This window comes from Bacillus sp. F2HM, from assembly GCF_019266135.1.
Lineage (GTDB): Bacteria > Bacillota > Bacilli > Bacillales > Bacillaceae > Bacillus > Bacillus safensis.
Genome location: NZ_LRMO01000002.1, coordinates 1 through 115,343, shown reverse-complemented (window position 1 = coordinate 115,343; position 115,343 = coordinate 1). Strand labels below are relative to the sequence as shown.

The window sequence follows — 115,343 nt, the reverse complement described above, 5'->3', positions numbered from 1 at the left end:
AAGAGCCAGCGTCTTCGTCATCATATTCATTCCGCCTTTTGAAGTGGAATAATGAACATTGAACGGGCGCGGAATTTCCTGATGGACACTGGAAATATTTAAAATAGACCCTTTGATGTCATGCTCCATCATATAGGCGAGCGCAGCCTTTGCGCCTAAAAATGCACCTGTTATGTTCACATCGATGACGTTTTGCCATTGCTCCAGCGTCATCTCATGCGGCAGCGCTTCTTCGCCGTTGAAGCCTGAATTATTGACGAATACATCTACTGTACCGAAATGCTCCAGTGCTGTATCCATGATGGCTTGGATGCCTTCCTCTTTGGAGACATCTGCGTGTACTTTCACCGCCCCACCTCCATGCTTCTGAATGGCTTGTACGGTCTCTTCAGCTCCATCTTCATCGCCTTTATAGTTCACAACCACATTCATTTCCTCTTGTCCAAACCGCAATGCGATCGCTTGTCCAATTCCTTTTGAAGAGCCTGTGACAATGGCTGTTTTCCCTTTTAAATCTTGATACATCTTCATTTCCTCCATTCACGTGCTTCATCTTGCTGATACACAATGGTTACCCATTTTGGAAAAAACAAAAACACAACCCTCTGCATTCGTACTCTAAGAGGGTTGTGCGTTTCATCAAGCTAAAAGGTGTTATAAACATTTTCACACGTTTCGGCGGTTGGCTGATAAAAGCAATGCGACTTATACCTTGCCACAAACGGCTGATTGTACCAAGTCGCCGGACAATCGCCAGGCGGTTTAAAATACCAAAGACTGAATTTTGCCGGCCAAAAACGTTCTCCGTTAATATTTCTCCGCGCAAGTGTTTTTTCCGTTTCTCGTGCTCGTTGATAAAAGTAACCATGCGTGACCGCTTCGAATGCATGCTCCTGATAAATCATTTGTGGAATCGTACGCAGCCCTTTAAAGTCAGAGCAGTTGGCACGCAAACGATTGATGCCCACGTTTCCTACGAGCAGCATCCCTCGCCTCCCTTCACCTTCTGCCTCCGCTCTCAGCAGTCTGGCCATTAAATCAATATCAGAGCTTGTCGCTCTTACCACTGCCATACATCCACCTCCAGTTCGTTTCTCTTTTATTTTATGTAGCGTTTCTGTGTAGATGACTGCCATTTTGACATGAAAAAGCACGTTCAGTGTCGGCAGCCTGTCTAAATTTGCTGGACATGTGTCTCGCTGCCAACAACACTCAAACCAAGTGACCATATACATAACAGGAAGAAATATTCATTACTATATACTCATTTACAAGTCATAAAAATCCTTCTAATTGCGACATCATCTTCAAAAACAGTCATTTGAACCTATTCAATAATCCGACTCAAAACCTTAAAATATAAAATGTTGAGTTTCTACAGGAGATATCAAATAATAAATTACAAGTTTCTCCTCTCAACTTAGTGTCATTTTTACTACTTGAAGCCAATCAACCTCGGAAACGCACTGAGGTATTGACAGTACTTTCGCTTCATTCTACAGTAAAAAACATACAGTATTTTTCTTTTTGTGCAAAAAGAATGATATGAACTACAGCTTTTCAATGAAATTCACCATAAACCCGAGGAGGAAAACACGCCATGTTTAAAAAGAAATTATCCCTGTTTCTTCTGATCTTGTGTGTAACTGTTGTCGCTGCTGCTTGTAGTGGTGGAAAAGACAAAACAGCTGCGAAAGAAAACGATACCAAAAAATCTCTTGATGCAGCAGAGGTAAAGGTAGAAAGTGCTGAGTACACATTACCACCTCAATACGATACATCTGTACAGGATGATCAGTATGTACTAAAAGTGAATGTATCTGTAAAAAATATCAGCAAAGAGCCTCTCAATGTTGATAAAAGCAACTTCACACTTTACCAAGATGACGCACAGGTATCTACAATCTCTCCAGATGACTACAACGAAGTATTATCATCAAGCTCTTTAAATGCAGACAAAGTGACAAAAGGCGGTCTTTTCTTTGTTGTTGACAAAGACAAGGACTACCAGCTTGTTTACACAGAGCCAGGAAGCGGATCGAAAAAAGATGACAAAACACTAGAATTCGATATTAAAGGAAAAGACTTAATGAAAAAAGCAGATACACTACAAGCATCTGCAAAAGCTCTTTCTTCTTATATTGATGTGATGATTTTTGGTAAGAAAAACGATGATTTCGAAAAACTAACAGGTGATAACAAATCCACTGTTGTGAACGAATTTGATAAATCATTCAAACAAGGTTACATCACTTCATCAGGTATTTCTTCTAGCTCAGCGAAGGACGAAAACCTTGATAAGCTTTTAAAAGCAGTAAAAGAAACATTAGCTGAAAAATCAAAAGTTTCAACAAAAACAAAATCCATCAGTGGTGATAAAGCTGTCGTGACTGTGACTCTGACACCAATCGATGCAAGTCCGCTTGTTGATCGTTTGAAAGAGAAAGCAACTGAGTTCTACAGCAAAAACCGTTCAGCGTCTTACGATGAAGCGCAAAAATACTTACTATCAATTTACCCAGATGAGTTTAAAAAATTAGGACCATCATCTTCTGAAGAAACAGTAGAAGTCAACATGAAGAAAAATGATATCGACCAATGGAAACTTGATTTGAACGACTACAAAACAAGCTCATTAGTTGAGAAATTCATCAAGAACTAAAGAAAAACCCCCGATTCCGGGGGTTTTTTGTTAATTTATTTCGGTTGTTTCCTATATTTGATTCCGAAATACAGACAAGAAAGCAAGAAAATCGCCAGCCACACCCACTGAATGTCCACCATAAATATAGTAATGGCTGCTACTATTAATATAGTGAGATCGAGCTTTTTTCATAACGAGAATATTTCATGAAGAAGAATTCCCCTTTTCAGCTTCATATTCTTTAATGATTTCAATTGGATCAATCACATCTTCCTCTTGTACGTATTCCTCTACATAAGGAGTTGTTAATTTTTCAAACCTTTGCTCATCGTCTACTAAAGCAATATAAACATCATATCCCTCATAATCAGAAGGGAATAACGTTGCAGTAGAACTACCGGTTTCTAAAGCCTTGTCTATTGCATTTTTTAATTCTAATAAACCTACCCTGTTTCCCAAAATAAAGGCTTCAAAATGGTGTGTTTGCTGATCATATATATTACATAGTCCTAACACATCATCGTCATCTGTTTGATAAGACATACCCGAACTTCTTTCTTTGGTAAAATGAGGATAATTATATCATTTCCTCTTCCATCATGCTATCGCAAGCCTCTTTTATATGTATCTCTGAATATAAAAAAACTTGCAGAATATATCTGCAAGTTTTTCTTTATTTTGCAAGCATCCATTTCTCTTTCATAAACAAGCTTCTGACGATGACAAACAGGATAACGACTGCCAAGGCCGAGGAACCGAGTGTCAGGGTGATGGACATTGGATCAATGATCCCAAACATCAGTTGCTTACACAGCGCATGAATATTCAGGAATGGGATGGCAAAGTAATACGTATCTAGCTGCGTAGCACCTGCTCTCATAGTAAAGAACATTGGGAGCACACCGAGTGTAATGATCATGGACATGTACGACTGTGCTTCTTTCACTGAGCCCGATATCACGCTGAGCAGCAGTTCAATCATGGATACCATGAAGGAGAAGATGATTAACGCCGCAAACATGACGCCGATAATGCTCCACATTTGATCACCAAAGTTCAGAGCCTGCTTCAGCTTTTCTGTAAAGAGCAAAGTGGATAGAAGCAGCATGCCGATCGCCACAATCCCACTTAAAATACCGAACATAGAGACAGCGAGCCATTTTCCGATGAGAATCTGTAGTCTGCTGGCCGGTGTCAGGAATAAGGCTTCAATTGATTTTCGGTCTTTTTCACCTGCTACAATATCAAGCGCAGCCGGCAAAGCTCCTGAGATCACGGAGGTTACCAAAATCATCGGAAGGAGAATCGACAACAGCATAGCGGTCACTCCGTTTTCCCCTTCATCACCTTCTTCTACATCAACGGACTGCACTTCAAACGGATGAATAACGGACGTATCGATTTGATCCGCTGCTAAACGCTTCTCGACCACCTGGTTTTGATACTGCTCCAGCAATGATTGCAGCATTTGAACTGTGATCACCGAATCATCATCTGTCGTATATCCGTGAATTTTAATGGCGAATGGCTTTTGATGCTTGAGCATATCGCCAGCCTCTTTCGGCATTTCTAGGTAAGCATTTGCCTCCCCATCCTTGACGGCTTGCTGCGGATCATCAAATGTTTCAAGGTGTAGGTTTTTCACCTCTTTGATCATTTGGTTCATTTCGGCTGGAAGCTGTTCATTGATGGCGACTGTATAGGCTTTATCCCCTGGATCTGCAATCATGCTTTCATAAAAGAACACCAGTCCAAGCATGGTCAAAAGAGGAATCAGTACGGTTAAGAGCAACGTTTTTCGATCCCTTAGCGCATCTGTCATTTCTTTCAAAAAGACGGTTTTCCACATTATGAAATCCCCCTAGCGAGCTTCGACATAAAGATATAGTTCAAGTCTTCACTTTGTTCCTGTGCATATAATTCTGGAAGTGTCCCTTTGTAAACAAGCTCTCCTTGATGAATCATCATGACACTATCACAAAGCTGGCTGACTTCTTCCATGATATGGCTTGAAAAGAGGATCGTTTTATTTTGCTGCTTGAGCTGATGGATAAAATCTCTGAAAATATTACTCGACGTGATATCTAAGCCTGTTGTCGGCTCATCAAATAAAATAATGTCAGGATCATGAATTAACGTTCTGGCAATCGCCACCTTTTGTTTCATTCCTCTTGAGAATCCTTTCACCTTGCGATCCATGTATTGTCTCATCCCAAAACGCTTTGCCAAATCCTCTATTCTTGCTTTGATTTCATGCTGATCTAAGCCATATAATTTGCCAAAGTATTCAAGGTTTTCTCTTGCCGTCAAACGATCGTAAAGCCCCGTCTCTCCGCCAAACAAGACACCAATTCGCTTTTTCACTTCTGTTGCTTCTTTCACTGTATCAAAGCCTGCGACAGTGACTGTTCCGTGTGTAGGCTCTAATAATGTGGCTACGGCGCGCAATAATGTTGTTTTTCCTGCACCATTTTCTCCTAGGATGCCAACGACTTCCCCTTCCTTCACGGAGAACGTCATGTGTTTCATCGCTTTTACGACTTTTTTCTTATCTTTAAACCAGCAGCTGCAATCGCTGAGAGTAATCATTTGGTTCGCCCCTTTCAACTTTCTAAGTCTATGATAGAAAAAATAACGCTTGCCTGATATAAAAATGTCGCGAAACGTCCTTTTTCTGTCTTGAAATGATCTATTTCAAAAAAACAAATGGTAAAATAGACAAATAATAAGAATAGTCATAGGTGATTTTTATGATAAAAGTAGGTCTCGTCGACGATTACCGAGTAGATTTAGAAAAGCTGCACGCCATTGTAGGCAGGATGGAGGCTGTGGACATCGTCTTTGTCACGCAGTCAGCAGAGGATGCATATGAGAAGGTCAAAAAAGGAGACATTGATCTGCTGTTTGCTGACATTGAAATGCCTGGAATGTCCGGCTATGAATTAGCGGACCTCATTCACTCTCACGCACTGAATGTCGATGTGGTCTTTGTGACAGGAAACAGTGGATATGCAGTTCATGCGTTTGATTTGAATGTACATGATTATATTATGAAGCCCTACCAAGCTGATCGAATTGCCAAATGCTTAGAGCGTTATATGTCCACCAAGCAGGAGAAAAGCATTCATGGACGGCTTCTCATTAAACAGCAGTCAGATATTCATGTGCTGCAGAAAAAGGATGTCATTTTTGTTGAGCGAACGGGTCGGTCAACAACTATCGTGACAACGACAGGAGATATCCAGACCTATCAGACATTAAATGAGCTAAAGGGCGATCTGGCTGAAAAGGATTTTATCCGCTCCCACCGATCGTTTATCATTAATATTCATTACATTAAGAATTTCTCGGCGTATGCTAAAAATTCGTATATCGTGTCTTTTGAAGGTACAGATAAAAAAGCCATGATGACCAAGCAGCAATTAGAATTCTTTAAGAAATACTATTTTTAAGGAGAACGAACGTGAACGCTTTCTATCTTGGATTTCGCATTTATGCCCTCATATGGTTAGGTCTTGCGTTTCATGCGGCTGCTGAAGCCCTTCTGCCGCTATCATCCATTGTGTTGTGGCTTCTTACCTTTTGCGCGGTGTGTGTTTATACATTTTTCATGTACAAAAGATTTTTGCCTCATACGAGCGGTTATGTGATATTAGGCGCTTTTATACTCATCACCTGCACAGGCCTTTTGCTGTTTCTAACGCAACAGAATGGGCTGAGCTGTCTTTTGGCGCTCATCATGATGGTGACAGTCGACATCCTCTCATTGAAGGTCATGCAGACAGAGAAACAGTTAAATGGGCGGCTTCAAGAGCTCATAAAAGCAGAATCAAGAACCAACGAATTACTTCTTGAGCTGCGCAGTAAACATCATGAAACAGCCAGACATTTAAATGCCTTTTCCGCGTCGAAAGACGAGCATGAGATCAAAGATTTGATTCAGCAATACGTCAAACATTTCCCATGGATGAAAGGAGAAAATGCATATTTAGCCTCAACCCTACATCCCTTTTTGGAGCGGGCTGAGAAAGAGGACATTGCACTTTCACTAGACCTTCAAGCACCCTTTTCATCGCTTCCTTTTTCAAAGGCGGATCAGGTTAGTTTTACTGGCAACCTGCTTGATAATGCTCTAGATGCAGCGATTGAAGCGAAGCAAGCCGGAAAAGAGGGCAGCATTTCGGTCACGACCTCTATTCGGAGCGGACTATTTTTAATCCATTGTGAAAACAGCACAAAAGGTATGGAAAAACACGTGTTAGATCATTTATTCAAAACTTTTGGCCGTTCGACAAAAGGCGGCGATCATCAAGGCATGGGGACGTATATCATTCAACAGCTTGTTCAAAAGGCAGACGGTACACTTGATTTCACTTACCGTTCTCCAAATTTGCGGCTCGTCATCAAAATCCCTCTCACCATGTCATAAAAAAAAGGTGCATAGCTGCACCTTTTTTTAGTGTTACGAGAAGATTTTATCGATTTGATTGATTTCCTCTTCTGTTAGTTGAACATCGTTTGTTTTTAGGTTTTGCAGCACTTGGTCTGCTCGTTTGGCCCCTGGAATAATAGCATCAATGCCATCCTGCGCTAAGAGCCATGCGAGTGCGACGTGTGCTGTTTCTGCATTCTTTGATTGAGCAATGGCTTTCAGCTTGTCTACTTTTTCGAGATTTGAAAGGAATGCATCGCCTTGGAAAAGGGGGTCCTTTGCTCGAATATCATCAAATGTCGCATCTTTTGTAAATTTCCCGGTCAACAAGCCTGATGCCAATGGGAAATAAGGAATAAAGGAGATCCCATGCTCGACGCAGTATGGAAGAAGATCCTGCTCTGCCTGACGTTTCAGCAGAGAATACTCCGATTGAAGCACGTCTAAGTAGCCATCTCGGTTAAAGGCTTGAAGCTGTTCAAAATCAAGGTTTGATGCACCGATTGCCCTGATTTTCCCTTCATCCTTCAATTCCTTTAATGTGCCTGCTACTTCTTCGAGCGGCGTGTGTCCATCCGGGAAATGCATATAGTACAAGTCAATATAATCAGTTTGCAGTCGTTTCAGGCTATTTTCGACCTGCCCTCTTAAGAAATCACGGCTGTTATCAAGTTCAATTTGGCCATTTACTTCCTTATGAGCTCCTTTTGTCGCAAGGACAAGCTTTTCTCTGCCGCCTCTTTTGGCAATGATCTCACCGATTAATTCCTCTGAACGGCCCAGCCCATAAATAAAAGCAGAATCTAAGAAATTGACACCTTGATCAAGAGCCGTCTCCACAAGCTCCCGTCCAGCATCCTCACTAAGATTCGGGAATAAATTATGCCCACCTACTGCATTCGTACCAAGCCCTATCGGATTTACCTGCAAATCAGTTCGTCCAAGCGTTACCTTTTTCAAAAGCTCATCTCCCTTATCTACATAATCATCCTTATTTTCCCACGAATCATTTCCAACATTCAAGTATACCGCTCTCTAAAATCAACCTGCAGGTGGACGCCGCGAAAATAGAAGATGCGTATGATGAAGATAGACTAAAACGAAAAGGAGATCTTGTCATGACCATTCAAATTGTCATCATTATGATTATTCTGCTTTTAAGAACAGGCAAGGAAAAAGAAATCCGCCCCATCAGGCTTCTCATAGGACCGCTCATTTTATTAGGCACTCTCTCTTATTCCTTGACCCAGCATATTGAAATCACGGCGATGAGCCTGCTTGCAATGATGGTCTTTGCACTCGCAGGTTTTGCAATCGGGCTATGGAGAGGTAAACTATACAAAGTAACATATGATCAACAGTCGGGACGTATCACCGCCGCCAGCTCACTCTATGGAACACTTTTTTTCATCGGAATCATCCTTATCCGGATGACAGTAGGCTCAATTGTACAGGATGGCGGTCATTCCTTGATCATTTTCGCAAATGGCCTGACATTCCTTCCAATCGGCAGTATGATCGGCTTACGTTTTATTCTTTTAAAAAGATATATGAACATCAAGGCATCTGCTGCTATTAACTGACAGACAGGAGTTTTTGATATGAACCTTCAGCAGCCACTCAAGCTTTTAGGTCAAATAAGGCGAAAATTCGTATTAGGCCTTGTATTGACCTATATGTATATTCAAATGTATGAGTCCCTTTCAATAGGCGAATTGGTGTTTCGCACCTTCGTCTATTTGGTGTTTCTCCTTTGTCTTTTTCCAAAAAGCAAGCTGTCACCTAAAAAGCAATTTTCTATGCTCCTCTTGATGTGGATTCTGACACATCTCTTGTGGCTAGTGACAGGTCAGATTCAAGACAGTATTGGACTGACCTTTTTTATGATCGGATTTATCGCTTTTCGTTTTTCAGAGGCGCATCATCCCTATCTATTTGCTATCATCTTTTTCACCAGTGGGGTCAGCTATTATATAAACAATTTTTCTTGGAACATGGTGATCACTCTCCCGCTATTCCAGCTGCTTGTGTATACACTTGTTTTGATTTCTAGAATGCGTCGGCGTGAACAGGAATTAAAGGAAGAACACTTCGGAGAACTGCAATTGGTTCACAAGGAATTATCAGAAGCCCATGAACAATTGAAAAAGGCGCATATGGAGCTTGAAGAAGCGACCGTTCAGTCACTCCAATTTGCAGTGCTGGAGGAACGAAGCAGAATTGCACGTGACCTGCATGACAGTATCGGTCACCAATTAACCTCAATGATTGTCCAGCTGCAGTCTTTGCCCTACCGTTTAAAGCAGGAAGAACCAGAGCAGATGGCGCAGACGTTTCAGGAGCTGATCCATATTTCTAAAAATTGTCTCACCGAAGTTCGTTCTGTGGTTCATCATATGGCGTCAGATGATGCAGGTCTCGGACTTGCCGGACTTCGCAGCCTCATCAAGCAAGGAGAGATATCGGGTGAGCTTGACATTCACTTTCATACAGAGCAGCTTACGTATAAAAAATGGCCGCTCTCCGTATCTGAACTTCTTTACCGCATTTTACAAGAAGCCATCACCAATACAATTCGCCATGCCAAGGCGACCGCGATGACCATTACACTATCTAACGACCAGCATGAGCTGATGATGAACATTGAAGACGATGGATATTTGACCAGCGAAAAAGATATTTCATTTGGCTTTGGGCTGTCAGGCATGAAGGCACGGTGTGACGCAGCAGGCGGTTCCCTCAAGACGTCTATACGCGAGCCGCACGGCTTCTGTATTCATATTCAAATTCCTATCAAGGAGGACTTCAAGGCATGACAAACCCTATTAAGATTGGCATTATTGATGATCAGCCGCTGATCCGCCAAGGATTTCGTTATATTGCAAGCGCCCAAGAGGATATTGACGTCATATGGGAGGCGTCAGACGGTCAGGAGGCGGTTGACCTTTGCTCGATCAACACACCAGACGTACTGCTGATGGATGTACAAATGCCTGGAATGGATGGCATCACAGCAACAGAGCACATTTTAAAAAAGCATTCAGATGTAAAAGTTGTGATTCTCACGACCTTTGATACGGAAGAATACGTCTTTGACGGAATTCGTGCAGGGGCAGTCGGTTATTTGCTGAAGGATACAATGCCCGAGGAATTAATTGAGGCCATCCGCACCGCCTTTGCTGGTGAATCTGTCTTTCGAACGGCAGCCTCTGAGCACATGATGGCACGAGCTCTTCAGCAAGCAAGTGATACACATCACACTCATCTGCTTCACGAATCATTCACAGAACGTGAACGCGATGTATTACAGCAAATGGCCTATGGCTTAAAGAATGAAGACATTGCTGATCAATTATTTATCAGCAAAAGTACGGTAAAAACGCATGTGCACCGTATTTTACAAAAGCTCAATGCACAAGACCGTACACAGGCTGTCGTCTTCGCCATCCGGCACCGCCTCGTGAAATAAAAACTACCTTCACTTCAAGATTTTTATACAAAAAACATTTAAAACCTAAAACAAATCTATAAATTAAAACTTTTTAACTAGTATATTGTGCTTATTTAATTCCTTATTTTATAGGTGATTGTGTTAAAAACTATCAAAAATAGGGACTAAAACCTATTCCTCATCATGAATGAATTTCGATAGAATGAATAGTGCAAATCGTCATTAGGATATTTTCCCCTTTAACACCCGAATATACCAATCTATCTGTTTCTTTTTTCATAGTCAGATAGCGGGAAAGAAATGACGAAAGAAAAGCAAAGGAGCTTCAACTGTGAATCTTAAAAAAATAAGTGCACTCCTCATGATTTCATTCGTGATGATCATCTCTGCAGCCTGCCAGAGCTCAGCCAAATCAACCGACGCTGATCAAAAGTCAACAAAAACAGCAGAGGTAAAAGTCAATAGCTACGAATATACGTTACCAGAAGACTCAACAACTACCCTAAGAGACAATGAATTGGTACTAAAAGTCAACCTGACGATCACAAACAAAGGTGACAAAGCCCTTTCATTATATAACTCTGACTTCTCCCTTTATCAGGACGATGCCAAAGTATCTGATTTAAAATTCTACGGCAGCAAAGACCGTCTTGACCTTGGTTCATTGAACAAAGGCAAGTCACTTTCAGGAGCTCTTTATTTCCTAGTAGACAAAGGGAAAAAATATCAGTTCGTCTATCAGGACAGCATCAAGAAAAACAGTGATTCCATCCAAATCGACCTAGATGGAAACAAAATACTCGATTCAGCAAAAAAGCTGGATAACCCAGCAAAAGCGTTATCCGCTTATACCGATATTATTGTTTTTGATAAAAAGAACGATGAATTCGCAGATTTAACGGGTGACAACCAATCGGATGTCGTCAATAAATACCATGAGATGTTTGTAAAAGACTTCAAAAGAAGTGCAGGAATATACGGAAATGAAGTGAGTGACCGAGATATTCTGTCGATGTACAAACGCATTCAAAACACCATGAAGGATAAAGCGAAAGTAGAAACAAGTGTGAAAACCATCTCTGATGACGAAGCAAAGGTTGTCGCTCAAGTAACAGGCATTGATGCTTCTAACTTAAAAGACAAGCTAGACAAGCAAAGAGACGAGTTTTACAACGGGAAAATCCGTTCTAAAGAAGAATTGTATAAAAAAAGCTTAAACATGTACGCATCTGAATTCGAAAAACTTCCTCCCGTTTCCAGCCCAGCTGAATATGAAGTGAAAATGAAACGTAATGGGGATGGTCAATGGAAAATTGACCTCAATGATTATAATACAGAGCAGTACATGAGCGGTTTTATTAAAACGAGATAATCTAAAAAAAGACGCTGGCCTCTGAAGGAGCCGCGTCTTTTTTTAATTATACTGTCGCCTCTTGCTCTTCTTTCACCGCTTTTTCGATATCTTTAAAACGGCTCGATACAGTAGACGCACTAATGCCATACTTTTTCGCTACTTGTGATTGAGAAAGCGGGGCATCGCTTGCAAGTGAATGAATATAGTATTCGATTCCCGCAGCAAATGACGCTGCTTTACGGATCACAGGTGATTTCTGATCACAGTAGGCTTTCCAAACCGTTAAAGCACCATCTGTCAGGCTCTGGTCACCGTGCTCCTTCATTCCGTCTTCAATCAGCTTAGCTGTTTCCAGCTGAACGTCACTTGCCCAGTCCATACGATCTGCTGATAGACCTGCAACGCCTTCTGTTTGAGCAGGTGTTTCTGATTCTTCTACTTCTTGCTTCGCAAACATACACTTCAGCACATCAGGGAATGATTCTCTCATAAATGTGCTGCGCGCCTCTCCATTTGCTTCATATGCGTCAACAAGCTGGCGAACTTGAAGAAGAAGAGTATCTGTAAACTCTTTCGCAAACATCGTATATTGAATGAAAAACTCTGCCTTTTCTTCAAATTGAACAGGAAAACCAAGCACGAGACTTCCCTTTTCAGGCAGTACCGTTTGATCAGGTTTTACATCTACTTCAACCTTCTCCGCTGTTATCATATTCTCAAAATAAAGAGACTCGTCCGTTTTTTCATTTAATAAAAGCAAAGATGGTTCCATGTCTGTCCAAGATTGGACTACTTGTCTTGTTTTCGGACGGGTAATATCCTCTGCTTTCTTTGTCAGGAATTCTTGGAAAATGGTCTCTTTCTGATCAGTTAATGGACGGAAGAAGATGCCCCATACACTCAAATGGAAAACTGAGATTTGTTGCGTTTCTTTATCCATATCTGCAAGGAAAGAAAACTCATTAATGAATTGGTTGATCGCTCTCTGATGCTTAGAAAAAGCATAATTCATTAAATCCTTTTGAACTTGTACAGCTTCCTTAAACACAAGCTCAGACGTTTGTTCTCCGCCTGATTTTTGACCACAGCAATGTTTATATTTTTTTCCGCTTCCGCATGGGCAGAGCGCATTTCGTTTAATTTTTCCCAAAATAAAACCTCCGACATTCTAGTCTAACCTCACTATTTTAACAAACGATTGCACAGGAGGGTTTTATTTTCAAGAAAAAAGAAAAATCTGAATGATCAGTTAAATTATAAAAACACCTGAAAATCACGATAGATCATAGGAAAGACAGACTTTCTCTGTTTATTTTCTCCAATCATACCAACAGATTTTCCTCAGCTCATTCCTTCGAATAACTGCTTTGCCTCAAAATAAAAGATTTGAACGAATTTCTTCGTATTGACTCTGCCTGTCGATCCTGAGGGAGAAGATGTCTTCTGCATTTCTTTCATTCTTTGGCTGACATCGGTAAAATCGAAAAACTTCGACGCGTAGTGCTCAAACTTAGGATTTGAGAAATCTGTTAATCCTAGTGAGGCAAAATGATTCAAGGAATGATGAATAGCTCGTCTAATCCGCTGCTCCGCCGCTTTCACTTCCCGCATCACCTCTACATCGGTTGCACCATGATCCAGTTTTCTTTCTGCTGTTTTGATAAACAGCTGCTTTAGCGGCGGGAAATTGACCTCATGAGAATTGGCTGACTGTGTTTCATGTAAGTAGATGAGTATCTCCAGTAAATCCTTAGAGCCGCTCTCGCCGACAATTCCAAGCTCAGATAAGAGAAATTCCCCAGCCTCTTTCATCGTTCTTCTCTTCGCCCCAACGCCCGCACCTTGAGAAATCACCGGCTCTAATGGCAGCACGTGACGAAGAGAGGCTTGTATATCGTAAATCGATTTTTCCAGCTTGATACGCTCCATGACTTTTCGAATCACACTGACGATTTCAATGCGATTGACAGGCTTATGGATATAATATTCAATCCCTAGTTCATAGGCTTCTGCCATCATCTCTTTCGCTTCTACTTGGGAAATCATAATGACCTTGCCTTTGAATTCAGGGTGGATATGGCGAATGGTTTGAATGCCATCTCTAGCAGGCATTAAAAGATCAATCAAAAGGATGTCTACTTTCTTGAGGTTCAGGGAATGTGCCTCTAATCCAACTCCGTCACCCGCTTCATCTACGACCTCTCCCAAATCCTCATCCTCTATGATTTGACCTAAAATCGAGCGTATTGCACGATCATCATCTGCAATGAAGAATCGCATACACTCACCCTCTCTGTATTAAATTTTGTATAGGAAGTACAAGCAGAAAAGCTGCACCTTTTGTTTCTTTTGGTTCGATTTGAATATGACCGCCAAGCTCTTGAACCAGCTCTCTCACATAGGATAAGCCAATCCCTGTAGACGGTGTTCCAAATGCATCAAATTTGGAGGTATACCCTGGATCAAACACAATCTCTCTCATTTTTTTAGGAATCCCTGGTCCGTCATCTTCAATCCGAATCTCTATTTTATCATGACTTCCTTTCAATTCGAGTGAGATCATCCCGGTATCTTTTATTGCTTCGACTGCATTGGCCATTAAATTATTAATCAGCGATAAGAAAATAAACACATGATAATCATGCAGATGAATGCCCCTTATATCAGATGTAAAGGAGATGTTTTTCCCAAGAGATAAAGCATACTTCTCTTGAATGCGGATCACAATTTGTACAAGCTCTTCCGCCTTCATATAGTCTTGCATATTTTCCTTCGAAATCAGCTTTGAAAGCCCAGCATAAATACGCTGATTATCCTTTTTCACTTCATGAATTTCTCCTGCGAGCTTTAACAGCTCCTGACTCACTTTTTTCCCTGCTTCGTGTTCATGCAGCAAACGATAAAGCCGGTATGATTCCTGCGTAATATGCTCTGTATGTTTTAACGTTTTCTTTAAATGCACCGTTTCTTCATATAAATTCGAAATGACCATCATCATATGCTCATTTTGTTTCATGATCTGCTTTTCTCTTGATTGAGCCTCATACAGCTTCATCATATTAAAAAAACTGATCACCACAAAGCTGTGAGCAAACGCAATGAAGAACATATCGCTCAGCTTTGATAAGGTCATCGTTGTATCAAACACTAAGAATTGTACAAACAGCTCGACAAAATCAGCAACTAATTCGATCATCAGACCGATGATCCCAATGAAAATGGAGCGCTGTTTAAAGCGTCCCGTACGGACGGCAAAAAACAGGAAAGCATAAGTGAAATAGAAAAAGAAGCTTGGGAATTGCTGATAAAATGATGAAGCCAGATCAGCATTCTGCTGAATCAAATCTAAGCCTACCCGAAAAAGCACAATGGCTGCGCCTGTTAAAAATCCCGGCAATAGCGGTCTAGATTTTCTTAAGAGTAATAAGCAAAAGAAAAACGCAGGTGCGCCAAAGCTGATGCGAAACGTCTCATTCACAGGATAAAACTTCAGCTCTCCTGCAAGCGGCACAATGACCATCATAAAAATTAAAATGAATGCGTCCTTTTTGACAAGCTGATTTAAACTCAAATGACTGACATCCCTTCCCCTGTTTGCATAGCCACAGTATACAAGGAGACTCTTTTCTCCACAATGTACAAAAAAATAATTTTCACTGCTCCTTTTATCCTCAAAATCCTTTTTTATGACTATTCTCCGGGGCAGCAAGGTGACCTTTCAGCTATTCAGTGTTTTGATCATTGACGACAATAATAGGAATTGTTTAGACAATCATCGACAGACTGATTTTTATTTGTAAGTTTTTCTGTAGATTTACGTCAGATTGTGTAGTTTCCAAGATAAATTGAATGAACAATTTTAGTGAAACTATATGTAAGCGTTTTCTGAATTTTCACTAAAAACCCTTTTTGTTTTTCCGCCGACAATGCCTTCATTTGTACATATATTTAGGTGTAAAGGAGTGGTGCAAGCAGCGCATGACAAGTTCTTTGAAGATGTGTAACATGTTTTCGTGCCTATTTGATCGCATTTTTTGTCATCCGCCAATTCAATAGGGTACTTTTTGATTTTTGATTGGAGGAATCGTATGAAAACAGCAATTTCTAAAAATACACAACACGCATGCCAGTCTTCTGTTGATCAATGGGCAGAAGAAATACGTCCGTATTACACAAATGGGCAGAATGCTGGCTACATTCCAGCACTTGGAAAAGTGAATTCCTCTCAACTTGGTATCAGCGTGATAGGCCCAGATGGATCATCTGTACGATATGGTGATTGGGACGTTCCCTTTACCCTGCAAAGTATCTCAAAAGTCATCAGCTTTATAGCTGCCTGTTTAGGAAGAGGCGTACCTTACGTCTTGGATCGGGTAGATGTAGAGCCAACTGGTGATGCATTTAATTCCATCTACCGTCTTGAGATGCATAAACCAGGGAAGCCCTTTAATCCAATGATTAATGCTGGAGCTATTACCGTATCCTCCATCCTTCCCGGAAAGACTTCTACAGAAAAGCTAGCATATATTTTCGATTTAATCGAAAACTTAATAGGTAAGCGTCCTTCTGTTAATGAAGAGGTTTATCAATCAGAATGGGCAACTGCGCACCGCAACCGTGCTCTTGCTTATTACTTAAAAGAAACCAATTATTTAGAATCAGATGTCGAAGAGACATTAGAAGTGTACCTAAAGCAATGTTCCATCGAGGTCACAACTGAGGACATCGCCTTGATTGGACTAATTATTTCAAGTGATGGCTACCATCCCTTTAAACAAGTCCAAGTCATCCCAAAAGATATCGCAAGACTAACAAAGGCATTGATGCTGACATGCGGCATGTATAATGCATCTGGTAATTTTGCTGCTTTCGTAGGCGTACCAGCGAAGAGTGGTGTGTCTGGAGGAATTATGGCTTGCGTTCCGCCAAGCGCAAGAAGAGAATTTCCGTTTCAGACAGGCTGTGGAATCGGTATTTATGGTCCCGCCATTGACGATTGTGGTAATAGCATTACCGGTGTCATGATGCTGAAAAAGCTCGCCAAAGAGTGGGATCTCAGTATTTTTTAAAAAAATAGGATGAATTAGAAGAGGTGATGTTATGAATGATTTATTAACAACAACAAATGGTTATCTATGGTCATATATTATTGTTGCACTATTAATTCTTGTCGGTCTTTATTTCACATTCAGGTCTCGTTTCCTTCAAGTGCGTATGCTTAAGGAAATGGTGATCGTTCTGAAAGAAGGAACAAACAAACAAAAATCTGGCGTATCGCCATTCCAAGCCTTTGCTATTAGTATGGCGGCTCGGGTTGGAACTGGGAACATTACTGGGATTGCGATTGCAATTGCCATGGGTGGTCCGGGTGCTATTTTTTGGATGTGGCTCCTAGCCATTATCGGTTCCGCGTCAAGCTTTGTTGAAAGTACGCTTGCCCAAGTGTATAAAGTAAAAGATGCATCAGGCTTTCGCGGTGGTCCCGCTTACTATATTGAAAAAGGCTTAAAGAAACGCTGGATGGGGATCTTGTTTGCTGTATTAATCACCATTTCTTTCGGTATTGTCTTTAATGCTGTACAGTCGAACACTATTACCATTGCTTTCGAAAATTCATTTGGTACAAATCGTTTGGTCGTAGGCGTCATTATGGCTATCGGATTTAGTATCATCATTTTCGGCGGGGTCAAAACGATTGCCAAGATGGCAGAATACATTGTGGTCTTCTTAGCTGTCGCTTATATTGGTATTGCTCTTTTTGTCATGATTACAAACATTACTGAACTGCCTGGTGTGGTCAAGACTATTATTTCACATGCATTCGGTATTGAGCAGTTTGCAGGAGGTACCATGGGTGCCGTCATTATGGAAGGGATTAAACGGGGTCTATTCTCAAACGAAGCTGGGATGGGTAGCGCACCAAACGCTGCTGCAGCTGCCGTGACGACCCACCCTGTAAAGCAAGGACTGATCCAAGCATTTGGTGTCTTAATTGATACTCTGATTATTTGTACAAGTACTGCCTTTATCGTCCTTTTCTCAAGTGCATATAAAACGACAAAATTAACAGGTATTGAGCTCACTCAAGCATCTTTGAGTGAACACATCGGTCCTTGGGCTTCTGGTGTTCTTGCCATTATGGTTTTCTTATTTGCGTTTAGTACGCTAATCGGGAATTATTACTATGGTGAAACGAACATTGAATTTCTTAAATCAAGCAAAGCATGGTTGATTGGATACCGTATTGCGGTCATTGCCATGGTTTTATTCGGTGCTGTAGCAAGTGTTCCTTTTGTTTGGAATCTTGCCGATCTGTTTATGGGCTTAATGGTCATCGTCAACCTCATTGCCATTACCATGCTATCTAAAGTCGCCTTTGCAGCATTAAAGGATTATTCACGGCAGAAAAAAGAGGGGAAAGATCCAGTCTTTTATAAAAATGCCGTTCCAAACAATGAGAACATTGAATGCTGGGATGATGAACCTGCTCCGTTGAAAAAGAATCATATCGGGTAAATCACAAAAGCTCTGGTCCCCTGACCAGAGCTTTTTTCTTTAGATCAAAAATTCGAGTATGAGTTTGTTCACCACTTCTGGCTTTTCATGATTGATCCAATGAGAAGCATCATCGACAAAAATCAGTTGGCCATTAGGGCAAATCTTTATCGTTTCCTTTGCCAGTTTTCTGCTTAAAAACTTGTCTTCCATCCCCCAGATCATGCGAACAGGTACTAAAATACGTGTAGATATCGGCTTTTCAAAGCCGCCCTTTTTAATGGCACGATACCAATTCAGCATGGAGGTCAAGGCGCCTGGCTGCGTCCAAGCCAGCTTATAGCTTAATATATCTTCTTTCGAGAACAAATGTGGTCTTGCCGTCAGTCCGATGGCTTCATCCAGTTTTTGAAATTGATTTTCTTGGAGTGCTGCCTCTGGCACATTCGGAAGCTGAAAGAAAGCAATATAGGAGCTTTTCTTCCACTGTGGCGGATAAAATGGAAGGACCTTCATCATGACCCGCGGATGCGGCATATTGACAATGATTAATTTCTCGACATATTGAGAACGGGTTGAAGCCAAATGCCAAGCAACAGCTCCGCCCCAGTCATGTCCGCCGACAATCGCCTTTTGGTTCGGGCTCAGCGTCTTGATCAAACCCACAATATCATCTCTCAGTTGATCTAATACGTAGGATTCGACTCCTTCTGGCTTGTCACTTAGATGGTAGCCTCTTTGATCAGGAACGACAACACGATAGCCTGCCTCAGCCAAGGGGATGATTTGATTTTTCCAGCCGTACCAAAACTCAGGAAACCCGTGGAGCAGCACAAGCAGCGGGCCATTTTCCGGTCCAGCCATTGCTGTATGAAGTGTTACACCATTTGTTTGGATTGATTGAAACTCAATTTGTTCCATTCCTTTGCCACCCTTCTCCTTGTCCTTTTATTCTTCCAACATAGCATATTTTCCATTTTTCAGAAAATAAAAACACTCACAAAAAAACCTTCACTATGGTGAAGGCCTTTGTTCTCTTCTCAGCGTGATAGAAAACCTTTGCAGCCCTAGGAAGGGCGAGTACCGGAGCGGAGCGAATTGGGCATTCGTGAGCACCGGCACGCAGACCTGACACAGAATGCGAGGGTTTGTCTACACGCTGAACCTTCACACTGGTGAAGGTCTTCGTCTATTTCATATAATTCAGAACCCAGATCAACCCATTTTTCCGGTCCTGTACTTGTCCGTGAAGTGCGCCAAAGAAGGTATCCTGTAATTCGACCAGTACATCTCCATCAGCTTCCAGCGCTTCATAGACAGCCTTTAGTTCTTCTTCATTGTCAAACTGCATGATCAATCTCAGATTCTCTGGCTTTGGTGTACGTCCAAATGTATCTGAAAAATGAAGCAGTGATTCCCCAAGGTGCAATTCAGCATGCAGGACACGGTCTTGATGTTCATTTAAGATCTGAATATCCCCACCAAAAATCCCTTGATAATATTGAAGAGATTCTTTCACATCTTCTACAACAATATAAGGACTAACACTAATCATACCCCTCATCCTCCTCTTGTTCCGTCCATCATCTCTTTTATAGCTTATCCCAAATCGTATGAAAAAAGGCACAAATCGTCAACGGATTTGCACCTTTTTCTCATGAAGATTTCGCTAATTCACTGTGTTTGTTTGAATACGCTGCGTACATGACGACACCGATTAACAGCCAAACCCCAAAGTAAAGCCATGTCCGGCCTGGTAAGTTGAGCATAAGGAACAAGCAGCAGCCCATTGAGATAATCGGCAAAACCGGCACAAAAGGAACCCTAAAGCCCCTCTCAAGCTGCTGATGTGTCTTTCTCAAAATAAGCACAGATAAACTAACCATGGCAAACGTTAATAATGCACCGATATTCGCTAAGTTGGACAGATCCTTCAAATCAATAAAGCCTGAAATAACAGCTGTCATTCCGCCAATCATCCATATGCTAGCAACAGGCGTATCGCTTTTGTTTGTTTTTGAAAACACTTTAGGCAAAAGTCCGTCTCGGCCCATCGCATAGGCAATTCGAGTTGCTGCATAATTATTGGCGAAAATCACAGCCATCAATCCAATGACCGCACCAACAGAAATAATACCAGCCACGCTATTTTGATGTACACTTTGCAGGACATAGGACATAGCCTCTGTGACATTCAGCTTTGTATAGTGCACCATGCCTGTCATGACCAAACAAACGACAATGTAAATGATCGTACAAATAAGTAATGAACCTATAATCCCAATTGGCAGGTTCCGCTGCGGATTTTTCACCTCTTCTGCTGAAGCAGAAATCGCATCGAACCCTAAAAAGGCAAAAAATACAGCGGCAGCACCGGCAATGACGCCTTCTGCACCAAACGGCATAAAAGGCTGCCAATTGGCTGGCTGTACATAAAAGCCGCCTACTACAATGAAAAGAACAATAATACCGAGTTTCACAAACACCATGATATTATTAAATTTTTTACTTTCCTTCGTTCCTCTAGATAAGATCCACGCAATTAGTAAAGCAATGATAATCGCCGGCAAATTCATATATCCGCCTTGCTCCGGCCCCGCTAAGAATTGATGCGGAATCGAAATTCCAAATCCCTCGAGCAGGCTGTTGAAATAACTCGACCAGCCGCTGGCGACAGCTGAAGCAGTCAGCATATAGACAGATAATAAGGTCCATCCCATTAAATGACCTACAAGCTCGCCCATGGTCGTATATGAATAAATGTATGCACTGCCGAATACAGGAAGCGCTGAAGCCATTTCTGCATAACAAAGTGCTGCCAAACTGCACACAATGGCTGCAATCGCAAAGGAGAAAATGACAGCCGGTCCTGCATCTTTAGCCGCTGTAATACCAGTTAACACCATAACCCCTGTACCAATCACTGCCCCTATACCAAGAAGCGTGAGATCGAGCCCGCCCAGCGTTTTCTTTACCTTTTGCTGTCTGCTCTGTTCCAACAAATCGTGAACGTGTTTCTTACGAAGAATATGTCGCAAACCCTTTCCCTCCAAAACGTTAGAAAAACAAAAAATCATTCAAATTTCATTATAGCAGAATAGGTACTAAGCATTCACAACCAATTCACGTAAATCTTTCTTCATGATTTTACCAAGCTTGTTTTTTGGCAGTTCACTGATGAAATGAATGGATGGCACTTTGTAATCTGCCAAACGTTCCTGACAATAGTTCACCACATCTTCTTCGCAGAAATCGGCGGATTCGTCTTTTACGATATATGCACTTGGCACTTCACCATATAATTCGTCCGGCACCCCGATGACAGCTGATTCAATCACACCTGGAATTTGTTCAATGACTTCTTCTACTTGATCAGGATAGATATTATCTCCGCCGTATAAAATCACATCTTTGTATCTGCCTGTGATAAATAGAAACCCGTCTTCATCTAGATAGCCTGCATCTCCCATATGGAACCAGCCATCTTTGAGCACCTTCGCAGTAGCGTCAGGCTGATGATAATAGCCTAAGAAATAAAATGGGCTTCTCATGACGACTTCGCCAATTTCTCCAGCTGGCAGTGTTTCCTCAGTCTCAGGATGAACGATTTTCACTTCTACATCTGGATCCACTTTACCAGCAGAGCCCATTTTATCCTCGCCCATCGCAGGATGCCACGCACTGACAACCCATGCTTCCGTGCTTCCGTAGCCATGCATCATCTGAATGCCTGCTTCTTTGTAGTCCTTAATCAAACGGACCGGCACCTTCGTACCGCCAGAAATCGCAATTTCAAAGGATGAAAGGTCATACGAACCGCGCTTCATTTCTTCCAGCATGTACGTATAAGCTGATGGGAAAGCCATCATGAACGTTATTCTTTCTTTTTCGATCGTTTCTAAAATGCGCTTCGGTGTTGCATCATGTAAGAAAACAAGTGTATACCCTTCAATGGCAGCAGCGATCAGATGATTAATTGAACTCATATGATAGAGAGGGTGACTCGCCAAGTACCGTTTCCCTTTCAAGTCAAATCCTCGATTCCCGCGTCTTGTTAAAAATTGATAGATTCGTCCATGTCCCACCATACAGCCTTTTGGATTCCCCGTTGTCCCAGAGGTAAATAAGATCATCGCTAGATCCTCTTCTGATACCTCTTCCGCAAGATCACTGCCATCGTTTGAAGCCAATATGTCTTCAAACAGCTGCGTTGTTTTCGCATTTACACCAGATTCCACCATGAGACAGTTGTCTAAAGACACATTCACCGCAGCAATCATGTCACGGAATTCTCGGTCAAAAAATAAAGCCTTTGGCTCTGCTTTTTTCAAAATACCTTCCAGCTCAAAAGAAGTAAGCTGCCAGCTCAGCGGAACTGCGACTGCACCTGCTTTAATGGCTGCCAGCATAATCGTTGAAAAGTGATGATGGTTTTGACAAATAAAGCAAACGCGGTCACCTTTTCGAATTCCTTTTTGATGTAAGTAATGAGCAAGCTGGTCGATGCGTTTTGCATATTCTTCAAATGTATAAGACACCCCTCCGCCAGTTACCGCCTCAATTTGTGAAGAGCGTTCCATTCTGTCGTTTAGTAATGCCTGTAAAGTATTCAATATCTTCATCTCCAAACGTTTGATTTCCAATAGCCAATTTCCAGCGAATTGGGTTGGCAGATTTTATCTCATTCACATTCTAAAATAAAAACAGCTGAAAGTAAAATCATTTCATTTTGGAATTGTTCTTTATATTAATTGATAATATAGGTAATTTTATAGCCGTCTTCCATTTTGGTTTAAATCATGTTGATTATTATGATAAGATAGACCTAGTAATTGATCGGAAATGCGAATGCAATAGGAAAAGAGGTATGGAGAATGCAACATTTCGAGCTAGAGGCAAGTTTGTTAGACCATGCACTGACAAAGTATTTAAAGGCGACGAAACAAATAGATGAAGAAAATATTCCGAAAAACGTCACGAATGTTAAAGGGTTTATTTTACGTATCATCTACCGCCATCAATCATGTACTGTGAAAAATATTCTGCAGGAAGTTTCATTATCTCCCTCTGCAACAACAACCGCTCTCAATCACTTAGAAGACGAAGGGCTGATCATCCGCTCTCGAAATAATAATGACCGCCGTACTGTGTGGATTGAACTCTCTGAATCGGGTGAACAAATTGCTAAACAAATGATCGACAATCGCCAGCTGCTTGTGAATCAATTGTTCAACCACCTTTCAGAGGAAGATAAAAAAACATTTTTTGAATTAATCGAAAAAATGATGGACAAGCACACATTAAAGGCTTAGGAATACTCCTAAGCCTTCTTTTTATGGCTTTAAAACGACCTTTATACAATCATCCTGTTTGTCATTGAAGATGTGGTACGCATGAGCAGCTTCATCTAATGGCAATTTGTGAGTAATAATCGCTCTAGGATCAATTTCACCGCTTGTCACTTTTTGATAGAGCTTTGACATGTATCCTCTCGCCGGGGCTTGGCCCATTTTCAGGGTGACGTTTCTTGCGAAAAAAGCGCCTAATGGAAACATGTTGTACAGGCCGCCGTACACACCCGTCATCTGCACTGTTCCACATTTGCGAACGGCTTTTGTGGCAATTTGAATGGGTCCGATCGTTCCGCCTTGCAACTTGAGCTTTTGCTCAATTTTTTCAAGCGGCGACTTCTTTCCGTCCATTCCCACACAATCAATCACAACATCGGCTCCGCCCTTGGTGAGCTCCTTTAACGTTTCTCCCATGTCGGGATCTTCTGTAAAATCAAAGACTTCCACGCCGTTCATCCGTTTTGCATGCCGCAGGCGGTAATCAATGTAATCGACGGCAATCACACGTTCTGCCCCTTTTTGCCAAGCAAATTGCTGCGCCATTAACCCAACAGGTCCGCAGCCTAGCACGATGACCGTATCGCCTTTTTTCACACCTGCGTGCTCTACACTCCAATAGGCGGTTGGCAGGACATCTGATAAGAAGAGCAATTGTTCATCCTCCAGCTCGCAATCATCTGGGATCTTAAACGGGGTATAGTTGCCAAAAGGTACGCGTAAATACTCTGCCTGTCCTCCGGGGTAATTCCCATATTTCTCACTATAGCCAAAAAGTCCACCCGAATCGTAGTGCGGGTTTGAGTTGTCACATTGACTTTCTAAGTGATGATCGCAATATTGGCATTTACCACATGCAACTGTAAATGGAATGACGACACGGTCTCCCTTTTTTACGGCTGTGACATCCGGGCCAACTTCCTCCACAATCCCCATTGGTTCATGCCCAATCACATAGCCGATTGGAAGCGGGAAATTCCCCTGATACAAATGTAAATCTGATCCACAAATTGCTGTTGATGTAATACGTATGATCACATCTTCCCGATCTTGAATCGACGGTGCATCTACTTTCTTCACTGCAATGCTATTTTTCCCTTGATAAGTAACAGCCCTCACATGCCCTTCCTCCTTTAGCTCAAGTCATTTTTACTTAGCTTCACCTTGAATGAATGGTTCATTCATCAAATGAGAAATTTATGTGGAGGAGGCAAAAAACCAAAAAAAGCCTGTCGATTGTTTCGACAGACTCATGATGTCGTGTAACGCGTTACACAATTATTCCTTTTCAACAAAAAACAAATCATATTGAGTGGAAGTCTCCCGATTGAACATGAAATTCCCTTCTTGAATAAAATAGGGACATATACTTGGGCTTGGGGATTCTTCAAACTGCTCATACACCTGCTCAATTTCTCCTGGAAGCAGCAAAACCAACATTTTATTTGAATGAGACACAAATTCATAAGAGTGAATCGTATCCGGCGGGATATAGGCAAAGTCACCCGGCATCAAGCAAATATCCTCTCCGTTCAAATGAAGGTTCATCTTCCCTTCCACACAATAGATTGCTTCTGTATGAACTTGATGATAATGCGGCGGGAAATATTTCTCCTTCGCTCCTTCAACCACAAAATGACTGAATCCGCCTCCTGTTGTTTCTACTGTTGCAATCAGTTGATGAATCTGACCATCAATGATGTATTGCTTCCCTTCACCAGCCTCTAATACATAAGGCTGTACCTCGTGAGGAAGCTGACTATGAAATAAAACGGAGGGCCTCGTTGTATTAGACAGTTCTCTGATTCCATGCATCAGGATGATATCGCTTTCTTTTTCAGCCTGCTGAAAACTGGATGCATCGAAAGCATGATGAGTCATAGACCATTCATTCTGAAAAAGCCTCTTCCCAATTTGCTGATAGACATCTGTCATTTTTCCGCCCAGCGTATATGAAATAAATCTTGTTTTATGACTATGCATTCTGTAGCCATGAATCGTTTTGGGCGGGATATGAATATAATCAAAGGCTGTGACCATGTATTTTTTACCGTCCAGCATCACTTCAAGCTTTCCTTCCAGCACAAAAATGGTTTCAAATAAGTGCTCATGACAGTGCAACGGGAAATAAGCTCCTTTCCCACCTGTGATTAAGGCAAGCTCAAACAGCTGATTCGTTTGATTTGCTTCTGCCAGCATATGAACAAGCTGATTCTCCAGCCCATACAGCTTTCCGGAACCAGACACGGTATAAAAAAAGGTACCTTCGGATTGCTTCATCGATTGCGGTTGCTCCGACATCCCATCACTCCTCATGACAAATTGACTATCTATATTATATAGACCAATTGATATAATAGATAGACAATATGCGAGAGATTTTACTCTTCTCGCATAAATAAGTGTCTAAGGTAACTTTTTACGTGTTCTAAAGGGGTCGTTTGTTTGAGTGCAGTGGTCATCGATAAACCCCCGATGACCATTGAGTGAAGGAGAGAAGCCAGCTCATCCGCTTTGTTTTCTTCATACCCGCTGTTCATTAGCTTTTCTTTTACAAGCTCCTGCCAGCGGATCATTTCTTGTTTGCATGCAGCATGAAGCTGCGCGTTTTCAGGCTTGGACTCTGCCGCAAGCAAGACAATTGGAATCCCTCTTTCACTTTCTTTCTCCATAAATCCTCGAATGATCTTGGTCATAAAACGATCGATGGCGATATATGGGTCATCCGAATAGGCAAAGCCTTCTTCAATTTGATTGATGACCTTTTGACTAATGTATTCAACAGATGCAATGGCCAGCTCTTCTTTTCCATTTGGAAAGTAATAATAAAGAGAGCCTTTAGGTGTGCCGCTCTCTCTGATAATTTGATTCAATCCTGTCGCATGGTATCCCTGTTTACGTAAAAGAAGTGCTGCCGTTTGAATGATTTTGTCCTTCGTACTCACGTGTGACACTCTTTTCCCTCCATAGACCAAAGTCGCTTATCATGCGTTATCGATTTAATTGACTAGTTCCTTTCCAAATCGAGGATGTCTCCATTTCCGCCGCAAGCCTGAGCAGCCAGTCCTCTTTTCCTTTAGGTGCTGTCACCTGTACCCCTAGAGGCATGCCCGCACTAGTAAGATGAACAGGAACACTCATTGATGGCTGACCTGTTAAGTTGGCAAGCTGTGTAAATGGGGTGTAGGTCAAGCTCTTGAGGAACATGTCATAAATCAGATCCTGCTGTGCTTGCATGGAAAGAGATGACACACGTAAAAGTGCGGCTGTTTCCTGATCTGAATGCATAAGCTCACCTACCTTTGGAGCTGAATAGGCAGTAGCTGGTGTCACATAGAGATCGTAGGTTTGATGAAATGATGCCATTTGTGCAGCAGCCCGATCCCACGCATCAAGACTTTCTGTATAAGCAGCAGCGGTCACATTCTTGCCAGCCTCCGCCAGCACCCATGCCACGATGTCCGTTTCCTCCGGCTTTACTGGACGCCCTAACGAACGAGCCAAGGAAGTGAATAACGCAGACATTTCTCCGCTGTTCATCACGTAATATTGCTGCATGAGATGAATCCCATCAATTTCCGGCTTGGCTTCCTCTACTTGATGACCTTGCTCACTCAGCCATTTCACTGTTTGCTGAACCGCCTGCTTCGCTTCCTCACTGACCTTCGTGCCAACTGGAGATTCTACGCTGTAAGCAATTCGCATAGAAGATGTACGTTTCGCCAGATCCTCTTGGTAACTGCCATCGTATAACGGAGTTTGGAAAGCAGCTTCAGGCTGAATGACTTGAAGAAGATCAAGAAGGGCTGCACTGTCCCGTACTGTTTTTGTAAGTGTAAAGTCGATGGAAGCCCCTTGCCACTGCCTTCCTGCGCCTGGGCCTACTGGCGTTCTTCCCCGCGTAGGCTTAAGGCCGAACAAACCGGTAAAGGATGCTGGAATCCGGATGGAACCACCGCCATCACTTGCTCCGCCAGCAGGTACAATGCCGCTTGCAACAGCTGCTGCTGTCCCGCCGCTTGAGCCTCCCGGAGAATAGTCTGTATTCCAAGGATTTCTCGTTGGACCATGTAACGCAGGCTCCGTCACATTTCTTAAACCGAATTCCGGTGTATTTGTATGTCCGATCATGAGAAAACCAGCCTGCTTCAACCGATCAACAAAGTGCGAATCCGAATTTGCTTTTACATCCTTTAACAGCAAAGCTCCTGCTGTCAGCGGTTCATTTTTTATCCCTTGTGATATATTTTTCAGCACAAACGGAACGCCCGCAAATGGCTGATACTCATGTAACTCCTTGATGTCTTTTAAAACTTGTTCTTGTCTCGTCCGTATCACAGCGTTTAGTTCTGGATTGACCTCATTCAATCTATCAAATGCCGCCTGCATAAGCTCCTCGGGCGTTACCTGCTTATTCCGCACAAGTCCTGCCAAGCCAGTCGCATCATACGTCATATACTCTTTTACGTTCATCAGCATGTCCTTCTTTCTCTTATCATGATGTCTCTATTGTCTACTAGAATTCTATGAATTTCAATTTCAGGTTACTTGTAAAAATAACTTTCTGAACAAGACGACAATTCTACTATCCCATCCCTCTGCTTTCTCCGATATAATAGAGAAAAAAAGACCGAGGTCATCGGATGAGAGGAGCCACGCATTGAAAAAGAAATTACTTATCGTCATTGCGTTTCTTCTTGCGTTGACAACTGCTTTGCCCTTCCATTCGCAGGCAGCTGCACCGCCAAAAGAAACAGATGTCATCATCGTCTATAAAAATCAAAAAGGAAAACAAACAGCTATTGAGGAAAGTGAGAAAGTGAACGCACAGTACATACATCTTCCCGCTGTCGCTGTGACAACAGATGAACAAGCGGTCACCTCACTCAAAAAAGACCCAAACATCGCTTACGTCTCAAAAAACGTAAAGGTCAAACTCGCGGCTTCTACTGTAAAGAAAACAGCCGCTGCAACTAATCAGGATGCATTGGTACAAAAATCTTACAATCTGCAAAAACTAAATATCAAGCAAGCAATAAAAGAAGGCGTCACTGGTAAAAATGTAAAAGTCGCCGTATTAGATACTGGCATTTTCTCACACGAGGATTTAAAGGTAGCCGGCGGTAAATCATTCGTGAACTACACATCCTCTTATAAAGATGATGAAGGACATGGCACACATGTCGCCGGCACGATTGGTGCGCTTAATAACGATTATGGAACAGTCGGCGTCGCTTCCGGTGTGAAGCTGTATGCTGTGAAAGTGTTAGATAAAAAGGGAGAAGGCGACCTGTATAGTTTGCTTCGAGGCATCGATTGGGCGATTACCAACAAGATGGACATTATTAATTTAAGTTTAGGCTTTGAAGACAATATCCCCATCTTGCGTTCAGCAGTAGATGAAGCCTATAAAAAAGGACTGCTTGTAGTCGCTGCAAGCGGAAATGATGGGAAAAAGAATGATATTAGCTATCCTGCCGCTTACAATAGTGTCATTGCCGTTTCTGCAACAACTTCCAAAGACAAACTCGCGTCTATCTCGAATACAGGAAAAGGGATTGAATTTTCTGCCCCTGGCGAGAACGTCATCAGCACTTATTTAAAAAATGAATATTGGTATGCAACGGGGACATCACAAGCCACGCCGCATGTCACAGGAATGCTGGCACTGTTAAAGCAGCTTCATCCGAAGAAAACAAATGCACAGCTTCGCACTTTATTGCGCAGCTATACAGTGGATCTTGGTGCAAAAGGGAAGGATCCGCAATTCGGCTATGGCCGCGTGCAATATGTGCCGCAATCCACCTTTTTAAAGGCTGCGGCCAGTGCTGTCAAAACAGCCGAAACATCTAAAAAGCAGGCAGATGTCAATCAAGCCAAAACAAGAATTGGCCGGCTCACTGCAAGCAAGCAAAAAACAGCACTCACAGAACGGGTGAAGAAAGTCCAAGCAGCCATTGATATCCGCTCGGCACGTGCAAAGGTCAAAACAGCCGAAAAGAACAAAACACAGGGCGCTATTAAAAGTGCTCAAACGGCCATCAAAAAACTAAATAAAGGCAAAGAAAAAACAAGCCTGCAAAACCGGCTTGACAAGGTCAAAAAACAAGTCGCTTATCAAAAGAAAGTGACGGACGCTAAACAAAAGGTCAAAAAAGCGGAAGCCAAACGAACAAAGAAAACAAAAGCAGCGGCTCAAAGCGCTGTCAAACAGCTAAAAGCCTCCAAAACAAAAACCAATTTACAAAAACGATTAAACCGTATTAAGGTCTAACAGAAAAAACGATTCCTTTCAGCGAGGAATCGTTTTTTCTATCTCAACATCGGCTCAAACAAGCTGTGATGATATTTCCCTTCGGCATCTGCCCTCACTTGATCGAGAATTTTTTCTATCGAAGACGTCACGCCTTCTAATGCCCGGCGTACTGCGCCGTTCTCAAAATCCGCTAAACTCTCCGGCAATTCATCTTCATCCAGTACATAGACTTCACCAGTCGGAAGAACGAGAAGATCAATAATGAGGTCTTCAAACATGACAAGCTGGGCGTTGAACTGTGTATCTCCCACAATATTAAAATAAGATCCTAGTTCCTTCCCTTGATCATCTCTCCAGAAATATATGTTATATGGACGATCCTTCCAATAATAAGCGGTCGTATAGCTCCCTTTTGGAATGGTTAGAAAACCAGCACCTGCCCTCATCGTAAACGGGTCTTCAATCTTATGAAACAGCACAACCTGCTGTCCCTGTGCATCTAACAGCTGACAGGTATGTTCCACAACTTTCTGATCGTATTTGATTTTTCTCTCGATGACTTCATCCCAACGATCCACATGCAGCGAAAACAATATGTCACAACTCCCTCTAAACATCTCTTTTCTTTCCAGTATACACCGATTTTTTCTGAAGAAATAAAGGATTGCCTCATTTACTTATGGAAGCCCTATGATGAGGTGAAAGAAATGAACGATTCTTGAAAACTTTACACAGCTTGGACAAATCATCCTCATGATTTGCGGCTATGTCCTTTATTGGCGGCTGGTGAAAACGAAGAAAGAACGAAAGCTGTCTCCTTATGAACGCATGTTAAAACTCTTTGTCATGTTCGGTTTCATCTCGTGGGTGGTATCCTATTGGGCGCTGGCACTGTGGGCGTAAATTGAAAAAAGGAAGAGCTTGTCATGGAGGTAAGCTCTTCCTTTTGCTGCACGTTACACTATGAACCTGCCGGCTGTTCTTTCTTGATCACATATTGATAGCTCTTGACATGTGTCCCATTTTGGTTCACAAATTCTTTATCAAGCGCACGCTCAAAGCCCATTCTTTCATATAGGCGAATGGCGGCCTGCATTTTATCAGATGTATGAAGATACAGGACATTTTCGCCCCATGATTGCGTCAGTTCAATACTTTTACGCAGCAATGATTCTGCAATGCCTTTTCCCCTCACATCGGGATCTACTCCTAAAAACCGGACGATGGCTGATGTAATGCCCATTTCGGGTTTGTCATACGCTTGCTCTGATGACCGGAACATTTGAAGCGTCCCCACGACTTTGCCGTCATGTTCCGCCACAAGCATCAGCTCCATGTTCGGATTATCTACAGCTGCTGCAAGCGCGGCAGAATAATTTTGCCAGCCTTCCTCTGTAAATTGCGGCTCATACTGTGCATAGGATTTGATCAGCACGCGTGTGATGGCCTCATGATCTTCTTTGACTGCTTGACGAATAATCAGCTCTTGCTGCTTCATGTCAGCACCTCCTGCTCTCTATTAGTGGGTATACGTATCATGCAATCACTGCATGCGATCACCTTACTCTTTTCTCTACTCATTCAATGTAAAGAGTCTCATTCGAAAGATCAATCATTTTGCACGGAATCATCTCTGAAAATTTTTCATTGAAAAGGAACGCTTGATTCATTATGCTGTGTTGAGGAAGTATACGAGGAGTGTTGTCATCATATGAGTTCTTTATCCTATCCCCAAGAATCGAAAAAAAATCGATTTCTCCTTGCCGCATTGCTCGGATCTTTAACAGCCCTTGCTCCGCTGGCAATGGATATGTATTTACCTGCTTTACCTAATATCGCCCGTGACTTTGAAGCAAGCACGGCGCTTTCTCAGTTAAGTCTCATGGCTTGTTTGATTGGACTTGCTCTTGGACAGCTGATTGCAGGTCCAATCAGTGATACAGTCGGCAGAAAAAAGCCGCTCATGATTGGATTGATCATTTTTATTGCAGCATCCCTTCTTTGTACAGTGGTCACATCGATTTGGACGTTCATTCTTCTTAGATTGATTCAAGGACTTGCTGGTTCAGCTGGCATTGTCATTGCACGAGCCATCGTACGAGATCATTATGAAGGATCAGAAATGACGAAATTCTTTGCACTGCTGATGTTAGTCAACGGGGTTGCTCCGGCAGCGGCACCTATCGTGGGCGGACAAATGTTACGGTTCACGACGTGGCAGGGTGTGTTTGTTCTTCTAGGAATCCTTGGAGCGCTAATGCTCCTAAGATCAATGTTTTCATTGAAAGAAAGCTTACCTGCGGAACGCAGACAGACTGGGGGCTTCAAACAGATCCTAGGTGCGATGAAAATTCTAGCGAGCGATCGTCTCTTTGTTGGATATGCCCTATCACAAGGTCTTGTCTTCGCAGCAATGTTTGCCTATATTTCTGGTTCACCGTTTGTGCTTCAGGAGATTTTTAACCTTTCTCCACAAGGATTTAGTGCGGCCTTTGCGGTAAATAGTCTTGGGATTATCACGGCTGGACAAGTATTTGCCCGAGTCGCTGCGAAAATCGGTGAAGAGAAAGTTCTTCGTATTGGATTGCTGACAGCTGCATTAGGGGGAGTCACTTTATTTTTCATGATCTCAATTGATGCAGGATTGTACGGTATTCTGATTCCGCTGTTTTTTGTTGTCTCAAGCGTTGGAATTGTCGGCACATCTGCGCCGTCTCTTGCGATGCAGCATCACGGAGCGCATGCAGGAAGTGCAGCTGCACTGATCGGTGTGGCACAAATGCTGCTAGGCGCTTGCATGACCCCTCTTGTCGGACTAGCCGGAAGCCAAACAGCTTTTCCAATGGGTCTAATCATTATGCTTTGTGATCTAGGCGCACTTTGCTGTTATTTCTTCTTTGTGGCCCGAGCGAAAAAAAGACCCGCATGAGCGGGTTTTTTCATTTATTATGGCTTGCTCCAATTGATGGTGCGGAACACGTTACTCTCGTCATTGTTGTGATATGCATCTAAATCAAAGCCTGATATTCCAAAACCAATTGCCATGACAATTCCTCCGGCAACGGTGAAGATGATCCCCCATTTGATGCATTGCTTTTTTAAATCATTCACGTTCATACTCTCACGACCTTCTTTTTAAACATTCCCATGAATGCCTTAGTGGTTTGAATAGTCATTTGCACAAATAGCTTTGTCAAATACGCTGTGGCTATGCCGCTTAATAATCCGACACCTAATAGAAGAATACCAACGCCAACCTGCGTCACCACCACATGCAAACCGTCCTGAAAAATAAATGGAGAACCAATGATGCTCCAAAAACCGCCGAGCAGACCAGTAAGCGTCAATGCACCTGTCACGAGTGGAATGCACCAAATCACCATATACACAGAAAGAATCAGCAGGAAGACTGTTGCTAGAATACTGCCCCATAACGGAAAGCCTAAAATGAGAATGGAGAGTCTCGTCGCCTTTTCTCCAAACGTCGGCACCTGAACGGTTTTTATTCCTTGTTCCTTCATAATCCATTCAGCGATCATAGCAGGCTGCCCGACTTGATGAACCGCTTCCTCTTCACTGTAGCCATCTTCCTGATAATCCTCAATCATTTCATCGTAGTATTCGATAAACCGATCACTATCTTTGTCACCTAGAAGATGCAGATGCTTCTTTAGGCTGCTCAAAAATTCTTTTTTATTCATTGCCCTGTCCTCCAGAAATAAAGTCGTAAATCGCCATCACCTGATCCCATTCCTCTAAAAACTGCGCCATATGCTCCCGCCCGCTTTCTGTCATGCGGTAGTATTTTCTTAATCGACTGTTATGTTCCTGGGAATAGGTCTCCACATAATTGTTTTGCTCTAAACGCTTTAAAATCGGATATAATGTCGATTCTGAAATCTCAATACAATGGGACATATCTTTAATGATTTGATAACCATAGGAATCGCCTTTCTTTAATACCGCCAGTACACAAAATTCCAGTAATCCTTTTTTTAATTGTGCATTCATGTTTACAACTCCTAACTCTTTATACTATACATTACATAGTATTGTGTGACAAGAGGTATAGAGAATAAAAAAAGACCCTTTTTCGGGTCTTTTAGCTCTTTGTCTTCTTTTCAGCGTGATAGAAAACCTTTGCAGCCCTAGGAAGGACGAGCATCGGAGCGGAGCGAATTTACATTCGTGAGCACCAGCGCGCAGGACTGACAAAGAATGCGAGGGTTTGTCTACACGCTGAAAGACCCTTTTTAGGGTCTTCTCATTTTTATATATTTACAAATCCTTCTCCGAACACATCGCGTACGTCATGGACAACAACGAATGCGTCTCGATCTATTTTCTTAATAATTTTCTTAAGGCGCATGAGCTCCTGCTTTTGAATGACCGCGTAAAGAATTTCCTTCGATTCCTTTGAATAATGACCGCGTCCGTTTAAAATCGTTACGCCTCGGTCCAGGGTGTGATTGATTTCTTCCGCAATATCATCTTTGCATGAAGAAATAATCGTCACTGCCTTTTTCGTGTTAAGTCCTTCTATCACGAAGTCCATCACCTTTGTCGCCACGTACAGCATCACAATGGTAAACATTAATTTTTCCGCACCAATAATAAAGTATGAAGCAAATACAACGATCAGATCAAAGAACAAGATGGCATAGCTCACGTTCCAGTCTAAATACTTGTTGGCAATTCTTCCGAGAATGGCAGAACCCGCCGTTGTTCCACCGGCTCTGAGCACAAGACCAATCCCAATTCCGATGATAATTCCTGCAAAAATCGCTCCAATAATCAATTCATGAACATTCACAACCCATGTTGTGGTCAGGTGCAAAAATAGAGAGTTACTTGCAACGGCAACCACCGTATAAATCGTGGTCTTTTTGTCCAAGTATTTATATCCCACAAGTAATAAGATGGCATTCAATACAAGGTTCGTCAGCCACGGTGCTATTTCAAACAAATAATAAAAAATAATGGACAGCCCCGTGACGCCGCCTTCACCAAATTCAAGCGGAATGACAAACATGTTCACTGCTGCGGCAAATAAAAAAGAACCAACTAGAATCATCGCTATATCTTTTACACATTTTTTCAATTTCTTCTTTCCTCCTTTTTTGAGCATATAAAAAACCCTCTTTCTGCACGAAAGAAGACAGTCGTTGGACAACATAAAAATCAAAAGACGGCGCCTTTTGATGAAGCTTTCTGAAATCAATCTTTCCATAATATATATCTCTTTTTAGAGGCTGTCAATGACTTGGTTTTCTATTATTTTGACTGCATTTTTATGCATCAAAACCCGCATGTTTTCAGGGTTTTTCCGCCCTACGATGCTTTTTCCTCTCCTTGACAAAAACACTTTAGTCATTTAAACTACTGCCTCATATCATATCCATCATTTCCGATCTAAAAAGGAGGCTGTTTGATTCCGATGAATCCTATTCAAAGCCGTTTACAGGCTCACGCACCTTTGATTTTAGACGGTGCATTAGCAACAGAGCTTGAACGAAAGGGCTGTAACTTAAACGATCGTTTATGGTCAGCCAAAATACTTATTGAACAGCCACAATTAATTCAGCAAGTACACTTGGACTACTTCCAAGCAGGTGCTGACTGTGCAACAACCGCCAGCTACCAAACAACGATTGAAGGCTTTGCTGAAAAAGGCTATTCAAAAGAAGAAGCGATTGAACTCATGAAACGCTCTGTCACTTTAGCGAAAGAGGCACGTGATCTTTTTTGGCAGGATGAAGCGCGTCGTGAAGGACGGACAAAACCATTTGTTGCTGGATCTGTAGGGCCATTCGGCGCTTATTTATCTGATGGTTCAGAATATAAAGGAAATTACGGACTCTCAGAGCAGGCTCTCATTGATTTTCACAGACCAAGAATTCAGGCATTAGTAGAAGCGGGTGCAGATATTCTTGCATGCGAAACGATTCCTTGTCTGATTGAAGCAACTGCTATTGCAAAGCTGCTGCAAGATGAATTCAGCGGGGTATCTGCTTGGATCACATTCAGCGCAAAGGATGGCCTGCACATTAGTGAAGGTGATTCCATACGAGAATGTGTACAGGCGCTTGAGCCTTATGAACAAATCGCTGCTGTCGGTGTGAACTGTACGTCGCCGCAATTTATCACTTCTCTCATTCAAGAAATGAAAAAGGGAACGAGCAAACCGATTGTGGTATATCCAAACTCAGGTGAAATATATGATCCTGAAGAAAAGGTATGGAACGGAGATACGTCTCATCTTACTTTTGGCGAATGTGCGCATCAATGGTACAAAGACGGCGCGCATATCATCGGCGGCTGCTGCCGCACGACTCCAGAAGATATCAATGACATCTTAAAACGAACCACATCATAGCATCATGAATCATCACACATACTTCTAAGCAAAAGGGCGGGAAGACATGGAACAAGCAAAAGATCAGTCACAACAATATGAACGAAAAATGACGAGCCGGCACCTGTTCATGCTTTCTCTAGGCGGCGTCATTGGAACAGGGCTCTTTTTAAGCTCGGGGTATACCATCAATCAGGCCGGACCTGCGGGAACCATTCTTGCCTATCTTGTCGGGGCTTTAATTGTCTACCTCGTGATGCTTTGTTTAGGCGAGCTGTCTGTCGCAATGCCGGTCACAGGGGCTTTTCATACGTATGCAACAAAATACATTGGACCTGGTACAGGCTATACGGTCGCTTGGCTATACTGGCTGACGTGGACAGTGGCACTCGGTTCGGAATTTACAGCGGCAGGACTATTAATGCAGCGCTGGTTTCCAGACACTTCGGTTTGGATGTGGAGTGGCGTTTTTGCTCTTCTCATCTTTTTACTGAATGCATTTACAGTCAAGTTTTTTGCAGAATCAGAGTTTTGGTTTTCCAGTATTAAAGTGATGGCTATTATTCTCTTTATTATTCTTGGCGGAGCTGCCATGTTTGGTTTGATCCCATTAAAGGGCGGCGAGGCCGCTCCGTTCTTTTCTAATTTCACTGGCGAAGGCGGACTTTTCCCAAACGGCTTTTTACCGATTTTAATGACGATGCTTGCTGTCAATTTTGCTTTTTCAGGTACGGAGTTGATTGGGATTGCTGCGGGTGAAAGCGTCAATCCTGACGAGACCATTCCAAGAGCAATTCGCACAACAGTCCTGCGTCTCGTGCTGTTTTTCGTTGGAACGATCGTTGTGTTGGCTGGCTTGATTCCAGTAGAAGAAGCCGGGGTGATCAAAAGCCCATTTGTCGTGGTATTTGATCGTATCGGGATTCCTTATGCCGCAGATTTCATGAATTTTGTCATCCTGACCGCAATCTTATCTGCCGCAAACTCAGGATTATACGCATCATCTCGTATGCTTTGGTCGCTTTCTGAGGAACGGACACTTCCTAAAAAACTGGCGAAGCTGACGTCAAAAGGCATTCCTTTGAATGCACTCATTTTAAGTATGATCGGTGGTATTCTTTCTTTGCTATCAAGCGTGATCGCACCAGAAACGGTATACCTTGTCCTTGTGTCAATCTCTGGACTGGCCGTTGTGGTTGTATGGATGGGGATTGCTGCCTCACAGTTTATGTTTCGGAAAAGATTTTTACAGGAAGGCGGACAGCTTCATGATTTATCCTTTCGAACACCGCTCTATCCAGTAGTTCCGATTGCAGCCTTCCTCCTATGTCTTGCATCTGTCATCGGCATTGCCTTTGATCCAAATCAGCGGATTGCCCTCATCTGCGGCATTCCTTTCATTGCGCTCTGCTATGCTGCCTATTACGTGACAGCTTGGATTCAGAAAAAACGAGAAAAACCTGGTGTATAAACATCAGGTTTTTTCCATCTGACAAAAAAGGATATCACTAGTAAAAGAAGCACACTTTGGTATATGATAGGAATCTATGATTTTCAGGATGAACCAAGGGAGTTGTCGTGAATATGGAAATGACCATTACAAGAGCATTAAGTGAACTGAAAATGTTAGATAAAAGAATCAACCGAACCGTTGATGAAGCCGTACTTGGTGGATTGATGATCGGGAAACATATACAGCACGGATTTCAGAATCAAGAAGAGATTGAGAAAAAGGCAAAGGCTGATGATCAATCGATTCGATCTTTAATCAAACGCCGGAATGCCATCAAATCAGCCATCGTTGTATCAAATGCGACAACAACGATTGATGTGGCGGGTGTCCGTATGACGGTGGCAGAGGCGATTGAACGAAAGACGTCGATAGACTACGATATTCGTTATTTACGGAAAATGAAACAGGTGTACAAAGAGCTGGTCGACAAAGCTGAACAAACGAATGAAGATGTGAAAATGAGACTTGATCAGCATTTAGAGACCTTGTTTGGGAAAGATGGAAAGACCCAAGCGGCTGCCAACCAAGAGATCGTGAAGTCTTTTCTAGCTGAAAATGAGGCGGTGATCATCGATCCGCTTCGCCTTCGAGTGAAAATTGAACAGCTTTCGAAAGAAATTGAAGATTTTCAAATGGAAGTTGATTTTTCCTTGTCTGAAAGCAATACACTAACGAAAATACAGATCGATTAATTGATTTTGTTAGTGAGCCGAAAATCGATAGGACTAAACACCTCCGAGGGAAAGGTCATTCCCTCCTCATCTGATGATCATCTTAGGATGATCCTTGATAAAAGCTCAAAGCTGAACGTTCAAGGATCAAAGTTCAAGTGTGAAAGTTCTTATCTATCAAAGCTCAAGATGAAAAGTTAAACGCTCGATCGAATCTGGGAATAACGGCTGATGAGTGTTTGTTTATCGACTCTTTCGGTTGCCGCCCAGCAGGTTTGCTAACAAAAAGAAAAGGATGTCACCTGATGACATCCTTTTTTCTATGAGATTAGTAACGTGATGTATATGCCAAATGGTACACACTTGTGACATTTGAAGATAGTTTGATGTCGTTTGACGTGAACGTCACTGGAACGATATCGTAGTAATGTGTTGACCAGCCTGCATTATTGTATGATTGGTAGCCTGCACCTGCAGGAACTTGAAACGTCAGTGAAAACTGTCCATTCTCGTCTGTTGTGCCTGTCGCTGTTTGAGCATATGATTTGATGGCTGCTTCAAAATAAAGCTTGATCGGCTGATTAGGCATGAGGTTTCCGCTTGCATCTTTTAGTGTCCCTTTAAACGTAGCTGGATAATAAGAACCCACGCGATATTTACTGCCATAGCCGTAATTCACTATTCCACTATCGGCTGCTGTGACACTTGTTACTTCTACTGATGCTGGTACTGCCCCTGTTTCTTCAGCATGTGCAAAGCTTGGGAATACGAGAAGCAATGATAGAAAGAAAGCAAACATGATTTTTTTCATCGATAAATCCTCCTTTTTTTTCCTACTATATTACTATCGACATTAATTGGTATATTTCCAGTTAAAAACAAAAAAACATCCCTTTTCTTAGAAAGGGAAGTTCTTCTTTTATTTTTTCACAACCACTTTTACCGCTTTGCTTTCTCTTTTTCTCACATCTGACGCGGTCACATATAAAACCGTTTTGGCTTTCTGCGGTTTGATTTGGGCAGTAAATGCACCCTTGCTATTGGTTTTGACTGTTTTGATGACTTTCTTTGATTTGTTTTTCACTTTAATGGTCAAGCCTGCACCCGCAGTCCCTTTGACCGCTTTACTTTTGACGGTTACTTTGCTCACTTTCGGCTTAGCTGGTGCTTTGCCTTTTTTCACGACGGTTTTGAGCGTCGTAGCGGCCTTTCCTTTTGACATTTTAATGTGAAGGACCTTGTTTTTGTTCTGATGCTTAATCTTCACACTAAAGGTTCCTTTTTTGCCTGCTGTGCCTTTTCCAAGCAGCGTTTTGCCTCTATACACAGAAATAGCAGCGCCAGCTTTTGCTTTACCTGTCACCTTTTGATGCTGATCTTCCACTTTGTTCACTGATGCATTCAATTCGACAGCACTTAATGCAGCAAATGCATTCAGTCTGCCATGTCCTGTCATCCAATCAATTCCTGGGATTTTAGGATCGACAATTGGCTCCTCGTTTTCATCATAGAAAACGTCGTCTTTTCCATCAATAGATTTAAATGAGATGTCATCTGCTGTACTTTGCAAAAGATTTCTCACTTGATTTGGCTTTAAGGATGGATTTTTAGAAAGCAGTAACCCTGCTGCTGCTGCCACATATGGTGTCGCCATTGATGTCCCGCTAAGGTATGAGACATTACCATCAGGCATGAGGCTCGGAATATCCGACCCTGGAGCTGACATGCTCAGTCCTTTGCCATAGCTTGAGAACTCAGCGGCAATATCCATACGGTTGCTTGCGCCAACCGCCATTGCGTATTTTGACGTCGCAGGGTAGCCCATTTCTGGTACGCCATCATTTCCACTTGCCACGACGACTAGTACATTTCTTTGAGCAGCATAATTCATGGCATATTCAATCACTCTGCTGTAGTAGCCGCCAAGGCTCATGTTGATCACCTTTGCGCCTTTGTCCACTGCATGCTTGATCCCAAGTGCAATATGCTCTGTATCGCCAAAGCCATAGGCATCCAGCACCTTCACCGGAATGATGCCCGTATGTTGATTGAGACCTGCCATTGAGTAATGATTATCGGATTTTGCGGCAATGATGCCTGCCACATGCGTACCGTGTCCATTGTCATCAATCGCATCTTTGTTTCGTCCAATGAGATTCGCACCTAAGTCTGTACGAACAGTCCCGTTTAAATCTGTCAAACGGCTGTCTACACCTGTATCCACAACAGCAATTAATGTTTGCTTCATTTTGCTTGTGCCAATCAGTGTATTCATTTGTTCAAATTTGACGTCAGCGCCTTTTTTCCCGCTGTTTTGCGCACTGTTTTTCAGCGGCCACTGATAACCATACTGCGCGTCGTTGCTTAGCGCACGATAGGTTTGAACAGGCTCTGCAAATTCAACATTCGGCATGCTGGAAAGCTTTCTTGCCGTGCTCTTGATCGCCGCTTTGCCTGCTTTTAGTGTCTTTCCAGCGGATTCTTGCCCTGCTGGCACATCATAGACATACATTCCTTTGAATAAAGGACTGACTGACTGTGATGTCACACGGTTTTCTTGGATGCCGTAGCTTTTCATTTTCTTTTTCGCAGATTGAAGTGTTTGGCCATCCTTTAATTTAAAAATGATCTTATTCGTTTTAACCTTCTCTTCTTTTACAAGTTTTTGTTTCTCTAATACATAACCAACTGACTTTCCTTCAAACTGATCGATGCCCATTTTTTGACTGACGGCTTCTAATTCCTTTTTTAAATATGCCGGACTTGCTTCTTTGAGCATATCAAAAAGGGAGCCGATCGCCTGCTGTTCTTTTTCTGTTACGATATGACCGCTAAATGCACCATTTTTCTCTATGTCACTTAGCAGTGTTTTTAATGTGAGCAGATGGTTGTAAACCTTTTGCTGCTCTTTTTGATGTTTGATGAGCTTTGATTTGAGAAACGGCTTTGTCTTTTGGAGCAGACGTGAAAGCTTTTGACCTTCTGCTGTTTCATTGAATCGTTTATCTTCGATTGTACGAATCGATTGAAGAATTTCACGCCCGTACTTTTTCTCAATAATAATGATTTCAGGCTCATCTTCTTCAGGAAAAACAGGTTCAGAAGGCGGAAGATTAGCTCCTTTATATCCGATTGTATATGCCGCATCCTCTTCCTCATCACGGCTGTCTTCCTCTGACCCTAAATAGAGCACTTTGACATAATAGGGACCTGACCATGCATGCGGGAAGTTGATCTCTGTCTCTCCGCTTGCTGTGTCCACGCGATATCTTGAATATGTGTCATCCTTCATCGCTCTGTCCTTGCTTGGATAGACCGATACAGACAGCACTTGTTTACTTTTCACAGAAATTTGCATGTGTGTATGTTTTGCCACCTCTTGTGCAGATGGCGTGATTTGATACCAAGACTCTTCCTTTTCATTCTGTAATGTACCTGAGATGACTTCACCATTTTTTAACCCAATGGCTTCATTGACACTTGTTCCATGACTGGCAGCTGCTGCCTCGTATCCAGGTAATGCTGCCATACATAGAATGATGGCCATGAGTACGATCACACAGGATTTGACCTGCTTTTTGAACATGAAAAGACCCCCTTATCTTTTATGATACCTTGGAAGAATATCACAGAAAGACATTTAGTAGAATCTGTTTTTTATATAATTAAACTCGTTTTAAGCTAGGATTTGAGATATTCAGTCAGCAAGACGGATAGCTTCATAAACTTTTTGCCATTTCAAACGGAAAATGATGCTATTTAACCATGCGGAAAAGTACATTACAATCAACTTGTAAGCGCTTAACAAACAAGAGAGAAGGGATCAGCTTGTTCCAAAAAGATCATGTTTTCACACAAGTAAACGGACGATCAAAGAATGAGATTTTACAATACATTTCCGAGAAAGCTGAAGACCTTCAGATTACAAACGATCAGGCGGGGCTATTAGCAGATTTGTTAACACGCGAAGACGAAGTCTCAACAGGACTTCAGCAAGGCTTCGCCATTCCACATACAAAAAGCTCCGCTGTACAAACGGCTTCACTTCTTTTTTTAGAACTTGAACAACCCATTGAATGGGGAAGCTTCGACGATTTGCCCACAAGCTATTTATTTACACTGCTCGTTCCACTAGAAGAAGCAAATGTCACACATCTGAAATTACTGTCAGGTATTGCGACAAGCCTAATGGAACCTGCTTTTATCGAGAAGATTCAACCAGGTCAAACAGCTGATTACTATTACGAAATCATTGAACAACAATTGAAAGAGGGGATTACACAATGAAAATTGTCGGTGTCACTTCATGTCCAGCAGGGTTAGCTCATACTCCAATGGCAGCCAAAGCGTTAGAAAATGCCGGTAAACAGCTTGGACACGAGATCAAAATCGAACAGCAGGGGATTATGGGGCAGGTGAACGGCATTACAGCAGAAGAAGCGCAGCAGGCAGACCTCTGCATCATTGCCTCAAATCAGCATATCAACGATGCGGAACGCTTCTCAGGCATACCCACTGTACGTGTCGAGATCGGACGTGCCTTAAAAAATGCTGAGCAAATTATCACCAAAGCTGTAGCACTTGTTGAAAAGAAAAAGTCTGAATCTCAATAAACATGAGCAATGCCATATAGAAAGGAGCAAAGCAAAATGAAAGCAAAATTAAAAGTCATTGAAGGCCATCTCATGACCGGTATTTCTTATATTCTTCCTGTAATCATCGGCGCCTCACTTATCGTTGGTTTAGCAAAACTGGTCGGATTAGGGTTTGGTGTTTCAGATTTAAACACCTATAAGGATGCTGGCGGCATACTGCACGGTGCCTATTTAATGGAGCAGGTAGGCTGGACAGGCATTGGCTTAATGAACGTCCTGCTCGCTGGATTTATCGCCTATTCGATTGCGGATAAATCAGGTCTTGCGGCTGGTTTTATCGGCGGGGCCCTTGCCAGCTCAACAAATGCCGGATTTATAGGTGCCGTCATCGCAGGCTTCTTCGCAGGATATGTTGCTCTTTTTGTGAAAAGAAAAATTCAAATTCAAGGCTCTGCAGCTGGGCTCGTCCCTCTGCTCATCCTTCCGCTTATTACCGTTGGCTTAACCGGACTTCTTATGTCAGTTCTGCTGGGCGGCCCATTAGGCGCTTTGAACACGGCATTAATTGAATGGATCAAAGGCATGGTCGCTGATGGAACAAGCACACTCGCGCTCGCTCTCATTTTAGGTGCGATGATTGGCTTCGATCTTGGCGGACCGGTGAATAAATCAGCGTGGATGGCTGGTAACGCCCTCTTCCTATCAGGTGTCTACCTCCCTGCCATTCTCGTCAATATTGCGATTGTCATTCCACCGCTTGGATACGGGCTTGCGACATTGATTCGAAAACGCAACTTCTCCCCAACCTTTAGAGAAGCCGGACGAGGCGGCCTTGTCATGGGCATTATCGGTATTACGGAAGGGGCGATCCCTTTTACCCTCGTCAATCCTTTGAAATTGATTCCGCTCAATGTTGTCGCATGTGCTGTTGGAAGCGGGGTCGCTGCATTATTAGGAGTTCATGACATCATGCCGCCAATTGGCGGGCTATACGGCTTCTTCTCAGTCGGAAACTGGTGGGCTTATTTAATCGGAGCCCTTACTGGCGCACTCGTCATCGGTATTGGCGCCAACCTGCTTGTGAATTTCTCTGAGAAAAAAGAACCAAAAACGCCGGAACATGATCAGAAGCAGAAAGAAGAAGACGATTTTGACCTTGTGCTAGAAGGATAATTCGAACGAAGAAAGGTGTCGTTGATCAATGACTGTCAATGTACATGTGATTCCACATACTCACTGGGACCGGGAATGGTATTTCACCACCTCCCGCTCCCGTATTTACTTAATGAAAAGCGTAATGGACATTTTAGATACCCTTGAAACAGATGAAAGATTCCATTACTTCATGCTCGATGCCCAGGCTTCCTTATTAGATGATTATTTGAAATGGCGTCCAGAGGATGAGAATCGAATCAAGAAGCTCGTCACAGCGAAACGTCTCATCATCGGCCCATGGTATACCCAAACCGACCAGCTCGTCATTTCAGGTGAATCGATTGTGCGGAACCTGCAATATGGGATTGAACGCTGTCAGCAGTTCGGCCACGTGATGAAAGTCGGCTATGTCCCTGATTCCTTCGGTCAATCCGCACAAATGCCTCAAATTTATCGCGGCTTCGGTATTGTCGATACAGCATTTTGGCGCGGCGTTTCTGACCATATGACCAATCATACTGAATTCAATTGGCGCGGCGCTGACGGCAGTGAAGTCTTTGCTGTGAACCTGCCATTTGGTTACTACTACGGCGGGAATATTCCTGAGAAGGATGAGGACTTACAAGCCTTTTTATCTGAAAAAATCGGTGCATTGCAAGCAAAGGCCACCACAAAGAATGTCTATTTCCCGAACGGCTTTGACCAAGCACCAATTCGCAAAAACCTGCCTGACTTATTAGAAAAAGCCAATGAACTTGACGAGCATCACTATGAAATCAGCAGTTTAGAAGATTATATTGCAGCCGTGAAAAAAGAGCGGACATCTTTTGAGACATTACAAGGAGAGCTCATTCATGCGAAACATATGCGGATTCACAAATCTATTTTTTCAACACGAGCGGATTTAAAAATCTTAAACAATCAAATTGAAAACTATCTCGTCAATGTGATGGAGCCCATCCTAACGATTAGCTATTCGCTTGGACACGACTATCCGCATGATACGGTTCGCGATATTTGGTACCTCATGTTTGAAAATGCAGCGCATGACAGCATTGGCGGCTGTAATAGTGACACGACAAACCAAGATGTCTTCTTCCGCTACAAACAGGCAAAGGAAATCGCCGAGAATCTTGTAGACTTACACATGCGTCTCATCGCTATTCGACTGCAAACAGAGCAGGAAATCACGTTCACGTTGTTCAATACACTGCCTTCAAAGCGTTCTGAAGTCATTGAAGTCGAGACGTTTATCACGGAACGTCCATTTACGCTAAAGGATGCAAATGGACGAACGCTTCAGTACACAGTGAAAAGCAAAACCGATGTCACAGATTATGTGCTGGCACAGCAAATTTCTCTTAACCCAAGTAAAGAAGTGTACATGCCAAAGCAAGTATGGAAAGCCGTGCTGCTGATTGAAGCCATCGACTTACCGTCAGTAGGCTATACACAAGTCAGCATGGTCTTCGATGAATCAAGTGAATCTCTATGGGAAGAAACTGAAGGACGCGTGATCGAAAATACGTATTACCGCATTGCGGCAAATGACAACGGATCACTGGACATCACAGACAAACAAACAGGCAAGACCTTCTCTGAGCAAATGATCTTTGAAGACAACGGAGACGATGGGGATTCTTACAACTATTCACCACCGCGTGAGGATCTGTATGTGTCATCAAAAGATCTTTCATCAGCGGACATCTCAGTGTCTAAAAGCGGTCTGCAAGAGGAGCTGACCATCAAGCTTCAGCTCACTGTCCCTTATGACCTAGAGGCGCGCTCTCAGCAATCGGCTGCGACATCACTTCCGATCACAGCGAAGGTGGCATTAAACAAAGACGAGGCTATCATCCGTTTTCATGTAGATGTCGATAACCATGCATTAGATCATCGACTTCGTGTTCTTTTTGATACAGGCATCGCATCAAACGTATCATTAAGCGATCAACAGTTTGGTACAATCGAACGTCCAACAGAGCTCACGCAAGAGCTTGAATGGTGGAATAATGAACATTGGGAAGAAAAACCGATCACCATTGAACCGATGCAATCCTTTGTCGCACTTCGTGATCAAGCATATGGTGCCGCTCTGTTGACCGACTGCGTGAGAGAATACCAAATCACAGGAGAAGGTTACACAACCATTGCGTATACACTCTTCCGCTGTTTCGGAAAAATGGGGAAAGAAAATCTCCTTTATCGTCCAGGACGCGCATCTGGGGAAAAAATTGTGGAGACACCTGAAGCTCAGCTGCAAGGTGCACTGTCATTCTCATTTGGTATGCACTATAGCAAGGATGCAGTCAGCGAGGGACACTTAGCGCAGCTTGCCAAACGGTATACCACCCCTGTTCAATGCTACGAGCGGGCAGATTTTTTAAACGGTCGTTTAATTTTCTCTTTCCGAGATGAAAAAGAAGACTTACAATCTACTTATAGCCTGCTTGACATCGAGACAGATGGAGCCATTCTAAGCGCTCTGAAAAAAGAGGAGCATGGAACAGGCATTGTCATTCGTCTCTTCAATCCATATTTAACGCGTCAAACAGCCGCTTCAATCAATAGTTCATCTCTACAACACGGAGAAACAGCGAATTTAGGAGAAACACCTGAAGGACAGATACTCAAAGCACAACATGGATCATTACACATTGAACCGCTTACACCTTGTCAGGTACAAACCTACATTGTAAAGAAAAAATGAACATGTAGGGGCGGGATCCATTGGATTCCGCCCCTCTTTAATGGAGGGCATTGATCATGCGAATTGGAGGCATTGAAGCAGGCGGAACGAAATTTGTCTGCGGCTACGGAACAACAGACGGAACGATTGAACACATGACTTCCTTTGCAACAGGGAATCCAGATGAAACATGCCGGCAAGTGATCGATTACTTTACAAAGAATCGTGTTGATGCAATTGGAATTGGGGCATTCGGTCCTGTCGATGTGAAAGAGCAAAGCCCAAGCTATGGGACGATTTTAGACACACCAAAAACGGCCTGGCGTCAATTCCCTTTCCTCTCTACCTTAAAACAAGCCCTCGGGATCCCGATGAAGCTTGATACCGATGTGAACTGTGCAGCACTCGGAGAAGCTCGTTTTTCAACTGAAGCAGAAAAACCTGCCTCCTTGGTCTATATTACTGTTGGGACTGGAATAGGCGGCGGGGCCTATATTGAACATCGCCTTATTCACGGATTGCTGCATCCAGAAATGGGTCATATCACCGTTCAGCGGCATCCTCATGACACATACGGAGGCTGCTGCCCTATACATCATGATTGTTTAGAGGGACTGGCATCTGGACCTGCCATTGAAGGACGCTATCATACACTGGCACCCATGCTACCAGAGGATCATCCTGCCTGGTCACTTCATGCTTACTATCTCGGGCAGATGACTGCTAACCTGCTGCTCACCCTTTCACCAGAACGCATCATTCTAGGTGGAGGCGTGATGAAACAGCCGGCTATGCTGCCGCTTATTCTTGATGAAACAGACAAACGGCTTCACGGCTATTTGCAGCTGCCAAAGCCTTTACATGAAATTATCACAAAACCATCCTTTGATGGATTATCTGGTTTAATGGGCGCCATTGCTCTTGGAACTGATGCCTTACAGGCGCAAGGAGCCGCGCAATGATGATGACGGCAGATCCTCGAACCTATCAGCTGATTCAGCGGCTATTTGAAACGAAGGGGTTCGTGAAGCTGGAGGAGCTCACTGCCTCTTTTCGCTTATCTGACCGCTCTATCCGCAATTTAATCAAGGAAGCAAATGAGTATTTAAAGGAAACTGGGGCCATGATTAAAACGATTCGCGGGAAGGGATATACTCTTTTAACGAGTGACCAAGACGCTTTCTTACTTTGGCTTCATCAGCAAAAGCTTCCTGCCCGCTCTCTTGTCCCCGTCATGCCAGAAGAGCGTGTACGATTTATGATGAGAAAGCTGCTGCTTCAATCAGATTACTTAAAAATTGACCAGCTGGCTGAAGAACTGTTTATCAGCCGCATGACGGTCAGCAGTGATTTAAAAAAAGGACGAGAGCTGTTAGTCCGTTACGGCATGACCCTTGTATCAAAGCCTGGATTTGGCTTAAAGATTGAAGGAGATGAGCTGCAAAAAAGAACGTGCTATGCAGACTTACTTCTTGAAGAAGAGCCTGCTCTCTCTCATATCACCGAGCGGGAGCAGCTCCATTTTCCTGATATTTCTCTTGAAACCATTCGATCTATTGTGTTGACGAACCTGCATCAAGAATCATTGCTCATTAAAGACATTGCCTTAAAAAATTTAGTCATTCACTTAGCCATTGCGATTCAGCAAACACGAAAAAACCAGCGGATATCCGCTAGTACTGCCCGTACACAAAGATCACCCGTTTTGATGAGAATTGCACAAAAAATCATACAGCAGGTGAGTGACACTTTTTGCGTGACCTTATCAGAGGATGAAACAGATTACTTAGTCATGCATCTATTGGCGAATCAAACGTGGAAAGAAGCCGCCCAGCATCAGACGACAGTGGAAGTTCAGCAGGCGGTTACAGTCTTTCTACAGCACATTGAAAAAATAAGCGGTCATCGTTTTGCTGATGACAGCATCCTGCAGCAAGACTTGATGCTTCATATGAAGCCGCTATTAAATCGAATCCAATATGGCGTATCATTACAAAATCCGCTTTTGCATGAGATCAAAGCGTCCTATCCTTACCCGTTTGATTTGGCTGTCAGCGGACTAAATGCCTTGCAGCTGGTGCGTACGCCAAATGAAGACGAGGCCGCATATGCTGCCTTGCATATCGCTGCTTCATTTGAAAGAAGTCAGCTCGACACCTCGCAAAAAAAGAAAGCCATTATCGTGTGCGGGTCTGGACTAGGGACGGCAAGGCTCCTTGAAATTAAATTGAAGGCAGCCTTTCAGCACGAGCTTGACATTGTTGAGCTCTATTCCTATCAGGATTATCTCATGAGCTCCTCTTTGCCGTGTGACGTCATCATCACAACCGTTCCACTCTCATCAAAGGGGAAACCAGTCATTCAAGTCAGCGCCTTTTTTGAACATCATGATATACAGCGTGTAAATGAAGTCATTCATTTATTAAATGGACACGGGGCACCCTCAAAAGAGCTGATGGCGTTTTTTCAAGAGCGATTGACTTTCATGAATGCTGATCTAAGCAGCAAGGATGAGGTGTTAGATATATTATGCAGCCGTTTAGAGGCGCATCAGCTAGTATCGTCTTCTTTTCGGTCCTCGGTGCTTGAGCGGGAGCAAATGTCGTCTACCTATCTTGGCAGCGGCATTGCAATGCCGCACCCGCTCATCACAAATGAAGGCATCTCCTCTGTAGCCATCGCACACTTAAAACAGCCAATTGACTGGCAGGGAGACCAAGTTTCACTTGTCTTTTTATTAGCGATTCATAAGGATGACGCTGCCTGTATGAACCAATTCTTTGAACAGGCTGTCGATTTACTAGACAATCCAGACCGCATTCACTCCCTCAAGCAAGCCAACACATTTAATGAGCTGATGGATGCGTTGTTTCAATAAGATCAAACAAAAGGCCGCCCAATTCATGAGGCGGCCATTGTGTTATTGAGATATACGTCATCAATCGTAGATAATATTTTTTCCTTCTTCACTTAATTTTTTTAAGGAGCTCAGCATATGATTGATTTCTTCATCGGAATGTCTTTCCCATGAACCTAATTCTGCAACTATTTTCAACGGAGATTTCGATCGATAAGAACGTGTTGGGTTGCCAGGAAATCTTTTATCAGTCACATTTGGATCATTTTCAAATTCGCCTAACGGTTCTACAATATAAATTCTTTCTTTCCCATCAGACCTAGCTAATTCAGCACCCCATTTGGCCGCATTAAGTGTTCCGGTGAAATAGATATGGTTTGATTTTTTATCCTGATAATTGGATAAATGCAGCGGTTCAAGCAGATCTCCAATCTTCAATTCCGCTTTTGTCCCATGAAAAAATGGCCCGGGATCTAACACCTTTTGCTTGTCATTCATACAGCCACACCCCTCATCGTTTTTGACTTGCGTATAACAGTATACGGCTAGATATGGGCGAGAAACAGTCTATAAATTTCATTAAATTCGGGGTATAATAATAGTAGAGAGTTAGATGTGAACAGACATAAGTACTGTAAATAAAAACGGAAATTTCGCATTCACACCAACAATGACGAAAACAAGAATACCTTCCACAGCTGACAGCGTCACAATCAATCCATGGTTCATTGGATATTCCTTCGCAATCAATTTCTGTCCTATATAATTCAAACCATAAAAAATCAAAAACAATGTGAAGAACATAAAAAAAATCGTCATCATATAAACAACCCCTTTCTGATAATGGATTTTTATCCAATTTTTACAATATATCATCAGACTATCATGTTAGAACAACTCGAACAATATGATCTTTCCCATAAAATGAACGAAAAAAAGCCAATCACCCGCTCATAAGGTGATTGGCTTTTTCATATGTTATTTCCCGATGTTGTCTCCATTTTGCTGAATCAAGGTTTCATACCAATAAGAGCTCTTTTTGCGAATTCTTTTGAGGTCTTTTAGGTCAAATTCGTCGCGATTGACGTAGATGAACCCGTAGCGCTTGGAGCATCCTTGGTGTGTGCTGATTAAGTCGATGGCTGACCACGGGCAGTATCCGAATACCTCGACGCCGTCTGTGATCGCCCATTTGATTTGTTCGATATGTTTTTCTAGATAATCAATTCGATAATCATCCTGAATTGATCCATCTTCTTCTAACTTGTCGAATGCACCCAATCCGTTTTCCGTGATAATAAGCGGCAGCTGATAGCGGTCATAAATCTCGCGCATCGTTGAACGGAAGCCGACAGGGTCAATCTCCCAGCCAAACGCATTTTTGCTTAAGAATGGGTTGTTGCCGCCTTTGTAGACGCCATCTTCACCGGATTTCAAATGTTGATCTCCGCCGCGTGCAAATTCGTCGTTGCCATCTCCTTTACTCGCTTCAACCGTTTGTGAGGTGTAGTAGTTAAAGGCAATAAAGTCTGGCTTCGCGCTTTTCAAAATATCCATATCTCCCTCTTCGATGACAGGAAGAATGTCTTTTTCTTTCATGTACGCCCAAGCAAGGTTGTTATAACGGCCGAACACGGCCATATCAAGATAAAGCCAGTTGCGGATCGCATTGTAATTCGCCGCAGCAAGCACATCTTCAGGCTTTGGAGAAGCCGGATAAATGAGCGCAATGTTTGGCGCTGGTCCAATTTTCGCTTCAGGTAGCATTTGATGACAAAGCGTCATCGCTTTTGCCTGTGCAACGAGCATATGATGATTCTGCTGATACAGTTCTTTTTTCGGATTTTCTAAATTTGGATCAAGTGTACCGAGCGCTGATCCATGTAAGATCATCATGTTTTGTTCATTAATGGTCAGCCAATATTTTACCTTCTGACCATACTCCTGAAATAGAACCTCAGCATAGCGCTCAAACGCATCCACTGTCCCGCGGTTAGACCACCCGCCCTTTACTTGAAGCGCATGAGGCAGATCAAAATGATACATTGTCACGATTGGTTCAATGCCATAGCGGCGCAATTCATCGATGAGTGAATGATAGAATTCAATCCCCTTTTGATTGATCTCCCCATCTCCATCTGGAATGATCCGTGTCCACGCAATGGAAAAGCGATAAGCCTTCAAGCCCATTTCTGCAAACATCTTCACATCCTCTTTATAGCGGTGATAGTGATCACTTGCGACTTTAAAATCCGTTGTCCCTTCAGGATAACTTGCTCTCATGTCAATGACAGAAGGCCCCTTGCCATCCTCGTTCCACGCACCCTCTACCTGATAGGCGGAAGTAGATCCGCCCCAGAAAAAGTCTTTTGGAAATGATGCTAGTGTTGAATATCTCATGATTTCTTCCTCCTTTTGATTAAAGTAGATGTAAAAATGATTGCCCTGGTGTGATTTGTTTCTCTTCTGTTTCAATAATATCGCTAAACTCACCTGAATTGGTAATGATTACGGGTGTTGTGACTGACAGGCCTGAAGCTTGGATGGCTTCTATGTCAAACTCAGCAAGCAGTTCGCCTTCTGTGATGGTTTGCCCCTGCACAACCTTCGGGGTAAAATGCTTTCCGCCTAATTGTACGGTATCCAGTCCGATGTGAATGAGTACTTCTGCTCCGCTTTCAGAGGTTAGACCATACGCATGTCCAGTTGGGAACACCGTTGTCACAACTCCTGATACTGGTGCAAACAGCTTTCCTTCTGATGGAATGATGGCTGCGCCCTTTCCTAGTGCACCAGATGAGAATGCCTTATCCTGCACTTCCTCCAGCTTGATGACCTCGCCCTTTAAAGGACTTTTCACATGAGCTGCTTTGACCCCATGTTCGTTTTCAATTACCGGTGCAGAAGCGGCTGCCGGCGTTTCACCTTCATCTACTGGATCTTTAAATCCAATCAAATAAGTTAAGATGATCGAAAGGACGAACGAGACCGAGATACCGATGATGAACCCTGTAAATCCTTGACCATAGAAAATCGGCAGTGTCAGTAAACTTGGAAGACCTGACGCAATCGCAATACTTTGTGAATAACCGATGATCGCACCGCCGACCCCAGCAGAGATAACGGCTGCAACAAATGGTTTTTTCAAACGAAGCGTGACCCCGTATACAGCTGGCTCTGTGATCCCAAACACAGCAGAAACTGCTGTTGATCCAGCCAGTGATTTCAGTTTTTTATTCTTTGTTTTCAGCATAACACCGATAGAAGCACCGGCTTGTGAGAATACAGCTGGCGCAGTGGCCGGCTTGATATGATCCTTCCCATGGACTGCGATATTATTTAAAATCACTGGCACAAGTCCCCAGTGGATTCCGAAGATGACCAGAATCTGCCAAGCCATCGCAATTAAAGCACCTGCAAGTGTAGGACTAAAGGAGAATACTTTCAGCAAAACAGCTGCAATGCCATTCCCTGCATACACACCAAATGGTCCAAATACGACGAGTGTCAGCGGAACAACCGTGACAAGTAAAATCAGTGGTGTAATAAAGTTTTTAACACTTTCATGAATGACTTTGTTAAAGAAACGTTCGATATATCCCATGACAAACACTGCCAAAATGATTGGGATGACCGTAGATGTATAAGACATTAAGACGACTGGAATCCCGAAGAAGGTCACATCTCCGCCGCCTTTTGACAATTCTTGAATGGTTGGGTAAATAAGTGCACCTGCAATCGTCACAGCGACAAACGGATTCGCTTTAAACTTCCTAGCAGAAGTGAAGGCGAGCAATAATGGCAAGAAGTAGAACAAGCTGTCAGATGCCGCAAATAAAATTTGATACGACGTATCTTCAGGAGTTAACCATTTCGCGTTGATACAGATGCCTAATAGACCTTTTAAAATACCTGCACCCGCCATGACACCGAGAAGTGGTGTGAAAATCCCCGAAACAATGTCGACGAATTTCCCGAAAAGGCTTGTGCTCTCTTCACCTGATTTTGCAGATGAAGCAGCGGAATCCTCTAATAGATTCGTAAACTCTCCAATTTCTCGATATACCTCTGGTACGGTATTGCCAATGACCACTTGAAATTGGCCGCCGCTTTCCATGACTGTGACGACGCCATTTAATTTTTCAATGGCCGCTTTATCTGCTTTTGATCTGTCATTTAAGGTGAAGCGAAGTCTTGTGGCACAATGCACCAATGAATGAACGTTTTTCTCTGTGCCAATATGTTTGATAATGTCTTCTGCTAATTGACGATAACTCATGCAAAAACCCCCTTTTTTTCAAAAAAATACGTTTTTGGGCAAAATAAAAACCTAAACGGGCACCAAAAATAGTCGCAGCTTGCTGTTGCGCTTTTTTAGTGAACGTTTAGGTTTTGCCTGCCGAACAGTCACAATCCTCTAAGACGATCATTGTGAAACCGTATTCTTTTATGTTTATGAGCAAATAGTACCACTCACCTTTTCTCATGTCAACGCTTTCTTTTAAAATCTATCTTTATTTTTCTCGTTTGATCAGTCGATTCAAATGAATTGATAGATACAGCATCTCCTCTGATGTGAGATCCCGGCGATAGGTTTGATAGACATATTCTGCGATTTTCTTTGCGCAATCGTATGCTTTCGGATATTTCACTTTAATCAGCTGATATAAGTCCTGATCTTCGCTGACAAGGAGTGTTTCATTGATCAGACGCTGGACGAAAAAGCGCAAATGCGTGAGAAAACGATAAAAGTTGAGTGAGTCCTCATCAAATTCCATGTTGAGATGATATTTCACAATGGTGAGAATGGCATTGACTTCCTTTGTGATATTGACCGTCGTATTCATATCCTCATTGAGCTCTGCGTTAATGATATGCATGGCAATAAAGCCCGCTTCATCCTCAGGCAGTTCAATATGAAGACGCTCTTCAATCATCTCAAGACAGTCCTTTGCCACGAGAAATTCATCTTTGTATAAGCGTTTAATCTCCCAAATAAGCGAATTCTCAATCAGATGATTTTTCTTCAGCCGTTCGATGGCATAATGAATATGGTCTGCCAGCGATACATGCAGACTTTCGTTTAATCTTCGGTTCAGCTTTGTATGTGCATATTGGATCATTTCTTCGGTCACCTTGACCACATCATACGGAACCTCTTGAAGCAGCATTTTCATCCGCTCGTGAACGGAATGATCCTCCAGGCGGAAGACTTTATCAATCAACGATTCGTCCACCGGGTCCCCGGGACGTCGCTGGAACGCAATGCCTCTCCCCATGACGACGATTTCTTTTCCTTGTTCATCTATGACACTAATGACATTATTGTTTAGAACCTTTTGTATCTGCATTTCCAAACACCTCCGTCTATGACCAACAACTTTACAAAATATGCTCTCATCTTAACACAACTGTCAAATCACTTGGCGTTTTTATCTGACTTTTGCAATAGATTTCACCATGATTCTACCCTTTCATAGCTGGTCTGTTCCTTCAATTGCCTGCATACAATACTTCTGAGGAGGTGACCTTCTGTGAAGTCTTTTTTCTGGTCTGCATCATTTTTATTCTTGCTCATGTTCACCCTCATCATTCTAGGCATCGTGTTCTGGCTGAGTGGACAAGGCTTAGACCAGCTTTGGAGATATGTGCTCATTTCACTTGTCACAGCGGCCGTTTTGCACGGCGTCACCACTTGGCTGAAACGGCATGTGATGCACCTTTCATCCAAATAAAAACGGCTGCCCCGAGTGTTCAGGCAGCCGTTTCTTTATTCTTTGGTTGTTGCAGCTTCTTTCTGAGAAGCACGCAGCTCATCATTGATTTTTTTCGCATCCTCTAAAAACTCTGTTTCATATCCACTTTTGAGTGCCCACATATAAAATAGCAGAGCTACCACTGTAATCAGTGCCATGTCCCAGCCATAATGAATGATGTTATAACCGCCGAATTTATCACTGCCAAGACAGGAAATCGTCATCATCACAAGCAGGTACACAACCATCCAAGCACCCGCCTTAAAGTTGCGGCCGAATCCTTTCCACTTCGCTTTTGCTTGATAGTAAAAATAGATAGGTAGACCGATGAGAATAATGAACAGCACCTGACCTGTTAACGGCCATCTTGCCCAATACAGCGTCAATGAGGCAAAGACAAAACCGAGAGGAGCAATGATGCTGAGTCCTTTTATTCGAAGCGGACGATATAAATCTGTCCCTGTCTTTCTCAGCGTCATGACAGTCACTGGTCCCGTCAGATAAGAAATGAGTGTAGCGACAGAGATAATTTCAGCAAGTACACCCCAGCCTCTAAATAAAAACAGAAAGATAAACGATACGGCTAAGTTAAAAAACATTGCTGGACGAGGCACGCCGTAAATAGGGTGCAGACGGCCAAGCACACTTGGCATGTATTTGTTTTTTTCCATTCCATAAATCATCCGAGACGTCGTTGCGGTATACGTAATTCCTGTACCCGAAGGTGACACAAACGCATCCGCATATAAAATCAGAACAAGCCAGTTAATCCCAAGCGCAATGGCAAGGTCCGCAAATGGCGAGTTGAAATTCAAATGACCCCATCCATTCACAATCATAGAAGGATCAACAGCACCGATAAAGGCAACTTGTAAAAGGACATAAATCACAGTTGCAATGAAAATCGATCCGACAATGGCAATTGGAATCGACCGGCCTGGATTTTTTGCCTCACCGGCCATATTAATCGGGCTTTGGAAGCCATTGAAGGCAAACACAATCCCAGATGTCGCAACAGCTGTCAGCACACTCGCCCAGCCGTTAGGGGCAATACTTGTTCCAGAAGTAAAATTCTCACTATGAAAACCTACGAATAAGAGCGCACCAATTGTTAATCCTGGAATGACAATTTTAAACACGGTAATGAATGTATTTGCTTTTGAAAATAACCCAACTGTCCAATAATTAAGCAGAAAGTAAATCACAAGCAGCACACTGGCAACCATAAGACCTTCTGTCGTCAATACCCCTTTTGTGACCAAATGGGATGTCCACTTTGCCCATTCCCAAGGCCAAGAGCTCATGTACTGGACGGAAGCAACCGCCTCAACTGGTATCACGGAGACAATGGCGATCCAGTTCGCCCAAGCTGCAATAAACCCAATAAAAGATCCGTGTGAATATTGCGTATATTTCACCATTCCGCCTGCCTCAGGAAACATCGATCCGAGTTCACTATAAGACAAAGCGATAAATAAAATCACAACCATCCCAATCAACCAGGATAAAATAGCAGCAGGACCGGCGATTTGAGCCGCACGCCAAGCACCGAAGAGCCATCCTGAACCAATGATTGAGCCAAGACCTACCATCATTAAAGCGAAAGTTCCCATCCTACGATGCAAATGATTCATGTTCATAACACCTTTCGATTAAAATACAGAGCATGTGTCAAGCAAGCGTCTTTCTTTCAAAGCAGCTCACATTAAAATGGCAAATATTTCTTCTAATGAACCTTTACCCTTGTTCATTTTTTTGCCTGTTATATTATCTCTCAATTCTTCATTTTCTGAAATAGTCGAACATGCTTATTTCAAAAGAAAGCGCTTTTCCACCTGTTCAATCTATTAGACTGAATAACTACCTTTACCCTTATTTTGAAAAAAACAAAACAAAAAAGATAGAGGAAATGACTTCCTCTATCTTCTAACCCCCGTCATGTACAGAAAAAAAGGATAGAGGGGGGGTTCCCTCTATCCTTGTGAAATCGCTTGTTCTTTTTCAATGACAGCTAGTCTTTCTTGTACTTCTTCTTCAGATAAATTGTGCTGTTTCACATACAGGTTCCGTTCGCTTGTGCGGCATTCATGACTGCAGCTGCGCATATACTTATGCTCACTCTCTTCAGTGGCAATCATCTTACGGTTACATGCAGGGTTCGCACAGTTCACATAACGCTCGCAAGGCTCACCAGTGAAGAAATCTTTTCCGACAACCACATGCTCTGTTTGATTCACTGGTACTGTTAAGCGATTATCAAACACATAGCATTGACCGTCCCATAGCTTCCCTTGCACTTCTGGGTCTTTTCCGTAAGTGACAATTCCGCCGTCAAGCTGAGAGACATCTTCAAAGCCTTCACGCTTTAACCAGCCTGAAAATTTCTCACAGCGTACACCGCCTGTGCAATAAGTCAGGATTTTTTTCCCTTCAAGAATCTCTTTATTGTCACGAATCCACTCAGGTAATTCACGGAATGTCTCAATATCAGGACGAACTGCCCCTCTAAAGTGACCAACATCAAACTCGTAATCATTACGCGCATCAATCACAACAGTATCAGGTGATTGCATTTGCTCGTAAAATTCAACCGGGCTAAGATGTTTCCCCGTTAATTCCAACGGATTCACATCATCCTCAAGGCTGAGGTTCACTAGTTCATTCCGATGACGGACGTGCATTTTTTTAAACGCATGACCATCTGCTTCGTCAATTTTGATCGGCATAGACGCAAAGCGCGGATCTTCTTTTAACGCTTGCATGTACTTGTCCGTTTGCTCAATGGTTCCAGAAACCGTTCCGTTCAAGCCTTCTGCTGATACGAGGATACGGCCTAACAAACCAAGCTCCTTACAGAATGCTAAATGCTCTGCTGTAAACGTCTCTGGGTCCTCAATGGGGACATATTGATAGTAAAGTAAAACGCGATATTGTTTTTCCATCTATATAAACACCTCTTAAATTTAATCAAAACATACCATTCTTTATCATACAGGAAATACATACCTAAAGGCAATGTCGGCGGCTCAATTCCATAAAACGGAAGGGTCTTTCTTCTCATATATTCGATGGTTTGATTGGAGACTATGTAAAGAAAAGATTATCGACACCATTCAAATCATTGAGGCCTTTCAACCTCAAAAAACTGCACATAAAAAAGCACAGGCATCGCACCTGTGCTTTTCCTTCGATTAAAAATCAAAGTTATCTGGATCTGGACCTGTGCGCTCATCTTCATTGAGCTGATCAATGACACCCATCTCACGTGCGGACAGCTCGAAATCGAAGACTTGTGTGTTTTCGATGATTCGGCTCTTCGTCACAGATTTTGGAATGGTGATAATGCCATGCTGTAAGTCCCAGCGAAGGATCACTTGCGCTACTGATTTATCATGTTTTTTCGCGATATCCTGGAGAACAGGATGGTTCAGAAGCTTCCCGCTGCCTAATGGCGACCACGCCTCTACATGAATTCCTTTCGATTTGCAGTAGTCTCGTAAAGGCTCCTGCGTCAGCTTCGGATGAAGCTCGATTTGATTCACCATTGGCACAACTTCTGCCTCTTCCAATAAATCCTCTAAATGATGCTGATGGAAATTACACACTCCGATCGCTCGAACGCGTCCATCCTGATATAGCTTCTCTAGCGCTTTCCACGTCTCTTTATATTTACCTTCAACTGGCCAATGAATTAAATAAAGGTCTAATACATCTAGTCCCAGCTTGTTCATGCTTGTTTCAAAGGCTTCGAGTGTTGATTCATAGCCTTGATCATTATTCCAGACCTTTGTCGTAATGAATAGATCATCGCGCGAGATGCCTGATTGCTGAATGGCTTTGCCTACCCCTTCTTCATTTTGATAGGCTGCTGCTGTATCAATGCTGCGGTAGCCCGCTTCAAGAGCGTCTTTGACTGCATTTACAGCCTCATCCCCATCTTTTACCTGCCATACACCAAAGCCTAGCTTCGGCATTTTTACTCCGTTTGCTAATGTGACTGTATCTGTTAATCCACTCATCAAACAAACCTCCGCTTCCTTTTTACTTACCAAGCACTATACCCGAATTTTCAATTGATCATGCATGACATTCTGACTGAGTTATTTGATATATTTTCCCATATCAACTTGATTGGCGTCAACGATTTGATATTCGCTGGTTTGATCTTTTGTTTTAGAAAAATCATATGTCGTTAAAAATGCCTGATCATAGAAAGTCAGACCGTATGTTTCCTTCTTATTCTCATACACCCTGATCCAATAAGACTCTTTTGAAGTTTTTTTAGTTTCATTCGTTTTCTTTAATTTCATACCTGAAAATTCCTTCAGCAGCTTTTGAATATCCGCTTTCTTTTCCACTTTAACACGCTCATTATCATGCTCAATTTGAATCGAAGTCACCTTGTTTTGATCAATCGAGACCACATCATCAAAAGAGTATGTTTTTGCATTGATTAGAAAATAAATACCAATTCCTAATAAAATAATGACGACTAAACCAATCATCCACTTTTTCAACCTAACTCCTCCTTCTATTCACACCACACCTATAAAAACAGTGAAGTCCAATCATCCTCCTCAGAAAATACCTGAATCCCATGCTGTTTTAGCAAGGCGGATGTCACTCCATCCCCAGCTTTTGTCCCCCCGTTAAACTCTCCGCGGTAAATCATCCGGCTGCCGCAGGAGGGGCTGTACTCTTTTAACACAACCGCTGTTGCTTTCAGAGACTGAACCTGTTCCAGCGCGGCTTTCGCACCTTTTACATACATCTCAGTGACGTCAGTTCCATGAACATCGACAACAGCAGCCTGCCCCCGTAAAACATCATATCCATCTCCGCCAATGATTTCTGCCGGAGGTCTAGGCGTGGAGAAGCCGCCAAGGAGCTCAGGACAAACTGTGACTGCCTTTCCCTCCTGAACAAGCTCCTCAATTCGCTGATCTAATCGATGGCTGCCATTATACCGAACCTTCAACCCAGCAAGACAAGCACTGACGACAATCATGTATGTTCCTCACTTTTTTTACTGACTTTAAAATAAATACATAAAGGCAAGAAACATATCGTATTCACCAAAAAGGGCAGAGCACAATACAAAGCAGCACCCCAAATTGGTTCTCCAGGTCCTGCAATACCAAAAAAATAAACAAATAATAGCACGCTGACAAACAATCCCACGAATGGCATGATGAATACGTATTTTTTATAATTTTCTATCATTTCTTTCTCCAATGAGCTCCCTCCCTTTCTTCATGGCCTCGAATAACATCAATATATGTTAATTTTACCATAAAAAACCGAAATCATCTCCTCTTTACGATGGTTTCGGTTTTTTATCTATATCTTTTCTTTCCAAGCCTTTAAGAAACGCTCAATCACTTGTAATTCATCTTCATGAAACTGCTGTAGAAATTCTAAATAGGACGTGACTGCATTTTCATGTAGTTCATCATGAAGCGCTGCCAATTGCTTTCCTTCCTCTGTCAAAGAATAATAGACAGATTTCTTATCACCCTGCCGGTGGCAATAGTCCACCATGCCTTTTTCAATTAGTTTTTTCACAGCCTTTGTAATAGCTGGCTTTGATAGTTTTAGTTGTTGAGATAGAAATGTATTGTTTGATTCGTTTGGATTGGCTTGAATCATCGATAAAATGTGAAGCTGTGTGAGTGTCCATTCTTGTTTGAGTGTATCAGTCGTGGTAATCAGTGGATCTGTTGGATCATTCCGTCTCTTTTCCCTATGCATAATCAGATCTTGAATCGCTTTTAATACAATCTGCTCTTTTGTTTCCATCTGAACCTCCACTCTTAACTGGTTAATAAAATGGTACTAATAATGAAGAAAGGAGTCAAAAGAAATGTCGATGTGAGTAAAATAATAGGACATCGGACCTGAAAATTGCATATGTACTTTTATACTAGATTCCCCTCAACCAGTCACATGCTATAATCATGGGGATGTCATCCAATTTATCAAAATGAAAAGGTGAGCTAAATGAAACCTGAACAACAAATGGCCATTCGCCAGTTAGAAGAAAAGATACACCTGTTTTCCTCTGCTGTAAACGGAACCTTCCTTGCATCGGACGATTTCGTTCTATCAAATACTCATATATCGACTGACACGTTCAATTTGCTCTTACCGACATCAGCTCAAATCCAAGATCCAAAAAAAGTGAAAGCAGCCATTGAACACATGCGGTCACAGAAACTCATCTTCAGCACATGGGTTGATCACCGTTTACTCCATCCTGATTGGGCTGATTTATTAAAGGAATATCAGCTTCAAGAGGTCGAACGCAATACCATCATGATGCTAGAGCATACAGGTGACATTGATCCAGTCACATCCCCAGCACTTACAATCAAGGAAGTTCTTGATGAGCAGACACTCTTTGATTACAAACATATCTTTATTGAACTATTCAAAGGGTCGAAAGAGGCCGCCGCCTTAGAAGACTATTTCCAGCGTTTTTCGATTGAAGCATTACACTCAAAAGCTCGCATGTTCGTGGGGTATGAACACCAAAAGCCGGTCACAACAGGCTTATTATTCGAGGCAAACGACAGCTACGGTATTTATGATGTCATGACAAGGGCCGAACACCGCGGAAAAGGACTTGGCAGTGACATGTTTCATTACCTTCTAACCCAGACAGAGAATAAACAAAAATGTGTCATCTTACAAGCATCAGCAGACGGCAAAAATATTTACCAGCGTGCCGGCTTCCAACCAATCGGCGAAATGGCCGTCTTTGAATAGAAAGGTACTTTCCCTTTGAAATGAACATAAAAAAGCTGCCTATCTTTAGGCAGCTATTCAGCATGATGCTGACGATCCATATAAAGCGGCGGTCTCTTCAGCGAAATCACCGCACAGCTAAAGGCAATCAGTACAAACACAGCACCGAATTTAGCCAGATCAACAGATGAACCGGTCATCGTAAACATGACTCCGCCAACCGCAGATCCAATCGAAATGCCGATTTGCAAAGCCGATGTATTTAAGCTCTGCTGAATATCAGACGTCACAGGATCTGTTTGAATCAAATAACTCTGCAAAGCAGGCGTCAGTGCCCAGCTGAGCGCACCCCAAAGGACAACCATGACCATAAAGAGCGCGAACACCCCCGCTGTATAAGGAATGGTAAACATGACAACCGCAAACGCGATTGTCACAAGCAAAATCGCTTTTCCTGAACCCAGTTTGTCACTCAGCCAGCCGCCAAATCCATTCCCGCCTATAGACGCAAGCCCGAAGATCAAATAACAAATACTAATCCAAAACGGGGTCATATGCAGAACTTCCATCAGAAATGGAGTGAAATAAGAATAAAGCATATAATGGCCTGCAAGCATAAACAAACTGATCAAGTGTGCACTAAAAATCTTCGGATGCCCTAAAGAACGAATCTGCTCTCTAAGAGGCGTCACTTTTTCAACAGGCATTTTTTCCAATAGAAAATAGATCAGCACCATCGATATGGCAGAAAGAATACTGATTCCTAAAAACATCACTCTCCAGCCAAAGCTCTCTGTAATAAAAATACCGATCGGTACACCGAGAACAAGTGAGGAGCTAATACCAATAAAAATCAGCCCTAATGCCTTCGCACGATGCGCTGGTTCCACCAATTTAGCAGTGATCGTCAGTGACAACACCACCACTAGCGCTGTGCTCATCGCGATCAACACCCTTGATATCATGACAAGGGCAAAGGTCGAACTAAAATAAGTGAACACATTCCCTAATGTAAACACCAATAACGCGATTAAATAAAGGCGCTTTCGTTCGATTTTGGCTGTAGCGGTCAGCAGCACGGGTGCTGAAATGGCATACACAATTGCAAATACCGTAATAAGCTGTCCGGCTGTTGCAAGAGACACATTCAAATCCTCTGCAAGACTTGGCAGAATGCCTCCGACCACAAGCTCAACTAATCCAACCGCAAAAGTAGAAACGGCTAATAAATATACTCTCCAGTTCATGTCTAACATCCCTTCTGTATATCATCGCTTTCACTTTTGATACAGGGTGCAGACAAACAAAAAAACCCTGATTACAAAAAAGGAAAGCGCGCTTTTGTAATCAGGATTTATCGGATCCTGGTAGAAACCCTCAAACCATATTATTGAGGTTATACAAGTCTATTTTTTTCTTCACATATATTAGCATAGCCTTACATAACTCGCAAGCTGTAAAAATAGAAAAATACTACCATTCCGTTACCTAAACAAAAGGCGCTGTAAAAGGAATCAGAACAACTTGCTTTCTCCCCCATTTACAGGTAAACTGATGAAAAATCAACGAACAAGGATCAACGTAGATCTGGAATAGTAGCTTGAATCGATCTTTAACAGAGAGGGAACGGTGCTGAGAAGTTCCTACTGACATCTTCAAGTGAACCTGCCGATTTAGTTCTGTTTCATACAGCGGTTCATACCGTTATCATGATTAAGTGTAAAGCTGTGCTTTAAATTAGGGTGGTACCACCAGGAATGGTCCCTAACTTAAAGTACAGCTTTTTTGTTTTTAAAAAGGAGGAACCTGCAATGTCAAAAAAACAATTTGTTGAGAAAATTACAAGCATGGAAGACGACTTTGCCCAGTGGTATACAGATGTTGTCACAAAGGCAAGGCTCGTCGATTATTCAAGCGTGAGAGGCAGTATGATCATTCAGCCGTACGGCTTTAAAATCTGGGAGAATATTCGCGACGAACTTGACCGCCAAATTAAAGAAACGGGTCATGAGAATGTCTATATGCCGCTTTTTATCCCAGAGAGCCTGCTTCAGCAGGAAAAAGATCATATCGAAGGCTTTGCTCCTGAAGTGGCGTGGGTGACACACGGCGGTGAATCCGAATTACAAGAAAGGCTCTGCGTCAGACCAACCTCTGAAGTGCTGTTCGCTGAGCATTACAAAAACATTATTCATTCCTACCGTGATTTACCGAAGCTATATAACCAATGGGCCAATGTTGTCCGCTGGGAAAAGACAACACGTCCCTTCCTCAGAACCCTTGAATTCCTATGGCAGGAAGGGCACACGTGCCATGAGACTGAGCAAGAAGCGATTGAAGAAACAGAAAGAATGCTTCACACTTACGCTTCTCTTTGCGAAGATCTCCTTGCCATTCCTGTCATTAAAGGGAGAAAAACAGAGAAGGAAAAATTCGCCGGCGCTCGCTTCACCTATACGGTTGAAAGCTTGATGCATGACGGAAAAGCGCTGCAAACTGCCACTTCTCATTTCTTCGGGAACGGATTTGCCAAAGCATTTGGCATCGAATTCTTAAACCGTGAAGGAAAACTAGAGCATGTCCAGCAAACCTCTTGGGGTTTCACAACAAGAATTATCGGCGCTATGATCATGGTGCATGGCGATGACAGAGGGCTCGTCCTCCCGCCAAATATTGCGCCAACCCAAGTGCGTATCGTGCCAATCGCTTCTCATAAAGAAGGGGTACTGGATCATGCCTACGAATTGAAGAATCGCCTCGCCCGCATCGCACGTGCTGACATCGACGCAACCGATAAACAGCCAGGCTGGAAATTCAACGAGTGTGAAATGCAGGGTATTCCGCTACGTGTAGAAGTAGGACCAAAGGACATCGAAAAAGGACAAGTGATGCTCGCAAGACGAGACACTGGTGAAAAGCAAGCTGTCACGTTAGATGCACTTGAACAAACCATCACAGCAACACTTGAAGACATCCAGCGGACGATGTACGAAAAAGCGAAAGAACGATTACACGAAAAGACATCACACGCCCACACAATCGAAGACATTGAGCAACTTCTTGCGGAAGAAAACCGATTGATTAAAGCCATGTGGTGCGGTGATGAAGCCTGTGAAAACGACATTAAAGAAAGAACAGGCGCGACCTCACGCTGTATCCCATTCGAACAGGAAACCATTTCTGACACATGTGTCTGCTGCGGCAAGCCTGCATCTGATATGGTGTTCTGGGCGAAAGCCTATTAAGAATATGAACGATAAAGGAGCATCTCTCATGATGCTTCTTTTTTGTTAAAAAGACCCAAACACCCATTGACCTCACCTGCATGATCCCCTATAATTCATATTAATATAATCGGTTTTTAAGACATTAACTGGAGTGGTGATACATGAAACGCTGGCCCTCATTCTTTGCCGAACGCTGTCCTAAATGTAAATCCGCATTAGAAGTCTCAAAGTCCAATGCCCTGCAAGGCAAAGTCGTGAAAACATGTCCCAACCTTCATTATCAAAAAGAGTACCACCCCGCACTAGAAACGTATATCGAGCACGATGACGTCCAATAAAAAAGACCAACATGTTTGCTTTGTTGGTCTTTTCTTTATAAAATATCCAGCCAAATTTTGACCGCTGTCGCCGTAATCATCACAGCAAGTGCCCATTGCAAGTAGACGGCATTGATTTTCTGACCGACCTTCGCACCAATCGGAGCTGCCACCAAACTTGCCGCCATCAGCACAACAGCAGGAAGAAGCATGACCTGACCCGTCAATACCTTTCCAGTCGATGCGCCTATCGCAGAAAGAAACGTAATCGCAAGAGACGATGCAATCGTCATCCGTACAGGAATTTTTAAAATAGACAGCATTACAGGCACTAAAATAAATGCGCCGCCTGCACCTAATACCCCGGAAACACTGCCAATCACAAAGGCAATAGCTGATGCCAGCCCTTTATGAAAAGTGACTTCTCCCTCTGCGTCTGCACGCTGTCCTTTTTTCGGAATCAGCATGAGAATTACCGCCACAATGGCGAGTAATCCATAGACGAGGTTCATCCCTTTCTCCGGCATAAAATGTGATACATAACTGCCTAATAAGCTGCCCGCCAATATACTGCTTCCCATATATAAAATCAGCGAGCGATGTAAAAATCCGCTTTTCCGATAAGCAAGTACACCACCCAGTGTCGAAAAAAGCACTTGAATGGCGCCAATCCCTGATACCTCGTGTGCTGATAGTGCCATCACACCGAAAAGAGGCGGGATATAAAGCAGCATGGGATAGTTGATCACAGATCCGCCGATCCCCACCATTCCTGATAAGAAGGAACCAAGACATCCGATGATAAAAAGTGTAATCAAAAATGCAAAATCCACGATGGTCTCCTCCTTTGCAAAAGGAAAAGGGGATCTTCAGCAGATACCCCTACATCCTTTAGGACCCTTTTCTCATCCAGAACTTCAGCACGTGACCTTCTTCTGTCTGCGTGATCAATTCATGTCCGCTTGACTTCGCCCATGCGGCCAAGTCAGCTTTAGCCCCTTTATCTGTTGCATGTATTTCTAAAACTTGACCTTTCGCCAAGTCGTTCATTTTTTTCTTCGTTCGAATAATCGGCATTGGGCATGCGAGCCCTGTTACGTCTAAAATTTGATCTGATGTCATTTGATTGTTCCTCTTCTCTTATTTTATTGGACATTACCGAATCGCACAACGGTTTGGACCCATTTCCATTTCCCGCTGCTCTTCCACATCTGGGTTCAGCTTCCCCATATTGGCTTGACGAATCTCTTGAAAGGCATGCGGCTGTGCAGGCAGACCTTCCGTCACCATCTTTCTAAACACATGTTGATCTTCAATATGAAGCCCATGATTCTCTTTTAAAAGTGAGCCTAGCTCCTTCCAAACACTGCCGTCTTCATTCATTTCTTCTATGGTCATGAAGTGCGCAGGCAGAACGATGTATTCCTTTGAAAACGCCATATACCGTTCATAAAGCGTCTCTCTCAAATCATCTACCCAGTCCTCCGCCATTCCAGCAAGATCAGGTCTTCCAATTGAATCAATAAACAAAATATCACCTGAAAGAAGATATTGATTGTCTACGATAAAAGATGTTGAGCCGATCGTATGTCCCGGGGAATAAATGGGTTGAATATCAATAGAAGCTGTTCCAATCGTTATCCGCTGTCCTTCTTCAAGACGTTCATATTCAAAGGTTACCTCTTCTGCATCTTTTGGCGGCAGCCAGTAGGTGGCACCCGTTTGTTCAGCCAGCTTTTTCCCACCAGAAATATGATCTGCATGAAGGTGAGTATCCATCACATGCGTCACAGAGACCTCATGCTTTTTCGCAAAATCCATATAGACCTCCGTCATTCGAGCTGCATCCACGACCGCAGCTTCTCCATTGGACATGATCATATAGGACAGACAACCCTTGCCCATCCGTACAAATTGATACAGCTCTCCGCCGCCTTTTAAATTACCTATTTTCACTGGCTCTAGATGCTCACTCCATGCCCTCATGCCGCCCTGCAAATAATGAACAGGCACGCCAGCCTCTGACAGCATCTCCGCCACCAGGATAGAGGAACCTTCCTTAGCACAAACCACCAATACTTCACGGTCACTAGGAATGTGCTGTAAAAGACCGTCTACTCCGTCAAGCAGATCAAAATAAGGCACATTCATATCAACGATTGCTTCCCCTTCAATCTTCCAGTCCTGTACATCTGCTTGATTTCGCACATCTAGCAAAAAGAGCGGCTCTTTGCCCACGATCTTTTTTGTTAACTGCTCTGCAGTCATGGCTTTTACCGTCATGCTTTATTCAGCTCCTATTTTTCAATGGCTCCTGTCCAGCTATTCATGCCTGGCACCACATTGATTAATTGTTGAAATCCTTTCTCTTTTAGCTTTTGCGCAGCTAATTCACTTCTTCTGCCTGAATGACAGATGAGATAAATGTCCGATTCTCTTGTTAACTCCTCTGCACGATCTTCCACCTCACCAAGCGGGATATGAACAGTTCCTGGGATATGCCCCGCTTCGTATTCATCCAGCTCTCGTACATCCAAAATAAACAGAGATTGATCTTCTTTTACCTTCTGTTGAAAGGCATGCAAAGATATTTCCGAAATCATGGGCTCCCCTTCTTCCTCTTGCGCTCCGCCCTTACGAATCAAATGATGGAGCACCTGTCCTTCTACTCTTGTTCCTAAAAACTCATGGCCGGCACTTTTTGACCAAGCCGCTAAATCCGCTGCTGATCCTTTATCGGTAGCTTGCACTTCAAGTACATCTCCTGGCAAAAGCTCATTCATTTGTTTTTTTGTTTTCACAATCGGCATCGGGCATGCCAATCCTTTTGCATCTAAAATGACTGTTGGTTGCTGCATGTGATGTCCTCCTTTATATAGGGGTGGGGGTATATTTTTATGCGTGCTTAATGCCAAGCATTCATACCACCCTTGATGTTTGTAATATGAGTAAATCCTTGCTTCTTCAATATTTTCGCTGCCTGCATACTTCTTATTCCGCTTTGGCATATCACATAGACCTCTTTGTCTTTCGCAAGCTGATTTGCTCGTTCTTTTAGCTGAGGTAATGGAATGTTTCGAAATCCTTTAATATGGTTTGTTTGAAATTCTACTGGAGATCGTACGTCAATCAGTTGTTGATGTTGTCTAAGCAATTGAGGTTTCATATCGGCTGCATCAATTTGTTTTACACCCTTTACAGGAAGAAAACGGCTCACCAGCAAACCAATGACGATGATGATCAAAAGTGTTTGAATCATGTGTTAACACCTCACTAGATAAATAAATTCACATTCCCAATTTCAGCCTCTGCTAAATACGCCGCCACACCAGCATATTGAATATCATCTAATAATTCTTTCTCCTGCAGCCCTAAAAGATCCATCGTCATTGTACATGCTACGAGATTAATCTCCTGTTCCTTCGCCATATCAATGAGCTGCGGCAAGGACATGGCATTGTGCTTTTTGATCACGTGCTTAATCATCTTTGGGCCCATTCCAGCAAAATTCATCTTTGAAATGCCCATTCGATCAGCCCCGCGCGGCATCATCTTACCAAACATTTTTTCTAAAAAACCCTTTTTCATTGGCACCATCTCATCCTTGCGCAAGGCATTCAGCCCCCAAAAGGTATGAAAAATCGTCACCTCATGATCATAGGCTGCTGCACCATTGGCAATAATGTAAGCCGCCATTGCTTTATCATAATCCCCACTAAATAGCACAATCGTCGTGCGTTTTTTCTGTTCTTTCATTCTGCTCCTCCTTCATCATTACCCACGGGGGTATATAGAAAACAAAAAATATATACACATACCGGTAAGGGTATATTATAACAAGTAAAAAAATCCGTCAACCTTCAAAGGCTGAAGAATTTCTTACCGGCTTTTCACCAATAGCTCAACCGCTTCTTTCACAAGACCTTCCGTATCCTTACCTTGTTCAAGACTTTCACGGACACATTGCTCAAGATTTGTACTCACAATCACACCCATCGCCCGATCAATGGCATTGCGTGATGCAGACAGCTGCGTCACTACCTCGCGGCAATCCTTTCCCTGCTCCATCATCGCAAGAACCCCTTTAATCTGCCCCTCAATCCGGCGAAGACGGTTCTTCATCTGTTGATTATATTCCATTTACAAGCACCCCTTTCTATTCTTTCTATGAACAGATAGTATACCCTAAGAGGTATTTAGTCAAACGACTTGCCCTTCTCTTTTGTAGAGAACGTATGTGAAAATAATTGCACATTCCACCATTTATTGATAAAAAGAAAATAATCAACGAACGAGAAATCATTGAAGAAAAGAGGACAGCCCATGACTTTACATCATTATATTGGATCAAACAAAGAACTGCCGCTTGGTACCATTGGTCAAAATCCTACCTATCAACCATTCTCTGAACTCAATATCAACATCTTTAATAAAAAACAAAAAAAGCCAAAAACCTATCAAAAAGAAGAACTTTTGATAGAAGTATTTGAAACAGAAGAGGATTTCGAAGGCATTCATATTGATGATCTAGATCCCGTCTATGAAGCGGTAAGAAACAAATTCACACATCCTTTTGTTTATGAATTAGACATCATTCATTCTCTTCGTGCTCTTTTTAAATTCATTGAAAAAGAGCTGTCAAAAGGAGAAACTATCGAAATCTATTCTTGTGTAGATGGATTCGAAACGAAAGAAAAGGATAATCAATTGGACGTAGAAATTGACCTAAGCAAAAAACGATTTGGAAAACATATCGATTTTAAAGGGATCGATGAACTGATTGATATGTTTGAATTAGAAAACTTACAATATGTGTTGGTGAAGAAATAGAGAAGAATTGACATGGAACATCAAAATGCTGTGTTATTAGAGATTGTAGAAGCGTAACCTTGGTTAAACAAAGATCAATTGAAGTTATTAATAGAAAAGCGCATATAAATGTAACACGGAGGTAGTTGAAAAAACAAAAATCCCATCAATTACCTCTTTGCAGATCATCGTAAACTTTTTCAAAAATTTCTATTGGTATTGAATACTTCGTTGTCTTATCATTACGGTAATTAACCACTATATCGATATGATGTTGCCTTTTTTCAAATTCAATAATTGAATTCTCCCATCTATCTCTAACGGATATAACACAATTACCATTTTTCTTTTCCTTTTTTTGATAAACATAATCCATTTTATCTCTCCATTGTCGTAAGTAATTTTAAAAACGTATAAAAGTAGTTTCTACCATAAATACTTAATATGATTTCAATTGGACCTAATGGATGATTCAATAACCGTTTACATATCTAAATATCAAATTAGGGCTCCAAAGAGTAGAATACCTATGATAAAACATAGTAGTGATAACTATCTCAATGAAACATCCTATATTTTAACAAAATGATACACTCAAATAATGACTTCGTCTCTATTTCTTAAGAAATTTAAGATGAAATCAAACTAATGATGAAAAAGAAGGTGACCCATGCCATGCCAAACAACCAAACACCCAACCCACTCATTTATGAAAAATCACCCTACCTCCTTCAGCACGCCCACAACCCAGTTCACTGGTACCCGTGGGGGCAAGAAGCATTCGATAAAGCCAAACGTGAAAATAAACCAGTGCTTATCAGTATTGGTTACGCCACATGTCACTGGTGGCATGTCTTTTAGAATAACCATCTGTCTCAATTTTCATTCCAACATTTTTGAAATGGTTAGTTCTCCATGTTTTATCATACAGGACTCCGACTTGCTGAAGTTTTTCTATGATCTGACCTGGCTTTTTATCTTTTCCATTTCTTAATCAGCAAAACTCGCGGTTTGTTTCAAAATCCTTTACATTTACATAAATTATCTCAACTTTTGACTGCTTTCTTCATATTCCCCTTAAAATTGAATAATCACTTTCCCTTTTGGCCGTCCATTTGCAACTAGTTCTAGTGCTTCATTTACTTTGTCGATGGTAAATAATGTCGGATGAATTGCTGGAACAATGTTGTTTTCTTCAATGATTTTTGTAATTTCTTTAAGTTGTGCGCCGTCAGAACGAACGAAAATAAAATGATATTCCACGTTTTGTTTCTTGGCTTTGCGGTCATACTTTGCGCCAGCAAGAGAAAATAATATTTGTTTCCATCGTGGGAAATTTCGCTCTTTCCCGAAACGTTTATTCGGACCTGTCCGAAGGGAGAGCAATTTTCCACCCGGTTTGATTATACTCAATTCTCGTTCAAATTCTTTAGGTCCCAATGTATCAATTACGTAATTCACATTCGACAACAAGTCAACATAGTTTTCTATTGTATAATCCAAATATTGGACTGCACCCATTTCCAAAATGCGTTCGCGCGCTTCTGAGCTGCCACTAACAATGACATTTAGGCCCATTGCCTTTGCGATTGGTACTGCCAGTTGACCAAAGCTGCCTGATCCACCTGGAATGAAAACAGATTTACCTGACTGTGTCTCAAGTTCTTCATGTAGACCTTGATACGCTGTGAGTCCAGCCAGTGGTGCAGCAGCGGCTTCCTCGTAAGACAAATTTTTTGGCATGGGTGCAATTGCGGCAGCGTCAATTGCGGCATATTCCGCAAAAGCACCGATTTTTTCGAGAGGGAGACGTGTATAGATGGCATCTCCTATGTGAAATTCCGTCACATTTTTTCCGACTTTTTCGATAACACCTGTCAATTCATTACCAAGCGTTAATGGGAATTCATAATCTTGAATCAGTTTCACGCTGCCTGACATAATTAACATTTCGAGTGGATTGACCGCCGCAGCTTTGACCTTTACCAAGACTTCATTGTCAGCGATCTCTGAAATTGGAATGTCATTAATTTGGACATGGGGATTTTTTGAATATTTGGTGATCTGAGCTGCTCTCATGAGTGTTTTCATTTTTTTCATTAGCACCCTTCCGTTGAGTTGCTTTTATTAAGTTTCTTTACCTTAATTTTATTATTTTCACTGTCTACTTCATTTTTTACCCTCAATATAATTCTTTTTATTAAAATCTTATATTATTCCAATCGTTTAGGTGGAGGGAACCTTATTTTAGGATCAACCCACCACCTAAACCTTAAATACTCACAAAATTATCTTTTTATTCAATTGGTACTGTTGTTTTTTAGAACGTTCATTCTCAAATGATCAAATTTTTTAAATCGATACTGCGAAGAACCTATGTTTATCAGCTACCCCAACACGTTATTTTCGTTCTTTTTAGTTATATACCCTTTGTTAATACATTAAACGCCTAGTATTGGATAGATTTGATCTCTTAAATTGAAATTGTAGCTTTCATCTACAATGCCTACAACTTTATCGTTGTCATAAAGTTCCATCATAAAGCCAGCCATTTGCTTAGCTGTGTGATACATTGGCATAAAGTTTTTGTAATCAAATTCTTCTACATCCTGTGCAGTTTTCTCAAATTCTGTTTCAGTCACTGCTGGTGCTAAAACTTTTGCCTTCATTTTTGCACTTTTAAGCTCTAGTTCTTTTGCAAGCCCTTCTGTAAATGCACTTACAAAATATTTAGATGCAGAATAGGTAATACCACCAATATAAGTTGCATATCCAAGTGCAGAAGATACGTTAATTAATTGAGTTCCCTCTACATGAGAATAATCACGTACAAAAAGTGTAGAAAGGATTGTCAATGACTCGATATTAAGACGTAACATGGACTCTACTTTTTTTAAACTCTGATCCGAAACAGAAGAAGATTCACCAAGACCAGCATTGTTAATCCACGTCTCAACTTGATATTCCTTTAAATTCTCATAAAGTTTATATGAGTTGGCTGTATCAGATAAATCACTTGTACGAATGATCACATCTACATCTGAATGGCTGTCTTGAATTTTTGATTTAAGCTCTTCCAATTTATCTAATCTTCTAGCCACAATAATTAGATTTTTGCCACGAGCAGCAAATGCTAATGCTGTTTCATATCCAATACCTGAGCTTGCTCCTGTAATAACTGTATACTTCATATCATTCTCTCCTCAAGATCTTATTTTTAATTCATTAATCGATATGACACAACACGTATTTCTAGGTTTCTGTCTTTATAAAAGTCTCTGTAATTTTCCCAACAACCATTTAATCCATTTCTGGTTTTTGGCTAGAATGGCTGATCATAAAACACCCCACTCCAAGTCACCCTCAATTAGGTCAATGCCCTGTTCTTTGCTGTGTGGATCTGACCATACGGGTCACCATTTTGCGTGGCATCAACCGCGGAAGAAATGCCGTGAACCGGTTGCGAGCGCCTGGTATTATGAAGGTCTTGCCGCTAAAGAAGCCTCGGTACCCTTCCTCAGCCACCTGCCCGGCCTCCATGATAGTACCACTCTGGAATAACTTCGATTCACTAATACCCGAACGATCAACGAAGCCGGTTGACGTAAGTCCCGGACATAGAGCCGTCACAGTCACTCCTGTGCCGCTCAACTCGTTCTCCAAAGCCTCGGTGAACGACAGCACGTACGCCTTCGTTGCGTAATAAACCGACATCATAGGTCCCGGAAAAAAAGCCACCACCGAAGCCACATTCATCACGCCTCCTTGGCCCCGTTTAACCATATCCGGCAAGAACATTTTCGTCATCACAGTCAAAGCCTTGATATTGACGTCAATCATATTCGTCTCTTGTTCTAAATGCGTCTCCAAGAATGTTCCGTACAAACCGAAGCCAGCATTATTGACAAGATAGTCGACGACGATCCCCTTCTCCTTGAGCTCAGCAAAAATCTCCTCCGGCACGCCAGATGACGCCACATCCTTGGCGATGACCGTCGCTTGACTGCCATACCTTTTACGATATTCTTTTGCAAGTTCAAAAAGCTTACCCTCACTACTCGCCACCAGTACTAAATTAAATCCTCCCTTGGCAAAACGATCTGCCAACTCTTTTCCAATCCCACCAGATACTCCAGTGATAAGAACAGTTTTTTTCATTTTATAGCAAACCTCCATTTTCAGTTTAATTTTTACCATAGTCTGCTATCTCTAAAGCTTATTAAAATTCTCTATATTTTTTAGCGCACATGTATCTTTTAAAAGAACCTAAGAAAAAAGGATGTGACCATCCCTTCCCTAAATGGGATAGTCATATTAAATCAATACTTTAAGAAAGGATAATCTGTATAACCTTCTTTTCCTCCTGCATAGAGCGTGTTTTTATCAGGTTCGTTTAGGGGAGCACCTGATTTAATCCGTTCTACAAAGTCGGGATTAGCTAGTACCCAAGTGCCTACTGTGACAACATCTGCAATACTATTATCTACATCCGACGAAAGCTGATCTAGAGGACGACCTGGACGGTTAACAAGAAGTGCTTGATCCCAAAGTTGACGTACATCTTTGAGAAATTGCTCATCTCCAAAGTGCATTAAATGCAGATATGCTAGGTTAAGCTTATTTAATTCACTTATTAAATAGCGATACATCTCAAGACTATTTTCCCCCTCATCAATTCCTTGCAGTGTTCCTTGAGGAGAAAAACGAATTCCTGTTCTTTCTGCTCCTATTTCATCAATAACTGCTTTAGCTACTTCAATTGCGAAACGAGAACGCCCCTCAATCGTACCACCATATGCATCTTGACGATGATTGGAATTTTCACTAAGGAATTGTTGGATCAAATATCCATTCGCTCCGTGAATTTCAACTCCATCTGCACCTGCTTCAATTGCTGAACGTGCTGCTACACGAAACTCTTTGATAATATCTTTTATCTCAAGCTCACTTAGTTCTCTTGGTGTTGGAATTTCTTTCATTCCATCTGCCGTGAAAATTTCTACACCAGGTGCAATAGCTGACGGTGCAACTGCTTGGCGGTGATGAGGTGTGTTATCTGGGTGTGATACACGTCCTACATGCATAATCTGAATAAAAATATGACCACCTTCACTTTGAACCTTAGAAGTTACTTTTTTCCATCCTTTAATATGATTTTCTGTATAAATACCAGGTGTATTCATGTAACCCTGCCCATCATCTGAAGGTTGGGTTCCTTCACTTATAATTAAACCGGCTGAGGCACGCTGCCCATAGTACTCTGCTACTAATTCGCTTGGCGTACCATCTGGTAAAGCTCTATTTCTAGTCATCGGAGCCATACCTATGCGATTTTTCAAGTCAATGTTTCCAATATGAACTTTTTCAAATAATCTGCTCATTAGAATACTCCTTTTAATAAGAATGAGAATCAAGAAATAAATTCACGTGTTCTGCAAATAGTTCTGGAAATTGAAACAGATGCCCGTGACCAGAATCAGGATATATAATCAGCTGTGCTTTGGGTAATTTCTCGGCTAAGATATAACTGTTTTTAGTCGGTACCATCACATCATTTACACCATTAGTAACAAGTACAGGTTGTTTGATGTTTTGAAGCCATTCATATTCATGATTAGATTTTGGTTTAGCCCACTGTGCAATGGCTTGTAATTGTGCCTCTTTTACTTGTTCTGAACTGTTTACTTTTTTCTGATTAAAAATTCTTTGTAGTGAAGCCATTCCTGCAGATTTACTTGTTTCAGTTTGTTCGTAGAAAAAGAACATAAAATCATTCATTCCATCTCCTTCCGTTCCACCGTGACGATTCATTCTTTCAAAAATCTCTGGATTTGGATTAACACCAGATTCAGGGGAAGTACCTGCCATAATAATTTTTCTTACTAAACCTCCTTCTTGTAAAGCTAGCTCTTGCGCAACCATGCCGCCAATGGAAAAACCAAGAATATCAACTTGTTCCAATCCAAGGGTTTTTATAAATGTTGCTGTATCTTTTGCCATATCAGCAATTGTAGTAGGCGTTAGTCCACTGGTCTCACCAATTCCTTTATTGTCAAATAAGATTACGGGGCGTTTATTTGCAATAGGTTCAAGCATGGCTGGATCCCAGTTTTCCATCGTTCCTCTAAAGTGAACAAGAAATACTAGTGGTATACCATCTTGTGTACCAAATTTTCTAAATGCGTAACGAGTTCCATCTGCTTCAACAAATTCTGATTCTGCCGGAATTCTAAATTTTGTCATTATTATGTTCCTCCTTAGAAATTAAGACACGATAAGTATTATGATGGTTTGTTTCATGATAATTTTAGAATGATCATTCTAAAATGGGCAAAAAAAGAAAGCTAGTCCAACACTGAAAGTGCTAGAGTAATGATGCTTTCCAATTCTTTTTTACTGTAATTCGTTTTGATTAGCACTCTTATACCTACCAAGTTGTTGTGTAAAAAACGAGATGTGTTCTGAGAATCGATTTCTTTTGATATCTCTCCACTAGTTTGGCCTCGTGTTATAAGGTTATTAAACATATCTTCAGTACGGTTAAACATTTTTGTAACGATGCGCCCAATTTCATCGTCCAACAAAGATAATTCAGTGGCTGCATTTACTGATAGACAACCTTTCGGGTATTGTTCAACGGCATTCAGTACAAAAATAAAAACATCACGTATCGCCTGTTTAAAAGATGAAGTGTTGCTAATTATTCTTTCCATCTCATTGGTGATGAACTCTTCATAGTGATTAAGAGAAGCTAAAAACAATGAACGCTTGTCACCAAATGTGTCATATATACTTCTGCGGTGTATCCCCATATGATCCACCAAATCTTGCATGGATGTTTTTTCATAACCCTGTTCCCAGAAAAGCTCCATTGCTTTTCTTAATACTGCTTTTTCGTCAAACTCTTTATTTCTAGCCATTTTATTTCTCCTTAAAAAAATCAATGAACCAGTACTACATAAAACGTCAAAGCCCATTATAGAATGGACATTCTAAAATAAACGCATGAAATTAAAACCATGATTACATAATACCCTTTTTAGAACGATAAGTAAAGAATTATAAATTCACCAATATATTTGGCTTCCTATGTTGAGTTTGGTCTTTTCCAACCTGTCTGAAACACGTGAGTATCAGTAGCCATTAAAATGAGATCACACAGCGGTTTCACCGCCATAAAGTCAATTTTTCTTAACGCTGTCAGTGTAAATTGCACGATACATCTTCATAAATATTAACAGCATTTTTGAAATACTTATATTTAATCGCGATGTTTTATATTAACTTACCTATTGTAAGTATTTATGATAATGAATGTGATAAGCTAACAACATAATTAATAACGAAAAAAAGAGGTGTTTTTATTCCTACTCACAAACATACCAACATGTTAATCACTGAAAAATCACCCTACCTCCTTCAGCACGCCCACAACCCAGTTCACTGGTACCCGTGGGGGCAAGAAGCATTCGATAAAGCCAAACGTGAAAATAAACCAATGCTTGTCAGCATTGGCTATGCCACTTGTCACTGGTGCCACGTCATGGCACACGAAAGCTTTGAAGATCAACAAGTCGCTGACATCTTAAATGAGCATTTCATTTCAATCAAAGTCGATCGTGAGGAGCGTCCAGATATCGACTCAATGTATATGTCAGTTTGTCAGATGATGACGGGGCAAGGCGGCTGGCCGCTCAACGTGTTTGTCACGCCGGATCAAAAGCCTTTTTATACGGGGACGTACTTTCCAAAGAGAAGTGCATACGGGCGTCCTGGCTTCATCGAGGCACTGACACAACTGCTGGATGCGTACCATAACGACCGGGATCATATTGAATCATTGGCTGAGAAAGCGACAAATAACTTGCGGATTAAAGCAGCTGGGCAGACAGAAAACACACTGTCTCAAGCGGCAGTTCACAAAGCCTATTATCAGCTCATGAGCAGCTTTGATACACTGTATGGCGGATTCGGCTCCGCACCGAAATTTCCTGCACCTCATATGCTCTCTTTTCTGATGCGCTATTACGAATGGACAGGACAGGAGAATGCGCTGTATGCAGTCACGAAAACGTTAGATGGGATGGCAAATGGCGGTATATATGACCATATTGGTTCCGGTTTTTCTCGTTATTCGACGGATGAAAAATGGCTTGTGCCACATTTTGAAAAAATGCTGTATGATAATGCCTTGCTGATGGAAGCTTACACAGAAGCGTATCAGCTCACCTCAAAACCTGAGTATGAAAAACTTGTCCAACGCCTGATCCAATTTATTAAACAAGATATGATGAATCTAGGCGGCTCCTTTTATTCAGCGATAGATGCAGATTCTGAAGGGAAAGAAGGACAATATTACGTTTGGGCAAAAGATGAGATCATCACCCATTTAGGCGAGGACCTCGGCGCATTATTCTGCGCTGTCTACCACATCACAGAAGAGGGGAACTTTGAAGGGGAAAACATCCCTCATACCATTTCCACCTCTTTTGAGGACATCCAGGCCTCTTTTTCGATCGACAATAAAACCCTTCAGTCTAAGCTGCAAGAAGCCCGTCACATTTTACAATCAGTCAGACAGCAGCGACCCGCACCGCTTGTCGATGACAAGGTGCTCACATCATGGAATGCGCTGATGATCGCAGCTCTCGCCAAAGCAGGAAGGGTCTTTGATGCAGATGAAGCGATCCGTATGGCGAAGCAGGCGATGTCTTTTCTAGAAACACATCTTGTTCAACATGATCGTCTCATGGTCCGATATAGAGAAGGTGACGTGAAGCATCTCGGCTTTATCGAGGATTATGCGCATATGCTAAAAGCCTATATGTCTTTATATGAAGCGACCTTTGAATTAGATTGGCTGGAAAAAGCCACAGCCATTGCGGAGAACATGTTTGAGCTGTTTTGGGACAAGGAAAAAGGGGGCTTTTTCTTCTCGGGATCAGATGCGGAAGCGCTCCTCGTTCGAGAAAAAGAAGTGTACGACGGTGCCATGCCTTCTGGTAACAGCACCGCACTCAAGCACCTTCTCATGCTAAGCAGACTGACCGGACGTCAGGATTGGCTAGACACATTACGGCAGATGTTCCAAGCCTTTTATGTCGATGTCTCTTCCTACCCAAGCGGACACACAGCGTTTCTGCAAGGGCTCCTAAGTCAATATGCAACCAAAAGAGAAATCATCATTCTCGGAAAAAACGGCGACCCTCAAAAAGAACAGCTTTTACAGGCGCTTCAAAAACGCTTCGTGCCATTTGATATCATATTGACTGCCGAAACAGGGAAAGAATTAGCAAAGCTCGCGCCCTTTACAAAAGATTACAAAACAATCGATGGCAAAACCACCGTGTATATTTGTGAAAACTACAGCTGCCGCCAGCCAATCACTGATATCGACGAAGCGATGGAACAATTATTCCCCGATTAAGTTTGTCATGAGATGACTATGAGAAGACAAAATGAGGACAAACAGATAAAAAACATGTCAATCCGCTAACAAATTGTCTGTACGGTTTTATTTTTCCTAAAAAACGGTTAGAATGCGCACTAGACGTTCTCATACCGAAGGGAGAGAAAATGATGAAAAAGGTATCATACACACTCATCGCTTGTTTGTTATCTGTTGGACTTGCAGCCTGCTCGTCAAACGATGCCAAACAAGATAAGCAAAACGATTCAGCTAAAAACAAGGAAACAACACAGGCTGATCAAAAAGAGCAGCAAAAGCAAATGGAAGAAATGCAAAAGAAATTAGACGCACAAAAAATCGATGATCAAAAGGTCGTTGTGACTGTCAACAAAGACAAAATCACAGGCAGTGAATACAATAGCGCTTTATCTACCATTCAAGGACAGCTTCAGCAGTCCGGGCAAGACCCAACTTCTAAAGAAGGCGAGAAAGCAGTCAAGAAACAAACCATTGATGCGCTCGTAGGACAAGAGCTCATCCTGCAAGATGCTGAGAAGAAGGGCTTCAAAGCCTCTGACAAAGAGGTAGATAAGCAGCTAAAGGAAGAAAAGAAACAGTTTAAAGACAACGCTCAATTCGAAGAAGCACTTAAAAAGAGCGGACTCACATTGGATCAGCTGAAAAGTGACATTGCTGACAGCATTAAATACAGCCAATATGTCGACAAAGAAATCAGATCAGCCTCCGTCTCTGAGAAAGATGTCAAAGCGTATTATGATCAATACGCAGACCAAATGAAAAAACAAAAGCAAAAAGCACCAGAATACAAAGAGGTTAAATCACAAATTAAAAAACAGCTAGAATCTCAAGAAAAGCAAAAAGAAGTCCAAAAAGAAATTGAAAAACTAAAGAAATCTGCGAAAATTAATGTGTCTCTATAACCGCTAAGAAAAAATCCGCCATTGTGCGGATTTTTTTTGTTACTTCATGACCCATTTTTCCAAATTTATGACAAAAGCCTCATCATAAACGTCTCTTCCATCCGATATGATGGGAGTACAAAAGAAAGCGCTAACAATTCTTTTGTCTCTGAAAAGGTACAGGATCAAAAGCAATTCTCGTACTTTTGCTTCAGTCAATCAGACATCTACAAAAGGAGGATCTTTCATGTTCAAATGGTTTAAACCTGCTCCGCATATCGACAGGCTTGATGATGCCAAAACAGACGAGACGTATAAGCGGCTGCGGCTGCAAGTCTTTCTAGGCATCTTTATCGGGTATGCGGGCTACTATTTGCTGCGCAAAAATTTCGCTTTTGCCATTCCATATCTACAGGAAGAGGGGTTCACAAAAAGTGAATTAGGCTTTGTACTCGCAGCCGTATCTATCGCTTATGGCTTTAGTAAATTCATCATGGGGATGATCTCAGACCGCTGTAACCCCAGATACTTTTTAGCTGCCGGACTCTTTTTATCCGCTCTTATCAATATCCTATTTGTCTCATTTCCATGGGTTACATCCAGTGTATGGATCATGTTTTTATTCATGTTCTTAAACGGCTGGTTTCAAGGCATGGGGTGGCCGCCATGCGGACGTACGATGGCGCACTGGTTTTCGGTTAGTGAACGTGGTACGAAAATGTCCATTTGGAACGTCGCTCACAATATCGGCGGGGGGATTCTTGCACCGCTTATCACATTAGGGATTGTACTGTTTGCGACGTGGAAAAGTATCTTTTTCTTCCCTGCCATCATTGCCATTATCGTCTCCTTCGTGATCATACTTCTCGTACGGGATACCCCGCAATCCACTGGTCTTCCGCCAATTGAGGAATATCGAAATGACTATCCGGCACAAAAGTATGAGGATCAAGAAAAAGAATTAACAGTGAAAGAGATTTTATTTAAATATGTACTCAACAATAAATTCCTATGGTATATCGCAATCGCCAACGTGTTTGTATACTTCGTCCGTTACGGTGTCGTTGATTGGGCGCCGACCTACTTAACAGAAGCAAAGGGCTTTTCACCAGAGCATTCACGCTGGTCTTATTTTCTTTATGAATATGCAGGCATTCCCGGTACATTATTGTGCGGCTGGATTAGTGACCGCTTCTTTAGAAGCCGCCGCGCACCAGCTGGCGTCATCTTTATGGCCGGGGTGTTAATAGCCGTTCTTGTTTACTGGTTAAACCCTGCAGGCAATCCAATGGTCGATAACATTGCCCTCATCAGCATCGGCTTTTTGATTTACGGCCCGGTCATGCTCATTGGACTTCAAGCCATTGATCTCGCTCCGAAAAAAGCAGCTGGCACTGCTGCCGGACTGACAGGCTTCTTCGGCTACATTGGCGGCTCTGCCTTTGCCAATGCCATGATGGGTGTCGTCGTCGATCACTATGACTGGACAGGAGGCTTCATTTTACTGGTTGGTTCTTGTGTGCTTGCGATTGTTTTCCTCGCGATGACATGGAATACAGGAAAACGCGTTGAGCAAGCTTAATGAAAATCACATAAAAGATTCATATCCGCCCAACATGCTCTTTACATCTATTTCTTATGATGGAGGCAGTTACCGTAAAAGGAGGATAAAATATGAAGAAAAGTAGATTACTTGCTTTCGTGTTGCTCTCTTTTGCTTTACTGTCTTTTGCGTGGGTGCCGGCCACCGTATCGGCACATGAAAACCTTTTATCTCCAGATCGCATCTTAACCGTTGCACACCGCGGAGCATCAGGGTATGCACCAGAGCATACCCTGGCTTCCTACAAGCTCGCCACAAAGATGAATGCAGATTACCTCGAACTCGACCTTCAAATGACAAAGGATGGACATCTCATCGTGATGCATGATGAAACCGTTGACCGGACCACAAACGGAACAGGCTGGGTCAAAGACCTCACACTTGCCGAAATCAAACAACTTGATGCTGGTACCTGGTTTAACGAAGCCAATCCCGACAGACAAAATGCCAACTATATCGGACAGAGAGTCCTGACATTAGATGAGGTGCTTCGCTATTTCGGCAAACGAGAGAATTATTATATTGAAACAAAAAAACCAGACCTTTATCCGCAAATGGAAGAAAAACTATTGGCCGCCTTAAAGAAACATCACCTTCTTGGGAAACACACAAGAAAAGGGCAGGTCATCATTCAATCCTTTAGTGAAGACAGCCTGCTAAAGCTGCAGAAATTAGCTCCACGCCTGCCAAAAGTACAGCTATTAGACAGAAACCAAATGACATCCATCACAGACGATCAGCTCGACTTTATCAAAACGTACGCCGTGGGTGTTGGACCGAATTTCAGAGCATTAACACCTGAAAACGTCCAGCAGGTCAGAAGCCACGGACTCCTCCTTCATCCATATACGGTAAACAGCGAAGCAGACATGACCCGTCTACTGCAATACGGCGTCACCGGCCTTTTCACCAACTATCCAGATGTCTTTAACCGTGTCAAAGCCTCGTTGTAACAACAAAAGCCTTGCGGTCCGCTCCGCAAGGCTTTTGATTATTTCACCGTTTGATTAGATGAAGCTGTTTCAATCGGCTTTCGTTTTCCAATTCCAAATATGAAGAAACTAAGCGCTACAACAATCAAGAAGACAATTCCCACAATAAGAGAAATACGCGTATCCTGATTAATGAGCATAAACACAAGAACCATCAATAAGAAACCAATAGTGAGATAATTAGAAACTGGTGCCAGCGGCATCTTGAACGGATGCTGATCAAGCGCTGCCCCCTTCGCCTTTCTGAAGCCAATATGACTAATCAAAATGACAAACCAAGGCACCATCCCAGGAAGTACACTCGCACTATACACATAGACGAAAATGTTTGGCGGAGAAACATAATTCAGGACCACTCCTATCGCTAAACCAATCAGCACAGCGAATGTCCCAAAATACGGTACACCGTTCTTCGAAATTTTCGTAAAGAAAGCCGGCGCCTGACCATTCACACCTAATGTATAAAGCATACGGCCCGCACTGAAAATACCACTATTACAGCCGGACATCGCTGCTGTAATGACAACAAAGTTAATAATACCAGCTGCTGCTGTAATCCCGATCTTCGCAAACGTCGCTACAAATGGACTGCCAAGGGTATTCAACAGATCCCAAGGATACACAGTCACAATGACAAAGATCGCACCGATATAGAAAATCAAAATACGCCAGATGATACTTTTGATGGCATTTGTCAGCGTCTTTTGCGGATTTTGCGCCTCACCCGCTGTAATCCCAATCAGCTCGACACCTTGATAAGCAGCAATAACTAGAGACAATGCAAACAGGAATCCGCTAAACCCACCTGTAAAGAACCCGCCATGCGCCCAAAGATTAGACAGCCCAATAGGAGTTCCGCCATTTCCAAAACCGAAGAAAATAATGCCTAGACCTGCAACAATCATCAAGATAATCGTCACAATTTTGATCATCGCAAACCAAAATTCAAACTCACCGAACGACTTAACCGAAATCAAATTGGCCGCTCCTAAAATGATCATCGCAATTAACCCTGGAATCCACGCAGGCAGCTCTGGGAACCAATATTTCATATAAGCCCCAACCGCAATAATTTCAGACATTCCGACAATGACCCACTGGAACCAGTTACTCCAAGCCGTCATATACCCTGCAAGCGGATGAATATATTGATGCCCGAATGTAGCAAACGACCCTGTACTCGGCTCAAGATATAACATTTCTCCCATCGCACGCATAATAAAAAAGATAAAAATACCACACACTGCGTAAGCTAGAAGAACGGATGGACCTGTCCACTGAATGGCCTTCGCTGACCCCATAAATAAGCCAACACCAATTGTGCCGCCAAGAGCGATCATTTGAATATGGCGGGCACTTAACCCTCTCTTTAATTCCTTTTGAGCCACTTTTCTTCCCCCTCATCAACAAACAACATAAAAAATAAAAATCAGAATTTTCATTCTGATTGAGAAACATCAATCTTTCGATGTATATTATCATAATAAATCTACCCTTAAAAAACAATTGTTTTTTTGAGGAAAACACTATTAACAAAATATTCTGACATAAAAGTAAGTTCAAATTATTTTATATTGATATAATCAATAAACATAAAAATCTTCAAAAAAAGACCGCTCACACGGTCTTCTAAGCTCAAGATGTAAATTTATGGGAACATCGGCAATTGCTTTCCTAAAACACTTTCCTCTAGTAAATCACAGTAGAAAGTCCCCAAGACAACAAGTAGAAGAGCATAATCAGCACAGCTGACCCCGTATATAGAACAGGGATCGATAAATTCATGATAAAATCAGTGAGCCCACTAAATTGCGCTGCTAAATAGAGAACAACAGGCGGTCCCATAGCAGATAATACGATAAAGCCAATGATCACTGCCGTTGTGATATAGCCAGGCTTTAAGATATAAAACAATGGAAACGTACACGCCGCGAACAATAAAAACAACCCGCTGCCAATCGCAATATCTGACAGCGAAAACAGCTTCCCAAACACAAGTAATGCAGCACTTGTCAGCCCGATCGCAATACTCATATAGAAAATGGCGCCAAGATAACGTGATGCGATAATTTCTTTCCGTGTATAGGGCAAGGAGTTTAATAGAATATTCGTTTCTGCCTTTTCATCATACGCATATGTGTTAAATGGAATGAAGACACTAGCGACTATAAACGTCAATACTGGATGGACATCCATGAAAATAAAAAATAAGATAAACGGAATAAAAATAAGTAACTGCTTCTTTTGCAAAATCACATCACGCTTAATTAAATGAAACATGCGCAACCCCGCCTTTCAAATAAAACATGATATCCTCAAGCGACGCCGGTTCAATCACAACAGCATCCCCAAAAATAAGTTTCACCTCATCAACCCGATCGGTTAATGCTTCAAATCCGGCTGCTGTACGCTGGATATGGACAAAGGCCTTTTCTGTATCTCGATCCAATAACTCCAGGCTTCCTTTCACAAGCGCATAACTCTCTGCCACTTCATGAATCGACTGTTGAAAAACCAGCCTTCCATTTTGTATAAACGCAATATAATCCGCAATCCGGTCTAAATCAGTCGTCACATGCGTTGAGAAAAAGATCGTCTTATTTCCATCAATCATCAATTCTTGTAACGTGCTGAGCAGCTCTCTTCTAAAAACCGGATCTAAACCAGCAGTTGGTTCATCCATGATAATCAGCTCTGCATGATGTGACAGCGCAATCGCTAGTGAAGCCTTCATCTGCATCCCTTTTGAGAATGTTTTAATCGCTTTATGAAGCGGCAGACCAAACTGCTCAATATATTGATCAAAAAGCTGGTCATCCCAGCGTTTATAGGCAGGAACCACAATCCGTTTGATGTCCTTTAAATTCAACCCTGGAAAAAAAACATTGGCATCGTAAACAAATCCGATTCGTTCCTTAATCTCTTTTTCATGAGTATGATAATCCAATCCAAAAACTTTTATGTCACCTGAATCGGGTTTTAACAAATTCATGATCATTTTAATGGTGGTCGACTTACCCGCTCCATTCTCTCCAATAAACCCTGTAACAAAGCCTTTCTTAACCCGTAAATCAAGATCCTGAACGGAAAAGTCCTTGAATCGTTTCGATACTCCTTTGAATTCAATCACATGCTCCACTCATCTCACTCCTCATATAAAAACTTTAATAACTGCTGCAATTCATCGAAAGATAAGCCTAATTCTTTCCCGTTTGTGACAACCGCTCCAAGCTGTTCCTCGATCACCTTCAATTTCTTCTCTCTCATCACTTCTAGGTTTTGTTCCGCAACAAATGATCCCTTGCCTACAATCGAATAAATAAATCCCGCCTTCTCTAACTCTTCATACGCTCGCTTTGTTGTAATCACGCTAATTTGTAGATCCTTCGCCAGCTTTCGAATAGACGGCAGTGCTGCACCTTCTTCAAGCTCACCTGTTAAAATCATCGATTTGATTTGATTCGTAATTTGCTCATAGATAGGCTCCTTAGAATGGTTTGAAATCGTAATTTGCATATAAAAACCTCTTTTTTCAGATAGTTGAAACGAAATATTGTATATACACTATATATACATTATATACACACTAAAAGAATATTCAACCATTTTAAAAACATTCTCCTCATTTTTTTAAAATAAAAAACCGCACAGCCCTTAAAGCCATGCGGTTCTTTAACAAAATGCTTTATTTCCAATATACCCATTTGCCCATAAGCCACTCCACAGGACCTCTTCTCCATTTTTTCAAATAGAGATAGCTGATGAACAGCTGTGCTGTGTACAGTCCGACAGCAAGCAGCAGCCCAAATATTGATCCCAATTGTCCAAATAGACCAAGTCCATAAGAATAGAAAATCGTTGTACAAATAATCGACTGCGCCAAATAGTTTGAGAGAGACAAACGGCCAAGTCCTGCAAGCAGGCGTTTGAAACCTTGGGCTGCCTTCGAATAGTAGAAAACAATAAAGGCTTGAATATACCCAATCGTCAGCACATAGGCACCCAGCGTAATCACCAATTCACTCCAAGGAGCATCAATGAACGTCGCACATTTTAAAACGAGCCCGATGATAATCATCCATACCCAGCCTTTACGATAAGCCATGCCTCGATCTTCTTCTGTCAAATGACCCTTTTTCCCGATCGCCATGCCAAGCAGTGTAAACGGGCCAACCATGATCGTACCAAAAAGAAAACCTAATATCGGCATAAGCGTAATGGTCACGATCGCCAGAATCATGGTCACAATCATCATATCGTCTTCAACCGTAATCCGGCTGAGCAAAATATCCCCATAATCACCTTTCGCATACACATCGGTTAATAAATCATCAGTCCCATAAACAAATTTCATCATGTATGGCAAAACGACTAATGACAACGCACCTAACACACCCGACCAAATAAGCATTGTTTTAATCCGGCTGCTCAAAAACATCATCAAGAAAAACGTACAAGCTCCATAATAAAGAAGAATGTCACCGTTCCAAATAAAGATGTAATGAAGCATCCCAAGCACAATCAGACCAAAACCCCGGCGAACAACAATGGCATTCGTATTTAATCCCTTGGCCTTCGTCGATTCAATCAGCTTGATAAAAGAATACCCAAACAAAAAGGAGAAAATCGGATAAAAAGACCCTTGGAACAAAATTTCCGTTAGATATACACCGAATTCCTGTCCCCAAAAACTCGAATCAAACATTTTCTCAAAATCATAATCATATTGAAAATTAAGCATATTCACAATCAAAATACCTAATAAACTAAAACCACGTAAACTATCAATCAACTCAACCCTAGATCCCTTCAACACGACAGCTCCTTCGGACAATATAAAGATAAAGCATATTTATCCTACCACACTTTTTAAAAAATGGTTTCCATCCCCATGTGAAAAAGTGCGTTTTAAGGTAAATTTAATAAAAAAACCTAGAATCTATATTCTAGGTATCATACTAAATACTTATGACTTATGACTTTCTTCTTCCCGCAGCACACGCTTCAAATAAAACAAAATTCCCAAACCGAATAAAATCAACGCCATTTCCAAGTCTGCAGAAATCGGCAACCATTTCAGCATCATTAAAATCAGCAAAACCCCTCCAGCACCTGCGAAAAAAATGACGTTTCTTTTTAATTGAAACAACACTCTCTCCCCCACTATTTATCCAATTGAATGTTTTTCTAACTTTTTCAATATTCTTTCCCAGCCGGTATCTCCCATTTTCCGATCTATTAACTTTCCCTCTTCATCTATGAGGCAAAAGCTAGGTAACCCTTGAATCTTATACTTTGCAACAATCTCATAATCTTGATCCAAAACAATCGGAGCGTTCATATTTTTTTCCTCTGCATACTCTTGAACAACATCTGCCGATTTTTCCTCTTCTGTATATGGAACATGGACACAGGTTAAATGAATACCCAGCTCATTCACACGTTGTAGGATATGATTGGTTAATTCTTCACAATGAGGACAGTTGACTGACCAAAAATAAAGAAGCTGATGCTGTCCCTTAGGTACACTCCTTTGATCTGAAGGGTAAATCCAAGGAAGATTCTCAGGCCAGTTGAGTTTCTGCGTTCCCACTATTCATCCCCCTTTTCTTTTAGCTGAAAGGCGATGATTTTTCCTAATGCTTCCTCTGCAGCAAAAGGAGTGACGCTGCCTGTTGGATTTTCTTGTTCTTGTTTTAAGCACTCGTACATGTTTTTTTCAATTTTTGATGGATCAATCCAAGAGATACACCATGATGCCCAGAAACAAGTAGGTCCCTCATAACGTTTAGCCAGTGCCAGAAGGAATGGCAAGCTAGGCTGCCCAATCCTCATGAGTGACATGGCAGCGGCCATTCTTGTATCTTCTTCGTCACTTTCTAATAGCCGAGCTAGCGGTTCTGCTGCGTCCCCCGCATCTGCTCCAAATTCACCAAGTACAGCTGCTGCAATGTTCCGAAGAGAACCTTTTTCTTTTAAAGCTTCAACAAGGACGGGCACTGCATCTTTTCCTGATTTTCTCAATTCCCCCATTGCTTGAACGATCGTTACTTCATTTGTATTGGCCAATTGTTGAACGGATTGAGACAGCTTATTTTCTGGTTTCATTTACAATCAACTCCTCTTTTTAATGAACCGCACGGTATCGATAACAAAGCACATAAAATCCAGCCCCAGCCACTAGGGATACAATTGTAGTCAACAAGCCATCAGTGATGAGATAAACGATAATAATGACCATAGCACTGATCACAGACGCAAATAGCAAGGATCGATAATAGGCGGCCAAAGGAAAACTCCTTTCTCTTCTCAGAGGCTGCATAAAGGCAAAGAGCCGTATGGCCAAAAACCATATATAAACTCCTCCACCAAATAAGGTCCAATACAAAACATCCTGAATCTCAACCAAATAAAGAGAAATCAAGTAGAACGCATACAGCCAAAAGGTTTGAAACACTTCTAACAGAATGATTTTTTGATATAAAGCACCTGGAAAAAGGTAGAGCACTCCTGTTTGTGCGTGTCTTACAATCCCTGCATAATATGAACTAAAAAGAACGGATGCCGCGATGACGATCAAGAATAGATTCAGCCAATCTGAAAAATAAGTAAAGACGACATAGTAAGTACCAATTAACAGCATGGTAAATAGCACATGGAAGGTGATATATTTTTTTATCAGCAATAATTCAATCCAAAGAAAAGCCCAAATGCCCGTTAATGCCGGAAGTCCCCACCATGTCCTGCTCTTTTTTTGAACGATTGGACTTGATTGAATATGTTTCCCCTCAAATTCCTCCCAAAATACTGCCTCCTTGACTAAAGACTCCTTCATCTCTAAACGATGACTAGCACTGTACATCATCATGAAAGATAGAAACATCACTCCAATAAAAATGAAGATAGAAAGAATAGAGAACTCTTCGATCATACGTCCAACTTGAAACATCAAAGAATCAGCAATGTTCATCAATGAAGGCTGTTTCATCACCAATTGATTCAAAACAAGTAGTGCAAAGCTGAAAAACATCAAGACAAAACTGAGTAAGAGCAAACGCTTGTATACTCGAATGGTTCTAGCACAAGAAACCGCAATCATCCAAGTTTCGACCAAACATAACAGCCCTGTCAGAATGAGTGATTTGCCAAGCAGAAACGGGTACTGCTGCGTCATAAAAAACAGGAGTAGATCGGCAGCTACAGCAGAGAAAATGAGAAGAGCCCCTCTCCAGAAAATGTGATACATCCACACACTGATAACAACCGTCCATAAAGAAACGCCATTTCCATATAACCAAATGATATCGTTCATTTGGCTAGGCAGCCGGTTCGTAAACAAACCAACCCCCGTATAAAGAACAAACAAACAGATAATGATCCATCCAGCTGTACCCGTATTCCAATCACCCATACTTGAAACTGCACTTAGCTGAAAACCAATTGCCGCTATGAAAAGAAGTAAGATCAGAAAAGGCATTTTCTTTTCTTGATTTTTACTGATCAAGCGCCTTTGAGATTTCATCCATAAAAGGGAGAGTGTGTTATTCACTTGACCACTCCCCCAAAAGTTGAATAACTTCTGCCCTCCACTCAACCTGTTCTTCCTTTAATTGAGGAACATCCATACTCTTCATGATGGCACCATCTCGAATCAATACCACCCTACTGGCTGTATCGAGAACGAACTCCAGACTATGAGTCGACACAAAGACCGACCCACCTTGACTGCTTTTTTGTCTCAGCCAATCCGACAGCCACTGTTTAGACGGAATATCTAACCCGACAGTCGGTTCATCTAATATAAAAAGGGAGGCATCTTGAACAATGGCTCCTGCTAAGACGACACGCTGCTTTTGGCCTCTTGAAAGCCTTCCACACAGTTCATTCATCTTCTTTTCCATATGTACTTCTTTCAACGCTTCATATACCTTTTCCTTGATCTGTTTTAAGCCTTTATGATATCCACGTGCACGGAATTGAACATGTTCAGCAGCCGTTAAGTCTGGATACAAATACGGCTGATCAGGAATAAGAGCTACTTGTTTTTGGACATGGGCATGACCAGGCGGGAAACCCTCTATGAGAATTTCCCCTCCATCTGGTTTATATAGACCCGTTAAACATCGAATCGTTGTCGTCTTCCCAGCACCATTAGGCCCAAGCAGCGCCACAACCTCTCCTGCTTCGATGGAAAATGACAGACCCTCTATCCCATCACCATTGCTATATCGTTTGCTTACATTCTGAACCTCCATGAATGGCATCAAATCTCTCCCTTTGATTAGAGTGATGTATGCTTATCTATGGTGTGTTATAAAATCAAAAAACGAATGTCAATAGACCCACTAATCTATTAACCTAATATTACCATATAGAGAATAACAAGGTAATAGGAATGAGATAATCTATTTTATATACAACTGAAAAAGGAAATACATTATGTACACAATAAATAAAGATTGGGTTGCAGTATCCCAATCTTTTATCTATTAAACCACCATTCCATTAAACTGCCCCATCACCCAAAACGATGTCCTGACACGCCCAAGCATCCACCTCTACCTTTAAAGCAGGAGAAGCCAATGCCACCACATAAATCATCGTCATACAAGGAAGATGATCGCCTAAAAACTGCCCCATGATTTGTTTCCTGCTCTCAGCATCGAATTCTCCCACGAGATAAAATACTAGTTTCGTTATATCTTCCACAGCCATATCTGCCGCTTCTACATTTCGTTTCACATTCTCTAACGCTAATTCGAGCTGCTCCAACGGACTTTCGGGGATTTTCCCATCCGCCTCCATTCCCACCTGACCTGATAAGGTTAACCACCGCTGTGCTCCAGTTGTCTCTATTTGATGGATATATGGTGCAAGTGGCGGGTGAATGGTCTCAGGATTACGTGATGTTCTCATGAATAAAAACCTCTTTTCTGAAAATACAGTCAATTTTTATCATCATATCAAATTTTCAACCGTATTCAGATTTTTATGCTCATAGTAAACTTTCAGAAACAATCGCAACAGCCTGCTATAACTCTTGTTTTCTAAAAAGAAACCATCCGATGAGAAAAAAGAAAACAATCAATACTGATACACCTAGAAAACTTGTAAGTGCCTGATCCGAATAAGTCCCCTTATGAATCATCTCTTCGGCTGCACTTGTCACGCCTTTAGGTGCAAACTTCCCTAATGTCTCTTCATAAAATGAAGGTACGGTAAACAGAATAAGGTTGATCAAAAGCGACACACCGCCAGCTGTGACAGAACGTTGAAAGAACGCCGAAGCACAAATGGTCGATACCACAATCAGCAATAAATTTGGATAATAAAGAAGTGTTCCTTTTAACACATTGACCCAATCCACATGCCCAAATTGAATGTCCACATAATAAACAGAGGCAAGCACCGCCACCACCAAACTAAACAAAGTCAAACAGGCATAGGCGCATATTTTCGAGACATAATAACTCGTTCGACTGATCGGTTTCACCATAATCATCGCAGTCACTCCAGAGGCACGCTCTCCAGCGATCGTCCCCATCACGATCATAATGAGAATAAAAACACCAAGTGAATCAAATTTACTCAATGCACTCGCCAAAGCCTCTCCTGCACTAGGCTCTGGTATGTAAAATGTAGATCCTTCAGGTAAATTAGCTGATTTCGATAGAAGATCCGGCAGCATTTTGAGCGTAATAGGCTGTGTAATCATTAAAATCGTAAAAATGATAGGAACAAATAAGATTTTATAGCTAGTGAATAACTCCCTAAATTCCTTTTTCAACATCATCATGCATTCACAACCTTCATGAAAATATCTTCAAGCGTCAGCTTAGATAGTCGATAATGGAGGAGAACACCGCCAGATTCAGTGATGAGACGAGGCAGCTCCTTCAATGCTATTTGTTGATCGTTCACTCGCACCTGATAAGCATCTCCTGTCTCCAAGCATTCCTCCACCCAATCCCGCTCTTTTAACAAAGCCAATAATTTCGTATCCTTTTGTTCTAATTGAAATTCAATCACTGGCTGGATATAGTCTTCTTTGATCTGTTTCATGGAAGAGGACACCTCAATTTTGCCGCTGTTGATCATGATAATATGATCTGCCACACGTTCAATGTCATCTAAAATATGGGTAGACATAAAGATCAACATTTCTTGTTTCAGACGCTCAATCAATGTCAGAACGTCTTTTCTCCCCATGGGATCAAGTGCAGACACAGGTTCATCCAAGATGAGAACCTTCGGGCTGTTGATAAGCGCCTGCGCAATGGCAAGCCTCTGCTTCATGCCTCCGCTATAGCTGCCAATGGCACGATCCTTCGCCTCATACACCCGGCAAAGCTTCAACAGCTCCTCTGTTTTGGAGCGAATGATGTTTTTCTCTAAGTGAAATAACCCGCCAACCCAATGCATCCACTCCTGCCCCGTCATATCCTGATAAAATGCAGGATGCTGCGGACAATACCCAATCACATGACTGATTTGATCCATGTCCTTTGTCACATCCATACCCGCCACCTTCACGACACCAGACGTAGGACGAGCAAGTCCCGTCAAAATCCGGATCGTTGTTGTCTTCCCCGCTCCATTGGCCCCTAAAAAGCCAACACATCCAACCTCCCCAACAGAAAACGAAACATTTTTTAAAACTTCATTCGGGTCATACGATTTCGTCAACCCATGACACTCCAGCATATTCAAGCAAATCCCCCCCTTTTAAGATGATTTACGACCAAAAATCAAATACACAATAGGACCGGCACTCGCCACAAACACAATCACCAAAGCCCAAACCCACTTTAACTCTCCTCTGATCCTCGATGGATCTCTTTTAAGCAAATCAAACAAACTAATCACCATCAAAATCGCTTGCAGCAAAATAAGAGGTAATATCAGCTTCATATCCATCCACGCCACTCCCTTTTCAAACGCCAATTTGTTTTGATATCACTTCTTTGACGACATGAAGAGAGGATTCGTTCAAACAGATTTTATTTTTATCGATCGAATGATCTATTAGATATAAAAAAGCCCAGTGAAGGTTATTTCACTGGGCTTGCTTGTTATTCTCATCATGAACCTCGCAAAATCTTTTCCATCTTCTTTCCTTTCGCTAACTCATCAATCAGCTTATCTAGATAACGAATGTTCTTCATGGTTTCTTCCTCAATGTCCTCTACCCGAACACCACAAATGACGCCTTTGATGAAGCTGCGGGAAGGATGAAGCTCTGGAGCCTCAGCAAAAAAGGTTTCAATGTCTATCTGTTGATCTATCTGTTTCTGCAGCTCTTCCGGACTGTACCCCGTCAACCAACAAATAATCGTATCGACTTCAGCCTTTGTTCGTCCTTTTCTCTCTGCCTTTGCGATGTGGAGAGGATAGACTTTTGCAAAGCTCATTGTGTAGATTTTATGTTTGGTCATGTGTCTCTGCTCTCTTTCTTTGTTATTTAACCTGTATTACCTGCGCAAAGTGCGTTTGGCATTCTATTTATAATGTACTTAGCACATTATAACCCATGTAAATCTCCCAATATTGTACCCTTAATCAAAAATTTTCGTACGTTCCAGTTCTAATGAAACAAAATACCCCTTTAGAAAATGATATCTAAAGGGGTATCAGAAATCCGATTTTATTTAATTCCTACTCCACCGTCACACTTTTCGCAAGGTTTCGTGGTTTATCCACATCACACCCGCGGTGAAGGGCTGCGTAGTAAGCGATCAGCTGTAATGGGACAACAGATGCAAGTGGTGCAAGTGCTGGGTGTACAGCTGGAAGGACGAAACGGTCGCCTTCGTCTTCTAGGCCTTTTAGTGAGATGACACATGGGTTTGCTCCGCGTGCAACGACTTCTTTGACGTTACCACGAATGCTGAGGTTCACGTGCTCTTGTGTTGCAAGGGCAATGACCGGTGTGCCTTCTTCAATTAAAGCAATTGTGCCGTGTTTGAGTTCTCCGCCAGCAAAGCCTTCTGCTTGGATGTAAGAGATCTCTTTTAGTTTTAGTGAACCTTCAAGGCACACATAGTAGTCAAGTCCTCTTCCGATAAAGAATGCGTTACGTGTCACTGTGAAGAAGTCACGAGCGATTTGTTCCATTTCATCCTTTTGATCGACAAGGGCTTCCATTGCGTTTGCTACAATCCCAAGCTCTTTCACAAGATCAAAGTCAAGAGATTGACCATTTAATTCAGCTGCAACAGATGCAAGGATTGCAAGTACAGCGATTTGTGCTGTGTAGGCTTTTGTTGAAGCTACTGCGATTTCTGGTCCTGCATGAAGAAGCAATGTGAAGTCCGCTTCACGAGAAAGCGTAGATCCTGGTACGTTTGTGATCGTTAATGCTTTATGACCAAGCTCTTTGACTTGAACAAGTACAGCACGGCTGTCCGCAGTCTCCCCAGATTGAGAAAGGAAGATGAACAGCGGCTTTTTCGATAGAAGCGGCATGTTGTAAGAGAATTCACTTGCTACATGGACTTCTACAGGTACTTTCGCCCAGTCTTCAATGTATTGTTTACCGACAAGTCCAGCATGGTAGCTCGTTCCGCAAGCCACAATGTAAATGCGGTCTGCTTCTGCTACTGCGCTTGCGATATCGCCAGCGACTGACAGTTTGCCGTTTTCGTCTTGATATTCTTGGATGATTTTGCGCATAACAAGCGGCTGTTCATCCGTTTCTTTTAACATGTAGTGAGGATATGTGCCTTTCTCAATGTCGCTTGCATCAAGCTCAGCGATATAAGAAGGACGTGTCATGATATCACCGTCAAGGTTTTTGATGATGACCTCGTCTTTTGTGACAATGACCATTTCTTTATCCATTAATTCCGCATATTCGTTTGTTACTTGAAGCATCGCCATTGCGTCAGAAGCCACAACGTTGAATCCTTCGCCGAAACCAACCAATAATGGGCTTTTGTTTTTCGCCACATAGATTGTTTCTTTGTTTTCGTTATCGAAAAGGGCAATTGCGTAAGAGCCTTTTAGTTGAAGAAGCGTTTGACGGAAAGCTTCTTCTGTATCAAGACCTCTGCTGACAAATTGTTCGATGACTTGAACAACAACCTCTGTATCTGTGTCGCTTTTTAGTGTGACGTCTTGTAAATATTCGCGTGTCAATTGTACATAGTTCTCGATGACACCGTTATGAACAAGCGTAAAACGGCCAGAAGCACTTTGATGCGGATGCGCATTTAGATGGCTTGGTACACCGTGTGTTGCCCAGCGTGTATGTCCGATTCCTGCTGAAGATGCCACGTTTGCATCCACGACTTCTCGAAGCTCAGCGATACGTCCTTTTTCTTTGAACACATGCACGCCTTCTTCGTTTGCCACAGCGATACCTGCTGAATCATACCCGCGGTACTCAAGCTTCTCTAAACCTTTTAATAAGATTTCCTTCGCATCATTCTGACCAATATAACCTACGATTCCACACATAAATATTCTTCCTCCCGATCATGTGAAAGGGACAAAGAAAGCCTACTAAAATAGAAGGGACATTTCTTCGTCCCTCTCTACATGTTTATTTTGGGAGATCATGTGTATTCCCTTTGTACAAAGAGTCACCTCTTTGGTTTAAAGAAACACTTACGGCTGTGATCTCTTTTTTTGATCAGCCGGGAGGCATCCGCCGAAAATTCGATAACCTCCATCCTCGTCAACTAAGCATCTTTCGTCCGATCGCTTAGTTCGGGCGCTATAATTATAAGAGAGTTCCTGAACATCTACCCTGCCTTTCCTGATAGAATAAAAATCCAGTAACACAAGGATGATTGTACTATAAGGTCTGACCTCCGTCAATCACAATTTAGCGGGTGATCCCCTTCATTTGAGAAAGTGAGACCTCCATACACTATATGCGATGAGGCTTGTCACGTTCTACCTTTGATGTGCTCTCCTACGTATGAAGGCAGCTTCAAGTTGCCCTCGCTTATATCATTCGTATAGATCCATCCAATTATGTCGTTTATTCGAAAAAAAGCAAACCGCTGCCAGCGGTTTGCCTTCACCTATTACTCAATACCCATTTCTTCTTTCACAACAGCTGTAATTCGAGCCACATATTCATTACACAGCTCTTTTGTTTTCGCCTCTGCCATGACACGTACAAGCGGCTCTGTCCCCGATGGACGAACTAGGATACGGCCGTCACCATTCATCTCTTTTTCGACCTCTTGGATCACCGCTTTTACTTTTTCATTTTCTTCTACTTTATATTTATCAGACACTTTCACATTCACTAAAAGCTGCGGGAACTTTTCCATTTCCGCTGCAAGCTCTGATAATGTTTTCCCTGTCGCTTTGAGCGTATTCACAAGCATGATCGCAGAAAGCATGCCATCACCTGTCGTATTGTAATCAAGGAAAATCAAATGACCTGACTGCTCGCCGCCGACATTATAGCCGTCTTTTTTCATCGCTTCGACCACATAGCGGTCACCAACAGCTGTTTGAATGCTCTTAATGCCTTGCTTCTCAAGCGCTTTATAGAAACCAAGGTTACTCATAACCGTTGACACGACGGTGTCATCCTTTAATCGGCCTTCATCCTTCAAATAACGTGCACATATGTACATAATTTGATCGCCGTCTACGATATCACCTTTTTCATCGACTGCAATTAAACGGTCACCGTCACCATCAAACGCAAGACCAATATCTGCACCCTTCTCCTTCACAAAAGCAGAAAGTGCCTCTGGATGAGTGGAGCCTACACCATCATTGATATTCAATCCATTTGGAGATGTTCCCATTGTAGAGACATCAGCATCTAAATCTGCAAATAAATGTGTCGCTAGAGAAGAGGTTGCACCGTGTGCACAGTCAAGCGCCACGTGAATACCTGTGAAATCCTCGTCCGCTGTCTGCTTTAAGAATTGCAAGTATTTCTGACCGCCTTCAAAGTAGTCGTTCACCGTTCCAAGATCGGCTCCAACTGGGCGTGGTAATTGATCGACTGGCTGATCCATCAGCTGCTCAATTTCGTTTTCCTGTTCATCTGACAGCTTAAAGCCGTCACCGCCGAAGAATTTAATGCCGTTGTCTTGAACTGGATTGTGTGAAGCAGAAATCATGACACCCGCTTCAGCATCCATTGCCTTCGTTAAATAAGACACACCAGGTGTTGAGATCACACCTAGACGCATCACTTCAGCTCCAATTGAAAGTAAGCCTGCAACAAGCGCTCCTTCTAACATATGACCAGATACACGTGTGTCTCGACCAACGAGTACCTTTGGACGTTCTTTATCCTTCGTGAGCACATAGCCGCCAAATCTCCCAACTTTAAATGCGAGCTCTGGCGTTAATTCGCTATTCGCTACACCCCTTACACCATCAGTTCCAAAGTACTTGCCCATGTTTCAATCGCTCCTTTTTTACCATTCAAGAGGACGCTTCGTCCTCTTTTTTATCTTCTTTGACCCGCTGTCTTTGACTCGATTCTTTCTTTGCTTTATCTTGCGTGGATTCTTCTTTACTCTTCTCACCCTGACCATCGTCATCAGTTGATGGATCTTGTTGATCTTTTTGATCCTTCCGATCATTCGTCGAAGCCGGCTGATCCTCTGTATCAGTAGAAGTGAGTTTCACTTTGACCTTTGATCTCGATAATGTCCAAGTCACATTTTGAGGACCATTTATTTGAACTTTGACCTCATGGGTTCCTTCGTTCAAGTCCCCTGCATTGATATAGGCTTCAACATCTGAAGCCTTTAGTTTATCAATCGCACTTTTTGATCCCTTTGCTGTTAACGTGAGCCGTCCAGAAGAGGGGCTCACAAAATCAGAAGTGAGATCCTTGCTCAAACCCACGACAGTAATCGGTACATTATCGATCTTTTTTTCTTCAGCTGTTGCAACCTTCACTTTGATCTTAATGGTTTCGGGTGATACCTTTTTCACACCATCTGGCAGGGGAATATCGGCATCAATCTCCGTATCATCTTTGATCTTGCTTAGGTCCAGCTTGACGCCATCAATAAAATCAAGGGCATCCAGCACCTTTTGAGAGCCGTACACTGTGACCTCACTCGGGCTTGTCTCAATGCTTGAGATGCTGATCCCTTCTGGCAAGCTGCCCGTCCGCTCAATTTTAAAAGGGACCTTTTTGCTTGGACTAGAGATTGGGACCGTAATATCCACCACGGACGGACTTACTTCAACTGGCAGCTCATTCCCGCTGCTATCATACACAGTGAGCTTCGCTTCTTTTTCAATTTGCTGATCGACATCTTCTAAGTTCACAAAAGCTTTAATGACAGAAATTTTGTCGATGACGTCCTTTGATCCAGTAACTGTGACCTTTTTCGGATTCACAATGGGCTGTTCAGGTGAATAGCCGTCTTTGATTTTATTTTGATTATAAAACTCGGTTTCAACAGGAAATTCAGCTGTCGTTTTTTCTTGTATCGTCACAGTCGTCACAGATGGATTAATCGATAGTGTGAGTCCCTTCGATACATCTCTTGCCTTCAGCTCCACTTTATGTGTACCTGTCGATAAGTTCTGCATGTCTGCGTAAATTTCAAAATTCTTTGTTTGTCTTGCTGTTTTCACAGCACTTGTTGATCCTTTAATCGTGACATTGACTGTCTGCGGCACACCAGTGACGACGTACTTCTCGTCATCATAATACGCTTTAACAGGAATGTCGGTTAAAGTTGCTTCATCTGTCGTCGATGTTGGGAAAAAGGATTCACCGATTTTTTTCGGCGTGGGCGCTTGCGCTGAATTGACTGCACCATACAGCAATAAAGCGAAGACCAATGCAAGAAGCTTAACGGCCCAGCGATTATTCAAAATCTTATCCATTTTTCTTGCCCCTCCAATACCATTTGGTCGAGGAAGCATCTTTGCTGTTCTTACTAAATTCAGCAATCAGCATTTCTTCAAGCGCTTCTTCTGTCAATTCTCGGTGGAGATCACCATTTCTTGCGACAGAAATGCCGCCAGTTTCCTCAGAAACGATGACAGTTAAGCTGTCTGTCACTTCACTTATCCCAACTGCCGCCCTATGACGCGTCCCAAGCTCCTTAGAGATAAAAGGGCTTTCTGACAGTGGTAAATAACAAGCTGCAGCTGCAATCTCATCCCGCTTCATAATGACAGCACCGTCATGAAGCGGTGTATTCGGAATGAAAATGTTAATGAGCAGCTCTGAACTCACCTTTGCATTCAAAGGAATTCCTGTCTCTATGTAATCATTCATTCCGGTATCGCGCTCAATTGTCAGCAGCGCGCCAATTCTCCGTTTTGCCATATAGTTAATTGCTTTTGTAATTGCCTCGATCGTTTTCTGCTGCTGTTCCTCTACAGGTGTCCCGCTTCTTGAGAAGAAACGGCCGCGCCCAAGCTGCTCAAGCGCTCTCCTTAGCTCTGGCTGAAAAATAATAATGATCGCAAGGAATCCCCACGTAATCGCTTGATCCATCAGCCATTGAAGTGTGTTAAGACCGAGATACGCACTTCCCATCCTGACGAGAACAATGACCACAATTCCCTTTAAAAGCTGAACCGCTTTTGTTCCGCGGATGACCATCATTAATTTATATATCACATACCAAACAACGAGAATATCAACAGCATTACCGAGGTACTGCAAAAAAGGAATATCCCCTAAAGCCATTTCCTCGTCCTCCAGAATTTTCAGTTATTCTTCGTTTGATGCATTTTTTAATATAAAAAGAGCCTATGTATCAATACATAGCGTGGCTATTATACCACATTTTGTTTCAGCAAGGAAAATAGTTGCCATATCTGGCTAAGTTGCTAGTATGCGTGAATCCCACCAATGTATAGAAAAAGAGCAGCCCCCCTTAGAGACTGCTCTTTAAGCCGATTGAGTTACTTTTGCTCCTCTGGCCCAATGACCCGCATTACGTTTTGTGCTGTTGATTTCATTTTGTACCAGATCCAATCAAACACTTCATTAATTTCATTAATTTGACCAGTGACTTGTCCGGCAGAAGCAGTCAACTGTTCCCCATTGACGACGGTGACATTTCCATCAACCTTGCCTTCTACAATCAGCTTGCCATTTTTGACAGTAACATCACCCTTTACGGTTTCCCCTTTAGGTACGGTCACTGTATCATTTTCAACGACGAGATTCGGCTGCTTTGACACACTGAAATTATGATCGGTATTCCAGCTCGTAAACAGACTGCCTCCCATTAAAATGAGAAAGAGGGCAGCGGCTACCATCAGCGGGTGAGCTTTGATCCATCTTTGAACCGACACACGCTTTTTCTCCTTTGGAAGACCTGCCATCACCTTTGCAGTGAAATCAGATGGTGCTTCTATATGAGATGTACTCTGCACTAGCGCGATGGATTTCTCAATTTGTTGAAAATGAGTACGGCACTCCTCACACGATTGCAGATGGCTTTTTAATTCTTTTTCGTCTTGGGACTCAATGTCCCCGTCTAAATACTGATGCATAAGCTGGACGATTCTATCCTGACAGCTCATCAAAATCACCTCACTCAAAGGTCTCTCAACTGTTTCCGGAGAGCCTCTCTACCCCTGTGTATTCTCGTTTTCACCGTACCAACTGGTATATTCAGAATCTCACTAATTTCTTTTAACGAGAGTTCATCAATATACTTTAATACGATGACCGAACGATATTTATCGGGTAATCTTAGAATTTTTTGCTGAATGGTACTCGATAATTCAAGAGACACCACCTCATCCTCTGGCAAAATGCCATCAGCAGCAATTTGAGAATACATATTTAACCCTTCTGTTCCTGCCACCTCTGCATCTAAATAATAATCCGGCTTTTTTTTGCGAATACGGTCGATGGTCAGGTTGGTTGCAATGCGGTACAGCCACGTGGAAAACTTGCGATTCACATCAAAGCTTTCGATATTCACATAAGCACGAATAAACGCCTCCTGCGCAATATCCTCCGCTTCGTGTGCATTCCCAAGCATACGGTAGCACAGCTGATAAATTTTGTCTTTATACAGGTCTACGATGTCTGCAAATGCGTTCTGGTCGCCTTTTTTCACTTGCTTAATTCTCTTTTTAATCATTGTGTCCATAGTATATTCAACCTCTGCCTTCACCGGTCTTTATGTATACGAACCTCTTTCCAAAAGGTTTCATTCTCCTCTAAAAAATAGTGTAACAAATTTTTGACAGTGTGTTACGCTTCTCAACCGGTAAAAACCTTAACATATCCTTAAATTTTCCCAAAACAAAAAAGAACAGGAACAAGTCCCGCTCTACAATAGCTTTTCACCCATTAATGAACCAATTAACGCAACTGCCGCTTCTGCGGTTTTGTTTTTCTCATCTAATACCGGATTTACTTCAACAAATTCAGCAGACGTTAAAATACCCGCCTCCTCTAAAAGCTCCATTGCGAGATGACTTTCCCGGTAACTAATGCCGCCTGCAACCGGAGTACCTACACCAGGGCATTCCGCTGGGTCTAGTCCGTCTAAATCAAGCGACAGATGGACACCATCTGTTCTCTCCTTTAGATACGCAATGGCTTCCTCCATCACCCTTGTCATCCCTAAACGATCAATTTCATGCATCGTATACACTTTAATGCCTTTCTCTCGAATCAATGCCCGCTCTCCTTCATCTAAAGATCGAGCACCAATTATAACGACATTTTCAGGCTTCAATTTAGGCGAATAACCGCCAATGTTCGTTAAATCTGCATGCCCAAAACCGAGACTGACAGCAAGCGGCATGCCATGAATATTTCCAGAAGGAGACGTTTCCTCCGTATTCAAATCCCCGTGTGCATCATACCAAATGACTCCTAAGTTTTCATAATGCTTGGCTACCCCAGCAAGTGTGCCAATCGCAATGCTGTGATCACCGCCTAAAATGAGCGGAAACGAACCAGATTGCACAATACTGTCAACCTTCTCAGCAAGCAGCTGATTTGCCCCAGCATTCTCCGTCAAATTTTTTAGCTTTTCACTTGTATATAAACCTTTCTCATCATCTCTTTGTTCAACTGGAATATCTCCAAGATCCTCTACATCAAATGAGAGCGTTTCCAATTTTTCTTTTACGCCTGCACAACGAATCGCACTCGGCCCCATATCGACGCCCCTTCTCGTTTGACCCAAATCCATTGGAACTCCAATAATCGTGACCTTCTTTTGCTCTCCCATATGTACATCCCCTTTCCGTTCATGCTTATATTTTACTTTCTTGATGCCTTCTGACTCAACTCAACAACATTTTGAATAGTTATACAGTCCCTCTGCCAACATAAAAAAAGACACCTTTTTCAAAAAGGTGTCTTAACTGGGCTAGCTGGATTCGAACCAACGCATGACGGAGTCAAAGTCCGTTGCCTTACCGCTTGGCTATAGCCCAAAAATGGTGGAGGGGGACGGATTCGAACCGCCGAACCCGGAGGGAGCGGATTTACAGTCCGCCGCGTTTAGCCACTTCGCTACCCCTCCACATATGGAATTGATAAAGAAAAAACAGTGCCGGCAAGAGGACTTGAACCCCCAACCTACTGATTACAAGTCAGTTGCTCTACCAGTTGAGCTACACCGGCATATGGTGGAGGATGACGGGCTCGAACCGCCGACCCTCTGCTTGTAAGGCAGATGCTCTCCCAGCTGAGCTAATCCTCCACATCATGGTGACCCGTACGGGATTCGAACCCGTGTTACCGCCGTGAAAGGGCGGTGTCTTAACCGCTTGACCAACGGGCCAGTTTGTCAAGTTTGTTGTTTCCGTGAAGCTGACAAAAGTTATTATATACAGGTTGTCCCCCTTTTGTAAAGGGGATTTTTATTTTTTTTATTTTCTAACTATTTACTCCCTATTCGTTCAACATCTTCACTGAAATATAATTTCAATATTCAAATATAATATTGAAATTTCATATCATACTCAATATACTGAAAATGAAGAAATAAGGAGGTATGTCACATGCAGCCATCTCAACTGCGTTCTTTGACAACAGAATCAAGAAACCCCAACACAATGGGAATTTCACAAGCAGACCCGCTGGAAATACTCCAGATGATCAATGAAGAAGATATGAAGGTCGCTCAAGCAGTCAACATTGTACTTCCACATGTCAAAACAGCAAGTGACTTTGCTTATGAATCCATCTCAAATGGAGGCAGACTCGTTTATTTAGGCGCCGGAACAAGCGGCAGAATTGGCGTAATGGATGCTGTCGAATGTCCCCCAACCTATAGCGTCTCACCTGATGTCATTGTTGGCATCATGGCAGGCGGAGACTCAGCTTTTTCTCAAGCTGCCGAAGATGTGGAAGACAGTGAAGATGCCGGCAAACAGGATTTAGTACACATTCACCTGACATCAAAAGATACAGTCGTCGGTATTGCCGCAAGCGGAAGGACACCTTATATCATCGGCGCTTTAAACTATGCAAAGTCAATTGGAGCTAAAACAGTAGCACTCAGCTGCAATGAACAAGCAGAAATTAGCGAGCTTGCAGATTGCGCCATCGAGGTCATTGTAGGACCAGAAGCCATCACTGGGTCAACAAGAATGAAAGCAGCATCCGCTCATAAAATGATTTTAAATATGCTTTCCACCTCAGTCATGATTAGACTAGGCAAAGTATATGAAAACCTGATGGTTGATGTAAAAGTCAGCAATCATAAATTAAAAGAACGCGCCATCACCATCATTCAACATGTGACAAATGCTTCCTACGAACAAGCCGTGAAGACTCTTGAAGCAGCAGACTTAGAAGTCAAAACTGCCATCGTCATGCTCCAAACAAACACAGACAAGAAAACAGCCAAAGATTTACTCAACAAAACGAATGGCCATATTGACAAAGCGATCTCACGTTATCAATCTTAAAGGAGGCAGAGCTCATGTCAGCAGGTGGACTTATCCTACTACACACAATCAAATCAAAGCTTCCCCAATCTGAAAAAATCATTGCAGACTATATCCTTGCCCATCCTGACAAAGTCATTAAAAGCACAGTACATGAAATTAGTCAGGCAGCCGGCGCAAGCAGCTCTGCAGTCATCCGCCTTTGTAAATCTCTCGGGCTGGATGGCTATCACGATTTAAAAATGCGGATCGCTGGAGATTTGATGCATGACGATAAACAAGGCTACAGAGATATCGAACAAGATGAACCGCTTCAATCCATTATTCAAAAAACAGCAGGAAACTCGATTCAATCGATCAAGGACACCGCTTCTATTTTAAATCCAGAAGCTTTAGAAAAGGCAGTTCAATTACTGCTGCATGCAAATCAAATTCATTTTATCGGAGTTGGTGCATCTGGCATCGTCGCAGCTGATGCCCAGCAGAAATTTCTCAGAATTAACTATGCAGCGACAGCCTTCACTGACATGCACATTGCATCTACGGTTATTGCAAATGCGGGAGAGAATGACATTGTGTTTGGTATCTCCTTTTCAGGAGAAACGTTAGACATCATTCAAGCCCTTCAGCTTGCAAAAGACAACCAAGTGAAAACCATTGCTTTAACACATCCAGGTCATACAAGCGTTTCTGCTTTATGTGATGTTCACCTATCGACGTCCGGTTCCAATGAAGCACCTTTTCGCAGTGCTGCCACTTCCTCTAGAATGGCACAGCTCTACTTAATTGATGTCCTGTTCCTCAGTTTAGCTTCTCGTCAATATGAAGAGACAGCCCAATATATTGACAAAACAAGGCATGCCATCCGCTCCATGAAACGAAAATCAAAGGGGGATTCAACATGAGTCATCAAAAGAAATATCAGCAGTTGGCGAAAGACATTCTTTCACTCTGTGGTGGTTCTGAAAATATCTCTTCCCATACACATTGTATGACAAGGCTCCGAATTACACCGATGAACAATGAAAAAGTTCACGTCACAGCAATCAAAGAACTCGATGGCGTTATTGGCGTCGTCGAAGCAGAAACGCTTCAAATCATTTTAGGCACTGGCGTTGTCAACCAAGTATCAAGTGCGTTTGAAGAGCTGCTAAATGCCTCTGGCTCTTATGATTTAAACAACGAAGCACAAAAAAACAAGCAAGCCATTTCACAAAAGAACCGCACACCGTTCAAGCTGTTCTTACGGCGGATTGCCAGCATTTTCATTCCAATTATTCCGGCACTAGTTGCCTCAGGTCTGATTACCGGGATAACAAAAGCAATCGTGCAAGCAGGCTGGCTTGACGAAAAATCTCAAGCTGCGATTATTTTAACGGTTATCGGTTCTGGACTTTTCGCTTATCTCGGGATATTAGTCGGAACAAATGCCGCAAAGGAATTTGGAGGCTCTCCTGCATTAGGCGCATTAGCTGGTATCCTCATTATTAACCCAGCCTCCGCAGACATTATGTTATTTGGCACAAATATTCTACCAGGCAGAGGCGGACTCATCGGTGTTCTTCTAGCCGCCTTCTTTATGGCACTTGTGGAAACCCGAATTAGACGCTTCGTCCCGCAATCACTTGATATCATCGTCACACCAACCATCACACTACTCATTACAGGCATTTTCACGTACGTTGTCTTCATGCCAGTCGGCGGATTTATATCTGATGCCATCACCTCAGGACTGACTTATCTATTAAATATGGGCGGAATTTTCGCAGGATTTGTTCTTGGTGCTACCTTCCTCCCGCTTGTTGTAACAGGACTTCACCAAGGGCTGACACCGATTCATATGGAACTCATCAATTCAATTGGAGATGACCCGCTTCTGCCAATTCTCGCTATGGGCGGTGCAGGACAGGTAGGCGCTGCATTCGCCATTTATATGAAAACAAAAAAGAAAAAACTCAAAAGAGCCATTGCTGGTGGACTTCCTTCAGGGATGCTGGGCATTGGCGAACCACTCATTTTTGGTGTCACACTCCCGCTGGGACGACCATTTCTCACCGCTTGTCTTGGTGCAGGAATCGGCGGCGCATTTCAAGCCTACTTCCAAATTGCGACGAAAGCCATCGGGGTATCCGGTCTTCCATTAACCTTTATTGTTCACACACATCAAATGCTTCTTTACTTAATTGGACTATTTATCGCATATGTTGCTGGATTTTTCTTCACATACTTATTTGGGTTTCATGATGATATGGCTGTTGAGTTCGAGGATCACAATCAATAAGGAGGTCTAGACCTTGAAGAAATGTTTTCTTTTGATCACATGTCTGCTCATGCTCCTTGGGTTACCAGTACAAACATTTGCAACTAGCTCCCATCCTGTATCGTCTTTGTCTAAAACAGCTCCTGAAGAATATCCCGTCTTAAAAAAAGCAAAACGACCGGAACAAGTAGGTGTTTCTTCCAGGCAGCTGAGGAAGGTTGATCAAATGATTCAAAATGACATCAAAGCAGGATTTCCAGGAGCCGCTCTCATCATTATCAAGGACGGAAAGATCGTTCATCAAAAAGCCTATGGCTACCGGCAAAAATATGATGGCACAACAGAACTCAAATCGTATAAAAAAATGAAAAAAGATACACTATTCGATTTGGCATCCAATACAAAAATGTATGCGACCAACTATGCCCTGCAAAAGCTTGTCTACGAGAAAAAACTTGATGTCAACGAAAAAATACAGACCATCCTTCCAGATTTTCAGGATGAACCTGATGCAAAGGTAACCGGTAAAGACCAGCTTCGGGTAAAAGATCTTCTCACCCATTCTGCGGGTCTCCCTTCCAGTGTCTTATTTTATAGCAAAGAATCAGCTGGCTCTTTTTATTCTCAAGACAGAAAAACAACGATGAAATGGCTGCCAAAGGTACCGCTGCAATACAAGCCAGGTACCCAGCACATTTATAGTGACATTGATTACATGCTGCTAGGCATGATCATCGAGAAGAAAACAGGCATGCCTCTTGATCAATATGTCGAGTCAACGATTTATCGGCCGCTAGGTCTCAAACATACAATGTTCAATCCACTGCAAAAAGGGTTCAAGCCGAAGCATTTTGCAGCAACTGAACGTTTAGGCAATTCACGAGACGGTGTCATCGATTTTGAAAACATCCGACGGTACACCCTGCTAGGTGAAGTACACGACGAGAAAGCATATTACTCAATGGCAGGTATCTCCGGCCACGCTGGACTTTTCTCAAATACCTCAGATATGGCCGTGCTGCTTCAGCTGATGCTTAATAAAGGAGGGTATGGAAAAACAACCATCTTTGATCAGGCTTCTATCGATCTCTTTACAGCCTCATCTGATACGAACCCAACTTACGGGCTAGGCTGGCGAAAAAACGGTCATACTGACATGGAATGGATGTTTGGAAAATATGCAAGTAACGAAGCCTATGGGCATACTGGCTGGACCGGCACCATGACGTTGATTGATCCTAAACACAATTTAGGTGTCGTGTTGCTGACGAATAAGAAACATTCACCCGTTGTTTCACCAGAAACAAATCCTAATCAATTTGAAGGTGACCTGTTGCCAACTGGTACTTATGGAAGCATCATGACCGCAATCTACGAATCTTTTCAGTAAAAGGAGGAATTCGATGTTGAAAGCTCTCTTCCCCGTTGCACTGGTTTTAGCCCTGCTAACCTCTTCCATTCCAACGGAAAAGGTTAGCTCTGCCTCTCTGCCAACCGCTAAACAAATGGTTCAAGACATGTCACTGGATGAAAAGATAGGTCAAATGCTCATGCCGGACTTTCGCAATTGGCAAACAAAAGATGAATCCGCTCCTACAGGCTTCACAAAGATGAATAACGAAGTATCTCACCTTGTAGAAAAATATCATCTAGGCGGTGTCATCTTATTTGCCGAGAATGTCGTTGATACAAAACAAACCGTGAAACTCACCCATGAATTTCAAAAAGCATCACCAAACATTCCTTTACTCATTTCCATTGATCAAGAAGGCGGAATCGTCACAAGGTTACAAAAGGGAACACATTTCCCAGGAAATATGTCGATTGGTGCCTCTAGAAGCAAAAAAAATGCATATGACACAGGAAAAATCATCGGAAAAGAATTAAACGCCTTAGGCATCAATACAAACTTCTCTCCTGTGCTTGATGTGAATAATAACCCAAACAACCCCGTCATTGGTGTCCGTTCCTTTAGCTCTGATCCTGCTCTTGTCTCTAGACTTGGCCTTCAAACCATGAAAGGACTTCAAAAGGAAAAGACCATTTCCACACTTAAACATTTCCCGGGACATGGTGATACAGCCGTCGATAGTCACTACGGCTTGCCGCTCGTAGAGCATGACCTAGATCGTTTAAAAAAGGTTGAGCTGTATCCATTCCAACAAGCGATCAATGCTGGTGCAGATATGGTCATGACAGCTCATGTGCAATTTCCTGCCATTGATGACACAACGTATCGAAGCAAAAAAGATGGCGAGGACATCATGGTTCCAGCAACCTTATCAAAAAAAGTCATCACACACTTATTAAAAGAAGAGATGGGCTTTCACGGCGTTGTTGTGACAGACGCTCTAAATATGAAAGCGATTGCAGATAATTTTGGACAGGAAGAAGCCGTCGTGATGGCCATTAAAGCAGGTGTCGACATCGCTCTCATGCCAGCACCAGTCACCTCATTAAAAACAGAGAAAAACCTAGAGAATGTATTCAATGCTGTCAAACAAGCGATTTTAAAGAAAGAGATTCCGATGTCGCAGATCAACGAATCTGTCGAAAAAATTCTTCAATTGAAAATCAAACGCGGCATTATTTCCTCCAAAAAAACAATCAGTCTTGAGAAAAAAATCAAAAAAGCCACTCAAGTCGTCGGGAAAAAGTCGCACCTTAAAGCAGAACAAAAAATGGCACGTGAAGGAATCACCCTGCTTAAAAACAACAAAAAGACCTTACCTTTCAAGCCTAAAAAGAATGACAAAATCGTGGTCATGGCACCTTACGAAGATCAGACAAAAGCAATGTCTGTCACAGTCGAATCTCTCATGAAACAAAAAAAGATCAAGCCTGTACGCATCCAGTCATATGCTTTTGCGGATAAAACGTTCACCAAAGACTCGGCCAAACTAATACAAGAAGCTGACTATGTCATCACTGGCTCTTACGTTGTCCAAAATGACCCAGCTGTGAATGATGGTGTAATTGATGACAATGTCCAGGACCCGAAAAAATGGGCAACCGCCTTCCCTCGTGCTGTCATGAAAGAAGCAGCAGCACAAAACAAAAAAATGGTCATCATGAGTCTTAGAAACCCTTATGATGCGGCAAATTTTGAAGAAGCCGATGCCTTACTAGCTGTGTACGGTTTTAAAGGCTACTCAAACGGACAATTCAATCAGCCAAATATTCCTGCTGGACTAGAAGTGATATTTGGAGCTGCATCACCTAAAGGGAAACTGCCAGTTGATATCCCATCTGTCACTCATCCAAATCAAACCCTTTACCCATTCGGCTATGGCCTCAACTTGAAAGGGAAACAGATCAAATAGGAGGGATTCTCTTGAAGAAAACAGTCAGTTTCATACTCGCAAGCTTTCTCATGATGAGCACATTGACCGCCGCCTCTCCCGCAGAAGAACGAACAGATACAAAGGGAAAAAAAACAGCAGTCAAAACAGGGATCGAAACACTACTCTCAAGCAACCTTTCATGGCTAAAAGGGAAAAGAGTTGGTCTCATTACCAACCCGACTGGCATTGATGCAAATATGAAAAGCAGTGTCGATCTCCTATTTGAACATCCAAATATCAAGCTCACTGCTTTATATGGACCTGAACACGGCGTGCGCGGAGATGCACAAGCAGGAGAAGGCGTCGAATCCTATATCGATGAAAAAACAGGTCTTCCTGTTTACTCTCTTTATGGAAAAACAAGAAAACCAACTACTGAAATGCTGAAAAATGTAGATGTCCTGCTGTTTGATATTCAAGACGTTGGTACTCGTTATTACACCTATATTTACACGATGGCCTATGCGATGGAAGCCGCTAAAGAAAACAACATTCCCTTTGTTGTCCTAGACCGCCCAAATCCCATTGACGGACTAAAAGTAGAAGGACCTGTTTTAGAGCCTGAACACGCCTCATTTGTAGGGCTCTATCCAATCCCATTAAGACATGGAATGACCACTGGTGAACTTGCAAAACTGTTTAACAAAGAGTTTCATATCAATGCTGATGTAACAGTCATCAAAATGAAAAATTGGAAGCGGTCCATGACATTCGATGATACAAAGCTGCCGTTCGTCCTTCCTTCTCCTAACATGCCAACAGTGGATAGTACCTTTGTATATCCTGCCACAGGATTAATTGAAGGCACAAATGTCTCTGAAGGCAGAGGAACGACAAAACCATTCGAGCTCATTGGTGCACCATATATCAATAGCAGCGAGCTGGCAGATCATTTAAATCAGCTAAAACTAAAAGGCGTTCAATTTAGACCAGTGTCATTCACCCCCACATTTTCTAAACATGCCGGTACACTATCTCATGGTGTACAGTTATACGTCACAGACCGCTCATCCTTCGAAGCGGTGAAAACGGGGTTATCCATTATCAAAGCAATACATGATTTATACCCTAATGACTTTCAGTTCCTTCAAACAGGCAGCTTTGACAAACTCATCGGGAATGGCTGGATGAAAGAAGAAATCAATAAAGGAACTTCCGTCAAACACATGATGAAACGCTATCATCACGACCTCAAAACATTCGAAAAGAAACGAAAAAAATATCTCATCTATTAAATCACAGAAAAAACCTCCATCTATCAGAGGATGGAGGTTTTTTTCATGAGAAAGATTTGGTCACAGCAGGTGCTTTTAGCTCAAAACGATTGAGTAAGAAACCAAACAAGGCAGCAAGCACTTGCTGAAACAGCATGCCAATCACCACAGGAACAGCGACAGCAGGCGGGAAAAAGCTAATGGCAAGCACAGCCCCCGCACTAATGTTTCTCATACCGCCCGTATACACGATGGCCACAATCTCTCCTTGAGTACATTTCATCGTCTTTCCAATCAACCATGCAAACGCATATCCGCTCATCGCAATGAGAAACACAGTCGCTGCCTTGCTAAAAAATGCGGCATCCAGTTCACGCAAGTATGGCGCGACAACAGAACTGTTAATCGACACCACTACAAACAAGCCTATTTTTGAAAAAGGTGACAGTGTCTGACTGATCATTTTTGTCACAGCAGGCTTTGCATATTGACGAACGAGCATCCCTAAAATAGATGGAAGCACCACCATCCCAAACAGCCCTTTCATGATCGCGATCATGTCCATATGAACCTGTGTACCGGCTAAAAGTGACAAACTGGCTGGCACAATCAATGGCGAAAGCAATGTATCAATTAAAATAATGGATAACGTTAACCCAACATTCCCTTTATACATTGCCGCCCATATTAAACTAGAAACTCCTGTGGGAATCACCATTGCAAGTGTCAAACCGGTGATCGTCATGGCATCACCCGCAAATATGAGATGTCCCGCTGACCAAGCATAAAGAGGCATCAACACGTGCAAAATCATAAACGATAAAATCAAAGGTAATGGGTGCATCACCGTATGCTTTAAAGCCGAAAAAGTAGAAGACAAACTCCCTGCAAAGGTCATAACAGCAAATACCCATGGCACCAAAAACGTAAAATCCTTTAAATAGGCCGCCAATAAAACACCGAGTAACACACTAAAAGGTGTAATGAGCGGCATCATCCGGCCGAGCACTTGATTTAAACGCACAAGCATGCCGGCCACCTCCATCCCTTCACTTTCTTACCCTTTCTATTGTAACAGACAGAAAGCCCTTTTTAAGAACCATTCACCTGTTTCATAAGCTTTTGACTTGATGTATCCATTCCAACTACGTCCACCTGGACACCATTTGCTTGATACCTTTCCTTTATACGTTCTATCGCTGATACACCTGATTCATCCCATATACGTGCTTCAGACAAATCAATCACAACAGATTGGAGTTCTTTCCCCTGATGGAAAGCTTGGATCAAGTCAGTGACAGAAGCAAAGAAAATTTGTCCTTTAACTCGATATTCCCAAATACCTGCCTGGCTTTCTTTAGATGTAATATGAAGCTTCGATATCTTTGCGACAAAGAATACCGCACTAAGCAGTACACCTGCAAAAACGCCTTTTGATAAATCATGAGTCAACACCACCGTCACGACCGTGACAACCATCACAATAGAATCTGTTTTCGGATTCTTTTTTAGCTGCTGAAAGGAACTCCGATCAAATGTGCCAATGGAAACCATGAACATCACAGCCACTAGAGCAGCCATCGGAATTTGAACCACGACATCACCTAGTACAAAAATCAGTACCATTAAAAAAGCACCCGCTACAAAGGTAGAAAGCCGGCCTCGTCCTCCTGCCTTCGTATTAATCACAGATTGGCCAATCATCGCACAGCCAGCCATACCACCAAAGAATCCCGCAACCACATTGGCAATCCCTTGACCTCTCGCTTCCTTGTTCTTATTACTAGACGTCTCTGTCATATCATCGACAATCTGTGCGGTTAAAAGAGACTCAAGTAGACCAACCATCGCAAGTGCTAAAGAATAAGGAAAAATGATAGCAAGTGTTTCCCAGCTAAACGGAACTTGAGGAATCAGAAAAACAGGCAAAGAACTAGGAAGCTCTCCCATATCTCCAACTGTTCTAACATCAATATGTCCAAATACAGCCAATATCGTCATTACAATAATGGCAATGAGTGGGGAAGGTATCACCTTTATCACCATAGGCAATAAATAAATGATCAGCAAGGCGCCCCCTGTCATCATATACATAGCCATTGATTCCCCAACGAAATGTGGAAGCTGAGCCATGAAGATCATAATAGCCAACGCATTAACAAAGCCAACCATGACGGACCTCGGAATAAATTTCATCAAACGAGACACTCGACACAATCCAAACACAATTTGAATCAAACCCGTCAAAATCGTAGCTGCAAACAAATATTGCAACCCATGATCAGCGACCAAGTTAACCATGACGAGGGCCATAGCCCCTGTTGCAGCCGAAATCATGCCTGGGCGTCCACCAACAAACGAAATCACAATCGCGATACAAAACGATGCATACAAGCCGACCTTCGGATCAACGCCCGCAATAATCGAAAACGCAATGGCCTCAGGAATTAAAGCCAGTGCGACTAATATACCCGCAAGCACGTCCTGACGTACATGTCCAAACCATTCTTGCTTTACAAATAAATCTTTCAAATCATCTACTCCTTTTTATATACATACCGTACATGGAAAAAGAAGAGCAACTATACCTGGAGATAAAGAAAGGGAAAACAAACGATACTTCACTTTCGGGGGAAAAGAGGAACGTACAGAGTCTTTTGATATAGAGGATATCACTTTAGTAAGAATAAAAGAAAGAGAATGAAGAATCAAGAACAAAAAGAAGGAGATAAGTAAAAAATCGATGCAACACTTCTGTGCAAGCCGTTTTATTCTCTTTCCTAATGTCATCAGTCTACTGATCATCGAGCAGTTCAATATATATGTAAACAAACAAAAAAAGCCTTCTCATCATCGAGAAACCTTGTCATATTAACATATAGAGGAAAGCTTCCAAGCGGGCTCGAACCGCTGACCTCTTCCTTACCATGGAAGTGCTCTACCTACTGAGCTATGGAAGCATGGCTCCGCAGGTAGGACTCGAACCTACGACCGATCGGTTAACAGCCGATAGCTCTACCACTGAGCTACTGCGGAATGATAAAGTAACTTCTTCCATTGGAAGGATATAAACAAAAAGCTTGGCGGCGTCCTACT

The 115,343-nt window shown here is 42.3% G+C and carries 113 protein-coding genes, 7 tRNA genes, 2 pseudogenes, 1 riboswitch and 1 other annotated feature (1 of these 124 running past the window's edge); of the genes and pseudogenes, 39 read left to right on the top strand and 83 right to left on the bottom strand.

Translation table 11 applies throughout. From position 1 onward, the window contains the following. Both AWT60_RS02515 and AWT60_RS02510 read right to left on the bottom strand, forming a co-directional pair. On the bottom strand, positions 1-525 hold the 5' portion of the coding sequence (locus AWT60_RS02515; protein ID WP_024427225.1) for a glucose 1-dehydrogenase. It extends 255 nt beyond the left edge of the window; the window shows 525 of its 780 coding nt (coding positions 1-525); its start codon is at positions 523-525; its stop codon lies off the left edge, out of view. A 119-nt stretch (positions 526-644) separates the two neighbouring features. Next, the gene (locus AWT60_RS02510; RefSeq protein ID WP_024424361.1) at positions 645-1,073 is read right to left on the bottom strand and encodes a cell wall hydrolase; all 429 of its coding nucleotides are present in this window, start codon (positions 1,071-1,073) and stop codon (positions 645-647) included. Positions 1,074-1,600: 527 nt separating this feature from the next. Between AWT60_RS02510 and AWT60_RS02505 the strand changes: the two genes are divergently transcribed. After that, positions 1,601-2,662 carry a DUF4352 domain-containing protein gene (locus tag AWT60_RS02505; RefSeq protein WP_024424362.1) on the top strand — a complete coding sequence of 354 codons (1,062 nt, stop codon included), beginning with the start codon at positions 1,601-1,603 and terminating at the stop codon, positions 2,660-2,662. Between the two features lie 186 nt (positions 2,663-2,848). On the opposite strand, the gene AWT60_RS02500 is transcribed toward AWT60_RS02505, so the two are convergent. The 3 genes from AWT60_RS02500 to AWT60_RS02490 form a co-directional block, all read right to left on the bottom strand. Then, complete coding sequence (locus AWT60_RS02500; protein ID WP_218676863.1) at positions 2,849-3,187, bottom strand: hypothetical protein; 339 nt, start codon at positions 3,185-3,187, stop codon at positions 2,849-2,851. 130 nt (positions 3,188-3,317) lie between these two features. After that, positions 3,318-4,493 carry an ABC transporter permease gene (locus AWT60_RS02495; RefSeq protein WP_218676862.1) on the bottom strand — a complete coding sequence of 392 codons (1,176 nt, stop codon included), beginning with the start codon at positions 4,491-4,493 and terminating at the stop codon, positions 3,318-3,320. Then, complete coding sequence (locus AWT60_RS02490; protein WP_025092774.1) at positions 4,493-5,233, bottom strand: ATP-binding cassette domain-containing protein; 741 nt, start codon at positions 5,231-5,233, stop codon at positions 4,493-4,495. The genes AWT60_RS02495 and AWT60_RS02490 overlap by 1 nt, the downstream gene beginning before the upstream one ends. 161 nt (positions 5,234-5,394) lie before the next feature. Here AWT60_RS02490 and AWT60_RS02485 point away from each other — a divergent pair, with 161 nt between their 5' ends. Then, positions 5,395-6,096 carry a LytR/AlgR family response regulator transcription factor gene (locus AWT60_RS02485; RefSeq protein ID WP_025092773.1) on the top strand — a complete coding sequence of 234 codons (702 nt, stop codon included), beginning with the start codon at positions 5,395-5,397 and terminating at the stop codon, positions 6,094-6,096. An 11-nt stretch (positions 6,097-6,107) separates the two neighbouring features. Continuing rightward, complete coding sequence (locus AWT60_RS02480) at positions 6,108-7,073, top strand: sensor histidine kinase (protein WP_041106225.1); 966 nt, start codon at positions 6,108-6,110, stop codon at positions 7,071-7,073. Between the two features lie 33 nt (positions 7,074-7,106). Here the strand turns inward: AWT60_RS02480 and AWT60_RS02475 are convergent, their stop codons facing one another. Continuing rightward, on the bottom strand, positions 7,107-8,036 hold the full coding sequence (locus AWT60_RS02475) for an aldo/keto reductase (protein ID WP_041106238.1): 930 nt from the start codon (positions 8,034-8,036) through the stop codon (positions 7,107-7,109). Positions 8,037-8,194: 158 nt separating this feature from the next. Here AWT60_RS02475 and AWT60_RS02470 point away from each other — a divergent pair, with 158 nt between their 5' ends. The 4 genes from AWT60_RS02470 (at position 8,195) to AWT60_RS02455 (ending at position 11,899) form a co-directional block, all read left to right on the top strand. Then, positions 8,195-8,659, top strand: coding sequence for a DUF1453 domain-containing protein (locus tag AWT60_RS02470; RefSeq protein ID WP_226015238.1), 465 nt, complete (start codon positions 8,195-8,197; stop codon positions 8,657-8,659). Positions 8,660-8,677: 18 nt separating this feature from the next. Beyond that, positions 8,678-9,892: a sensor histidine kinase gene (locus tag AWT60_RS02465; protein ID WP_218676861.1), complete on the top strand. Its 1,215-nt coding sequence runs from the start codon at positions 8,678-8,680 to the stop codon at positions 9,890-9,892. Then, complete coding sequence (locus AWT60_RS02460) at positions 9,889-10,545, top strand: response regulator (protein ID WP_218676860.1); 657 nt, start codon at positions 9,889-9,891, stop codon at positions 10,543-10,545. The genes AWT60_RS02465 and AWT60_RS02460 overlap by 4 nt, the downstream gene beginning before the upstream one ends. Before the next feature lie 313 nt (positions 10,546-10,858). Then, on the top strand, positions 10,859-11,899 hold the full coding sequence (locus tag AWT60_RS02455; protein WP_056764972.1) for a DUF4352 domain-containing protein: 1,041 nt from the start codon (positions 10,859-10,861) through the stop codon (positions 11,897-11,899). A 46-nt stretch (positions 11,900-11,945) separates the two neighbouring features. Here the strand turns inward: AWT60_RS02455 and AWT60_RS02450 are convergent, their stop codons facing one another. The 3 genes from AWT60_RS02450 to AWT60_RS02440 all read right to left on the bottom strand — a co-directional run bounded on the left by AWT60_RS02450 (position 11,946) and on the right by AWT60_RS02440 (position 15,452). Then, positions 11,946-13,031 carry an SEC-C metal-binding domain-containing protein gene (locus AWT60_RS02450; RefSeq protein ID WP_144472780.1) on the bottom strand — a complete coding sequence of 362 codons (1,086 nt, stop codon included), beginning with the start codon at positions 13,029-13,031 and terminating at the stop codon, positions 11,946-11,948. A gap of 191 nt (positions 13,032-13,222) precedes the next feature. Beyond that, positions 13,223-14,161 (bottom strand): response regulator, encoded by a 939-nt coding sequence (locus AWT60_RS02445; protein WP_041106214.1) that lies wholly within the window; start codon positions 14,159-14,161, stop codon positions 13,223-13,225. A gap of 4 nt (positions 14,162-14,165) precedes the next feature. Continuing rightward, positions 14,166-15,452, bottom strand: a complete 1,287-nt coding sequence (locus AWT60_RS02440; protein WP_076840665.1) for an ATP-binding protein — start codon at positions 15,450-15,452, stop codon at positions 14,166-14,168. A gap of 517 nt (positions 15,453-15,969) precedes the next feature. Here AWT60_RS02440 and AWT60_RS02435 point away from each other — a divergent pair. Together AWT60_RS02435 and AWT60_RS02430 are read left to right on the top strand one after the other, a co-directional pair. Further along, a complete protein-coding gene (locus AWT60_RS02435; RefSeq protein WP_076840664.1) occupies positions 15,970-16,950 on the top strand; it encodes a glutaminase in 981 nt (326 codons plus the stop codon). 31 nt (positions 16,951-16,981) lie between these two features. Next, positions 16,982-18,397, top strand: coding sequence for an alanine/glycine:cation symporter family protein (locus AWT60_RS02430; protein WP_041106210.1), 1,416 nt, complete (start codon positions 16,982-16,984; stop codon positions 18,395-18,397). Positions 18,398-18,436: 39 nt separating this feature from the next. On the opposite strand, the gene AWT60_RS02425 is transcribed toward AWT60_RS02430, so the two are convergent. From AWT60_RS02425 to AWT60_RS02410, 4 genes are all read right to left on the bottom strand, one after another. Then, positions 18,437-19,297, bottom strand: coding sequence for an alpha/beta fold hydrolase (locus tag AWT60_RS02425; RefSeq protein ID WP_041106207.1), 861 nt, complete (start codon positions 19,295-19,297; stop codon positions 18,437-18,439). Positions 19,298-19,565: 268 nt separating this feature from the next. After that, positions 19,566-19,931, bottom strand: coding sequence for a VOC family protein (locus AWT60_RS02420; protein ID WP_025092526.1), 366 nt, complete (start codon positions 19,929-19,931; stop codon positions 19,566-19,568). Positions 19,932-20,031: 100 nt separating this feature from the next. After that, positions 20,032-21,414 carry an amino acid permease gene (locus AWT60_RS02415; RefSeq protein WP_041106205.1) on the bottom strand — a complete coding sequence of 461 codons (1,383 nt, stop codon included), beginning with the start codon at positions 21,412-21,414 and terminating at the stop codon, positions 20,032-20,034. Positions 21,415-21,480: 66 nt separating this feature from the next. Next, entirely contained in the window at positions 21,481-22,989 is a 1,509-nt protein-coding gene (locus AWT60_RS02410) for a class I adenylate-forming enzyme family protein (protein WP_218676859.1), read from the bottom strand. A 261-nt stretch (positions 22,990-23,250) separates the two neighbouring features. Here AWT60_RS02410 and AWT60_RS02405 point away from each other — a divergent pair, with 261 nt between their 5' ends. Next, positions 23,251-23,688, top strand: coding sequence for a MarR family winged helix-turn-helix transcriptional regulator (locus AWT60_RS02405; RefSeq protein ID WP_076840662.1), 438 nt, complete (start codon positions 23,251-23,253; stop codon positions 23,686-23,688). A gap of 21 nt (positions 23,689-23,709) precedes the next feature. Here AWT60_RS02405 and AWT60_RS02400 read toward each other — a convergent pair whose 3' ends face one another. The 4 genes from AWT60_RS02400 to AWT60_RS02385 form a co-directional block, all read right to left on the bottom strand. Beyond that, complete coding sequence (locus tag AWT60_RS02400) at positions 23,710-24,843, bottom strand: zinc-dependent alcohol dehydrogenase (protein WP_076840661.1); 1,134 nt, start codon at positions 24,841-24,843, stop codon at positions 23,710-23,712. Between the two features lie 159 nt (positions 24,844-25,002). Next, a complete protein-coding gene (locus tag AWT60_RS02395; RefSeq protein WP_076840660.1) occupies positions 25,003-26,025 on the bottom strand; it encodes a quercetin 2,3-dioxygenase in 1,023 nt (340 codons plus the stop codon). Between the two features lie 80 nt (positions 26,026-26,105). After that, the gene (locus AWT60_RS02390) at positions 26,106-26,678 is read right to left on the bottom strand and encodes a TetR/AcrR family transcriptional regulator (RefSeq protein ID WP_024424384.1); all 573 of its coding nucleotides are present in this window, start codon (positions 26,676-26,678) and stop codon (positions 26,106-26,108) included. A gap of 37 nt (positions 26,679-26,715) precedes the next feature. After that, on the bottom strand, positions 26,716-28,197 hold the full coding sequence (locus AWT60_RS02385) for an amidase (RefSeq protein WP_218676858.1): 1,482 nt from the start codon (positions 28,195-28,197) through the stop codon (positions 26,716-26,718). A gap of 187 nt (positions 28,198-28,384) precedes the next feature. Between AWT60_RS02385 and AWT60_RS02380 the strand changes: the two genes are divergently transcribed. Next, entirely contained in the window at positions 28,385-29,998 is a 1,614-nt protein-coding gene (locus AWT60_RS02380) for a S8 family peptidase (RefSeq protein WP_256928174.1), read from the top strand. 38 nt (positions 29,999-30,036) lie between these two features. Here the strand turns inward: AWT60_RS02380 and AWT60_RS02375 are convergent, their stop codons facing one another. After that, positions 30,037-30,597 carry a ribonuclease FAU-1 family protein gene (locus AWT60_RS02375; protein ID WP_218676857.1) on the bottom strand — a complete coding sequence of 187 codons (561 nt, stop codon included), beginning with the start codon at positions 30,595-30,597 and terminating at the stop codon, positions 30,037-30,039. A gap of 136 nt (positions 30,598-30,733) precedes the next feature. Here AWT60_RS02375 and AWT60_RS02370 point away from each other — a divergent pair, with 136 nt between their 5' ends. Then, positions 30,734-30,883 (top strand): hypothetical protein, encoded by a 150-nt coding sequence (locus AWT60_RS02370; RefSeq protein WP_204305226.1) that lies wholly within the window; start codon positions 30,734-30,736, stop codon positions 30,881-30,883. 58 nt (positions 30,884-30,941) lie between these two features. Here the strand turns inward: AWT60_RS02370 and AWT60_RS02365 are convergent, their stop codons facing one another. Next, positions 30,942-31,478 (bottom strand): GNAT family N-acetyltransferase, encoded by a 537-nt coding sequence (locus tag AWT60_RS02365; protein ID WP_041106188.1) that lies wholly within the window; start codon positions 31,476-31,478, stop codon positions 30,942-30,944. A 213-nt stretch (positions 31,479-31,691) separates the two neighbouring features. On the opposite strand from AWT60_RS02365, the gene AWT60_RS02360 reads away from it, so the two are divergent. Continuing rightward, entirely contained in the window at positions 31,692-32,909 is a 1,218-nt protein-coding gene (locus tag AWT60_RS02360; protein WP_218676856.1) for a multidrug effflux MFS transporter, read from the top strand. A 17-nt stretch (positions 32,910-32,926) separates the two neighbouring features. On the opposite strand, the gene AWT60_RS02355 is transcribed toward AWT60_RS02360, so the two are convergent. The 4 genes from AWT60_RS02355 to AWT60_RS02340 form a co-directional block, all read right to left on the bottom strand. Then, positions 32,927-33,097, bottom strand: coding sequence for a hypothetical protein (locus AWT60_RS02355; RefSeq protein WP_164512186.1), 171 nt, complete (start codon positions 33,095-33,097; stop codon positions 32,927-32,929). Then, positions 33,094-33,681 carry a DUF1700 domain-containing protein gene (locus AWT60_RS02350; protein WP_218676855.1) on the bottom strand — a complete coding sequence of 196 codons (588 nt, stop codon included), beginning with the start codon at positions 33,679-33,681 and terminating at the stop codon, positions 33,094-33,096. Before AWT60_RS02350 ends, AWT60_RS02355 begins: the two co-directional genes overlap by 4 nt. Then, positions 33,674-33,991 carry a PadR family transcriptional regulator gene (locus AWT60_RS02345; RefSeq protein ID WP_024424392.1) on the bottom strand — a complete coding sequence of 106 codons (318 nt, stop codon included), beginning with the start codon at positions 33,989-33,991 and terminating at the stop codon, positions 33,674-33,676. The genes AWT60_RS02350 and AWT60_RS02345 overlap by 8 nt, the downstream gene beginning before the upstream one ends. Before the next feature lie 259 nt (positions 33,992-34,250). Further along, the gene (locus AWT60_RS02340) at positions 34,251-35,081 is read right to left on the bottom strand and encodes a YitT family protein (RefSeq protein WP_024424393.1); all 831 of its coding nucleotides are present in this window, start codon (positions 35,079-35,081) and stop codon (positions 34,251-34,253) included. Positions 35,082-35,417: 336 nt separating this feature from the next. Here AWT60_RS02340 and mmuM point away from each other — a divergent pair, with 336 nt between their 5' ends. The 3 genes from mmuM to AWT60_RS02325 all read left to right on the top strand — a co-directional run bounded on the left by mmuM (position 35,418) and on the right by AWT60_RS02325 (position 38,540). Further along, positions 35,418-36,356, top strand: a complete 939-nt coding sequence (mmuM, locus tag AWT60_RS02335) for a homocysteine S-methyltransferase (RefSeq protein WP_087976343.1) — start codon at positions 35,418-35,420, stop codon at positions 36,354-36,356. A 46-nt stretch (positions 36,357-36,402) separates the two neighbouring features. Beyond that, positions 36,403-37,806 (top strand): S-methylmethionine permease, encoded by a 1,404-nt coding sequence (gene mmuP / locus AWT60_RS02330; protein WP_218676854.1) that lies wholly within the window; start codon positions 36,403-36,405, stop codon positions 37,804-37,806. A 113-nt stretch (positions 37,807-37,919) separates the two neighbouring features. Continuing rightward, positions 37,920-38,540 carry a hypothetical protein gene (locus AWT60_RS02325; RefSeq protein ID WP_087976297.1) on the top strand — a complete coding sequence of 207 codons (621 nt, stop codon included), beginning with the start codon at positions 37,920-37,922 and terminating at the stop codon, positions 38,538-38,540. A 307-nt stretch (positions 38,541-38,847) separates the two neighbouring features. Here the strand turns inward: AWT60_RS02325 and AWT60_RS02320 are convergent, their stop codons facing one another. Next, positions 38,848-39,330 carry an Ig-like domain-containing protein gene (locus AWT60_RS02320; protein ID WP_041106180.1) on the bottom strand — a complete coding sequence of 161 codons (483 nt, stop codon included), beginning with the start codon at positions 39,328-39,330 and terminating at the stop codon, positions 38,848-38,850. Between the two features lie 108 nt (positions 39,331-39,438). Next, complete coding sequence (locus AWT60_RS02315; RefSeq protein ID WP_218676853.1) at positions 39,439-42,105, bottom strand: S8 family peptidase; 2,667 nt, start codon at positions 42,103-42,105, stop codon at positions 39,439-39,441. A 242-nt stretch (positions 42,106-42,347) separates the two neighbouring features. Here AWT60_RS02315 and AWT60_RS02310 point away from each other — a divergent pair, with 242 nt between their 5' ends. Genes AWT60_RS02310 through AWT60_RS02285 form a run of 6 tightly spaced genes read left to right on the top strand, consistent with a single transcriptional unit; the run spans position 42,348 to position 49,836 of the window. Then, a complete protein-coding gene (locus tag AWT60_RS02310) occupies positions 42,348-42,806 on the top strand; it encodes a PTS sugar transporter subunit IIA (RefSeq protein ID WP_218676852.1) in 459 nt (152 codons plus the stop codon). Then, positions 42,803-43,132, top strand: coding sequence for a PTS fructose transporter subunit IIB (locus AWT60_RS02305; RefSeq protein WP_024424400.1), 330 nt, complete (start codon positions 42,803-42,805; stop codon positions 43,130-43,132). The genes AWT60_RS02310 and AWT60_RS02305 overlap by 4 nt, the downstream gene beginning before the upstream one ends. A gap of 36 nt (positions 43,133-43,168) precedes the next feature. Then, the gene (locus AWT60_RS02300; protein WP_024424401.1) at positions 43,169-44,287 is read left to right on the top strand and encodes a PTS fructose transporter subunit IIC; all 1,119 of its coding nucleotides are present in this window, start codon (positions 43,169-43,171) and stop codon (positions 44,285-44,287) included. Between the two features lie 28 nt (positions 44,288-44,315). Then, entirely contained in the window at positions 44,316-46,979 is a 2,664-nt protein-coding gene (gene mngB, locus AWT60_RS02295; protein ID WP_218676851.1) for a mannosylglycerate hydrolase, read from the top strand. A gap of 56 nt (positions 46,980-47,035) precedes the next feature. Beyond that, positions 47,036-47,920: an ROK family protein gene (locus tag AWT60_RS02290; protein ID WP_218676850.1), complete on the top strand. Its 885-nt coding sequence runs from the start codon at positions 47,036-47,038 to the stop codon at positions 47,918-47,920. Further along, positions 47,917-49,836 carry a BglG family transcription antiterminator gene (locus AWT60_RS02285; RefSeq protein ID WP_218676849.1) on the top strand — a complete coding sequence of 640 codons (1,920 nt, stop codon included), beginning with the start codon at positions 47,917-47,919 and terminating at the stop codon, positions 49,834-49,836. Before AWT60_RS02290 ends, AWT60_RS02285 begins: the two co-directional genes overlap by 4 nt. A 60-nt stretch (positions 49,837-49,896) precedes the next feature. Here the strand turns inward: AWT60_RS02285 and arr are convergent, their stop codons facing one another. The 5 genes from arr to licT form a co-directional block, all read right to left on the bottom strand. After that, positions 49,897-50,313, bottom strand: a complete 417-nt coding sequence (gene arr / locus AWT60_RS02280; RefSeq protein ID WP_202739497.1) for an NAD(+)--rifampin ADP-ribosyltransferase — start codon at positions 50,311-50,313, stop codon at positions 49,897-49,899. Positions 50,314-50,424: 111 nt separating this feature from the next. After that, entirely contained in the window at positions 50,425-50,637 is a 213-nt protein-coding gene (locus AWT60_RS02275) for a hypothetical protein (RefSeq protein ID WP_024427440.1), read from the bottom strand. A 156-nt stretch (positions 50,638-50,793) separates the two neighbouring features. Next, complete coding sequence (locus tag AWT60_RS02270; protein ID WP_218676848.1) at positions 50,794-52,215, bottom strand: glycoside hydrolase family 1 protein; 1,422 nt, start codon at positions 52,213-52,215, stop codon at positions 50,794-50,796. A 19-nt stretch (positions 52,216-52,234) separates the two neighbouring features. After that, complete coding sequence (locus AWT60_RS02265; RefSeq protein WP_218676847.1) at positions 52,235-54,094, bottom strand: beta-glucoside-specific PTS transporter subunit IIABC; 1,860 nt, start codon at positions 54,092-54,094, stop codon at positions 52,235-52,237. Positions 54,095-54,329: 235 nt separating this feature from the next. Next, on the bottom strand, positions 54,330-55,166 hold the full coding sequence (gene licT, locus AWT60_RS02260; protein ID WP_218676846.1) for a BglG family transcription antiterminator LicT: 837 nt from the start codon (positions 55,164-55,166) through the stop codon (positions 54,330-54,332). A gap of 183 nt (positions 55,167-55,349) precedes the next feature. Here licT and AWT60_RS02255 point away from each other — a divergent pair, with 183 nt between their 5' ends. After that, entirely contained in the window at positions 55,350-55,550 is a 201-nt protein-coding gene (locus AWT60_RS02255; protein ID WP_218676845.1) for a hypothetical protein, read from the top strand. A 35-nt stretch (positions 55,551-55,585) separates the two neighbouring features. Here the strand turns inward: AWT60_RS02255 and AWT60_RS02250 are convergent, their stop codons facing one another. The 7 genes from AWT60_RS02250 to AWT60_RS02220 all read right to left on the bottom strand — a co-directional run bounded on the left by AWT60_RS02250 (position 55,586) and on the right by AWT60_RS02220 (position 61,370). Then, the gene (locus AWT60_RS02250; RefSeq protein ID WP_218676844.1) at positions 55,586-57,205 is read right to left on the bottom strand and encodes a glutamate/serine transporter AimA; all 1,620 of its coding nucleotides are present in this window, start codon (positions 57,203-57,205) and stop codon (positions 55,586-55,588) included. Between the two features lie 339 nt (positions 57,206-57,544). Continuing rightward, entirely contained in the window at positions 57,545-58,513 is a 969-nt protein-coding gene (trhO, locus tag AWT60_RS02245; protein WP_039176148.1) for an oxygen-dependent tRNA uridine(34) hydroxylase TrhO, read from the bottom strand. Positions 58,514-58,762: 249 nt separating this feature from the next. Further along, the gene (locus AWT60_RS02240) at positions 58,763-59,590 is read right to left on the bottom strand and encodes an aldo/keto reductase (protein ID WP_041106158.1); all 828 of its coding nucleotides are present in this window, start codon (positions 59,588-59,590) and stop codon (positions 58,763-58,765) included. Positions 59,591-59,671: 81 nt separating this feature from the next. Then, entirely contained in the window at positions 59,672-60,088 is a 417-nt protein-coding gene (locus AWT60_RS02235) for a DUF5301 domain-containing protein (protein ID WP_041106156.1), read from the bottom strand. A 29-nt stretch (positions 60,089-60,117) separates the two neighbouring features. After that, entirely contained in the window at positions 60,118-60,579 is a 462-nt protein-coding gene (locus tag AWT60_RS02230; protein ID WP_218676843.1) for a 2-thiouracil desulfurase family protein, read from the bottom strand. Beyond that, positions 60,576-60,806, bottom strand: coding sequence for a hypothetical protein (locus AWT60_RS02225; RefSeq protein ID WP_056768461.1), 231 nt, complete (start codon positions 60,804-60,806; stop codon positions 60,576-60,578). Before AWT60_RS02225 ends, AWT60_RS02230 begins: the two co-directional genes overlap by 4 nt. A 105-nt stretch (positions 60,807-60,911) precedes the next feature. After that, positions 60,912-61,370: a MarR family transcriptional regulator gene (locus AWT60_RS02220; RefSeq protein WP_041106150.1), complete on the bottom strand. Its 459-nt coding sequence runs from the start codon at positions 61,368-61,370 to the stop codon at positions 60,912-60,914. Between the two features lie 201 nt (positions 61,371-61,571). Between AWT60_RS02220 and AWT60_RS02215 the strand changes: the two genes are divergently transcribed. Continuing rightward, positions 61,572-62,339: a GNAT family N-acetyltransferase gene (locus tag AWT60_RS02215; RefSeq protein ID WP_056768464.1), complete on the top strand. Its 768-nt coding sequence runs from the start codon at positions 61,572-61,574 to the stop codon at positions 62,337-62,339. 53 nt (positions 62,340-62,392) lie between these two features. On the opposite strand, the gene AWT60_RS02210 is transcribed toward AWT60_RS02215, so the two are convergent. After that, positions 62,393-63,565: an MFS transporter gene (locus tag AWT60_RS02210; protein WP_025092506.1), complete on the bottom strand. Its 1,173-nt coding sequence runs from the start codon at positions 63,563-63,565 to the stop codon at positions 62,393-62,395. Positions 63,566-63,642: 77 nt separating this feature from the next. Further along, positions 63,643-63,742, bottom strand: a riboswitch (purine riboswitch). 149 nt (positions 63,743-63,891) lie between these two features. After that, positions 63,892-64,087: a binding site (T-box leader), on the top strand. Between the two features lie 42 nt (positions 64,088-64,129). Between AWT60_RS02210 and proS the strand changes: the two genes are divergently transcribed. Together proS and AWT60_RS02200 are read left to right on the top strand one after the other, a co-directional pair. Then, on the top strand, positions 64,130-65,563 hold the full coding sequence (gene proS, locus AWT60_RS02205) for a proline--tRNA ligase (protein ID WP_056768467.1): 1,434 nt from the start codon (positions 64,130-64,132) through the stop codon (positions 65,561-65,563). A gap of 143 nt (positions 65,564-65,706) precedes the next feature. Further along, the gene (locus AWT60_RS02200) at positions 65,707-65,883 is read left to right on the top strand and encodes a hypothetical protein (RefSeq protein WP_162860209.1); all 177 of its coding nucleotides are present in this window, start codon (positions 65,707-65,709) and stop codon (positions 65,881-65,883) included. 35 nt (positions 65,884-65,918) lie between these two features. Here AWT60_RS02200 and AWT60_RS02195 read toward each other — a convergent pair whose 3' ends face one another. The 7 genes from AWT60_RS02195 to AWT60_RS02165 all read right to left on the bottom strand — a co-directional run bounded on the left by AWT60_RS02195 (position 65,919) and on the right by AWT60_RS02165 (position 70,002). Further along, positions 65,919-66,695, bottom strand: a complete 777-nt coding sequence (locus AWT60_RS02195; RefSeq protein WP_087976307.1) for a sulfite exporter TauE/SafE family protein — start codon at positions 66,693-66,695, stop codon at positions 65,919-65,921. A 58-nt stretch (positions 66,696-66,753) separates the two neighbouring features. Further along, positions 66,754-66,984, bottom strand: a complete 231-nt coding sequence (locus AWT60_RS02190; RefSeq protein ID WP_075622234.1) for a sulfurtransferase TusA family protein — start codon at positions 66,982-66,984, stop codon at positions 66,754-66,756. A 33-nt stretch (positions 66,985-67,017) separates the two neighbouring features. Continuing rightward, positions 67,018-68,145: an MBL fold metallo-hydrolase gene (locus AWT60_RS02185; RefSeq protein WP_218676842.1), complete on the bottom strand. Its 1,128-nt coding sequence runs from the start codon at positions 68,143-68,145 to the stop codon at positions 67,018-67,020. 14 nt (positions 68,146-68,159) lie between these two features. Then, positions 68,160-68,720 (bottom strand): sulfurtransferase TusA family protein, encoded by a 561-nt coding sequence (locus AWT60_RS02180; RefSeq protein WP_218676841.1) that lies wholly within the window; start codon positions 68,718-68,720, stop codon positions 68,160-68,162. Between the two features lie 47 nt (positions 68,721-68,767). Beyond that, positions 68,768-69,121 (bottom strand): rhodanese-like domain-containing protein, encoded by a 354-nt coding sequence (locus AWT60_RS02175; protein WP_218676840.1) that lies wholly within the window; start codon positions 69,119-69,121, stop codon positions 68,768-68,770. 14 nt (positions 69,122-69,135) lie between these two features. Then, on the bottom strand, positions 69,136-69,618 hold the full coding sequence (locus AWT60_RS02170) for a DsrE/DsrF/DrsH-like family protein (protein WP_087976311.1): 483 nt from the start codon (positions 69,616-69,618) through the stop codon (positions 69,136-69,138). Between the two features lie 123 nt (positions 69,619-69,741). Next, on the bottom strand, positions 69,742-70,002 hold the full coding sequence (locus AWT60_RS02165; RefSeq protein WP_003217059.1) for a metal-sensitive transcriptional regulator: 261 nt from the start codon (positions 70,000-70,002) through the stop codon (positions 69,742-69,744). Positions 70,003-70,185: 183 nt separating this feature from the next. On the opposite strand from AWT60_RS02165, the gene AWT60_RS02160 reads away from it, so the two are divergent. Next, complete coding sequence (locus AWT60_RS02160; RefSeq protein WP_041106131.1) at positions 70,186-70,692, top strand: hypothetical protein; 507 nt, start codon at positions 70,186-70,188, stop codon at positions 70,690-70,692. A gap of 145 nt (positions 70,693-70,837) precedes the next feature. On the opposite strand, the gene AWT60_RS02155 is transcribed toward AWT60_RS02160, so the two are convergent. Beyond that, a complete protein-coding gene (locus AWT60_RS02155) occupies positions 70,838-71,047 on the bottom strand; it encodes a hypothetical protein (RefSeq protein WP_041106129.1) in 210 nt (69 codons plus the stop codon). A 299-nt stretch (positions 71,048-71,346) separates the two neighbouring features. On the opposite strand from AWT60_RS02155, the pseudogene AWT60_RS02150 reads away from it, so the two are divergent. Next, positions 71,347-71,526, top strand: a pseudogene (locus AWT60_RS02150) (DUF255 domain-containing protein); the annotation flags it as partial. Positions 71,527-71,748: 222 nt separating this feature from the next. On the opposite strand, the gene AWT60_RS02145 reads toward AWT60_RS02150, so the two are convergent. The 6 genes from AWT60_RS02145 to AWT60_RS02120 all read right to left on the bottom strand — a co-directional run bounded on the left by AWT60_RS02145 (position 71,749) and on the right by AWT60_RS02120 (position 77,591). Beyond that, the gene (locus AWT60_RS02145; RefSeq protein WP_218676888.1) at positions 71,749-72,762 is read right to left on the bottom strand and encodes an NADP-dependent oxidoreductase; all 1,014 of its coding nucleotides are present in this window, start codon (positions 72,760-72,762) and stop codon (positions 71,749-71,751) included. Between the two features lie 350 nt (positions 72,763-73,112). After that, positions 73,113-73,862: an SDR family NAD(P)-dependent oxidoreductase gene (locus AWT60_RS02140; RefSeq protein WP_218676838.1), complete on the bottom strand. Its 750-nt coding sequence runs from the start codon at positions 73,860-73,862 to the stop codon at positions 73,113-73,115. A 181-nt stretch (positions 73,863-74,043) separates the two neighbouring features. Then, the gene (locus AWT60_RS02135) at positions 74,044-74,829 is read right to left on the bottom strand and encodes an SDR family NAD(P)-dependent oxidoreductase (RefSeq protein WP_218676887.1); all 786 of its coding nucleotides are present in this window, start codon (positions 74,827-74,829) and stop codon (positions 74,044-74,046) included. A 161-nt stretch (positions 74,830-74,990) separates the two neighbouring features. Then, positions 74,991-76,052: an alkene reductase gene (locus AWT60_RS02130; RefSeq protein WP_218676837.1), complete on the bottom strand. Its 1,062-nt coding sequence runs from the start codon at positions 76,050-76,052 to the stop codon at positions 74,991-74,993. A 13-nt stretch (positions 76,053-76,065) separates the two neighbouring features. Further along, the gene (locus tag AWT60_RS02125) at positions 76,066-76,914 is read right to left on the bottom strand and encodes an alpha/beta fold hydrolase (protein ID WP_218676836.1); all 849 of its coding nucleotides are present in this window, start codon (positions 76,912-76,914) and stop codon (positions 76,066-76,068) included. Between the two features lie 101 nt (positions 76,915-77,015). Next, positions 77,016-77,591 (bottom strand): TetR/AcrR family transcriptional regulator, encoded by a 576-nt coding sequence (locus AWT60_RS02120; protein ID WP_218676835.1) that lies wholly within the window; start codon positions 77,589-77,591, stop codon positions 77,016-77,018. 467 nt (positions 77,592-78,058) lie between these two features. Between AWT60_RS02120 and AWT60_RS18685 the strand changes: the two are divergent. The 5 genes and pseudogenes from AWT60_RS18685 to AWT60_RS02100 all read left to right on the top strand — a co-directional run. Beyond that, positions 78,059-78,526, top strand: a pseudogene (locus AWT60_RS18685) (thioredoxin domain-containing protein); the annotation flags it as partial. A gap of 84 nt (positions 78,527-78,610) precedes the next feature. Then, on the top strand, positions 78,611-80,098 hold the full coding sequence (locus tag AWT60_RS02115) for a thioredoxin domain-containing protein (RefSeq protein ID WP_368240438.1): 1,488 nt from the start codon (positions 78,611-78,613) through the stop codon (positions 80,096-80,098). Positions 80,099-80,250: 152 nt separating this feature from the next. After that, the gene (locus AWT60_RS02110; protein WP_218676833.1) at positions 80,251-81,021 is read left to right on the top strand and encodes a SurA N-terminal domain-containing protein; all 771 of its coding nucleotides are present in this window, start codon (positions 80,251-80,253) and stop codon (positions 81,019-81,021) included. Between the two features lie 226 nt (positions 81,022-81,247). Further along, the gene (gene glpT, locus AWT60_RS02105; RefSeq protein WP_061110460.1) at positions 81,248-82,582 is read left to right on the top strand and encodes a glycerol-3-phosphate transporter; all 1,335 of its coding nucleotides are present in this window, start codon (positions 81,248-81,250) and stop codon (positions 82,580-82,582) included. Positions 82,583-82,674: 92 nt separating this feature from the next. Further along, positions 82,675-83,556, top strand: a complete 882-nt coding sequence (locus tag AWT60_RS02100) for a glycerophosphodiester phosphodiesterase (protein WP_056768487.1) — start codon at positions 82,675-82,677, stop codon at positions 83,554-83,556. A 38-nt stretch (positions 83,557-83,594) separates the two neighbouring features. On the opposite strand, the gene AWT60_RS02095 is transcribed toward AWT60_RS02100, so the two are convergent. The 27 genes from AWT60_RS02095 to AWT60_RS01965 form a co-directional block, all read right to left on the bottom strand. Further along, positions 83,595-84,983 (bottom strand): amino acid permease, encoded by a 1,389-nt coding sequence (locus AWT60_RS02095; protein ID WP_218676832.1) that lies wholly within the window; start codon positions 84,981-84,983, stop codon positions 83,595-83,597. Between the two features lie 301 nt (positions 84,984-85,284). Then, entirely contained in the window at positions 85,285-85,875 is a 591-nt protein-coding gene (locus AWT60_RS02090; RefSeq protein ID WP_218676831.1) for an ABC-2 transporter permease, read from the bottom strand. Then, on the bottom strand, positions 85,859-86,734 hold the full coding sequence (locus AWT60_RS02085) for an ABC transporter ATP-binding protein (protein WP_218676830.1): 876 nt from the start codon (positions 86,732-86,734) through the stop codon (positions 85,859-85,861). Before AWT60_RS02085 ends, AWT60_RS02090 begins: the two co-directional genes overlap by 17 nt. Positions 86,735-86,739: 5 nt before the next feature. Then, entirely contained in the window at positions 86,740-87,111 is a 372-nt protein-coding gene (locus AWT60_RS02080; protein WP_056768488.1) for a GntR family transcriptional regulator, read from the bottom strand. A 169-nt stretch (positions 87,112-87,280) separates the two neighbouring features. Then, positions 87,281-88,408 carry a DUF418 domain-containing protein gene (locus AWT60_RS02075; RefSeq protein WP_218676829.1) on the bottom strand — a complete coding sequence of 376 codons (1,128 nt, stop codon included), beginning with the start codon at positions 88,406-88,408 and terminating at the stop codon, positions 87,281-87,283. 153 nt (positions 88,409-88,561) lie between these two features. Next, entirely contained in the window at positions 88,562-88,744 is a 183-nt protein-coding gene (locus tag AWT60_RS02070) for a hypothetical protein (protein ID WP_256928172.1), read from the bottom strand. 18 nt (positions 88,745-88,762) lie between these two features. Next, complete coding sequence (locus AWT60_RS02065) at positions 88,763-89,188, bottom strand: TlpA family protein disulfide reductase (protein ID WP_218676827.1); 426 nt, start codon at positions 89,186-89,188, stop codon at positions 88,763-88,765. Further along, on the bottom strand, positions 89,188-89,703 hold the full coding sequence (locus AWT60_RS02060) for a HEAT repeat domain-containing protein (protein ID WP_218676826.1): 516 nt from the start codon (positions 89,701-89,703) through the stop codon (positions 89,188-89,190). Before AWT60_RS02060 ends, AWT60_RS02065 begins: the two co-directional genes overlap by 1 nt. 19 nt (positions 89,704-89,722) lie before the next feature. Further along, on the bottom strand, positions 89,723-91,144 hold the full coding sequence (gene skfF / locus AWT60_RS02055; protein WP_218676825.1) for a sporulation killing factor system integral membrane protein: 1,422 nt from the start codon (positions 91,142-91,144) through the stop codon (positions 89,723-89,725). After that, positions 91,137-91,859, bottom strand: a complete 723-nt coding sequence (locus tag AWT60_RS02050) for an ABC transporter ATP-binding protein (RefSeq protein ID WP_218676824.1) — start codon at positions 91,857-91,859, stop codon at positions 91,137-91,139. The genes skfF and AWT60_RS02050 overlap by 8 nt, the downstream gene beginning before the upstream one ends. A gap of 241 nt (positions 91,860-92,100) precedes the next feature. Further along, positions 92,101-92,511 (bottom strand): RidA family protein, encoded by a 411-nt coding sequence (locus AWT60_RS02045; protein WP_087976329.1) that lies wholly within the window; start codon positions 92,509-92,511, stop codon positions 92,101-92,103. A gap of 115 nt (positions 92,512-92,626) precedes the next feature. Continuing rightward, positions 92,627-93,391 (bottom strand): ABC transporter permease, encoded by a 765-nt coding sequence (locus tag AWT60_RS02040; RefSeq protein WP_081123893.1) that lies wholly within the window; start codon positions 93,389-93,391, stop codon positions 92,627-92,629. Beyond that, positions 93,388-94,305, bottom strand: coding sequence for an ABC transporter ATP-binding protein (locus tag AWT60_RS02035; RefSeq protein WP_218676823.1), 918 nt, complete (start codon positions 94,303-94,305; stop codon positions 93,388-93,390). The genes AWT60_RS02040 and AWT60_RS02035 overlap by 4 nt, the downstream gene beginning before the upstream one ends. Positions 94,306-94,320: 15 nt before the next feature. Then, the gene (locus tag AWT60_RS02030) at positions 94,321-94,512 is read right to left on the bottom strand and encodes a PLD nuclease N-terminal domain-containing protein (protein ID WP_218676822.1); all 192 of its coding nucleotides are present in this window, start codon (positions 94,510-94,512) and stop codon (positions 94,321-94,323) included. Between the two features lie 164 nt (positions 94,513-94,676). Beyond that, positions 94,677-95,030 (bottom strand): DUF2200 domain-containing protein, encoded by a 354-nt coding sequence (locus AWT60_RS02025; RefSeq protein ID WP_218676821.1) that lies wholly within the window; start codon positions 95,028-95,030, stop codon positions 94,677-94,679. Between the two features lie 220 nt (positions 95,031-95,250). Continuing rightward, the gene (gene glmS / locus AWT60_RS02020; protein WP_087976332.1) at positions 95,251-97,053 is read right to left on the bottom strand and encodes a glutamine--fructose-6-phosphate transaminase (isomerizing); all 1,803 of its coding nucleotides are present in this window, start codon (positions 97,051-97,053) and stop codon (positions 95,251-95,253) included. 575 nt (positions 97,054-97,628) lie between these two features. Further along, a complete protein-coding gene (glmM, locus tag AWT60_RS02015) occupies positions 97,629-98,975 on the bottom strand; it encodes a phosphoglucosamine mutase (RefSeq protein WP_034284242.1) in 1,347 nt (448 codons plus the stop codon). Positions 98,976-99,000: 25 nt separating this feature from the next. Next, the gene (locus AWT60_RS02010) at positions 99,001-100,428 is read right to left on the bottom strand and encodes a CdaR family protein (protein WP_218676820.1); all 1,428 of its coding nucleotides are present in this window, start codon (positions 100,426-100,428) and stop codon (positions 99,001-99,003) included. Continuing rightward, on the bottom strand, positions 100,421-101,242 hold the full coding sequence (cdaA, locus tag AWT60_RS02005; protein WP_008344027.1) for a diadenylate cyclase CdaA: 822 nt from the start codon (positions 101,240-101,242) through the stop codon (positions 100,421-100,423). The genes AWT60_RS02010 and cdaA overlap by 8 nt, the downstream gene beginning before the upstream one ends. A 218-nt stretch (positions 101,243-101,460) precedes the next feature. Beyond that, positions 101,461-102,087, bottom strand: coding sequence for an anti-sigma-W factor RsiW (rsiW, locus tag AWT60_RS02000; RefSeq protein ID WP_041089295.1), 627 nt, complete (start codon positions 102,085-102,087; stop codon positions 101,461-101,463). A 14-nt stretch (positions 102,088-102,101) separates the two neighbouring features. Continuing rightward, entirely contained in the window at positions 102,102-102,665 is a 564-nt protein-coding gene (gene sigW, locus AWT60_RS01995) for an RNA polymerase sigma factor SigW (protein ID WP_024424449.1), read from the bottom strand. A gap of 183 nt (positions 102,666-102,848) precedes the next feature. Continuing rightward, on the bottom strand, positions 102,849-103,760 hold the full coding sequence (gene rocF / locus AWT60_RS01990; protein ID WP_024424450.1) for an arginase: 912 nt from the start codon (positions 103,758-103,760) through the stop codon (positions 102,849-102,851). Positions 103,761-103,896: 136 nt separating this feature from the next. Then, positions 103,897-103,968 (bottom strand) — tRNA-Gln (locus tag AWT60_RS01985). A gap of 4 nt (positions 103,969-103,972) precedes the next feature. Next, positions 103,973-104,057 (bottom strand) — tRNA-Tyr (locus AWT60_RS01980). A gap of 28 nt (positions 104,058-104,085) precedes the next feature. Beyond that, positions 104,086-104,158 (bottom strand) — tRNA-Thr (locus AWT60_RS01975). A gap of 3 nt (positions 104,159-104,161) precedes the next feature. Continuing rightward, positions 104,162-104,237, bottom strand: a tRNA-Val gene (locus AWT60_RS01970). 6 nt (positions 104,238-104,243) lie between these two features. Next, positions 104,244-104,318, bottom strand: a tRNA-Glu gene (locus tag AWT60_RS01965). A 220-nt stretch (positions 104,319-104,538) separates the two neighbouring features. Between AWT60_RS01965 and murQ the strand changes: the two genes are divergently transcribed. Genes murQ through AWT60_RS01935 form a run of 6 tightly spaced genes read left to right on the top strand, consistent with a single transcriptional unit; the run spans position 104,539 to position 112,268 of the window. Continuing rightward, positions 104,539-105,450 carry an N-acetylmuramic acid 6-phosphate etherase gene (murQ, locus tag AWT60_RS01960; RefSeq protein WP_218676819.1) on the top strand — a complete coding sequence of 304 codons (912 nt, stop codon included), beginning with the start codon at positions 104,539-104,541 and terminating at the stop codon, positions 105,448-105,450. Between the two features lie 14 nt (positions 105,451-105,464). Next, positions 105,465-106,334 carry a MurR/RpiR family transcriptional regulator gene (locus tag AWT60_RS01955; protein WP_076839378.1) on the top strand — a complete coding sequence of 290 codons (870 nt, stop codon included), beginning with the start codon at positions 105,465-105,467 and terminating at the stop codon, positions 106,332-106,334. Further along, entirely contained in the window at positions 106,331-107,710 is a 1,380-nt protein-coding gene (locus AWT60_RS01950) for a PTS transporter subunit EIIC (RefSeq protein ID WP_218676818.1), read from the top strand. Before AWT60_RS01955 ends, AWT60_RS01950 begins: the two co-directional genes overlap by 4 nt. 13 nt (positions 107,711-107,723) lie before the next feature. After that, complete coding sequence (pbp4b, locus tag AWT60_RS01945) at positions 107,724-109,079, top strand: penicillin binding protein PBP4B (protein WP_218676817.1); 1,356 nt, start codon at positions 107,724-107,726, stop codon at positions 109,077-109,079. A gap of 13 nt (positions 109,080-109,092) precedes the next feature. Continuing rightward, complete coding sequence (locus AWT60_RS01940) at positions 109,093-111,012, top strand: glycoside hydrolase family 3 protein (protein ID WP_218676816.1); 1,920 nt, start codon at positions 109,093-109,095, stop codon at positions 111,010-111,012. Between the two features lie 11 nt (positions 111,013-111,023). Beyond that, a complete protein-coding gene (locus AWT60_RS01935) occupies positions 111,024-112,268 on the top strand; it encodes an exo-beta-N-acetylmuramidase NamZ family protein (RefSeq protein WP_218676815.1) in 1,245 nt (414 codons plus the stop codon). A gap of 43 nt (positions 112,269-112,311) precedes the next feature. Here the strand turns inward: AWT60_RS01935 and AWT60_RS01930 are convergent, their stop codons facing one another. The 4 genes from AWT60_RS01930 to AWT60_RS01915 all read right to left on the bottom strand — a co-directional run bounded on the left by AWT60_RS01930 (position 112,312) and on the right by AWT60_RS01915 (position 115,283). Further along, complete coding sequence (locus AWT60_RS01930) at positions 112,312-113,277, bottom strand: bile acid:sodium symporter family protein (RefSeq protein WP_239500342.1); 966 nt, start codon at positions 113,275-113,277, stop codon at positions 112,312-112,314. Positions 113,278-113,339: 62 nt separating this feature from the next. Further along, positions 113,340-114,779: a SulP family inorganic anion transporter gene (locus AWT60_RS01925; protein ID WP_218676814.1), complete on the bottom strand. Its 1,440-nt coding sequence runs from the start codon at positions 114,777-114,779 to the stop codon at positions 113,340-113,342. 355 nt (positions 114,780-115,134) lie between these two features. Next, a tRNA-Thr gene (locus AWT60_RS01920) sits at positions 115,135-115,207 on the bottom strand. A gap of 1 nt (position 115,208) precedes the next feature. After that, positions 115,209-115,283 (bottom strand) — tRNA-Asn (locus AWT60_RS01915). Positions 115,284-115,343 lie beyond the last annotated feature (60 nt).

Excerpts from the sequence above, each read along its gene's own strand:
- rsiW (WP_041089295.1), bottom strand. The coding sequence starts at position 102,087 with ATGAGCTGTCAGGATAGAATCGTCCAGCTTATGCATCAGTATTTAGAC.
- AWT60_RS02270 (WP_218676848.1), bottom strand. The coding sequence starts at position 52,215 with ATGAGATATTCAACACTAGCATCATTTCCAAAAGACTTTTTCTGGGGC.
- AWT60_RS02145 (WP_218676888.1), bottom strand. The coding sequence starts at position 72,762 with ATGAAAACACTCATGAGAGCAGCTCAGATCACCAAATATTCAAAAAAT.
- AWT60_RS02445 (WP_041106214.1), bottom strand. The coding sequence starts at position 14,161 with ATGCGATTCTTCATTGCAGATGATGATCGTGCAATACGCTCGATTTTA.
- AWT60_RS01950 (WP_218676818.1), top strand. The coding sequence starts at position 106,331 with ATGAGTCATCAAAAGAAATATCAGCAGTTGGCGAAAGACATTCTTTCA.
- AWT60_RS02285 (WP_218676849.1), top strand. The coding sequence starts at position 47,917 with ATGATGATGACGGCAGATCCTCGAACCTATCAGCTGATTCAGCGGCTA.
- AWT60_RS02080 (WP_056768488.1), bottom strand. The coding sequence starts at position 87,111 with ATGCAAATTACGATTTCAAACCATTCTAAGGAGCCTATCTATGAGCAA.
- AWT60_RS02305 (WP_024424400.1), top strand. The coding sequence starts at position 42,803 with ATGAAAATTGTCGGTGTCACTTCATGTCCAGCAGGGTTAGCTCATACT.
- AWT60_RS02130 (WP_218676837.1), bottom strand. The coding sequence starts at position 76,052 with ATGAGCAGATTATTTGAAAAAGTTCATATTGGAAACATTGACTTGAAA.
- AWT60_RS02175 (WP_218676840.1), bottom strand. The coding sequence starts at position 69,121 with ATGATTCAAACACTTTTGATCATCATCGTCATTGGTTTGCTGGTGAGC.
- AWT60_RS02315 (WP_218676853.1), bottom strand. The coding sequence starts at position 42,105 with ATGTTCAAAAAGCAGGTCAAATCCTGTGTGATCGTACTCATGGCCATC.
- AWT60_RS02405 (WP_076840662.1), top strand. The coding sequence starts at position 23,251 with ATGCAACATTTCGAGCTAGAGGCAAGTTTGTTAGACCATGCACTGACA.
- AWT60_RS02115 (WP_368240438.1), top strand. The coding sequence starts at position 78,611 with ATGAGCAGCTTTGATACACTGTATGGCGGATTCGGCTCCGCACCGAAA.
- AWT60_RS02510 (WP_024424361.1), bottom strand. The coding sequence starts at position 1,073 with ATGGCAGTGGTAAGAGCGACAAGCTCTGATATTGATTTAATGGCCAGA.
- AWT60_RS02165 (WP_003217059.1), bottom strand. The coding sequence starts at position 70,002 with ATGGAATATAATCAACAGATGAAGAACCGTCTTCGCCGGATTGAGGGG.
- sigW (WP_024424449.1), bottom strand. The coding sequence starts at position 102,665 with ATGGACACAATGATTAAAAAGAGAATTAAGCAAGTGAAAAAAGGCGAC.
- AWT60_RS02430 (WP_041106210.1), top strand. The coding sequence starts at position 16,982 with ATGAATGATTTATTAACAACAACAAATGGTTATCTATGGTCATATATT.
- AWT60_RS02220 (WP_041106150.1), bottom strand. The coding sequence starts at position 61,370 with ATGGAAACAAAAGAGCAGATTGTATTAAAAGCGATTCAAGATCTGATT.
- AWT60_RS02090 (WP_218676831.1), bottom strand. The coding sequence starts at position 85,875 with ATGTTTCATTTAATTAAGCGTGATGTGATTTTGCAAAAGAAGCAGTTA.
- AWT60_RS02170 (WP_087976311.1), bottom strand. The coding sequence starts at position 69,618 with ATGAAAGAACAGAAAAAACGCACGACGATTGTGCTATTTAGTGGGGAT.
- AWT60_RS02140 (WP_218676838.1), bottom strand. The coding sequence starts at position 73,862 with ATGAAGTATACAGTTATTACAGGAGCAAGCTCAGGTATTGGATATGAA.
- AWT60_RS02155 (WP_041106129.1), bottom strand. The coding sequence starts at position 71,047 with ATGGATTATGTTTATCAAAAAAAGGAAAAGAAAAATGGTAATTGTGTT.
- AWT60_RS02215 (WP_056768464.1), top strand. The coding sequence starts at position 61,572 with ATGAAACCTGAACAACAAATGGCCATTCGCCAGTTAGAAGAAAAGATA.
- AWT60_RS02500 (WP_218676863.1), bottom strand. The coding sequence starts at position 3,187 with ATGTCTTATCAAACAGATGACGATGATGTGTTAGGACTATGTAATATA.
- AWT60_RS02250 (WP_218676844.1), bottom strand. The coding sequence starts at position 57,205 with ATGAATCATTTGCATCGTAGGATGGGAACTTTCGCTTTAATGATGGTA.
- AWT60_RS02180 (WP_218676841.1), bottom strand. The coding sequence starts at position 68,720 with ATGCAGCAACCAACAGTCATTTTAGATGCAAAAGGATTGGCATGCCCG.
- murQ (WP_218676819.1), top strand. The coding sequence starts at position 104,539 with ATGCAGCCATCTCAACTGCGTTCTTTGACAACAGAATCAAGAAACCCC.
- AWT60_RS02470 (WP_226015238.1), top strand. The coding sequence starts at position 8,195 with ATGACCATTCAAATTGTCATCATTATGATTATTCTGCTTTTAAGAACA.
- mngB (WP_218676851.1), top strand. The coding sequence starts at position 44,316 with ATGACTGTCAATGTACATGTGATTCCACATACTCACTGGGACCGGGAA.
- AWT60_RS02345 (WP_024424392.1), bottom strand. The coding sequence starts at position 33,991 with ATGAATGCACAATTAAAAAAAGGATTACTGGAATTTTGTGTACTGGCG.
- AWT60_RS02040 (WP_081123893.1), bottom strand. The coding sequence starts at position 93,391 with ATGATGATGTTGAAAAAGGAATTTAGGGAGTTATTCACTAGCTATAAA.
- AWT60_RS02110 (WP_218676833.1), top strand. The coding sequence starts at position 80,251 with ATGAAAAAGGTATCATACACACTCATCGCTTGTTTGTTATCTGTTGGA.
- AWT60_RS02435 (WP_076840664.1), top strand. The coding sequence starts at position 15,970 with ATGAAAACAGCAATTTCTAAAAATACACAACACGCATGCCAGTCTTCT.
- licT (WP_218676846.1), bottom strand. The coding sequence starts at position 55,166 with ATGCAGATACAAAAGGTTCTAAACAATAATGTCATTAGTGTCATAGAT.
- AWT60_RS02100 (WP_056768487.1), top strand. The coding sequence starts at position 82,675 with ATGAAGAAAAGTAGATTACTTGCTTTCGTGTTGCTCTCTTTTGCTTTA.
- AWT60_RS02365 (WP_041106188.1), bottom strand. The coding sequence starts at position 31,478 with ATGAAGCAGCAAGAGCTGATTATTCGTCAAGCAGTCAAAGAAGATCAT.
- AWT60_RS02375 (WP_218676857.1), bottom strand. The coding sequence starts at position 30,597 with ATGTTTAGAGGGAGTTGTGACATATTGTTTTCGCTGCATGTGGATCGT.
- AWT60_RS02060 (WP_218676826.1), bottom strand. The coding sequence starts at position 89,703 with ATGAAACCAGAAAATAAGCTGTCTCAATCCGTTCAACAATTGGCCAAT.
- AWT60_RS02265 (WP_218676847.1), bottom strand. The coding sequence starts at position 54,094 with ATGAGTTATCGTCAATTAGCAGAAGACATTATCAAACATATTGGCACA.
- AWT60_RS02350 (WP_218676855.1), bottom strand. The coding sequence starts at position 33,681 with ATGAATAAAAAAGAATTTTTGAGCAGCCTAAAGAAGCATCTGCATCTT.
- AWT60_RS02025 (WP_218676821.1), bottom strand. The coding sequence starts at position 95,030 with ATGACCAAACATAAAATCTACACAATGAGCTTTGCAAAAGTCTATCCT.
- AWT60_RS02425 (WP_041106207.1), bottom strand. The coding sequence starts at position 19,297 with ATGGAACAAATTGAGTTTCAATCAATCCAAACAAATGGTGTAACACTT.
- glmM (WP_034284242.1), bottom strand. The coding sequence starts at position 98,975 with ATGGGCAAGTACTTTGGAACTGATGGTGTAAGGGGTGTAGCGAATAGC.
- AWT60_RS02050 (WP_218676824.1), bottom strand. The coding sequence starts at position 91,859 with ATGCCATTCATGGAGGTTCAGAATGTAAGCAAACGATATAGCAATGGT.
- mmuM (WP_087976343.1), top strand. The coding sequence starts at position 35,418 with ATGAATCCTATTCAAAGCCGTTTACAGGCTCACGCACCTTTGATTTTA.
- AWT60_RS02370 (WP_204305226.1), top strand. The coding sequence starts at position 30,734 with ATGATTTGCGGCTATGTCCTTTATTGGCGGCTGGTGAAAACGAAGAAA.
- AWT60_RS02490 (WP_025092774.1), bottom strand. The coding sequence starts at position 5,233 with ATGATTACTCTCAGCGATTGCAGCTGCTGGTTTAAAGATAAGAAAAAA.
- AWT60_RS02300 (WP_024424401.1), top strand. The coding sequence starts at position 43,169 with ATGAAAGCAAAATTAAAAGTCATTGAAGGCCATCTCATGACCGGTATT.
- AWT60_RS02355 (WP_164512186.1), bottom strand. The coding sequence starts at position 33,097 with ATGAACGTGAATGATTTAAAAAAGCAATGCATCAAATGGGGGATCATC.
- mmuP (WP_218676854.1), top strand. The coding sequence starts at position 36,403 with ATGGAACAAGCAAAAGATCAGTCACAACAATATGAACGAAAAATGACG.
- AWT60_RS02395 (WP_076840660.1), bottom strand. The coding sequence starts at position 26,025 with ATGTCGGAGCAACCGCAATCGATGAAGCAATCCGAAGGTACCTTTTTT.
- AWT60_RS02360 (WP_218676856.1), top strand. The coding sequence starts at position 31,692 with ATGAGTTCTTTATCCTATCCCCAAGAATCGAAAAAAAATCGATTTCTC.
- AWT60_RS02290 (WP_218676850.1), top strand. The coding sequence starts at position 47,036 with ATGCGAATTGGAGGCATTGAAGCAGGCGGAACGAAATTTGTCTGCGGC.
- AWT60_RS01930 (WP_239500342.1), bottom strand. The coding sequence starts at position 113,277 with ATGCTTGTGCGTTTAAATCAAGTGCTCGGCCGGATGATGCCGCTCATT.
- AWT60_RS02030 (WP_218676822.1), bottom strand. The coding sequence starts at position 94,512 with ATGGATATGAAGCTGATATTACCTCTTATTTTGCTGCAAGCGATTTTG.
- proS (WP_056768467.1), top strand. The coding sequence starts at position 64,130 with ATGTCAAAAAAACAATTTGTTGAGAAAATTACAAGCATGGAAGACGAC.
- AWT60_RS02185 (WP_218676842.1), bottom strand. The coding sequence starts at position 68,145 with ATGACGGTAAAAGCCATGACTGCAGAGCAGTTAACAAAAAAGATCGTG.
- AWT60_RS01940 (WP_218676816.1), top strand. The coding sequence starts at position 109,093 with ATGTTGAAAGCTCTCTTCCCCGTTGCACTGGTTTTAGCCCTGCTAACC.
- glmS (WP_087976332.1), bottom strand. The coding sequence starts at position 97,053 with ATGTGTGGAATCGTAGGTTATATTGGTCAGAATGATGCGAAGGAAATC.
- AWT60_RS02275 (WP_024427440.1), bottom strand. The coding sequence starts at position 50,637 with ATGATGACGATTTTTTTTATGTTCTTCACATTGTTTTTGATTTTTTAT.
- AWT60_RS02325 (WP_087976297.1), top strand. The coding sequence starts at position 37,920 with ATGGAAATGACCATTACAAGAGCATTAAGTGAACTGAAAATGTTAGAT.
- AWT60_RS02200 (WP_162860209.1), top strand. The coding sequence starts at position 65,707 with ATGAAACGCTGGCCCTCATTCTTTGCCGAACGCTGTCCTAAATGTAAA.
- AWT60_RS02230 (WP_218676843.1), bottom strand. The coding sequence starts at position 60,579 with ATGATTGTCGTCAGTGCTTGTCTTGCTGGGTTGAAGGTTCGGTATAAT.
- AWT60_RS02210 (WP_025092506.1), bottom strand. The coding sequence starts at position 63,565 with ATGAACTGGAGAGTATATTTATTAGCCGTTTCTACTTTTGCGGTTGGA.
- glpT (WP_061110460.1), top strand. The coding sequence starts at position 81,248 with ATGTTCAAATGGTTTAAACCTGCTCCGCATATCGACAGGCTTGATGAT.
- AWT60_RS02495 (WP_218676862.1), bottom strand. The coding sequence starts at position 4,493 with ATGTGGAAAACCGTCTTTTTGAAAGAAATGACAGATGCGCTAAGGGAT.
- AWT60_RS02420 (WP_025092526.1), bottom strand. The coding sequence starts at position 19,931 with ATGATTAGTGTTAGTCCTTATATTGTTGTAGAAGATGTGAAAGAATCT.
- AWT60_RS02240 (WP_041106158.1), bottom strand. The coding sequence starts at position 59,590 with ATGAGTGGATTAACAGATACAGTCACATTAGCAAACGGAGTAAAAATG.
- AWT60_RS02485 (WP_025092773.1), top strand. The coding sequence starts at position 5,395 with ATGATAAAAGTAGGTCTCGTCGACGATTACCGAGTAGATTTAGAAAAG.
- cdaA (WP_008344027.1), bottom strand. The coding sequence starts at position 101,242 with ATGGCTTTAGGGGATATTCCTTTTTTGCAGTACCTCGGTAATGCTGTT.
- trhO (WP_039176148.1), bottom strand. The coding sequence starts at position 58,513 with ATGGAAAAACAATATCGCGTTTTACTTTACTATCAATATGTCCCCATT.
- AWT60_RS02045 (WP_087976329.1), bottom strand. The coding sequence starts at position 92,511 with ATGAGAACATCACGTAATCCTGAGACCATTCACCCGCCACTTGCACCA.
- rocF (WP_024424450.1), bottom strand. The coding sequence starts at position 103,760 with ATGGGAGAGCAAAAGAAGGTCACGATTATTGGAGTTCCAATGGATTTG.
- AWT60_RS02160 (WP_041106131.1), top strand. The coding sequence starts at position 70,186 with ATGACTTTACATCATTATATTGGATCAAACAAAGAACTGCCGCTTGGT.
- AWT60_RS02385 (WP_218676858.1), bottom strand. The coding sequence starts at position 28,197 with ATGAACGTAAAAGAGTATATGACGTATGATGCGACTGGCTTGGCAGGA.
- AWT60_RS01955 (WP_076839378.1), top strand. The coding sequence starts at position 105,465 with ATGTCAGCAGGTGGACTTATCCTACTACACACAATCAAATCAAAGCTT.
- AWT60_RS02505 (WP_024424362.1), top strand. The coding sequence starts at position 1,601 with ATGTTTAAAAAGAAATTATCCCTGTTTCTTCTGATCTTGTGTGTAACT.
- AWT60_RS02460 (WP_218676860.1), top strand. The coding sequence starts at position 9,889 with ATGACAAACCCTATTAAGATTGGCATTATTGATGATCAGCCGCTGATC.
- AWT60_RS02320 (WP_041106180.1), bottom strand. The coding sequence starts at position 39,330 with ATGAAAAAAATCATGTTTGCTTTCTTTCTATCATTGCTTCTCGTATTC.
- AWT60_RS02125 (WP_218676836.1), bottom strand. The coding sequence starts at position 76,914 with ATGACAAAATTTAGAATTCCGGCAGAATCAGAATTTGTTGAAGCAGAT.
- AWT60_RS02135 (WP_218676887.1), bottom strand. The coding sequence starts at position 74,829 with ATGAAAAAAACTGTTCTTATCACTGGAGTATCTGGTGGGATTGGAAAA.
- AWT60_RS02465 (WP_218676861.1), top strand. The coding sequence starts at position 8,678 with ATGAACCTTCAGCAGCCACTCAAGCTTTTAGGTCAAATAAGGCGAAAA.
- arr (WP_202739497.1), bottom strand. The coding sequence starts at position 50,313 with ATGAATGACAAGCAAAAGGTGTTAGATCCCGGGCCATTTTTTCATGGG.
- AWT60_RS02010 (WP_218676820.1), bottom strand. The coding sequence starts at position 100,428 with ATGGATAAGATTTTGAATAATCGCTGGGCCGTTAAGCTTCTTGCATTG.
- AWT60_RS02190 (WP_075622234.1), bottom strand. The coding sequence starts at position 66,984 with ATGACATCAGATCAAATTTTAGACGTAACAGGGCTCGCATGCCCAATG.
- AWT60_RS02120 (WP_218676835.1), bottom strand. The coding sequence starts at position 77,591 with ATGGCTAGAAATAAAGAGTTTGACGAAAAAGCAGTATTAAGAAAAGCA.